We start from the raw sequence: 114919 nt of genomic DNA, 5'->3' as shown, positions 1-114919 counted from the left end.
CACGCTGACGCCAGCGGCCGCGCCTCCGGTCGCAGGCAGACCCACGCCGAACGTGCGCGAACAAAGCCAGCAAATTCAGCAGCACGTGCGCCAGCAGGTCGAAGCCGCAATGCAACAGCCGCGCGCGATGCCGGACGAGGCGAAGTAGCTGCCAATGCCGGATTCGACCGCAGCCCGATGAACGACGAAGACTGGATGCAGCGCGCGCTCGACGAGGCACGCGCTGCCGCCGGGGCCGGCGAAGTGCCGGTGGGCGCCGTGGTGGTGAAGGATGGCGCGTTGATCGCCAGCGGGCGCAACACCCCCATCGCGCAACGCGACCCCAGCGGCCATGCCGAAATCAACGCACTGCGCGCCGCGGCCCAGGCGCTGGGCAACTATCGGCTCGAAGACTGCACGCTCTACGTCACGCTGGAGCCCTGCGCGATGTGCGCGGGCGCCATGCTGCACGCCCGTCTGGCGCGGGTGGTGTTCGGTGCGCCCGACCCCAAGACCGGCGCCGCAGGCTCGGTGGTGGATCTGTTTGCGCAACCCCGGCTGAACCATCGGACCAAGGTGCAGGGCGGTGTGTGCGCGGCGGCCTGCGCGGACGCGTTGCAACAGTTCTTTCGGGTCCGACGCCAGGAGGCGCGCGAGCAAGCGCAGCCCCTGCGTGACGATGCCTTGCGTACACCCGATGCGCGCTTCGTCGACCTTCCCGACTGGCCATGGACTGCGCACTACATCAGCGATCTGCCGGGCTTGACCGGATGGCGCATGCACTATGTCGACGAAGGGCCACGCGATGCGCCGCTCTCGGTGGTCGGCCTGCATGGCGCGGGTCAATGGGGATACCTCTATCGCCACCTCATTGCCCGTTTGGCGGCGCTCGACCGACCGCGTGTGCTGGTGCCCGACCTGATCGGCTTCGGCCGCAGCGACAAGCCCAAGCGCATGTCCGTGCATACGCTGGAATGGCATGCGGCGGCGATTCGCGAGTGGATCGACCGGCTGGACTTGCCACGCGTGTTGCTGGTCCACGACGCGGACGACTCCGCGCTGGCCGCGCTCGTCGGGTCGTCGCTGCCAGTGGGCCGCCTGGCAGGTTGCTTGCCGGTGCAGACGCATCCGGACGCGCTCGGCAAGGCGGCATGGAGCGCACCATTCGTGGACGCAGGCTACCAGGCAGGCCTGCGCGCGTGGCCCGTCGAACGCGCCGCGGTGCGCGACCTCGCGCGGGCCGAAGCCCATCGGGCCGCACAGGCCGCAATGGGATACTTCGCGCCGTGACAAAACACATCTATATCTTTTCACCTTCGAGCGCGGTGCGTGACAAGGCGGCCTTCAAGCGCGGCGTCGCGCGCCTCAAGGCCCTCGGTTACGACGTCGAGATCGACGAAGCCACGCTTTCCGTCCATCAGCGATTCGCCGGCGACGATGACACCCGGCTCGCGGCCATTTCCCGTGCAGCCGCCAGCGGCGCCGACGTCGCCCTGATCTCGCGCGGCGGCTACGGCCTCACGCGCATCCTCGAGGCGCTGCCCTACAAGGCGATCGCCAAGGCCATCTCGCACGGCACCGAATTCGTCGGGCTCAGCGACTTCACCGCCTTCCAGAACGCGCTGTTGGCAAAAACCGGCGCGGTGACCTGGCAGGGCCCCGCGGTGGGCGAAGACTTCGGCGCAGAAGGCGGCTCCGACGACATCATGGAAGCCTGCTTCGAGGACCTGTTGTCAGGGCAGGGCGAGGGCACCGGCTGGCGACTGCCGCTGCGCGACGCAGAGGTGGCAAGCGGCATGCGCAGCATCCACGGCGCGCAGTTGTGGGGCGGTAATCTCTGCGTGCTCACCGGCCTGCTGGGCACGCCGTACTTCCCGGCCATCGACAAGGGCGTGCTTTTCCTCGAAGACGCGGGCGAGCACCCCTATCGCATCGAACGCATGTTGGAACAACTTCGCCTGGCCGGTGTGCTGGCGCGCCAGAAGGCAATCCTGATCGGCCAGTTCACCGGCTACCGCAAGGTGCCGAACTACGATCGCGGCTTCAGCCTGCAAACAGTGGTCGAGCGCCTGCGCACGCAGATCAAGGTGCCGGTTCTCACGGGCCTGCCATTCGGCCACGTGCAAACCAAGGTGTTGCTGCCGGTGGGTGCCGAGGTCGAGTTGGCGGCCGAGGGCCGCGATATCTTCATGGTCTGGGGACACCGGCACGCTCATCATCACGATTGAGCGACGCGCGGGCGCCCGCAGGATTCACAGGTTGAAACGCTGGTGCCGCCGCGGGCCCATCGATTCATATGGCTCTGCATTCAGGCGCAGAACAAGGAGCGCCGCAGACTGCGCTGCAGAACGGCAAGGCGCTCCAACGCAGCTATGTGTTTGACGTGGAAGTCGTATCAGGCAGCCAGCGCTTGAACAGGCTGTTGATGGGGCGCAATTGGCGTCGTGCCGCTGCTTCTCCATCAAGTTCGCTGATCGCGGACATCATGCGCTGGCGCAAATGCCAGAGGGATTGGAGATTCCCCGCGAAGCGTACCCGTTGGGCCACGCGCTGTACTTCGTGACCGCCGTGCACTTGAAGCAGAGACAACATCGCATGGCGCACCCGGCTCGTATGGCGTTGCTCCGAATCGCGCAGGTGGAAACCCTGGAGCGAAAAGAGTCGGAGGAAACTGCTGGGTACCATCATGACGCAGGGCAATGAGGGGAGCCGTTGATAAGCGGACCTTACAGAGCGACACGCTCGTGCACAAGCTGCAAAAACATCAAATAATGTTAAAAAACAACATTGTTCACGAAAAAGTTAACGCGCCGCTTGAGGAAGCAAGGCCTCAGCTTGCATTTGCAACCTCGGGGGAGTCGGAACCTCAAGTTTCCTTCGGAAGTGTTCTAAATTGCGCGCAATTTGCGGTTGTTTGGAAAAAGTTCCGTGCAAGACTGCAATCCAATGGAGGACACGTGGTTTTGCCATAATCGGTGACAAACTGCGCCTAGAACTACATCCAATGGCTGCCCCTCCCACTGTCGTATTCGCGGATCTGACTGGCAGCACGCGTGTGTTCGAGGCCATGGGCAATGCGCGGGCGACGGACACGGTGACGCGCCTGGTGCAATGGATCGGCGCCGTTTGCGAATCCCACCACGGCCGCGTCGTCAAAACGCTGGGCGATGGCATTTTCGCGATATTCCCAGACGCAGCCGGCGCCGTCGAAGCAGTGCTCGAACTGCAGAGAAATCACCAGAAGCGCCTGATCACCTGGCCGGCTCCCCTGCGGATGGATTTGCAGATCGGCGTGGCCAGCGGCGAAGTGGTGGAGGTGGATGGCGATTCGTATGGCGACGCGGTCAATCTGGCCTCGAGGCTCAGTGATCTGGCGGGTCCCGGGCAGATATGGGCCACCGCATCGGTCATTGAGCAAATCTTCGACCCAAGCCTGCGGCATCGCAACCTCGGCCCCATCAATATTCGCGGCAAGACCGAAATGCCGATCGTGCACCGCATTGACTGGCAGGAGGAAATCACCGAATTCATGACGGTGCCGGCCGCGCTGGTGCATCAGGGCCGTTTGCCGGATTCCTCGTTTGGCCAGATCGAGCTGTCATGGCTCGACGTGCGCTCACTGTTCCGCGCATCGGACCTGCCGATTCACCTCGGCCGCGTCGACGAGGCCGAGTTCGTGGTCAACGACCCACGCGTGTCCCGCCTGCACGCCCGCATCGAAGTGCGGCAGGGCAGTTGCGTGCTGGTCGACGTCAGCACCTACGGCACCTGGGTGCGCTTTCACGGCCGTTCCGGCGCCAGCGGTGAGATCGCCCTGCGGCGCGACGAATGCGTGCTGCATGGCAGCGGCGAGATCGGCCTGGGCGCGCCGTTGAGCGACTTCAGTGCGCCGACGATCGCTTTCAACACCACCGGCGGTAGCTTGCTGCTGGCGCGCCGGGACGCGCGTTAGCTCTTCAGGAACTGCAGGCGCGCGGCCTGCGTGATGGCCACCACGCACGGGTGGGTGATGCGCCGCTCCACCGAGATTGCGAAGAACTCCTCGAGGAGGCCCTCCGCCCGTCCCAGTACCTCGACGCCATATTGCGTGCAGGTTTCGTCCTCCAGCACGGTGGGCGACATGAATACGCCGCGTCCTTCGCCGCCAAACGCCTTCAGCAAGGCGGCGTCATCGAACTCGCCGATGAGCCGGGGCCGCAGGCTGTGCTCCGCGAGCCACAGATCGAGCCGCTGCCGCACCGCCGATGAAGCGCCCTGGATCAGCATTGGCGCGCCGTCGAGGCAGCGCGGGAAATCGCTGGCGAGCGAGCGCTTCAATGCCGGCGCCGCGAAGAAGCTCATGGCCGTGCTGCCAAGGGTGTGGTTGAAGGCCTTGACGCTGGTCTGCTTGCCCATGGGCTCGTCGGCAATCACCAGGTCGAGCCGTTGCACCGACAGCTGCGCAAGCAGGTCGCGGAAGTTGCCTTCGTGGCAGATGAGGCGCACGGTTTCGGTGATGGCAAGCGCGGGCTCCAGCAAGCGATAGGCGATGGCCTTGGGGACCGCATCGGCAATGCCAACGCGAAAGATCAGCGTCCGCTTGCCCTCGCCGCGATTGCCCAGCGCCATTTCGAGTTCGTCACCCAGGGCAAAGATCTGGTCGGCGTAGCTCAGGGCGGTGCGCCCGTCAGGCGTCAGTTCCAGGCCTCGACCGTGCTTCTGGAAGAGGTGGCAGCCCAGGCGGTCCTCCAGCAGCTTGATCTGCGTGGAGAGGGTTTGCGGCGTGATGTGAAGTTGCTCGCCCGCGCGCGCGATGCCGCCCGCCTTGGCCGCGGCCCAGAAGTAGTAGAGGTGTTTGAAGTTCATGGGTAATCCCTGAGATCGCGCAGTTTAAACAGAACAATCGATGTCGAAAATGCGACTTTTCCAGAATGCTCAGGACCCCTAGAGTCGTGGCACGACAATTCGCATTCCTGCGGTTGTCGAACTCAAAGGAAAGCCATGAACCAGAACCTCCAGACCCTCGGCCGTGCGCCCGCAGCACGGGTCACCGAGGCAGGCCAACGCAATGCGGTGCTTCGCAATACCTACTGGCTGCTGGCGCTGTCGATGGTGCCCACCGTGCTGGGCGCGTGGATCGGCGTGGCCACGGGAATCTCCAGCATGATGTCCCCGGGCATCAGCCTGATCGTGTTCATGGCGGGCGCCTTCGGCTTCATGTATGCCATCGAGAAGACCAAGGAGACGGCTGCCGGCGTCCCGGTCCTGCTGGCCTTCACCTTCTTCATGGGCCTGATGTTGTCGCGCCTTGTCGGCAATGTGCTTGGCATGGCCAACGGCGCAAGCCTCGTGATGATGGCCTTTGCCGGCACCGGCGCGATCTTCCTCGGCATGGCGACGCTGTCTTCGGTGATCAAGCGCGACCTGACTTCGATGGGCAAGTGGCTGTTCATCGGCGCGATCATGCTGCTGGTAGCGGGCATCGCCAACTTCTTCATCCAGTCGAGCGCGCTGATGATCACGCTGGCGGTCCTGGCCATCGGCATCTTCTCGGCGTTCATCCTGTACGACCTGAAGCGTGTCCAGGACGGCCATGAAACCAACTACATCACGGCCACGCTCGGCGTGTACCTGAGCATCTACAACGTGTTCCAGTCGTTGCTGGCCCTGCTGGGCCTGGGCGGCGGTCGCGACGAGTAAGGAGACGGCAATGCGTTTGACCACCAAGGGACGTGTGGCCGTCAGCGCCATGGTGGACCTGGCCACGCGCCGCCGCGGCGGCCCAGTGTCCCTGGCCATCCTGAGCGAGCGCCACCAAGTGTCCGTGTCCTACCTCGAACACCTGTTCGGCAACCTGCGCCGGCACGGCCTCGTCTCGGCCACGCGCGGGCCGGGTGGGGGCTACACGCTGGGCCGTGATGCCGCAAGCATCTGCGTGGCCGATATCGTCTGTGCGGTCGAGCCGATCGACGGCGATGGGCAGGGCGGCCAGGCGAGAACGCCGGGCGAACAGCGCTGTGCCACGCCCGAGCTGTGGGCTTCGCTGAACCGGTGCATGCTGGAGTTCCTGGAGAACATTTCGCTCCAGTCGATCGTGACGGATGCCGCCCGCGCCGAATGGGGTGCGGAAGTGCGGTCGCAAGCTGCATCGCGCTCGCGGTTGGGGCGCCGACCCGGGCGGCCCGAACCCGACCGGCCGATGCCCGTCAACTCAGTGTTCGCGCTGGGCGGCGCGGGCTGAGCCTCCGGCCCGGGCGGCGCCTGGGCCTTCGCGCTGTGGAAGGGCCTGAAACGGAGGCTGGCGAAGCACGCCGACAGGGCCAGGGCCTCCGGGTCGGGCGGGGCCATGGTTCAGGACCGACATCGGGATCCGAGAGACGGGTTGCGCTCTCAAGACTGCATTCTCTGATTCGGGATGACGGCGGGTTCTTGAGAAGCGGCGCCCAGAGGGGTAATCCCTGCCCGCTCCCTCTGTTGCAATTTGCCCGGACCTCCTGTCGAATGGCGAGCCCTTTCCTCGCCACTTCTCCTGGAGATCCCTCGAATGACCCGTGTCTTCAATTTCAGCGCCGGCCCTGCGACGCTGCCCGAATCCGTGCTGCGCCAAGCTGCCGACGAGATGCTCGATTGGCGTGGCAGCGGCATGTCGGTGATGGAGATGAGTCATCGCGGCAAGGAATTCATCGCGATCCACGCGGAGGCGGAAGCACTGTTGCGCGAACTGATGGGCGTGCCGGCCAACTACAAGGTGCTGTTCCTGCAGGGCGGCGCGATCGGCGAGAACGCCATCGTGCCGATGAACATGCTGCGCGGCCGCAGCGGTGCGGACTACATCGACACCGGTGAGTGGTCGAAGAAGTCGATCAAGGAAGCCAAGAAGTACTGCAAGGTCAACGTGGCCGCGAGCTCGGAAGAGGGCGGCTACACGCGGGTACCGAAGCAGGACACGTGGAAGCTCGACAAGGACGCGGCCTACGTCCATATCTGCTCCAACGAAACGATCGGTGGCGTCGAATACCACTGGACGCCCGACACGGGCGACGTGCCGCTGGTGGCCGACATGTCGAGCAATTTCATCTCGCGCCCGATCGACGTGAACCGATACGGCCTGATCTATGCGGGCACGCAGAAGAACGTCGGCCCGGCCGGCGTGACCATCGTGATCGTGCGCGACGACCTCATTGGCCAGGCGCTGCCGATCACGCCTTCGGCCTTCGACTACAAGATCCAGGCCGACAACGATTCGATGTTCAACACGCCGCCCACGTACACGATCTACATGGCCGGGCTGGTCTTCAACTGGGTCAAGGCGCAGGGCGGACTGACGGCCATCGAGGCGAACAACCGCAAGAAGGCGGCCGTGCTGTACGACCACCTGGAGACCACATCGTTCTTCTACAACCCGGTGGCGCGCGACGACCGCTCGCTGATGAACGTGCCCTTCAAGCTGCGCGACGAGTCGCTCGACGATGCCTTCCTCAAGGGCGCGCAGGCGCGCGGCATGGTGCAGCTCAAGGGGCACCGATCGGTGGGCGGCATGCGCGCGTCGATCTACAACGCGATGCCGATCGAGGGCGTCATCGCGCTGGTCGACTACATGAAGGAGTTCGAGGCCAGCCATGGCTGAGCGCCTCCAGGTCCTGGTGCTGAACGAGATCTCGGAGAACGGCCTCCAGCGCCTGCCTTCAGATCGCTATGCCACCGGCAAGAACATCGCCGCGCCGGACGCGGTGCTGGTGCGTTCCGCAGATATGCACAAGATGGACGTTCCGGCCAGCGTGCGTGCCATCGGGCGCGCGGGGGCGGGCACGAACAACATCCCGGTCAAGGCGATGAGCGCCCGTGGCGTGCCGGTGTTCAACGCACCGGGCGCCAATGCGAACGCGGTGAAGGAACTGGTGCTGGCCGGCATGTTGCTGGCGGCGCGCAATCTCTCCGGCGCCCTGCATTTCGTCGGCGGCTTGGTGCCGGACCGACCCGACCTGGAGAAGACGGTCGAGGGCGGCAAGAGCACCTATGCCGGCTATGAACTGGCGGGACGCACGCTGGGCATCGTGGGGCTGGGCAAGATCGGGTGCCTGGTGGCGGATGCGGCCATCAAGCTGGGCATGAACGTGCTCGGCTACGACCCGGACATCACCGTCGATGCGGCCTGGAGCCTGCCCTCGCAGGTGAGGAAGGCAGGCAGCGTGGCCGAGGTCTTGCGCGTGGCGCAGTTCGTGAGCCTGCATGTGCCGCTGGTCGATGCCACCCGCGACATGGTGAATGCCCAGAACATTCGCCTCATGCAGCCCGGCGCGGTGCTGCTGAATTTCTCGCGCGAGGGGGTGGTGAGCGACGAGGCCGTGCTGACTTCGCTGGCGGCGGGCCACCTGGGGCGCTATGTGTGCGACTTTCCGAGCGCTGCGCTGCTGCGCAACGACCGCATCGTGTGCCTGCCGCACCTGGGGGCGAGCACGCGCGAGGCGGAGGAGAACTGCGCCGTGATGGTGGCCGACCAACTGCGCGACTACCTGGAAAACGGCAATATCGCCAACGCGGTGAATTTTCCGAGCGTGAGCATGGCGCGCGAGTCGGAGTACCGCGTGGCGATCGCGAATGCCAACGTGCCCAACATGCTCGGCCAGATCTCTACCGCGATGGCGCGCGCCGGCCTGAACATCCACAACATGGTCAACAAGTCGCGCGGCGACATGGCCTATACGCTGGTCGATGTCGACAGCGCGGTGAGCGACGCGGTGCTGGCGGACATCGGGGCGATCGAAGGGGTGCTGTCGGCGCGCTACCTGCCGCACTTGCCGGGCTGAGGGGCTGAGGGCACGCAACTATTGCGCCTTGCCTATGGCCGGCCGGGCGCAAGTGGCTATGCTCCGCCGCCAGCGCGGCGCATACGCGTGCATGAGCAGTTCTCGTGGCCACTCAAACTGACAGCGCAGGCGCCTTCCAGGTGCCATCCGAGGTTGCCTGTCATCCGACATGGCTGAGGCTGGAAGACCAACTCCGCTACTACAGTCGCAGCTGTGGCCGCTATCGCAGGCGTTACCAGTGGGCGAAGGTGTTGCAGATCTTGTTTGGCGCGGCCATTCCAGTGCTCGCTGTCGCGGGATTGCCGGACCCTTGGCGGCGCAACGCCCGATCATGCAATGGTGCGAGAAGCTGCCCTTCGTGGGGCAGATTGCGGACGCGGCCCACGCCCGCCTGTTCCAAACCGAATCCACCCGCGCCACCAATCTTGCCAACTTCAAGACGGCCGTCATCGATCGCTTGCGTGCCGACAAGGAGCGCCGTGAGCTGTCTTCGTCGACGACCTCCCCGGTGAGCCGATCTTGTCCGGCAGGCTTCGCGCCATCATCCAGGGGCCAGTGGAAAGGAACTGCACATCTTGCGCGGCCATGAGGGCGCGGTCTACAGCGTCCAGTTTTCCGCCGACTGCAAGACAGTACTGACCACAGGCAATGACAATATTGCGCGGATGTGGCATGCAGCGAGCGGCAAGGAACTGCTGGCCTTGCGGGGGCATGAGGACTGGGTCAACAGCGCGCAGTTTTCCGCTGATGGCAAGACGGTGCTGACCGCAAGCCTGGACAAGACCGCTCGACTGTGGGACGCGACCACCGGCAAAGAGTGGCGCACCTTTTGCGGGCACGAGAAATCGGTCACCAGCGCGCAGTTTTCGGCCGACGGCAGGACGGTGCTGACCGCAAGCTACGACAAGACCGCGCGGTTGTGGGATGTGGCCAGCGGGAAGGAGTTGCGTACATTGCGCGCAACAGCGCGCAGTTTTCCGCCGATGGCAAGACCGTGCTGACCGCAAGCGCGGACACGACCGCGCGGCTGTGGGACCTGGCCAGCGGCCGGGAACTGCGCGCCATGCGTGGGCATGATGATGAAGTCACCGTCGCCCAGTTTTCCGCCAATGGCAATACGGTCCTGACTGCAAGCCGGGACAAGACTGCGCGACTGTGGGACGTGGCCAGCGGCAAGGAACTGCGTGTGCTGCGCGGGCACGAGGGTACGGTCACCAGCGCGCAGTTTTCCCACGATGGCAAGATGGTGCTCACTGCAAGCACGAATACCGTCCGTCTCTGGGATTGCCCCGAGTGCCGTTCGATCGATGAAGTGGCCCCGGAAGTGGCCAGGAGGGTCGGGCGCGAATTGACCGAAGACGAACGGCGCCAGTTCGGCTTGAATCCATTGCAATCCACCAGGAAATGACCCCATGAGCCGCCGCGCCATCCCCAACCAAGTCCTCCTCTTCAGCGGCCACATGATCGATGCCCCCGATCGCAGGTCGCCGCGCTTCCCCGCTGACAAGGAGCCCATCGCACGCGAAGCCATCGAGGCGGTGCTGGACCGACTCGCCGCAGGCCCTTCGGACCTGGCCATCTGCGGCGGCGCCTGCGGTGGCGACCTCCTGTTTGCCGAGGCGGCGCTCGCGCGCGGCGTCGCGTTGGAGATGTACCTGCCGTTCGACGTATCGACCTTTCTCCCTGTGTCGGTCACATTCGCAGGCGGCGACTGGCTTTCGCGCTTCGAGGCGGCAAAGTCGGCCTCCGAGCTCCACATCCTGCCGGAGGAGCGCGGTGCGCTGAAGGAAGGCGAAGACCCGTACGAGCAGAACAATCTCTGGATGCTCGAAGCCGCAAGCCGCTTTGGCGCCGAGAAGGTCCAGTTCATCTGTCTGTGGGACGGGAAGGGCGGCGATGGCCCCGGCGGTACGCAGCACCTCAAGGACGAGGTCGAACGCCAGCATGGCCACTCGCACCGGCTCGACACCACGCAACTTTGGAGTTAAAGCATGAACGGTGCGGTGTTGAGGCCCCTGTGCTTCATGGTGATGCCGTATGGCACGAAGGCGACGCTGGCCGAACCGGGCAAGGGGCCGGTGGAGATCGACTTCAATGCGCTGTGGGACAACGCCTATGTGCACGTGATCGAGGCCCTGGGCTACCAGCCGGTCCGGGCCGACCAGGACACGGGCGCGATGATCATCACGCAGATGCTGGAACGCCTCTACTTCGCGGACCTGGTGCTCGCGGACATGACGATTGCCAACGGCAACGTCTACTACGAGATCGGCATCCGCCATGCCGCGCGTCGCAAGGGTTGTGTGCTGCTGGCTGCGGACTGGTCGAGCCAATTGTTCGACCTGGCCCAGATGCGCGCGGTGCGATATCCGCTGCCGGAAGGGAAGATCCTTCCAGAAACAGCGGCCGCGATCCAGGCCCGGATCAAGGATGCGATCGCCGGGCTCGTTGCCGGCGAGTCGCCCATGCATGCGGCGATTCCGGGCTATCCGTCCCAGGTCAACGAGGCCACGGCGGCCGGCATGAAGGACCAGATGGCGATGCTCTCGGCGTTCCAGGCCGAAGTGCGGGCAGTGCGGGCGTTCCCGAAGAAGGAACGCATGGCGCGTGCGCAAGCGCTGGTGGATGCCTATGCGAAAGGGCCGATGATCGGTGCCGTGGCCATCGCGCTGATGTTGATGCTGCGGGACTGTGCCGACACTGCCGAGGACTGGAATGTGGTGCTCAAGTTCATCGACGGCTTGAGCGATGAACTGCGCTCGGTTCCCGAGGTGACCGAGCAGCGCGCGCTGGCCCTGTCCTATGCCGGGCGGCATGTCGAAGCGATTGCCGCCGTCGAGGCACTGGTCGCCACTTCCGGGCCGACGCAGGAGCGCCTGGGCTTGCTGGGCGGGCGCTACAAGCGTTTGTTCAAGGACGCCACGGCGCCGGAGGACAAGAAGAGGTTCCTGGCTCGTTCCATCGACAACTACGAGCGGGGAATGCAGTTGGACTTGAACGAGTACTACTGCTCCAGCAACCTGCCGAGCCTGTATCGCATCCGCAGACGCGCTGGCGACGAAAAGCTGGCGCAGTCGGTCCTGCAATTGGTCATCGCGGCATGCGAGCGGGCGCGTCAGCGCGGCTCGACGGACCCCTGGTTGCGCGCCACCTTGCTGGTGGCAGCGTTTGACTCCGGAGATGCGGACAAGGCCGAAGCCCTGGCCGATGAAGTCGAAAGTGGCGACCCGGCCGACTGGCAGATCAAGAGCATCATCGGCTCCCTCGAACTCAGTTTGATGAACGCGGGCGACGATGTGACGATGGCGCGCATGGCCGCTGTGATCGAAAGGCTCAGGCCGGCCTGACGACCTCGCAAATGCGGGATGGTTGCAATCGCTGCGGTGCGGGTGGATATTCGGCGGCATGTCCATCCTCCGCCTGGTTGCCTGCTGGCTCCTGTTTGTCTTGCAGGCCATCCCCGCGCTGGCGCAGGACCGGCCGACCGACCGGCGCATCGCCCTGGTGATCGGCAATTCCGAATATTCGAGGGCGCGGCTCAGCAATCCCGAGAACGATGCGAGGCTCATCGCAGGCAACTTGCGCAAGCTGGGCTTCGAGGTCAATGAGCAACTCAATATCGGCGTGCTGCAGTTCAGGCGGGTGCTGCGCGAGTTTGCGCGCCAGGTGCAGAAGGACGATGCCACCGCGGTGCTGTACTACGCCGGCCACGGCATGCAGATCGACGGGCGCAACTACCTCCTGCCGGTCGACATCAACCTGCGCGACCAGGAGGAGGTGAAGGACGAGTCGGTCGACATCGACGAACTGTTCTTGAGCCGCATCGACAAGGTGGGTTCGCATCCGCGCATCGTGATCCTGGACGCATGCCGGGACAACCCGTTCACGAAGAAGACGCGCAACATCAACTCGGCCGGCGGGCTGGCTGAAATGGGCGCACGCGGCACGCTGATCGCCTTTGCGTCCGCACCTGGCGCGCCGGCGGAAGACGGGCCTGACGGCAGCAACAGCATCTATACCCGGAGCTTGGCACAGGAGATCATGGTGCCGGGCATCGAGGTCGAGCAGATGTTCAAGAACGTGCGGGTGAAAGTGCTGCGCGACACCGCGGGGCGGCAATTGCCGTGGGTCAACACGTCGCTGACATCGGACTTCAGCTTCAATCCATCGGCGGGCCGGGCGGCGGCTGCGCAGGCCGCGTCCCGACCCGCTGCGGTCCAGCGTCCGGAGGTTGCGCCTGCACCGGCGCCTGCTGCATTGCCTGCCGCTGCACCCCGAGAGCAGGCAGCGAAAGACAAGGACATCGAGACCTTCCTGGCACGTACGCAGCGCGACGCGGCCTCGGCGCCGCCACAGCAGGCAGTGCAGCAGGAAGCGCCGCTGTCGGCAGCTGCCGCCGCGACCATTGCACCGCCACCGGCACCCGCCCCTGCGACGCCTGCACCGGCGCAGGCGCAGGCGCAGGCGCAGGCGCAGGCGACCGTGGCGCCGCTCACGCCGGCTCGTCCGCCATTGCCTGCGACCCTGCCTGCAGCTACTCCCCCGACCGCAGCCGCATCAGAAGCCACGCGCCCTGCCACACCCCCGTCGCCACCCACCACTGTGGCGGCAGCCAAGCCGAGCGCGCCGTCCGCGCCGGCCAGTGCCGCGCCGCTCCCGCAAGCACGCGGCTTCCTTGGTCAGGATGAGCTTCAGCAACTGCTTGCCGACAAGAAGCTCACACTCCGGGATGTCGGCGCCAAGACCTTCTATAGCCTGGATCTGCGCAACGGTGGCCGCGTCTACTTCTACAGCGTGGGGACCAACCAAACGAGCATCAGCGTCGTGGGCCGCTGGGAACTGAAGAGTGACGGCAGTTTCTGCGCGAAGTTCAATGCGACGCTGTCAGGCCGACCGACCGATGCAACCAAGGCCGAAGACGGTTGCTGGCTGTTCTTTCGCGAAGGCGAGAAGCTCATGTGGGTCAGCGCCTCATCGCCGGACGCACGGGCCCAGGCGGAGGTCGTGAGCATCAAGTAGGCTGGCAGCGTCAACTCATGCGACTTCGCAATCAACCGCATGGCTGCGTTGGATCGCCTTGCCGTGCTACTGCACTGGCTGCAGCGCTCCGCCTTGTTCTGCGATCGATTGCAAGCTCGTATCAATAGGGCGGCGCCTTCCGCTCACGCTGCGCCCGCGCAGCCTCTGTCCACCACGCCAGGTCGTCGGCGAAGCGGCCGAAGGATCGTTCCAGTGCCTCGCCGCCGCTGCCGGTCGGGTTTCCGCTCCCATCCAGCGTCTGCGATATCGGGCCGACCGCGAGGGTGCTCGAGATGACCACCATGCCCATCTCCGAGAGGATCGAGTGCCAGACCGTGCCTGAGCGAACGCCGGAGAAACGGCCGGCGGAATAGCTCGCGATGGCGGCCGGCCGCCAGAACCATTCCTCCAGGAAGTGATCCGTCAGGTTCTTCAGGCCGGGTTGCGGTCCCCAGTTGTACTCGCCGGTCACGAAGACGAAGGCATCCGCGCCGCGGATGCGCTGCGCCAACGCCTCCATCCTGGGCGGTGCGCTGCCCTTGGGATATTCCTTGTACATGCGGTCGAGCATCGGCAGGTCGATAGCCTTGGCGTCCATCAGTTCCGCGTCCGCGCCGCGCGCTCGCAGCCTCGCGACGAGGTAATCCGCGAGGCGCACGCCCATCCGGTCGGACCGGTACGAGCCGTAGAACACCAGCACCTTGTCAGTCATGTCCGCTCCAGCGCTTTCGGAGGAAAGCGACGGGGCCGAGGCTACAGTAACGTCGTCCACTCCACCAACGAAAGCATCGACAAGACATGGCCGCCGACCTCGCCGCCTCGTGGCTTGCATTCAGCGCACGCGTGGCTGCAGCGCGGGCCGCGGGCCGCCCGGTCGTGGCGTTGGAGTCCACCATCATTGCGCACGGCATGCCCTATCCGGAGAACGTCCGCACGGCGCGCGAAGTCGAGGCGTTGATTCGTGAACTCGGCGCCGAGCCGGCCACCGTCGCGGTGATCGGCGGCAAGATCCGGATCGGCCTTTCGGATGAAGAACTGGAGTTGCTCGGGCGCTCCGGCCAGGCCGCCAAGGTGAGCCGGCGTGACCTGCCCGCCGTGCTCGCCAGCGGTGGCCTGGGCGCGACCACCGTGGCCGGCACGATGATCTGCGCGGCGCTGGCTGGCATCGAGGTCTTCGTGACCGGCGGCCTCGGCGGCGTGCATCGGGGTGCGCCAGAAACCTTCGACATCTCGGCCGACCTGCAGGAACTGGCGCGGACCTCGGTGACGGTGGTTTGCGCGGGCGCCAAGTCCATCCTCGACATCGGGCTCACGCTTGAATACCTGGAGACGCACGGCGTGCCGGTGCTCAGTTGCGAACAGGACAACTTCGCCGCCTTCTACACGCGCGACAGCGGCTTCCGCGCGGACTATCGGTTGGACGATGCCGCGGCGCAAGCGCGCTTCATCCGCACCAAGTGGGACCTGGGCTTGGCGGGCGGCGTGGTGTTGAGCACGCCCGTGCCGGAGGCGGCGGAAATGCCGCGCGAGGAGATCGATGCCATCACCGCACAGGCGCTTGCCGAGTGCGCCGCGCAAGGCGTCACGGGCAAGGCCGTCACACCGTTCCTGCTCGCCCGCATCAAGGCGCTGACGGGAGGCCGAAGCCTGGCGACCAACATTGCGCTGGTGAAGCACAACGCCGAAGTCGGTGCGCGGTTGGCCTTGGCGTTGGCCGGTTGTCGGTCCGAGGCACTCGGCCGGAGTGATCTGCCTGCGGGCCGGTAGCGGCAACGCGACCTTGCTATCGGCGGAAGGTCGCGCTGGCCCGGCGCCATGAACAAGTCCCGCGAGGGCGAAGCCCGACGCGGGACATTTCAAAGATGGCGATCGGAAGAAGGGGTGAAGATTCCGTAGCGAGGGCGCCGAGGTCGGGTTGAGGACCGGAACCGCACTCCCGTGCGGTGAGGACCGCAGACCCGAGATCGGCGTCCGCAACAGGAATATTCACCCCTTCTTCAGTGGACGGCAACCTTGGGTCCTGGTACGAAGCCCGCCTTGCGCTTGCCAACCACCAGCACCAGCAAGGTGCCACAGAAGAAGTAGGCCACCATCACGGCGTAGATGCCGGCGGTGGGGCTGCCTGTGGACTTGGTGATCGCAGCGTTGATGGAAGGGAAGACGGATGGGCCGATGGCACCAAGGCTGCTCACGAAGGCTATGCCTCCCGCGGCCGACGCCTTGGGCAGGTACTCGGTGGCGGCGGTCCAGAAGAGCGGCGTGGCCCCCGTCATGCCGATCGTTGCAATGCACAGCGCCAGCAGGGATCCCGTGAGGTTGCCGATGGTGAGGGTTGTGATGCCCATGCCAATGGCGGCCAGCGCGACACATGTGAAATAGTGGAAGCGCCGCTCGCCCGTCCGATCCGAGTTGCGGCCGATCAGGATCATCCCGATGACGCCGAACACGTTCGGGATGGCGGCCAGCAGGCCGACGTGCAGCACGTCCTTGACGCCCCAGCTCTGGATCAGCGTGGGCATGTAGAAAATGATGGTGTAGGCGCACCCCAGCAAGATGAAGTACGACGCTGCAAACACGTAGACCTTCGGGTCCCGCAGCACTTGTCCGAACGAATGGCCGCCATGGGCGCCGTTGTTGCCAACGTCCATTTCAAGGTTGTAGCGCACCAGGTTCTTTTCAGCATCGGTCAACCATTTGGCCTGGTCCGGCTTGTCGTCCAGGCAGAGATAGACCAGGGCGCCGAGTATCACAGCGGGTATGCCTTGGGTCAGGAACAGCCATTGCCAGCCGTGCCAGCCGTTCAGCCCGTCCATGTACTTGAGGGTCGCGCCGGAAATGGGGCCTGCCAGCACGCTGATGATGGCTGTCGCCGACATGAAGATCGCGATCACCTGCCCGCGCCGCACCGACGGGTACCAGTAGGTGAAGTAGAGGATGACGCCAGGGAAGAAGCCTGCCTCGCATGCGCCGAGGATGAAGCGGACGACGTAGAACTGCATCGGCGTCTCGACGAACATCATCCCCGCGGCGCATGCTCCCCAAAGAAGCATGATGCGAAGCATGGTTTTCCGCGCGCCGATCTTTGCCAGCAGGAGATTGCTCGGGACTTCGAATATCAGGTAGCCGACGAAGAACATGCCGGCGCCCAGCGCATAGACCTCGTTGTCCCAGGGCAGGGTCTTCTTCATGCCCAGCTGCGCATAACCGACGTTGACCCGGTCAAGGAACGCGATCATGTAGGAGAGCAACAGGATGGGCAGAAGTCGCCAGCCTATCTTCTTGTAAGCGCATTGACTCGACCGGTGTCGGCGGCGTGCGCAGCCAGAGTGCCGGAAACGGCACTTGCGTTGGAACTCATGGATTTGCCTCCCACGCGTCAATGCGCGTATTTTTTGTGGAGGCATGCTAAGGGTGCGCTATTTTTCTGGATTGTCGCGTAGGGGACAGCTAGGGTTTGCGTTGATGTCCTGCGTCAATGTGATGCTTTGGCTGACACGGTGAGCAACGAATGAAAATGTAAACAGTTGGAATTTGCAATCAATTGGTGATCATTCGACCCTGAAGACAACATGTCCGACGATTCGCTGAAGCTCTACCGCGCCAAGCGCAACTTCGCCATCACCTCCGAACCCGCGGAAGGTGGAACGACACGTGCCGGTTCGCTGGCGTTTGTGATCCAGAAGCATTGGGCCAGCCGATTGCACTACGACTTTCGGCTCGAACTGGACGGCACGATGAAGAGCTGGGCCGTCCCCAAGGGGCCGAGCTACGACCCGCACGACAAGCGCATGGCGGTGCAGGTGGAAGACCACCCGATGGCCTACAACCAGTTCGAAGGCGTCATCCCCGAAGGCCAGTACGGCGCGGGCAAGGTGATGATCTGGGACGAAGGCACCTGGACGCCGCTGGAGGATGCGCAAAAGGGCTACCGCGAGGGCATGCTCAAGTTTGAACTGCACGGGCACAAGATGCACGGGCGCTGGGCCTTGATCCGCATCAAGGGTCGTGGCGAGAAACAGGTGCCGTGGCTGCTGATCAAGGAAAAGGACGCCTACGTCCGGCCGGCAACCGAGTTCAGCCTGGTCGACGAGATGCCTGACAGCGTGGTGCCGCTTCGAGCGCGCGCCCCATCAAACAAAACTCCGGCGCCCGCGCGCAAGCGACGCGGGAAATCATCGACCGCTGCATCGTCCGACGTTCCCGGCGAACCGGCTGCGCTGCCCCTGAAGTTGCAACCCCAGTTGGCCGCGCTGGTCGACAGCATTCCGGCCGCCGAGGCGGAGTGGTCGTACGAGCTGAAGCTCGACGGCTATCGCATGCTGGCCCGGGTCGATGGCAAGTCGGTCCAATTGTTCACCCGCAATGGCCATGACTGGACGCACAAGCTCGCGCACCTGGTCACTTCGATCCAGGCGTTGAAGCTCGATTCAGGCTGGCTCGACGGTGAGATCGTCGTGCTCGACGACAAGGGTGTGCCGGACTTCCAGGCGCTGCAGAACGCGTTCGACAGCAGCCGCACGGCGGGCATTGCCTATTACCTTTTTGACGCTCCCTTCCTCAATGGCCGCGACTTGCGCAAGGAGCCGCTGGAGACGCGGCGCGCAATCATGCATGCGTTGTTGGAACGTCCGCCCAAGGGCCTGCGCTTCAGTGAGAGCTTCGATGCGCGGCCGCAGGACCTCCTGGATTCTGCATGCCGCATGGGCCTCGAAGGCCTGATCGGCAAGCGGCGCGACGCACCTTACGTCATGCGCCGCTCGGACACCTGGATCAAGCTCAAGTGCAAGCGACAGCAGGAGTTCGTCATCGCCGGCTACACCGATCCCCAAGGCACGCGAAACGGTTTCGGCTCGCTGCTGCTGGCCGTGCATGACGATGAGGGCAAGCTCAACTACGCCGGCAACGTCGGCACCGGTTTCGACGAAAAGGCGCTGGCCGACCTGAAGAAGCGCCTCGATGCCCTGGCCGCGCGCAAGTCCCCGCTCAGCGGACCGACCGAACTGGACCGCACGGCGCACTGGGTGGAGCCCAGCCTGTTGGCGGAAGTGAGTTTCGGCGATTGGACGCGGACCGGGCGAATCCGCCATGCGGTGTTCCACGGACTGCGTGCCGACAAGCCGGCGAAGGCGATCGTTCGCGAACGACCGAAGGAGGTCTCATCCATGGCTGCACGACCGGCGACCCAGACCCTGCCCAAGGTCACCCATCCGGAGCGTGTCATCGACGCCTCGACCGGCTTGACCAAGCTGGACCTGGTGCGCTTCTATGGACTGGTGGCGCCGCTGCTCCTGGTGCACCTGAAGGCCCGCCCGGTGTCGCTGGTGCGCGCGCCGGCGGGCGTGCAGGGCGAGTTGTTCTTCCAGAAGCACCTCGAAGGCCGCATGCCGGGCGTGAAGTCGCTGGACCCGGCGCTGGATCCGGCGCATCCCTCCTACCTGGAAGTGCCCAGCGCGCAAGCCGTGCTGTCGGCGGCGCAGATGAACGTGGTGGAGTTCCATACCTGGAACGCGGTCAAGTCGTCCATCGCCAAGCCCGATCGCATGACCTTCGACCTCGACCCCGGTGAGGGTGTCCCCTGGAAGTCGATGCAGAAGGCGGCGCACCTGGTGCGCGTGCTGTTGAATGAACTGGGGCTGGCCTCTTTCGTGAAAACCAGCGGCGGCAAGGGGCTGCACGTGGTCGTGCCGCTGAAGAAGCAGTACGACTGGGAGAGGGTCAAGTCCTTTTCCCAGGCCATCGTGCAACACCTGGCGCAGACGATTCCGCAACTGTTCGTCGCCAAGAGCGGGCCGAAGAACCGGGTCGGGAAGATCTTTCCGGACTACTTGCGCAACGGCTTTGGCGCGACCACGGCGTCGGCTTGGTCAGCGCGTGCGAGGCCGGGGTTGGGTGTGTCGATTCCCTTGAGCTGGGACGAACTCGATAACGTTCGCAGCGGTTCCCAATGGACCATCGCGAACGTGCATGAACGGCTCGACCAGGGCAACGATCCGTGGAAAGACTACGCGCCGCAGGGGCTGGCGAAGGCGATGAAGTTGTTGGACTTCAAGCCCTGAGGAGCGACTTGGCACCTGGGGCTCGTCGCGAGTGGCCTGTGCCGACGACCGCCCATGCCGGGATTGCGTGGTCTGCGAAAGGACATGAGCAAGGCTCCCTGCTACGCAACCGCCGCGTTGAGCGCAACCTGAGCGGGGTCGGGCTCGAGATCGCCAAAGCTGGTTTCGTTGGCTGCCGACAGGGCGAGCACCTTGTCGGCCAGCGGGTAGTACCAGCCCGCGTCGTCGATCGCTTCTTCGATGCCATTCGCCTCGACCGAGGGCAGGGACCTGAATGCATCCGCGTCGAAGTAGTTCACGACTTCAGCGGACGCCGGCTCCGGCGGTGGCGGCTCGCTGGAATAGAGCAAAGTGCAGAACGACAGGATCGTGATCCCGAACAGCGCCTGCCAGCCCACGAGCAACACCACGGCACCCGTCAGGAGCAGGCTGAATAGGAGGAAAAGTGGCGTCTTCATGCATCCAATGCTGCCCTTTTTCGCGGGAATAATCCAGCGATCAAATAGGAAAAAATCACGGTATTTGAAAATTCAATTGCTTGGTGTCGCACGAAGGGATTACATCTTTGGATTGATCGGTGTTTTTTTGAAGGTTAAAAAAATATCACCCATTCGGGGGTGTTTTAAACCCAAGAATTTGTAGGAGTGAACCTACATAATTTGTCAAAACGCTGTCAATCAGGGTAAATATTTTGTGTAGGATTGTTCCTACAAAATGTCGGCGCGTTGTCCTATTTCGCCTTTTGTGCAGTTGTAGTTGGTCGAAATCGAGGCCGTGGCAGCGGACCGAAGGCGGGCTCTTCAGAGGGGAAAGGTTGTAGTTCTCGTACACGATTCGGCTGTCAACTCGCCGGGCCTTGGATACGAACTTCGGCGGAGATGTGATCTCTCTTCTTGGCTGATATTTCCTTTTTTAATTGATGGAAGGCTGGTCGCGAAATCGCTTTATTTTTTGACGTTGCTCGCTTTCGGCATCTTGAATGATGTACCAAAACGTATCTTGAGATGGTTTCTTAGATGTCTATTGATATAAATCAATAAAGAGAGAGAGTTCTCGGTTGCCGGGTGGCGGGCCGCCGGAACCCCGCCGGGCTGCAGTCCGGTCTGACTTCAAAGGCCCAATTCATTGCTGTTGCGCGGAGGCACCGGTTGGCTTGTCAAATCGGCAGAAAGTGGCAAGCTGTGAAACGTTGCCTCGTACATGGAGAAGTCAATGGCTGCACGCTCCCTTGCATCCCTGTCGCTCGGCTTTGGCCTCGTGTCGATTCCGGTGCGCCTGTACTCGGCGACCGAAAGTGCCGGCACGGTTCACTTCAACCTTCTGACCAAGGACGGCGCGCGGGTGAAGCAGCAGTACGTCTCGGAGAAGGACCCGTCGGTCGTCGTGCCTCGCTCGGAGATGGTGAAGGGCTATGAGTTCGAGAAGGACCGCTACGTGCTGTTCGAGCCCGCCGAGCTGAAGTCGCTGGAGGAGGGCGGCAGCCACCTGATCGACATCGTCTCCTTCATCCCGGAGAAGGCGGTCGACCCGGTCTATTACGACAGGGCCTACTTCCTCGCGCCCGACAAGCGAGGGGGCAAGCCCTATAACCTCCTGAAGGCCGCCATGCTCGAAAGCGGCCGCTGCGCCCTGGCGCGCTGGGTCTGGAAGTCGAAGCAATATGTGGTGCAGGTGCGTGCGCAGGACGAGGGACTGGTGCTGCAGCAACTGCTGTACGCGGACGAAGTCCGTTCGTTGAAGGACCTGGACATCGAGCAGGTGACGCCTTCGGCGTCCGAACTCAAGCTCGCGTTGCAGCTGATCGACCAGATCTCCGCCGACACCTACGAGCCGACGATGTTCGAGGACGAGGAGAAGAAGCGCATCCTGGCCGCGATCGACGCCAAGATCGAAGGCAAGCAGGTGGTGGCGGTCGAACATCCCGAAGACGCGCGCGGCGGCGCCGAGGTGATCGACCTCACCGAGATGCTGCGCGCCAGCCTTTCGCGTGGCGTCAGCAGGGCCGTGCAGCCGTCGAAGCGTCCGGCAAGTCCCGCGGCTGCCGATGAGGAAGAAGTCGTCTCCCCGATGGCACGCCCGAGAGGCGCCAAGCGCGCCCCCAAGACGGCCAAGACAGTGGAAGAAGTCGCGGCGCCGGTGCGCGCTCGCGCGCGGAAGTGAGCGCCGCCGCGCCACCTGCACCCACGACCGATTCGCTGCGCGGCATCCGGCAGGCGTCCGGCCTGAGCCGGCATGCGGTGGCAAAGCTGATCGAGCTCGGCTTCGTGGACCCGGCGCGCGAGCCTGGCGGCGGTTGGCGCTTCTCCTTCCAGGACCTGGTGTTGTTGCGCTCGGCCCATGAACTGCGTGCAGCGGGGATTCCCACGCGGCAGATCCTGCGTTCGCTGCGCCGGCTGAAGGGTTCGCTGCCCTTGGAGGCACCGATGAGCGGGCTGCGCATCACGGCCGTGGGAGACCGCATTGCCGTGCGGGCGGGCGGCTCGCAGTGGGAGCCGGACACCGGTCAATTGGTGATGGACTTCAGCGTGTCACCGGGCGCCGGCGCTTCCGGTTTCGGGTCTGTGAGTCGACTGTCGAAGCCGGTGCCAATCAAGGATGGCGGTGCGTCGGTCGATGTGGATGCGATCTTCGCGCAGGCGGAAGACCTCGAGGAAACCGATGCTGCCGCCGCCGAGGCAGCCTACCGGCAGGTGCTGGCGCTCGATCCGGCGCATGCGCACGCGTATCTCAACCTCGGCTTCATGATGTGCGAGGCCGGGCGCTGCGGGGAAGCCGTGCTGCTGCTGGACGATGCCGTCCTGCACTGCCCGGATGATCCGCTGGTGCACTACAACCGCGGCGTCGCCCTCGAGGGCCTGGACCGTGTGGCAGAGGCGCTCGAAAGCTATGAGCAATGCCTGCGCCTGCAGCCAGACATTGCGGACGCGCACCAGAATGCAGCGTTGCTTTACGCGCGCGAAGGCCAACAGCAACTGGCGATCCGGCATTTCAGCGCGTATCGGCGATTGACGGCCAAGGCATGAGCCCCAGGTCGGCGAACTTTGAGTCAGCCCGACCCGCAGTTGCAAGAAATCCCGCGTGCATTCACGCCCCCGTCCGACTTCGCGGACGACGCAGAAGGCGCACGCTGAGGCTCTTACCGACATCAGGGCCCCTGAAATGGAAAACGTTCTTCAGTTCAACTCCCCGCGGTTCGAGTCTTCGGGTTTCGAACCGCCTTCGCGCTGGCTCATGCTGGCCGAGGCCCGCGCCATCTGTGAAGCGGGTAGCGCAGTCGCGCTGTGGCCGGTGCTGCAACTGACGCCGCGTGGCGACGGGCATGCGGTGCTGGTGCTGCCCGGGCTGGGCGCAGGTGATCGTTCCACGGAACTGATGCGGCGCTTCCTGCACAGCCGCGGCTATGACGCGCACGGCTGGGGCCTGGGCCAGAACCTGGGCCCGCGCGCGGGTGTCGAGGCACGGTTGATGCGCAAGCTCAAGTCACTGCACGCGTCCAGCGGCAAGGTGAGCCTGGTTGGCTGGAGCCTGGGAGGCGTGTTCGCCCGCATGATGGCTTCGCTGCAGCCGGACATGGTGCGCAGCGTCGTGACCCTGGGCACGCCCTTCATCGGAAGCCCGCGCGCCACCAGGGCGTGGCATCTCTACGAGCAAGTCAGCGGGCAACCGGCGGACGATGAAACCCGGCGTCATCTGGTGAGCCCGACGCCGCCGGTGCCCACCACCTCGATCTTCAGTCGCACGGATGGTGTGGTGTCGTGGCGCTGCAGCGTGGAGCAGCCGGGCGCGGCGGCGGAGAACATCGAGGTGCTGGCAAGCCACCTGGGCTTGGGTGCGCATCCGGCCGTGCTGTATGCGCTGGCCGATCGGCTGGCCCAGCCGCAGGGCGAGTGGCGGCCGTTCGACCGCTCGCGCCTCGGCGCCTGGGTGTACCCGGACCCGGCCCGGGCGCAATGACCTGAGGGGCGCCGCGCCAACCGCCATGTCGCAACAGCTTTCGGACCGGGAGGCAGTGGCTGCCGTGCTGGTGATGATGGTTCGTACGCGGCTGGTGGCCGCCCATATGGGCAAGACGCTGCGCACCGGCCTCCAGGCGAGCGTGCCGGTCAGCGAGCGGCCTGCGGTGCGCAGGGGCCTCGATGCGCTGCTGGACCACGGGATCCTGGCGATGAGCGGTGAGTTCATCGGCTTTACGGCCAAGGGGAGGATCTACCTGGCCCATGTGCAGCAGGCGCTCGGCCAGACGCCGTCAGCCTATGAGCACGACGACCAGAGCCCCGCCGTGCTGGCGGCCCTGATCGACGCCATCGAGCAGGATGAGCGCTTCGAGCCATATACCAGCATCGAAGAGGTGCAGTCGCTGCCGGCGCGCCTGGAAAGCCATGTACCGAAGCGCAAGCCGGTGATCCGCACGCGTTGGCTTCTGTCGCTGGCACTGGCCGCCGGGGCTGCCGCGTTCTACGTGGCGAGGCTGTAGCGCCCGACCTGCCACCACGAGGGCAGCAGGCGTCGGACTTCGGGCCGGTCGAAGCGGTCGTCCATCAGGTAGACCACACCGGAATCGCTTTCAGTGCGTATCACGCGGCCGGCCGCCTGCACCACCTTGCGCAGGCCCGGGTAGAGGTAGGTGTAGTTGTAGCCGTCTCCGCTGAAGAGCGTTTCCATGCGCTCGCGCATGACCTCGTTCATGGCGTTGTGCTGCGGCAGGCCGAGGCTCGCGATGAACGCGCCGATCAGCCGGTCGCCGGGCAGGTCCACACCTTCGCCGAAAGCACCCCCGAGCACCGCGAAGCCGACGCCTTGGCCGCCCACCTGGAAGCGCGCAACAAAGGCTTCCCGATCGGCCTCCGCCATGCGCCGCGATTGCGACCAGGTCGGGATGCCGGGCCAGCGCTGCGCGAAGGTCGTATGTGCCGCTTCGAGGTAGTCGAAGCTGCTGAAGAATGCGAGGTAGTTGCCCGGTCGGCGTGAGAACTGCGAGCCGATCAGGTCCGTCAGGGCGTCGAGCGAGCCGGCGCGGTGCTGGAAGCGCGTGGAGATGCGCGGCGTGACCTGCACGCTCAACTGGTGTGTCTGGAAGGGCGAGGCCACATCGAGCTCCAGCGTGTCGTCCGGCAGGCCGAGCATGTCGCGGTAGAAGGGGAAGGGCGCGAGGGTGCCGGAAAAACAGACGGTCGACATCGATGCCGCGAAGCGCGGCTTGAGGAAAGGCGCGGGCACCAGGTTGCGGATGGTCAGCGCGTCCTCGCCCCCATCGTCGGTCGACGTGACTTCGAACACCGAATGCGCGCCGAACGCGTCGGCCATGCGCAGGAAGTACAGCATGTCGAAGAAGAAGCGCTGCAGCGGCCCGTGCGCGTCCTTGGGCGTGACGGCGAAGTGTTCGGCGATGGCCGAGACGGCCTCCTGCAGCGGTTGCAGCAGTCCGTCAGGAATGGCATCGAGCGCGGCGTAACCGCTGGCTTGCTGCGACTGCAGCAAACGCCACTCCCGGCGCACGGCGACCAGCCGCGGCTTGATGCCGGCGGGCGCGATGCGCAGGGCCTCGTCGAAAGGCTGCGCGGCCAGTGCCGCCGTGTACATGGCACGGGCGCGCTCCAGCAGGTTGTGCGCCTCGTCAACCAGCACGGCGACACGCCATTCCTCATCCCTCGTCAGTGCGAAGAGGAAGGCGCTGCTGTCGAAGTAGTAGTTGTAGTCCGCCACGATGACGTCGCTCCAGCGCGCCATCTCCTGCGCGAGGAAGTAGGGACAGACGGCATGGGCCTGGGCGATGCTTCGCAACTGCGAGCGGCCGAGTTCGCGCGTGGCCATGGCTTCGCGGCGGGCATCGGGCAAGCGGTCGTAGAAGCCGCGCGCCAGCGGACAGGATTCGCCGTCGCAGGACTTGCCGGGGTGTTCGCAAGCCTTTTCGCGGGCCGTCAGTTCCAGCACGCGCAGCGACGCGCTGTCGCGGCCCGCCAGGCCGAGTGCTTCGAGCGCCACCGCGCGGCCCGGCGTCTTGGCGGTGAGGAAGAAGACCTTGTGCGTCTTGTGCGCGGCCCAGCCCCTGAGCAAGGGCCAGGTGGTCGCGACCGTCTTGCCGATGCCGGTGGGCGCCTGCGCGATGAGGCAGCGCCCGGCGGCAGCGGCGCGGTAGACGCCCTGCGCCAGTTCGCGTTGGCCCGGCCGGAATGTCGCGTGCGGGAAGGACAGCGCTTCCAGTTCCTGCCGCAGTGCGAGGTGGCGATCGTCTTGCCGTTCGGCCCAGGCCGTGAAGGTCACGCAGAGCTGCTCGAAATGCGCGCGCAATGCATCGCGAGGCCAGCGCTCTTCCAGCAACGTTTCCTCGCCGTTGGCCAGGTCGAGATAGACCAGCGCCACGGTGATCTCTTCGAGTGAATCACGCTCGCAGAGCATCCAGCCATAGCACTTGGCCTGTGCCCAGTGCAGCGCGCGGTGGTTTTCGCGGATCGCGTCGAACCGGCCGCGAAAGGTCTTGATCTCTTCGACGCGTCGGTGCTCGATGTCGCAGCCGTCGGCGCGCCCACGTACCAGCAGGCCCGCACAAATGGCAGAGAGAGAAACCTCGCGCTCATAAGTCGCGCCGCGCCGCGATTGGACCAGGCTGTGGCCGGCCATGCCTTCCTGCGCGCTGGGCGCCGGCACGAAGCGAAAGTCCAGGTCGCCCGCCTTGGCGCCGAATGCGCAAAGGGCCTTGACCGACACCGCGTGGTGGGCGGCGGCCAGCGGCTGCTTCAGTGCGGGTGCGGTGGCTGCGGAGGGCATGGAGCGGCGAAGGGGGCAGGTGAGTTTCGGGGCAAGGTTTCGTGTAACCGTGAAGTATCTCCATAAGCCCCTTTGCCGCGGTTGGTTGTATACATGGCTGAAGACAGACTCTAGGGTTAACCCTTAAAATTCAGCCCATACCACAGATCAACCAACTCACTTACCAGGACTACCCCATGTCGATCCTCCATCGTGCCATCTCCGCCCTGCAACGCAGCTTCCAGTCCAAGGAAGAAATCGAAGACGCCTACCTGGCCGGTTCCGTCGACATCTATGACCTCGAGCGCCGCATGCGTGCACTCGACCAACGCGACACGCAAGAGCCCTTCCACCTGCGTCACTCGATCTAAGTTTCGTCAGATCCCTTCGGCAGCGGAGCGCCGGCAGGCAGGGCCTGCGACTGCTCCGTATCAGGTCGCGGCCAGATGCCGGACCCAGGTGGCCGCGCTGTCGAGCACCTGCGCCAGCACCTCGTCGTCATCGCGACCGGTGCGCTTGAGGACGTGGAAAGAATGATCCGCGTGCTCGATCTCGACGATCACCGCGTTTTCTCCCAAGCCGCCAACGACCGAGCGAATCTTCTCCAGGTCCGCAAGCTTGTCGGCCGTGCCCTGGATGAACAGCATCGGCACTCGCACATCGGAAAGATGCTTCGCGCGGGTGATGGATGGTTCGCCCGCGGGATGCAGCGGGAATCCCAGGAATACCAGGCCCACCGCGCAAGGCAGCAAGCCCAGCGCCTGCGCCTGCGAAGTCATGCGGCCGCCGAAAGACTTGCCGCCTGCCACCAGCGGCAGCGCGCCGAATCGCCTTGACGCTTCCGCCACGGCGGCGCTTACCGTCGCATGTGCCTTGGCCGGCGTGTCCGTCCGCTTGCCGCCGGCCTCCATGTAGGGGAACTGATAGCGCAGCGTCGCAATGCCTCGCCGTGCCATGCCCTCGGCGGCGGCGGCCATGAAGCTGTGCGTCATGCCTGCGCCCGCGCCGTGGGCGAGCACGTAGCAGGCGATTGGATCCGGCGGCGCCAGCACGAGCCCGGAGACGGTGGACCCGTCTTCGAGCGGGATGGTGACAGGTAGCGCATTGAAGGTCGATGTCATGGCGGTTCGGCGGCATGTTCGATGGGGCACAGCACTCTACTGCGGGCGGGACGTTCCCTCGCATCGCACTGTGTGTCGGGCCAGAAGGCGCATTTCAGGTTTCCACGACGGGCCCGCAAGAGCAGCCGCCTCTGGCAGCCGCACGAAGCGCCGCTGGCGCATTCGGGGGTGGGTCTATTTCAGGCACGCACTTCCGTCCGTTCGCGAGTTCCCGTATTGCCGCGCGACCTTCATCCAGTCCGCTGCGTTCCGGAATCGAGAGTCTGCCGCACCCTCAATGCCAGTTGGTCCACGCTGAAGGGCTTCGTGAGCAAACGTGTGTCTGGGCCGAGCGCGCCGTTGCGCGGCATTGCGCGCCGGGTGTAGCCGGTGGTCAACAGCACCTTCAGGCCCGGCACCCGCTGGCGCGCGCGGTCAGCCAGTTCGCGGCCGGACATCTCGGGCATGACCACGTCGGTGAACAGCAGCGAGACGGTGCGTCCCTCACCCAGCATTCGAAGAGCATCGTGCGCGCTGGCCGCCTCGATGACGCTGTAGCCGAGTTCGCACAGCGCCTCGACCGACACGGTGCGCAGGCGCGGCTCGTCTTCCACCACCATCACGACCTCATCCGCGGTGCCACGAAGCACCTGCGTGCGCTGCGCGGCGGGCGCTGCGGAGGCAGCGATGGCCTCGCCGTGGTGGCGGGGCAGGTAGATCTCCACGACCGTGCCCCTGCCCGGCGCGGATTCGACTTTCACATGGCCGCCCGATTGACGCACAAATCCATAGACCTGGCTGAGCCCAAGCCCGGTGCCCTTGCCCACGTCCTTGGTCGTGAAGAAGGGGTCGAAGGCCCGGGCCATGACCTCGGGCACCATGCCGACGCCGGCGTCCTTGGTGGTGATGAGAACGTACTCGCCTGCGGCGATCGCGTAGTTCTTCGCCTCGGCGGCGTCGATGACGGCGTTCGCTGTCGCGAGCGTGAGCGTGCCGCCGTCGGGCATGGCGTCGCGGGCGTTGATGCAAAGGTTGACCAGCGCGTTCTCGAGTTGCGCGCGGTCGGCCATCACCGGCCCGACCTCGGCGCCAAGCACCGTTTCGACGCGGACCCGTTCGCCGAGCGTGCGCGCGAGCATGTCGCTCATGCCGGTGACCAGGTTGTTGGGATCGATCCGTTCGGGCGCCAGCGATTGCTGCCGCGAAAACGCCTGCAGCCGGTTGGTGAGGGCGGCGGCGTGGCGTGTGCCCTCGATGGCCGCATTGGCCAGGCGTTCGACGTCGGCGTCGCCGTGGGCCAGCTTGCGCTGCAACAGGTTCAGGCTGCCCATGATGACGGCGAGCATGTTGTTGAAGTCATGCGCGATGCCGCCGGTGAGCCGGCCGACGGCCTCCATCTTCTGGACCTGGCGCAACTGCTCCTCGGCCTTGGTGCGGTCCTCGACCTCGTCGTGCACGCGTTGCTCCAGCGTTGCATTGAGCGATTGCAGCGCGGCCTCGGTGCGGTGCCGTTGCGCCACCTCGCGTGCCAGTTCCTCGCGGTGGCGGGCGATCTCGCGTTCCTGCGCCTTCTGCGCGGTGATGTCGCGGCCCTCGGCCGTGATGAACACCACCTTGCCGGTTGAGTCCATGACGGGGGAGAGCGAGGCGTCGATGATGATCGTTTCGGTGCCGCCGGCGCGGCCGCAGATCTCGGCATCCCAACGGACGAACTCGCCTTGGGCGGCGCGCGCGATGGATGCACGCAGCGTGGCGCCTTCGTCGCGCACCTGCCACCAGAAGGTGGTCCAGAAGGGCTTGGCCTCGACATCCGACAGCTTGATGCCGACGCCGTCGAGCGCGACCTGGTTGATGTCCAGCACGGTGCCTTGCGCATCCAGCAGGCCGACGAACTGGACCATGGAGTCCAGCGTGATGCGGGCGATTTTCTGCCGGTACAGCTCGCGCGTGTCGCCCGCCTGGAGTTGGATGCCGCGGACGTTGACGAGATGGGGTCGCGTGTCGCGCACGTTGAAGAGATTGGCGGTCATCGAGGGATTGAACGTCATCTGGAACAGGTGGAGAGCGCGGTGGTGGGTACCTTGCGCCCGGTGTCTCTCCCTGTGGCTGTGAGCAATCTTTTGTTATCAGTCCGATCGACATGGCCAAGCCACATCGATCCGGGAGATTACACGGGAACAAAGGCGCCGGCTGTCGGACGTTCTCGCCAATGCGTTCTACTTAAATGTTCTATTGACAGGACATTCGAAGCACCCAATCATCTGGCCATGCCGCGTATGCCGTTGCCCAAGTACCACCAGGTCTACCTGCTGCTGCGGGAGCAACTCGGCGAAGGACGCTTTGCCGAGGGGCTGCCGGGCGAACTTGCGCTGGTGGTGCAGTTCGGCGTGGCGCGCGTCACGGTGCGGCGGGCGCTGGAGCAGCTTGCGGCCGAGGGTCTGATCGTGCGCAATCCGGGGCGGCGCACGCGGGCGCTGCCGGCGGTGGCTGCAGCCGGCTCCGGCGGGCGCGAGGGTGCAGCCACCGGGCAGGCCCGACTGCGCACCTCGGTCAAGGTGATCGACGTGTCGACCATCGCGGCATCGCGCCAGGTGGCGGACGCGTTGAAGCTGGATCCGGGTGATCCGGTGCAGAAGGCCGTGCGCGTTCGCTCGACACGCGAAGGGCCGCTGTCGTACATCACGAGCTACGTGCCGGCCGACATCGCGCGGCGCTTCGGCCGGCGTGAGCTGGCGAGGAAGCCGCTGCTGATGCTGCTGGAGGAGTCCGGCGTGAAAGTCGGTCGCGCGCACCAGGCCATCTCGGCGGGGCTGGCAGACAACGTGCATGCACAACACCTGAAGGTCTCGGTCGGCTCCGCGCTCCTCACCGTGCGGCGCCTCGTCTGTGACGACGCCGAGCGGCCGGTGCAGTGGCTGCACGGCGTCTACCGACCCGACCGTTACGCCTGCGAGATGGAACTGTCCCGCAGCGGCGGCATCGATGCCAAGGTGTGGGTCAACCACGATGTGCCAGCCCAGCCTTTGCGCCGATTGAAGAAGTAGCAGAGAGCGGCGATGCTGTAGACGCCTTCTTCCCCGGGGCAAGTGTCGCCGTCAACGGGTTGCGCCTCGTCCTGCTCGAAGGGGCCAAGTGCGCCGATGTCGGGGAGGTATGGCTGATGTGTCTGGGTGAGCGGTGTGTACGTCATATAGCCGCATCCCTTGCACGATGAAGAACCCACGCACTCGTGTCGGCGCACTCGCATGCAGGGCCTGTTCAGCAGCAGCTTGTGTAGCTGGGACAATGCAGCGATGGCTCAAGGCAAACGAATTTCCGTAGACATCCACGAGGACGCGCTCCGCGCGATCAAGGACATGGGCGCAGCTGCGAAGCAGGGGCGCCTTGCGGCCGGCGAGGGTCAGTCCGCAGCGGCCGCGCGCCTGGGCGTGCATGTCCAGACCATCGCGCGGATCGAATCGGGCGAGCCGGGCGTTGCGATCGGCCATGTGCTTGGCATGCTGGCGCTGTACGGCATCTCGATGGAATTGCGTCCCCCGGCGGCCTGAATCCGGTTGGGCTTGGCCTGAGGGTCAAGAACTGGGACGGACGGGCAACTGGCTTCGGAGCCGGCTGCCTGCAGTCGAGGCATCTACCATCCAAAGGTGCTTTCATGAACCTCCAGATCGACCCCGCATCGCGCGTGCACTTGCTCGCGCAGGATCATCAAGCCATCGCCCGCACGCTGGGATCGCTCCAGCAGGGCTTCACCGCGCGGGACGCGCAACGCCTCACCGGCGTCTACAGCGATGACGCCGACTGGGTCAATGCGTTCGCCAGCCGCAAGCGCGGCCGTCCCGAGATCATTGATGTACATGGACGCGAACCGCGAGCAGACCTACGCCGGGCACTCATAAGTCGCGTGCAGTTGGCATCAAGGGGCGTCACCCCGGCCAAAGCTGCTTCGATAAAAAAGTGTGATGGTAAGACAAGCGTAATTCACCCCACGCATCCGCCTCGGAATCGACACTGGCAGAACGATGGCGCCATGCCCATGGCGCCGCCCAACAACTCGATCCGGGACATTGCATGAACTCATTCCTCGCGCGCTGCGCATTGGCGCTGGCCGCTCTACTGCCCGTGTGCACCGTCACGAGCGCAGCGGACGCCTACCCAGCAAGCCCATCAAGATCCTCGTCGGCTACAGCGCGGGCGGCGCGGTCGATGCGGTTGCGCGCTCGGTCGGGCAGCGAATGGCCGCGACGCTGGGCCAACCGGTGGTCGTCGAGAACAAGCCGGGCGCCGGCACCAATATCGCGGTGAAGGCACTGACCACCAGCGCGCCGGATGGCTACACGCTGCTGCTCGCGGCCAACGCGTTGGCGGTGAATCCGTCGCTGTTCCAACCGGCGCCGTATGACCTCGATCGCGAGTTCACGCCGATCGCGCTGGTCGGACGGGTGCCGGTGGTGTTTGCGGTGGGCGAGGGCTCGTCGATCAAGACGCTGGCGCAACTGGTTGCGGCGGCCAAGGCCAAGCCGGGTGGCGTTCGCGTCGCGACGCCGGGCAACGGCTCCACGCCGCACCTGGCCATGGAACTGTTCCAGCACACGGCGGGCCTCCAGTTGACCCACGTCCCGTACAAGGGCGGCGCGCAGGCGATCACCGATGTGCTCGGCGGCCATGTCGACGTGGTGGCGGTCAATGCGCTGGAGGTGCTGCCGCTGGCCAAATCCGGCAAGCTGCGCGTGCTGGCCGTGATGAGCCCCGATCGTGCTGCAGTGCTACCGGGTGTGCCGACCGTGGCCGAATCAGGCTACGCGGGTTTCGAAGCCAGCGTCTGGTATGGCTTCGTTGCGCCGGCGGGCTTGCCCGCGCCGGTGCTGGTCACGCTGCACGACGCGGTGCAGAAGGCAATCCAGTCGACTGAAGTCAAGGAACAATTGGCCGCAGCGGGTGGCGTGCCGCTGCCGGGGCCGACCGCGCAGTTCGAAAAGCTGCTCAAGAGCGACGCCGCGCGCTATGGCAAGCTGATTCGTGAAGCCGGCATCAAGCCGGATTGAAGCAAGGTCACCGTCGAAGAGCGCTTTGCGAAAGTACCGAGGAGACAACATGAAGACTGCGATCAGGTGCATCTGCTCGATGGCCACGAAGGGCTTGCTCGAAGAGCTCGCGGCTGACTATTCGAAACGCGGCGGCGTCACAGTCGCGGTCGAAGCCGTCGGCGGTGTCGAAGCCGCGCGGCGGGTGGCGGCAGGCGAGGTCTTCGACCTGGTGGCGCTGGCATCGGACGCCATCGACAAACTGGTCGCGGCAGGCAAGCTCGACGGGGCCGGCAAGGTGGACCTGGTTCGCTCCAGTGCAGGCGTGGCCGTGCGCGCGGGGGCTGCGCGACCCGATATCTCCACCGAAGAGGCGTTGCGGACGGCGGTGCGCCAAGCATCCAGCGTTGCCTATTCGACAGGCCCCAGCGGCGCCGCGCTTCTTGCCATGTTCAAGCGCTGGGGTATCGAGGACGAGTTGCAGGGCCGTCTGGTGCAGGCGCCAACCGGCGTGCCGGTCGGCTTGCTGGTCGCGCGAGGCGATGCGGCGCTGGGCTTCCAGCAGATGAGCGAGCTCATCGGCGTCGAGGGCATCGATCTCGTCGGCCCCTTGCCGACAGAGAGCCAGATCACGACGACGTTCTCTGCCGCTCCGGGCATCCGCGGCACGCAAGCCGGCGCAGTGCGCGCGTGGCTCGACTTCATGACCTCGGACGAAAGCGCAGACGCCAAGCGAAGGCACGGCATGCGTCCCGCCTGATCGACCATCGACGCACGGAGAACGCACCCGCCCTCACCGCTCGCGCGCGCCGCGCCTGAGCACCTGGGTCACCGGTTCGAGCATGTACTGCAGCGGTGTGCGCTCGTCGCCCGTGATGTAGATCTCGGCCGGCATCCCGGCCTGCAGCTTCAGGTCGCCGGCCGCGGCCAGCGACTCGGGCGTGGCCTCGATCAGCGCGGTGTAGTAGGGAATGCCGGTCGCGCGGTCCACCAGCCGGTCGGCCGAGACGTACACCACCTTGCCCCGCACGAGCTGGGTGGTGCGGTACTTGAACGCGGTGAAGCGAATTTCGGCCGCCTGGCCCTTCTGCACGCGATTGACGTCTTCGGTGCGGATGCGCGCCTCGGTCAGCAGTCGCGTGTCGTCCGGCACGATGTCGGCGATCGTTTCGCGCGGCGGCACCACGGCGCCCGGCGACGAGTACTTGAGGTCGATCACCTCGCCGGTCGCGGGTGCCGTGATGACCTGCCGCGAGGACGCATCGCTCGACTTGCGCAGTTCCTGCTCGATCTCGCTGAGGCGTGCGGATGTCACCTTCAGTTGGTCGCTGGCCTGCTGGCGGTAGTCGCCTTCGAGCGTGCCGATGCGCAGGTCGGTGTCGATCAGGCGCTGCTCGGCGCGCGCCAGGTCCGAGCGGCGCTCCTCGAGCTTCACGCCATAGTCGGCGACGGTGCCCTCGATCTGCGCGATGCGCGTGCTCGAGACGAAGCCGTCCTTGAGCAGCCGGCGGTTGGTCTCGAGCTCGGTGCGCTGGAAGCCGATCGACTCGGTGGCCTTCCCGATCTGCGCGCGCAGCGCCGCCATCTCCTGCTGGACGCGGGCGCGCTGGCTGCGCAGCAACGCCACCTGGCCCTGCAGCGCCTGCCGCCGCGTCGCGAACAGGCCCAGCTCCTTGTCCAGCAGCTCGGCCAGGCGCGGGTCGGTGCGCGCGGCCTCGGTCACCTCGGGCGAGAAGCGCACGGCGATGGCGGACGCGAGTTCGGCGTCGAGGCGCGACAGGCTCGCGCGCTCGGCCATCACGCGGTAGTTGAGCCGGTTCAGGTCGGCCGCGACCGCGACGTCGCCAAGCACCAGCAGCGGCTGGCCCTTCTGCACGCGCTCGCCGTCGCGCACGTACACCTCGCGCACCAGGCCGCCTTCGGAATGCTGCACCGGGCGGCGATTCAGGTCGACTTTCACGTAGGCCGGTGCGACCACCGCCGAGGCCAGCGGCGCCAGCGTGGTCCAGGCCGCCACCGGCAGCAGGCCGCCGAGCAGCACGATCGCGCCCCAGCGCACCAGACGTGCCGCCTCGGTGCGGTGGCCGAGCAGCGCATCGTTGGCGGCATTCATGACGAGCGGCGTGTTCATGCGCGGACTCCCGAGGTGGCGGGCCGCGGCATCGCTACCACCTGGGCCCCCGTGGCCTGCGGCGTGGGCCGCAGGGCCTGCATCACCTCGGCCAGCGGGCCGTAGTGCCTGGCGCGACCGGCCTCGAGCACCAGTGCCTTGTCGACGTGCTGCATCAGCGTCGAGCGGTGGGTGACCACCACCACGGTAACGCTGCCGTGCAGCGCTTTCAGCGCGTCGGCCAGCGCGAGTTCGCCGGCGCCGTCGAGGTTCGAGTTGGGCTCGTCGAGGATGACCAGCTTCGGGTCGCCGTACAGCGCCCGCGCGAACGCGATGCGCTGGCGCTGGCCCGGCGACAGGACCGCGCCGGACGGCTCGATCATCGTCTCGTAGCCCTGCGGCAGCGCCAGGATCATCTCGTGCACGCCGGCACGCTGCGCGGCGCGCACCACCTTGTCGGCGTCGACCTCGCCGAGGCGGGCGATGTTCTGGGCCACCGTCCCGGCCAACAGCTCGACGCTCTGCGGCACATAGCCCAGCCAGGGGCCGATCTCCTCGCGCGGCCACTGGGCCAGGTCGACGTGATCGAGCCGGACCACGCCCGCGCTCGGGCGCCAGACCCCCGTGAGCAATCGCACCAGGGTCGACTTGCCGGCGCCACTCGCACCCACGATGGCCAAGGCCTCGCCGGGCGCCAGGCTCAGCGACACCCCGGCCAAGACCACCTCGTCGGACGGCGTGCGGAACACCACCCCGTCGGCGGTCAACTGGCCGCTGGGTGGCGGCAGCGGCATGCGCGCGGGCATCGGCGGCGCGCCGTCGAGCAGTTCGCGCAGGTGCGCGAGCGCCAAGCGGCCTTCAGCCAGCACGCGCCAGCTGCCGACCACCTGTTCGACTGGCGCGAGTGCACGGCCGAGCAGGATCGTGGTCGCGACCATCACGCCGGGTGAGGCCTCGCCGGTGATCACCAGGTAGGCCCCCAGCGCCTGCATGAGCACCTGCACCGCCTGCCGCACCATGCGCGTGGTCGCAGCCATCGCGACCGAGCGCTTCGCGGTCGGGCCCTGCAGCTCGGCCACGGCGCCGTTGAGCCGGCGCCAGCGGTCGAGCAGCGCATCGGCCATGCCGAGCGACTGCACCACTTCGGCGTTCTGCATGGTGTTCTCGAGCCAGCGCATGGCTTCGCCGGCCTGCTTCTGCACGCCCTCGATGCCGCGCCGCGTGATCCTGTCGTTCAGCACGGCGATCACGAGCATCAGGATCGCGGACGCGAGCGCTGCCATGCCAAGCAGCGGGTGCGCGAGCCAGATCACCGCCACGTAGACGATCACCCATGGCGCATCGAACACCGCCAGCAGGCCCTGCGCCGAGAACAGGTTGCGCAGCGCGGCCACGTCGCGCAGGCCTTCGCGGTGCATGCGCGAGGACCGTTCGGCAGCGCGCGCCAGCATGATCTTTGCGATGGTCGGCGACAGCGCATCCGACACCATGCTGCCCGCGACGCCCTGCAGGCGGCTGCGCAGGTAGTCGAGCGCCAGCGTCAACACCAGCGCGATGCCCACGCCGAGCAGCAGCATCAGCAGCGTGTCGTGGCTCTGGCTCGTGAGCACGCGGTCGAACAGCTGCAGCATGAACAGCGCCGGCGCGAGCAGCAGCAGGTTGACGAAGAAGGAGAAGGCCGCTACCCAGAGCAGCGGGCCTTTCAAGGCCTGGAGGCTTCGATCAAATCGCATATCAGATGCCCGGCGGCAGGAGGGTCGTGAAATCCGTGTGGTCGAGCGTGCCGGTCAGGCCGCCCAGGTTGGCGAACAGCACCTTGGCGCCGGCACCCGTTCCGTCGGCGTCGTAGAACAGGTTGCCCGTCGCGGTGTCGTAGAGGATGAAGTCATTCGCATCCGCTGCGTTGCCGCCCGCGCTGGCCCGGAATTCACCGCTGTCGAGGCCTGCCGTGGCGCCGCTCGTGACCTTCGCGAAGATCACCGGGTCGAGCGCAATGCGGTCGGTCGCATTGGCCTCGAAACCGAAGATCCGGTCGACGTTGGTGCTCGCGTTGAGCGCAGTGTTGAAGACGAAGGTGTCGGCGTTGCCGTCGCCCGCGGCCGTGACGTTGCCATAGAGCTGGTCGTTGCCGACCCCGCCCACGATCACGTCGTTGCCGGTGCCGCCGCGGATCGTGTCGCTGCCGGCGCCACCGCGGAGCATGTCGTTGCCCGCGCCGCCATTGATCTGGTCGGCGCCCTGCGTACCGGTGATGTTGTTGGCCGCGCCGTCGCCGTTGATCGCGCCGCCGTTGAGCAAGGCCAGCGCCGACAGGTTCAGCGCCGTGGTCCCCGTCACCCCGAGCGTGAAGCCGCGCATGTCGAGCGTCTCGACGCCGCTCATCGTGAAGCCGGCGCTGCCGAGGTTCACGTTGCCGGTGAAGACCAGTGTGTCGTTGCCCGCACCGCCGGTGATGATGTCGCCGGTCAGGTCGTTGCCATCGACCAGTATGCTGTCGTTGTCGTCGCCGCCGACCAGCGTGTCGGCACCCGCACCGCCGTCGAGCGTGTCGGCACCGGCATTGCCCTCGAGGCGGTCGTCGCCGCCACCGCCCGTGAGCGTGTTGCGGCCCGCGTTGCCGGTGAGCACGTTGGCCAGCGCGTTGCCGGTGCCATCGATGTTTGCGCTGCCGGTCAGCACCAGGTTCTCGACGTTCGCATCGAGCGCATGCGACACGCTCGACTGCACGGTGTCGCTTCCTTCGCCGGCACGCTCGACCACGCGGTCCAATGCCGAGTCGACGACGTAGGTGTCGTCGCCGGTGCCGCCGTACAGGGTGTCGAAGCCGCTGCCGCCGTCGAGGCGGTCGTTGCCGGTGCCGCCCACGAGCTGGTCATTGCCCGCGGCGCCGTTGAGCGTGTCGTTGCCGGCCAGGCCGTAGATCACGTTGTTGGCGCTGGTGCCGTTGAGCGTCTCGCCATTGGCCGTGCCGACGTTGTCGCCGGACGCTGCCTTGATGTCGAGCGCGAACACATCGCTGACCGTGGCGCCGGTCCGGTCGCGTGCGGTCAGGCGCACCTGCAGCGCGCCCATGTCCTCCACGCCCGGGATGCCGACGAACCAGTTGACGCCCGGAACGAACTCGAGCCAGTCGGGCAGTGGCGAGCCGTCGGCCAGCGTCGCGCTGAGGGCGAGCGTGTCGGCGTCCGGGTCGCTGAAGGTCGACCCGGGCACCGCGAACAGGAACGGTGTCGCACGCAGGTAGGCGCGGTCGGGCAGGGGCGTGGCGACCACCGGCGGCTGGTTGCCCGCCGGCGGCGCCACGGCCACCGTGACGGTCGCGGCGTTGCTGGTGGTCGTGCCGTCGGTGGCCCGGTAGCTGAAGCTCGCGTTGCCGGTGGTGCCGGTGGTCGGCGTGAAGGTGACGGTGCCGTTGGCGTTGAGCACCGCGGTGCCGCCGCTGCCCGAGGTCACGCTGGCGATCGACAGCGTGGTGTTGTCGACATCGGTGTCGTTGCCGAGCAGCTGCGCCGCCGTGTAGACCACGGGCTGGTTCCTGGTGGCGCCGAGGCTGTCGTTGTTGGCCACCGGCGCGTCGTTGACCGGCGTGATGTCGAGCGTTGCGCTGCCGGCCGCCGCGAGGCTGCCGTCGCTCACCGTGTAGCTGAAGCTCACGGCCGTGCTGTCGTTGGGCGCCGGGGTGTAGCTCCAGGTGCCGTTGCCGTTGTTGACGAGCGTGCCGCCGCCGCTGCCGATGGCCAGGTTCGAGGCGGCCAGCGGGTTGCTTTCGAGGTCGGTCGCGTTCGTGAGCAGCTGCGCCTGCGTGATGAGGTGCGCGCCGCTGTCTTCGGCGATCGGCGCCAGCGTGACTGGCGTCGTGGTCGGTGCGTCGTTCACCGGCGCCACGTTGACCGTCACGGCGGCCGGACCGCTGGTCGCGCTGCCGTCGCTCACCGTGTAGCTGAAGTTCGCGGCGCCGTTGAAGTTGGCGGTCGGCGTGAACGTCACCGTGCCGTTGGCGTTGCGGACCACCGTGCCGCCGGTGCCGGCGCTGACCGAGGCGACCGTCAGGGTCGTGCTGTCGACGTCGGTGTCGTTGCCGAGCAGTTGCGCGGCGGTGTAGGTGACCGCCTGGTCTTCCGTCGCCGACAAGGTGTCGGTCACGGCAACCGGCGCATCGTTGACCGGCGTGATGTCGAGCGTCGCGCTGCCGGCGACGCTCAGGCCGCCGTCACTGACGGTGTAGCTGAAACTCACTGCCGTGTCGTCGTTGAGCGCGGGCGTGTAGTTCCAGGTGCCGTTGCCGTTGCTGACCAGGGCGCCAGCGCCCGTGGCGATCGAGAGGTTCGTCGCGACGAGGCTGTCGCCGTCGGGGTCGCTCGCGTTGGCGAGCAACTGGGCTTGCGTGATGAGGCGCACGCCGCTGTCTTCGGCGATCGGGGCGAGCGTGACGGGTGTGGTGGTCGGTGCGTCGTCGACGGCGCCGACGTTGACGGTTACGGTCGCTGCGTTGCTCGTGGCCGTGCCGTCGGTCGTCGTGTAGCCGAAGGTCGCCGGACCGTTGAAGTTGGCTGTCGGCGTGAAGGTCACCGTTCCATTGGCGTTGAGAACGACGCTGCCGCCGGTGCCTGGGGTGACTGATGCGATCGTGAGTGCCGGGCCATCGACGTCGCTGTCGTTGCCGAGCAGTTGCGCGGCGGTGTAGGTGACCGGCTGGTTCTCGGTGGCGGACAAGGTGTCGGCCGTGGCAACCGGCGCATCGTTGACCGGCGTGATGTCCAGCGTTGCGCTGCCGGCAACGCTCAGGCTTCCGTCGCTCACGGTGTAGCTGAAGCTCACCGCCGTATCGTCGTTGAGCGCGGGCGTGTAGCTCCAGGTGCCGTTGCCGTTGTTGACCAGGGCGCCGGTGCCCGTGACGATCGCGAGGTTGGTCGCGACCAATGCGTCCCCGTCCTGGTCGGTGGCGTTGGCGAGGAGCTGGCTTTGCGTGATGAGACGGGCGCCGCTGTCTTCGGCGATCGGCGCCAAGGTGACCGGAGTCGTCGTCGGTGTGTCGTTCACGGCGCCGACGTTGACGGTCACGGTCGCGAAGTTGCTGCCGAGAAGGCCATCGGTGATCGCATAGCCGAAGCTGGCGACGCCATTGAAGCCCGCGTCCGGCGTGAAGATCAGCGTGCCGTTGCTGGCAGACACCAGCGTCCCGCCGGCGACTTGCGAAGTGCCCGCTATCGCCAGGTTGGTGCTGTCGACATCGATGTCGTTGCCCAGCAGTTGCGCTGCGGTGATGGTGATCGGCTGGTTCTCGCTGGTCGTGAAGACGTCGTCGTTGGCGACGGGGGCGTCGTTGACGGGCGTGATGTCGAGCGTCGCGCTGCCCGCTGCCGTGAGGCTGCCGTCGCCGACCGTGTAGCTGAAGCTCACGGCGGTGTCGTCGTTGAGCGCGGGGGTGTAGCTCCAGGTGCCATTGCCGTTGTTCACGAGGGCGCCGTTGCCGGTGGCGATCGTCAGGTTTGTCGCGACGAGGCTGTCGCCGTCGATGTCGGTCGCGTTCGCGAGCAGCTGCGCCTGGGTGATGAGGCGGGCGCCACTGTCTTCGGCGATGGAGGCGAGCGTGACCGGCGTGGTGGTCGGTGCGTCGTTGACGGCACCGACGTTGACGGTCACGTTGGCTGCGTTGCTCGTGGCCGTGCCATCGGTGGCTGTGTAGCTGAAGCTGGCAGCGCCGTTGTAGTTGGCGGTTGGCGTGAAGGTCACGGTGCCGTTGGCGTTGAGCACCGCCGTGCCGCCCGCGCCCGAAGTGACCGAGGCGATCGACAGCGTGGTGTTGTCGATGTCGGTGTCGTTGCCCAGTAGCTGCGCGGCGGTGTAGGTGACGGGCTGGTTTTCGGTGGCGGAGAGCGCGTCAGGGACAGCGAGCGGCGCGTCGTTGACGGGGGTGATGTCAAGTGTCGCGCTGCCGGCGACGCTCAGGCTGCCGTCGCTGACGGTGTAGCTGAAACTCACTGCCGTGTCGTCGTTGAGAGCGGGCGTGTAGCTCCAGGTGCCGTTGCTGTTGCTGACCAGGGCGCCAGAGCCCGTGGCGATCGAGAGGTTCGTCGCGACGAGGCTGTCGCCGTCGAGGTCGCTCGCGTCGGCGAGCAACTGGGCTTGCGTGATGAGACGGGCGCCGCTGTCTTCGGCGATGGCGGCGAGCGTGACCGGCGTGGTGGTCGGCGCATCGTTGACGGCACCGACGTTGACCGTCACGTTGGCTGCGTTGCTCGCGGTCGTGCCATCGGTGGCCGTGTAGGTGAAGCTGGCAGCGCCGTTGTAGTTGGCGGTCGGCGTGAAGGTGACCGTGCCGTTGCCGTTGAGCACCACTGTGCCGCCCGTGCCCGAAGTGACCGAGGCGATCGACAGCGTGGTGCTGTCGATGTCGGTGTCGTTGCCCAGCAGCTGCGCGGCGGTGTAGGTGACGGGCTGGTTCTCGGTTGCGGCGAGCGTGTCGGCCACGGCGACGGGCGCGTCGTTCTGCGCAATGACATCGAACTGAGCCAATGCCGGGGCACTCGATGCCAGTCCATCCGTGACCACGTATTGGAAGCTCGCGGTGCCGAAGAAATCCGGATCGGGCGTAAAGGTGACCTGGCCGCCAGCGCCCAGGACGACGGTCCCTCCGACGCCGGAAGTCACCGAAGCAACGTTCAGCGGATCGAAATCGGCGTCTGCTGCATTGACCAGGAGTTCGGCTGGGGTGATGAGGCGCGGTCCCCCGTCTTCGGACATGGCTGGGAGCGTCACGGTGGACGCGGTGGGCGCATCGTTGACCGGGTTCACCAACACCTCCACCTGGCCGGGGACGGCGCTGGTGGAGAGTCCATCGGTGATGGTGTACGAAAAGCCGGCACTCGAACCACTGAGGTTGGGCGTGGGCGTGAACGTGATCGAACCGTTGGCGTCGAGAACGACCGTGCCGCCATAGGCGTCACCGACCGATGCGATCGTCAAGGGGCCGCCGGTCTCGTCGTCGGTGTCGTTCGCCAGCAGTTGGCTGGCATTGATCGTGAGGGCCTGGTCCTCATTGGTGCTGACGGTATCGGCGTTGGCTCGCGGCGGATCGTTGACCGGCGTGATGTCCAAGGTCGCGCTGCCTGCGGTGCTGAGGCCACCGTCGCTCACCGTGTAGCTGAAGCTGACGGCCGTGTTGTCGTTGGGCGCTGGCGTGTAGTTCCAGGTGCCATTGCCATTGTTGACCAGGGTGCCCGACCCTGAGGCAATGGCCAGGTTGCTCGCGACCAGGCTGTCGCCGTCGGCGTCGCTGGCGTTCGCGAGCAACTGCGCCTGGGTGATCAATCGGATGCCGCTGTCTTCGGCAATCGGAGCCAGCGAGACAGGCGTTGTCGAGGGCGCATAGGTCGGCAGCGTCAGGTCGAGCGTCGGTGCGTACGGTATGTAGAACGGACCGACCGGCCCCCCCATCGATTGCGTGGCCGTGTTGATGTCGGTGACGCGCACGGTTCCGCTTTCCGTGCCGTCGGTAATCCACAGTTCGCGGCCTGCGTCGTAGTCCGTGGCCGCGAAAAGCACACGCCCGTCACCGAGGACGCGGACGAGCGTCGGGTTGGAGTAGCCATTGGGATAGATGTCCTTGAGCATCACCGTGCCGGCGGCCGTGCCATCCGTCACCCAGAGCTCGGTGCCGCTCGTGAAGCTGCCGATGGCCGCAAACAGAAACCGGCCGTCGGCAAGCTGGGCCATCGGGCTGGACGGATTGAAACTGTCCGCGCCAGCGAAGCTGTCCTTGACCAGTGTCGTGCCCGACGTGGTGCCGTCCGTTACCCAGAGTTCACGGCCTTGGGTGGCCGTTGTCGCGACCAGCAGCACCCGACCGCTGGGCAGCGTCCCGAAGTAGGCAAGTGCACTGCTCGCGCTGCCGGTGTTGATGTCCTTCACCAACTGCGTGCCTGCCGCAGTGCCATCGGTCACCCACAGTTCGCTGTCGTTCCCGCTCTGCACCGCGCGCAACAGGATGCGGCCGTCCGGCAAGGTCGCGAGGCCGATCGGCGACGAACTGCCGCTGCCGACATTGATGTCCTTCACGAGGCTCGTGCCGGCGCTGGTGCCGTTGGTGATCCACAGCTCCAGGCCATTCGTCGTCGTCTGCCCGGCGAACAGCAGGCGTCCATCCGGCAGCGTCAGTTTGGAAAACGTGCTGTCGAGGCTCGCCGCGACAGAAGCGATCACCGTGGTTCCCGCGCTCGTCCCGTCGCTCGACCACAGCTGTGGCGCGCCAGCGACCGGCACGGCGCTGAAAATGACCTTGCCGTTGCCGAAGGTGTAGCCCAGAGTCGGCGTCGAGCTCGGAGCGCCGGGCGTCAGATCCTTGAGGAGCACGGTGCCCGCCGACGTTCCGTCGGTAATCCAGAGCTCTTGACCAACCGTTCCGTTGTCTGCATTGAAGAGCACGCGCCCGTCGCCGAGAGTGCCGACAATGGCACTCGTGGCGGCGGACGATGCGGACCCGGGGTTGATGTCCTTCAGCACGGACGTGCCGGCCGCCGTTCCGTCACTCACCCAGATCTCGCGTCCGAGCGTCGCGCTGCTCGCATAGAAAAGCGCCTTGCCGGACGCCAGCACCTTCAGCAACACGATGTTCGAGCCACCGCTCCCCGAGAAGATGTCGGCGAGTTGCGTCGTTCCTGCCGCGGTTCCGTCGGTCACCCAGAGTTCCTGGCCGCTCGCAGGATCCGCGGCGGTCAGGAGCACGCGCCCGTTGCCGAGTTGTGCGATCGGCGCTGCAGAAGACCCGGCCATCCCCGGTGCAATGTCCTTCACCAGCAGCGTACCGGCCGCCGAGCCGTCGGAGATCCACAGCTCCTGGCCCAGCGTGTTGGTCGTGGCCGAGAACATCACGCGGCCGTCGGCGAGTGCGAAGGGAGAACTCGGGCTGGACTGCAGCGTGGCCGTGGCGATGTCCTTGACAAGCATCGTTCCAGCGGGCGTGCCGTCTGTGACCCATGGCTCGTAGCCATGCGTGGCGTCTTGCGCCCAGAAGAGCGCACGACCGTCGGCGAGCAGCGTCGCCTGGTTGTTCGCCCCGCTGACGGTGCCGGAGTAGATGTCTTTCACGAGCACTGTGCCGGCTGTGGTGCCGTCAGTGATCCAGAGCTCGGCGCCCGTCGCGGCGGTGCTTGCGATGAACAGGACCCTGCCGTCGCCCAGCGCGATCAGCCCGATGGGATTCGAACTGCCCGTTCCCGGATCGATGTCCTTGAGCAGAACGGTGCCTGCAGCGGTGCCGTCGGTGACCCAGAGTTCGGCGCCCGTTGTCCCGTTGTTCGCCGAGAGCAAGACGCGGCCGTCGGCCAAGGTGCCCATCGACAGCGGCGATGGAAACGACGAGGCCGTGCCTGGGTTGATGTCTTTGAGAAGCACCGTGCCGGCGGCGGTGCCATCGGTGGTCCACAGCTCATAGCCGTTGCTTGCGGTGGTTGCGGCCAGCAGCACGCGGCCATTGCTCAACGTGGCGATGTGGGCAGGATTCGACGAATTGGTGCCGGGATTGATGTCCTTCAAAAGAGTCGTGCCAGTCGGTGTGCCGTCCGTGATCCACAACTCGCGCTCTGCGCCGGTGGTGATGGCGGAGAAGAGGACTTTGCCGTTCGGCAGCGCTGCCAGGTAGTTGGGCGAACTGCCGGTGGCACCCGGATAGATGTCTCCGAGCATCACGGTTCCGGCGGTGGTGCCATCGGTGATCCAGAGTTCGTTTGCGGTTCCTGTCGCCGCGCCTCTGAAGAGGATGCGGCCGTCTCCCATCGGACCCACCGCTTCAAACTGGGCACCAGTGGTGCTGTTCGCGAACCCGTCCTTCAGCAGTGCTGTCCCGGCGTTGGTGCCATCCGTGATCCAGAGCTGTTGCGATTGCCCCGAAGCGGTCGCACCGAACACGACCCTCCCGTCGCCCAGCTTGCCGACGTATAGCGGGGAGGAACCCGCCCCGTTCGGGAAGATGTCTTTGACCAGCGTGGTGCCCGGGGTTGTGCCGTCGGTCACCCAGAGTTCCAGACCGCTGGCGCTGTACGCCGTCATCAAGACACGACCATCGCCCAGCGTTCCGAAGTAGGTGGGGTGAGTGGCAGTGTTTGACCAGATGTCTTTGAGAAGGACCGTGCCCGCTTCGGTGCCATCCGTGATCCAAAGATTCAAATTGGTGCCTTGCGCGTTGTCTCCCGCTTGGAAGATCACCTTGCCATTGGGCAAGGTCGCGATAAGTTGCTGGGCGCCGCTGAAAGCGCCGGGCGCAATGTCCTTCAGCATTCGCGTGCCCGCGGCGGTGCCGTCACTGATCCAGGGCTCGAAACCGTGGTAGCCGTCGTCTGCGAGAAAGATCTTGACGACCTTCGGCGCGGCGAGTTGGCCTGCGTAGCCGACGCCATCGTGCGCCAGCGTGTTCACGTCGCCAACTGCGGCCTCGAGCACCCAATCCCCGCCCAGCGCCGCCGCACCCGTCGCGTCGGTCGACGCCGCCACGTCCGCTCCGGTCGCCAGCGCGATCTGCGCGATCAGTGCCTGGCCTGCCGTGCCGTCCGCGACGCCGCAGCCGTAGAGCAGGATGTCGGCCCCTGCGGCCAGTTGCTGGCCCAGCGCCGCCAGCGCCGGTACGTAGGCGCCGAAGGTGGATGCGGTCAGCACGCCGCTGCCCAGGTACACCGCGCCTGGTGCCCCATGGCTGAACACGTCGATCGCGTCAAACCCACCGCCGCGTTCGGCCAGCGCCTCGGCGATCTGGGTCCAGCCGTCGTGATCGGGCTGGATCAGCACCACCTCCACGCCTGCATCGAGCGACGCGATCAGGGCCTGGTAGTCGGGAACGGAAACGTCGACAAATGCGATGCGCTGGGACTGGCTCATGACAGGTTGCCTTCAAAGGTGGAAAGAGGAGGAAAGAAGAATGAAAGGGCGCTGCGACTGCCGGTCCGGGCCGGGCGTCGTCTGCGATGTCGGGTGATGCGTGGAGCACGGGATCGAAATCAAGTGGAGCCCGGGTCAGGTGGCCGGTGCGCTGGGTTGCCGCGCGAGGGCGCTCCGATCGCTTGCGTTGGAAGTAATTGGAAAGTAGTACTGGCGTAGGAGAGCACGACACATTTTGTAAAGATTTGCTCTTGTGCCGGTATCCCCTGAATTCGGGTTGACTTTTTGCCGGTGCCTTTGTTCGTCAGCGACACAGGGGGACGGGCGGTTTCCGTGAACCGATGTGTAACGTGGGGGGAACGGGTTGGTTGGGGGCCTGACTCGGCCTGGCATCCCGGCACGCGACGCGTGGCGCGGCGCCATGCCTGCAGCGTGGACCCCAGCATGGGAACCTCTGCATCACCGCCGCGTTCGGCTTCAGGGGATACATGTTCACGCGGCTGCAGCCGGGAACCCTTCACCGCTGGTGTCGCCGAAGACGCAGCGTGACGAACTGTCCTACTTTTCGTGCGCGCCGCCCGCTCCCGTGCGACGGGTCGGAATCGACGAGGCCAGCACGGCAGCCGCCACCAGCGCGATCAGTCCGGTGGCGGCGATGCCCAGGGCCAGCGACAGGCTCGCCGCCAGCAAGGACAGCAGGGCGGGGCCGGATGAAGATCCGATGTCCGACATCAGCCGCCACACGCCCAGGAAGTGGGCCCGCCCGTGGCGTGGCGAGTGGTCGGCGCCGAGCGTCATGATCATCCCCGAGCCGATGCCGTTGCCGAAGCCGATCGCCAGTGCGGCCATCAACAGCGTCGCGAACCCGGTGGTCAGCGGCATCAGCAGCATCGCCACCCCCATGATCAGCATCGACGGCACCGCCACCCAGCGCCGGCCCTTGTAATCCATGACCTTGCCTGCGGGGTAGAACACCAGCATGTCGATGCCGCCGGCCAGCCCGTAGATGAGCGAGGCCACCGCGGGCGCCAGCGCCAGGTGCTCGGCCCACAACGGAATGACGGCCTGGCGCGATGCCCGCACCGCGCTGACCAGAACCACCCCGACGCCGATGGTGAGGAACACGCGGCGGTGGTCCCGCAGCGTCGACACCAAGGTGGGCGTTGCCGGCGCGTCCTGCCCGGCAGGGTGCGGCGGCACCGGCAGGTCGGGAATGCGCGCGCCAACGACCGCCGCGCCCAGCACCCCGATGATCCCGATCACATAGGCCGCCTGCAGGCCGAAGGCATGCACCGCCGCGGCCGCGAGGAAGGGGCCGATGAACATGCCGATGCGCATCACCCCGCCCAGCGTCGACAGCGCCCGTGCGCGGTACGTGATCGGCACCGCTTCTGTCATGTAGCTCTGGCGCGCCAGGTTGTAGACCGCCTGCGACATGCCCACCATGAGGCAGCCCGTCGCGAACAGGCCCAGGTGCGAGGTCAATACGCACAAGGACATGCCCAGACCGCTCCAGATGCCCGCAACCACGATGGCCCAGCGCTCGCCCCAGCGCATGGTGATGAGCGATGCCGGGATGTTGTTGAGCAGCGAGCCGATGCTGATCAGCGCGACCATCAGCGCGGCCATCGACACCGAGGCGCCGAGGTCGCGCGCCGTCAGCGGGACGATGGGAAGGATGGCGCCTTCTCCGATGCCGAACAGCAGGGACGGACCGAAGGCCGGGATGGCGATCTTGCGGAGGGAGAAGCCGGTCGGCGCGGAAGACGTGGGCGGAGGAGGGGAAGCCATGCGGAAGGAGTTTCGGCCCGGGCGGGCGGCTCGGGCATGAACAGGATTCTTGATGAAAACCCTGTTGCGTGTTTGGGCGCGGCCAACGCCAACTCTCACCCGTTGAGGGGTTGCCGCGAAGGCATTCGACCGTCAACCTCACGTCGCGGTTTTTACGCTGGAGGCTTCAGATGACCAAGGTATTCATTTCCTATCGGCGGCAGGACAGCGGGACGGCGGCGAGACAGATCGCCGCCGACTTCGGCGTCCGGTATGGCGAAGGCGACGTCTTCATGGACACCGACTCCATACGCGTCGGAAGCGATTGGACCCAAGAGATCGAGAAGGCATTGCGCGCGGCCAGCGTCGTGCTGGCGATCATCGGTCCCAAGTGGATACACACGCACGACGAATACGGCCGGCGCAGGATCGACAACGATGCCGACTGGGTCAGGAACGAGATCGTCCATGGGCTCGCCAACAACAAGCAGGTGATTCCGCTGCTGGTCCAAGGTGCGCCGCAGCTTGAGGAAGACGCGCTTCCGGACGCGCTCAAGCCACTGTGCAAGATTCAGAACTATGAGATCTCCCAGAAGTACTGGCCCAGGGACGTCAAGTTCTTTTTCGAAGAATTGGAGCGGGCGAAGGTATTGCCAAGAAGCTTGGGTTCGCAAATGGCACATCCGCCGAAGCGCGACATCTCGGTTCCGCTCAGCGACGAGGAATCAAGCAACAGCATCGATCCGGGTTCGGGGTGGACGATCAGGAAGTCCATGCGTCCTGTTGAAACCGGAACCCAGCTGATGAACGAACTGACCAAGGCCTATGTGTTCCAGACTTTCGAGGATTGCATTCACTTCATGAACACCGCGGCACGGCACATCTCGTTCATCGACCATCATCCGCGCTGGGAGAACGTCTGGGTCAACCTGATCGTCAGCCTGACGTCATTGGATATCGGTGGGGAACTGACCTACAAGGACATTCGCTTGGCAAAGTACCTCGACGAACTCTTCATTGCCTACAAGAAGAAGTCCGAGGCCTGATTCAGGGCTGCTCGGACGGATCGAAGTCCAGCTCCACCTTGGCCCCGTTCGGGTCATGGCAGAACAATTGCCACGTCCCCGCGCCGGCCTGCTGCCGCAGGTCGTACTTGACGCCGCTCGCATCGAACCGCGCCTTCACCTCGCGCAGGCCTTGCGCGGTGAAGGCCATGTGATCGATGACGCCGGTGCGCTGCGCCGGCACCGGGCGGCCGAAGTACATGTGCAGCACCGCCTGCGGGCCGGTGCCGTAGAGCCAGGCGCCGGGAAAGCCGAGGTCCGGCCGATGGCCGACCTTGAGGCCGAGCAGGCCGGTGTAGAAGTCCAGCGTCTTCTGCTCGTCTTCCGCGGTGATGGTGAAGTGGTTCATGCCGACGATCATGTGCAGTCTCCGGTGGGCGAATTCAGGGGACGAGTATGAGCGCGCCGATGGTGGCGCGTGATTCGAGCCGCGCATGCGCTTGCGCGGCGGCGTCGAGCGAGAAGCGTTCGATGGGTGGGGGCTTGATCGCGCCATCGGCCAGTGCGCTCCACACCTGCTGCGCACGCTCGGCCAGTTGCGCGTGCGTCGACACATAGTCGAACACCACCGGCCGCGAGAAGCTCAGCGACTTGGCCACCAGCGCATCGGGCGGCAGTGGCGTCAAGGGGCCGCTGGCCTGGCCGAGGCTGATCCAGTGCCCGCGGCGGGCGAGGGCGACGAGGTTCTCGTCGCGCGCGGCATCGCCCAGTCCGTCGATGACCACGTCGGCGCCGCCGCACAGGCGCTGAACCGCGTCGGCGAAGCGGTAATCGCGCGTGACGATGACATGCTCGCAGCCATGATCGCGTGCGACTCGGGCCTTCGCATCGGTGGACACGGTGCCGATCACGACGGCGCCCAGCCTGCGCGCCCACTGGCACACCAGCAGCCCGACGCCACCGGCCGCCGCATGGACCAGCAGCCGCGTGCCGCGCTGCACGCGGCCCAGGTCATGCAGCAGGTAGTCGGCCGTGATGCCCTTGAGCAGCAGCGCGGCGGCCATGTCGTCTTCCACGGCGGCGGGAAGCCGCACCACCCATTCGGCGGGCACGCTGCGCACGCTGCAATAGGCGCCCGGCTGCGGGCCGATGTAGGCCACGCGGTCACCGGGCAGGAAGCCCGAGACGTTCGGGCCGACATCGATCACGCCACCCGCCGCTTCCATACCCAGCACGCCTGGCGCGGTGGACGACACCGGCAGCATCTGCGGCACCCAGCCGCGACGCAGGTACACGTCGATGAAGTTGATGCCGATCGCGCGCTGCCGGATGCGGACTTCACCGGCGCGGGGCGAATCGGCATCGGCGTTTTCCGGACGCAACTCCTCCGGTCCGCCGTAGCGCTGCAGCACCACGCGGCGCGTCGGCACCGGCAGGGCGGTGGGCATCGCACCGCCACGGTCCGTTCGCAAATCGTTGCGCTGAAGGAGATGCTGCCGCAGGTTGTCGAAGCCGGTCTCGTACACACCCTTGGCCACCGTCTCGCTCAGCTCACGCTCCATGCCCGGCGGCGTCGCGAAGGTCGACTCCCAATGCCAAAAGGTTTTCTTGCCGTCGGTCACCGGCTTCAGCGTCACCGTCGCCACATAGCGTTGCAACGGCAGCGTGGCCTCGACGATGCAGTAGGTGCTCTTGTGCTGTGTGTCGTCCAGTGTCAACAGTTGCTCGCGGATGCGGTTGCCGTCCTTCAGCGTGAAGCTGCGTACGCAGCCGACCTGGTCGCTGCGCTCGTTGCCCTCGATGCGGCTTTCCGCGATGGCGCTGTGCCATTGGTCGTGGCTGTTGAAGTCGCGCAGCACGGCCCAGACGCGTTCGATCGGTGCGTCGATGACCGTGGAGCGGACGACTTTCTGCAGCATTCGAGGGGTCTACTTCTTCTTGAACTTGAGCTTGCTGCCGTCGAAGGTGCTGACCATCGCCGCCATCAGGCCGTTGTGCGTGATATAGGCGTCGGAGCCGGTGTAGGGCTCTTCAAGGAAGTCGGCTTCGGCTTTCCAGTTCATGGCGATCGTGTCACCCACCTGGACGGCGCCGACCTTGGTGAAACGGATGCCCTTCAACCCGTCCGGCGGCGCCTTGACGAAGCCGGCGAACAACTCGCCGACGGCCGCGCGGCCCTTGACGACCTGGCCGTTGGGCAGGTGGATCTGCGCATCGTTGGGGTACTGTGCCATCAGGCGGTTCCAGTCGGACTTGTTGAGCGCGTCGAGGTGCTCGGCGATCACTTTCTCAACCGTGGGCTGCTTTTTCAACGGCGGCAGCTTCATGGGTTCGGACCATGCGCTGGCGGCGCAGAGGCCAAGCGCGCAGACCACTGCCAATTCCTTGAGTCGCTTCATTGAGGATGACCTTCCAGGCGCGGTCTCTGGTGGGGAAAGCTTCAGCGCGCAGACCGCTTCAACGCGTCGAAGCCTGCTTGAAAGACGCCATTGCCGATCGAGTCGGTCAGCTCGCGCTCGCGGCCCGCATCGCATTCGAATTCGGCGCTCCATTCGGCAAAGCAGCGCGCGCCGTCGGTCACCGGTGTGAGCTTGAGCGTGGCGACGTAGTTGGTGACGCCCATCGGGCTTTCGAGGATCTCGTAGGTGCAGCTGTATTCGTAGTCCGACAGGGCCAGCAGCCGCTCGCGGATCATGCCGCCGTCCTTCAGGTGGAAGTGGCGGATGCAGCCGATGCGGTCGGCCGGCTGGCTGTTCTCGATGCGGCTGTCGGCGATGAGCGGATGCCACTTCGGCAGGCCGTTGAAGTCGCGGATGCGCGACCAGACGTTGTCTGCGCTGGCATCGATGACGCTGGACGTGTAGACATTGACCACGACGCGCTATTCCTTTTTTGCCGCCGGCAGCGCGGCCTGCGAGCCGCTGGCGTCGCCGACCAGGCGCTGGATGTCGCCGCCCTCGATGCCGATCTCGCGCAGCAACTGGTCGACCAGCGGCGCCTGCGCGCGGAAGCGCAAGGCCGAGTTGACCATGCCATCGGCGAATCCTCCCCCCTCGCCATTGACGGAACCGCCGCCTTGCGAGCCGCCGAGGCCGTCGACGTGCATGATCTTGATGCTCTCGATGCGCTCCATCGGCCGCACCGATTCGCGGATGATCGCCTCGGCCTTCTCGACCAGCTTCATGCGCAGCGCGGACATGCGCGCCTCGGGCGTGAGCATGTTGTGGGCCTCGTTCATCATGCGGGCGGCATCGGCCTCGATCTCGGCGCGCACGCGCATGGCCATGGAGCGGATCTTCTCGGCGTCCGCGTCGGCCTCGGCCTGAGCGCGCACTGCGGCGCCGCGGGCGGTGCTGGCGTCGCTCTCGGCTTGTGCGGAGGAGGTGAGGCGCAGCGCGTCGCGCTCGGCGATCTGTGCGGCGGCGATCAGGTCGATGGCCTTCTTGCGCTCGGCCATCTCGACTTCGCGGGCGGTGAAGACCTTTTCTTCCGCAGACACCGCGAGGGCGCGTGCGGTCTCTGCCTCGGCCACCGCCTCGCTCTGCGCCTTGCTCTCGCGCGCCACCGAGATCGCGCGCTGCTGCTCGGCCAGTTCAAGCGAGGTACGGCGCTCGATCTCCGCGCTCTGGATCGCGCGTTCCTTGCCGATGCGGCCCTCTTCAATCGTCTGCTCGGAGCGGATGCGCGCCGTGTCGATGCTCTGCTTGGCGACGATCTGCGCGTTCTCGGCTTCCTGCTCGCGCTGGGCGCGTTCGGTCGACACCTCGGCGCGTTGTCGTGCGCGGGCCATCTCCAGCTCGCGTTGTTGCGCCAGGCGCGCATGCTCGCTCTCGCGGTCGATGTCGAGCGATAGCTTCTCGGCTTCCAGGTTCTTGTTGCGGATGGCGATCAGCGTGTCCTGCTCGACGTCGTTGCGTTGCTTCTTGCGGTGCTCGATCTGCTCGGTGAGGCGTGTGAGACCTTCCGCGTCGAAGGCATTGCTGGGGTTGAAGAACTCCATGCCGGTCTGGTCGAGTTGCGTGAGCGATGCAGCTTCCAGTTCCAGGCCGTTCTTGGTCAGGTCTTCGGCCACGGCATCGCGCACGCGCTTGACGTAGGCGCCGCGCTTCTCGTGCAGTTCCTCCATCGTCATCTCCGCCGCTGCGGTGCGCAACGCGTCGACGAACTTGCCTTCGACCAGCTCCTTCAATTGCTCCGGCTCCATGGTGCGCAGGCCCAGCGTCTGCGCGGCGGCGGCGACGGCTTCCTCGCTGGTGGCGACCCGCACATAGAACTCGGCGATCACATCGACGCGCATGCGGTCGCGCGTGATGAGCGCCTTGTCGCGGCCACGGCTCACTTCGAGGCGCAGCGTGTTCATGTTGACCGGGATCACGTCGTGCACGATGGGCAGCACGAAGGCGCCGCCGCCGAGCACCACCTTCTGCCCGCCAAGCCCGGTGCGCACGAAGGCGCGTTCCTTGGAGCTGCGCAGGTAGAGCCAGTGCAGCAGCCACACGCCGATCGCGACGACGATCGCGACAACGATCAGCCCGAGGATGAAACTTCCGAATTGAGCGCCTGACATAGGTGTCGTCTCCAATGATTTCCGTTATCGCGTGATCTCGACGAAGCGTTTGGTGGTCTCGGTCAGGGCCACCTCGGTGGGCAGCCGTTCCATCGAGCTGGCGCCATAGAAGCCGGCGCAGGTGGGGCAGTTGGCGAGGATGTATTGCGCATCGTCGGGCGTCGCGATCGGGCCGCCGTGGCAGATGACGATGACCTCGGGGTTCACCGCGTGCGCTGCTGCCGCCCAGGCGTTGATGAGCGGCACGCAGTCGGGCAGCTTGAGAGCAGTGTCTGCACCGATCACGCCGCCGGTGGTGAGGCCCATGTGACAGACCACGATGTCGGCGCCGGCGGCGGCCATCGCACTGGCTTCCGATGCACTGAAGACATAGGGTGTGGTCAGCAGGTCGAGCGCGCGGGCACGGGCGATGAGTTCGACTTCGAGCGAATAGCTCATGCCCGTCTCTTCGAGGTTGGCGCGCATGATGCCGTCGATCAGCCCGACGGTCGGGAAGTTCTGGATGCCCGAGAAACCGAGCGAGATGATCCGTTGCAGGAACTCCTCCGGGATCATGAACGGGTCGGTGCCGTTCACGCCGGCCAGCACCGGCGTGTGCTTGACCACAGGCAGCACCTCGTGCGCCATCTCGCAGACGATCTCGTTGGCATTGCCATAGGCCATCAGTCCCGCGAGCGAGCCGCGCCCGGCCATGCGGTAGCGGCCCGAGTTGTAGATGACGATGAGGTCGATGCCGCCGGCTTCCTCGCACTTGGCCGACAGCCCGGTGCCGGCGCCGCCGCCGATGATCGGTTTGCCGGCTGCGATCTTGGCGCGGAAGCGTTCGAGCAGTGTGGTGCGTGCGATGCGGGGCATGGTGCTGGGTTCTCCTCGCTCTTCTTGTTCAGGCTTGCCGGGTGCCGGCGGACGGCCGTGCGATGTCGTTCCATGCGGCGACGAGCGCGTTCGCAAAGGCCTCGTCGTTGATGTGCTGCGGAAGCCGTTGCAGCTTGCGGTCGTGGCCGCTGCGGAAGCCGCTTTCGATCGCGGCGAACAGGGCGCGGTCGGCCTCGGGGTCATGGAAGGGCTGGCCCGGCTTGTCGATGGCCGAGATGCCGCCTTCGGGAATGAGGAAGCGCACCGGGCCGCGCATCGCGTTGAGCTTGGCTGCGATGAACTCACCGATCAGGCGGCATTCGTCGGGCGTGGTGCGCATCAGCGTGACGTTGGGGTTGTGCCGATAGAGCTTGCGGCCTTTGAAGCGCTCGGGCACCGAATCCCAGGCGCCGAAATTCACCATGTCGAGTGCGCCGCAGGAGCCGACGTAGGGCAGGGCGTGGCGCGCGAACACGTCGAGCCGCGTCGGACCGGCGGAGAGCGTGCCACCGGCGATCTCGTCCGCAATCTCGGTGGTGGAGACGTCGATAGCCCCGACGATGAGTTCCGAGTCGGCCAGCTTCTCCATCGACTGGCCGCCAACGCCGGTGGCGTGGAACACGAGGCAGTCGTAGGTGTCCTCGAGCCGCTTGGTCACAGCCTGCACGCAAGGCGTGGTCACGCCGAACATGGTCAGGCCGATGGCCGACTTGCTGACGTTCGACGTGACGGGCGGGTGCGCGATCATCCCGGCCAGCGCGTTGGCGGCGTTGGCCAGCACCAGTTCGCTGATGCGGTGGATGCCCTGCACGTCGGTCACCGAATACATCATGCAGATGTCGCTGGGACCGACGTAGGGGCGTGTGTCGCCGCTGGCCATGGTGGACACCATCATCTTCGGCACGCCGATGGGGAGGGCGCGCATGCCTTGCGTGGCCATCGAGGTGCCGCCGGAGCCACCCGCGGAGATGATGCCGCCCATGTCGCGGCGCGTGAGCAGGTAGTGCTCGAAGGCGAGTGCCATCGCGGTCATCGCCGTGCCGCGGTCGTCGCTGAACACGGCCGATTCGCCCTGCGGATGATGGCGTGCCACCTCGCGCGGGTGCACGCTGGCGGGGGAGGGCTTTCCTGAGGTCGAGAGGTCGACGGTGACGACGCGCATGCCCAGCTTTTCGAGGCACTGGCGCAGGAAGGCGAGTTCGCGGCCCTTGGTGTCGAAGGTGCCTGCGACATAGGCGGAGCGGGCGCTGCTGGCGGCGACGGGGAATTCGAAGACGCGGGGTGCGGCGCTGGTGGGCGGGGCCGCGGAGGGCGTTGACGCGCCGGAGGGCGATGAGGTGGGCGTTGACGCGGTGGACATCTGTGAGGGTGTCGTGGCCATCGAGGTCGTAGCCTGCCGTGGAATGTCGGCAACGGGCGCGGCGGTTCCGCCTGCATTCCAGCGCGTAAAGCCCCGCACTGTGCCCGGCGCAATGTCATCGAGAGAGGGTGCGCCATTGCCATGCGCTCGGCGCACCGTGAAGACCTGGGTGGTCGGCGCGTCTTCGATGCCGCGCGGCGCTGCCACCGCATCGTCCTCATCTTCCGCACCACCTGAGCGCACGCCCAGCAAGCGCTCCTGCAATTCGCGGTCTGCTGCGAGTTGCGAGGTCGGCATCACCTGCGCGATGCGTCCGTTGACCATCAACCCGATGCGGTCCGCCACCGAGATCGCAACGCCGAGGTTCTGCTCGATCAGCAGCACGGCGATCCTGCCTTCGGCGGCCAGGTCACGCAGCGCCTGTGCGACCTGTTCGACGATGACGGGTGCCAAGCCTTCGGTGGGCTCGTCCATCACCAGGAGCTTGGGGTTCAGCAGCAGTGCACGGCCGATGGCCAGCATCTGTTGCTCGCCACCCGACAGTTGCGCGCCGCCGTTGCCGCGGCGTTCCGCCAGGCGCGGGAACATCGCATACACGCGGTCCACATCGCGACGCTTGCTGGCCACCAGCCTCAAGGTCTCGTCCACCGAGAGCGACGGCCACACGCGCCGCCCCTGCGGCACGTAGGCGATGCCACGCTTGGTGATCTCGTTGGGCGTCATGCCCAGTATCTCTTCACCCGCCAGCCGCACGCTGCCCCGCGCCGGCACCAGCCCGGTGATCGCATTGCACAGCGTGGTCTTGCCCATGCCATTGCGCCCGACGATGCCGAGCACGCCGCGCTCCAGCGTCAGGCTCACGCCCTGCAATGCATGGGCGCGACCATAGAACACGTCGAGCCCGTCGACGACCAGCACCGGCCCATTGCCGATGGGGCTGTCCTTGTCCCGATCGCTGCTGCCGAACCAGGCCATCAGTGCTTGCTCCCCATGTAGATCGCCTGCACCTGCGCGTCGTTCTCGATCTCGTCGGGCGTGCCGGTGCGCAACTCGCGACCGTTATGCATCACCGTGACGCGGTCGACCACGCGCAGCGCGATGTCGAGGTCATGCTCGATCAGCACGAAGCTCATGTGCGCCGGCAATGAGCCGAGCAGCGCGATCAGCTCACGTCGCTCGTGTGGTGACAGCCCGGCAGCCGGCTCGTCGAACAGGATGAGCCGCGGCGCACCGGCCAGCGCCATGCCGATCTCCAGTTGCCGCTGCTGCCCGTGTGCCAGGTTGGCCACGCGCTCGTCGGCGATGTGCGTGAGTCGGGCGCGCTCCAGCAGGTCGTTGGTGGCGCGCGTCGAGGCATTGTTCGCGCGTGCCCGCAAAAAGCTGAAGCGCCCGCTGGCCACCCCGCGCACCGCGAGGAAAAGGTTGTCCCGCACCGTGAGGTCGCGGAACAGCAGCGAAGACTGGTACGTGCGCCGCATGCCCTTGCGGATGCGGTCATGCGGCGGCAGGTCGGTGATGTCTTCGCCGAAGAAATGGATACGACCGGGCGTCGGCGGAAAGTCGCCGGTGATCGCATTGAAGAGCGTGGTCTTGCCCGCGCCGTTGGAGCCGAGGATCGCGTACTTCTGGCCCGCCGTGACGGTGAGTGAGATATTGTCGACCGCCTTCAGCGCACCGAAGGCGCGCGTCACCCCGTCCAACCGCAGCGCGTCGCCCGAGAGCAACTGCGCGCCGCTGCCCGCCGCGGCGTGCGGGCCCATGGCAGCGCGGTGTGTCGCGCGAGGGCGGAGCGGGGTGATCGATGCCATTACGTCCTGCAATCCGGCACGTCGCGCGTGCCCAGGCCCATCTTCTTGAACTCCGCTTCCGGCAGCCCCAGCGTCTGCGTGATGTTGGGCACCGACTTCACGACCTTGTTGTAGAAGGAGCCGTCCGGCGCCTTCGTCACTTCGGTGATGTAGGTGGTGCCCACGCCGTTGCGATTGCCGTCGATCTTCACTTCGCCGGCCGGGCCCTTGAAGTTGGTCTTCTGCAGCGCTTCGCGGTACGCCTTCTGGCCGTTCGACAGGTCACCCTTCACCGCATCGAGCGCATCCAGCGTCGCCTTGGTATTGATGTAGTAGAGGTAGGCGAACAGCGACGGGCTCGGGAAGCCATCCTTGAAGGTGGCCTTGTAGTCGGCCACGAACTTCTTCCATTCCGGCGTGTCGATCGAGTCGGCCATCGGGCCGGCCGATGCCGTGCCCAGCAGCGACTCGCGCCGCTTGCCCTTGAAGTTGAGCACCGTCTGGTCCACCGTGATGGAGCCGCCAACCATCGGCTTGTCGCCACCCGCCTGCTCGTACTGCGTGAGGAAGTTCACCGCGTCCGAGCCGCCCAGCACCACCACCAGCGCATCGACATCCTTCGGGATCTTGGCGATCACCGAGGCGTAGTCCTTCGTGCCCAGCGGCACCCACGCCTTGTCGACCACCTTGCCGCCCTTGGCGCAATAGCTGGCCATGAAGCCCTGCACCTGCGAATACGGGAAGCCGTAGTCCTCGGCGATCAGGTAGGTCTTCTTGTAGCCCTTGGCCAGCACATGCTCGCCCAGGCCGACCATCCATTGCGCGCCTTCGGTGTTGAAGCGGTAGAAGTTCGGCGCGGGGTCGCCCCAGGTCGCGGCCTGCGCGCCCGATGAGCCGTTGATGAAGGTCACGTTCGGCTGCGTCTTCGCATAGTTCTTCACTGCGATGCCTTCGTCGCCCGACAGCGGCCCGATCATGATTGGCACCTTGTCCTGCTCCACGGCCTTGCGCGTGGAGTTCACGGCCTTGTCGGGCGTGGCGTCGGAGGAGACCTTGATGAACTCGATCTTCTTCCCGCCGGCCATGCCGTTCTTTTCCTTCAGCGCCAGGTCCGCGCCGCGCATGCCGTCCTGGCCCGGCGCCGCGAACGGCCCTTCCAGCGATGCCAGCAGGCCGATCTTCAGGACCTCCTGCGCCTGGGCCAGGCCGCCCATGCTGATCAACGCCGCGGCAGCCACGATGCTGCGCGCGAACAAACGATTGCCTCTGCTCATGTCTCGCTCCTTCTTGTCATCGATGAATGCGGCCACTGCCGCGGTTGGGGGAAAGCATGTCGACGCGGTTGCGCAGGTGCTGCCACAGGCCCAGCAATCCGTCGGGGGAGAAGAGGACGATGGCGAGGAACACGCCGCCGATCACGAGGTTGAAGCGTTCGCGGTCGACCAGGTCGATGGCGAAGTTCTGCAGCAGCACGAACACGATCGCACCGATGAAGGCACCGATGGGGTGCTTCATGCCGCCGAGCACGGCGATGATGAGGATGTTGATCATCGCGCCGGTGCCAACGGTGCCGGGCGAGATGCGGTTGTTGTACCAGACCATCAGGATGCCGCCGATGGCTGCGAGGAAGCCCGCGACCGCATAGGCGGCGACGCGGTGCGCGGTCACGTTGTAGCCCAGCGCCTGCATGCGGCGCGGGTTGTCGCGGATGCCTTGCAAGGCGATGCCGAAGGGTGCGCGGATCAGGTGCTTGACGAAGAAGTAGCCCGCCAGCGAGCAGGCCAGCACGACGAAGTAGAAGGGCATCGGGTCGCGGAAGTCCACGCCGAAGAGCACCGGCGGCGAGATCTTGCTGAAGCCCTGGAAGCCGTTGAAGACGGTGTAGTTCTGCTGCGCCAGGTAGAAGAAGGCCACGCCCACGGCCAGCGTGATCATGATGGTGTAGATGCCCTCGGTGCGCACCGAGAGCCAGCCGATGCCAGCTGCGACCAGTGTGGCCAGCGACATCGCCACGATGAGCGCGAGCCACCACGGCCAGCCGAGGCTGATCGCGACGTTGCTGCTGGTGCCAAAGATCGCCAGCATGTAAGCCGCGAAGCCCGCGACCGTCATCTGCGCCAGCGACACCATGCCGCCGTAGCCGCCGAGGAAGGTCAGTGACAGCGCGATGAGGCCGAGCGCCAGCGATTGCGCGCCGATCTGGAAGGTGAAGAAGGGCGAGGCGAAGAAGGGATAGGCGAGGACGACGGCCAGCACGATGGCATGGCGCCACTTGATGGCCTGGACCGAGGCGCGCCAGCGGGACCAAGATTCTGCTGGTGCTTGCGCGGAGGACCCTGTGGGCTGGGTGCTGACGGGATGTACGACAGGTGTGCCTCGGGCGGCCGGCGACAGATCGGCCGCTGTGGCCGACGAGTTCATTGCGCGTCGCCACTTGGCTGCGCTCATGTCTGAGCTCCAGGGAATGCGGGATCGGACTTGGCCGTACGCAGAGGACGCGAAGGTTCCGCGAAGAATGCGAAAGAAGTCCAGAAAACTCTTCTTTGAATTTCCTTCTGAATTTTTCGCGTCCTTTGCGTACCTTCGCGCCCTTCGCGTACGGTCAAGTCCGCATTTCGACAGCGCTCGATCGACCCCGGCCTCGAAGCAATCAGGTATGGGCTCATGTGTTTTTCCCCATCAGCCCACGCGGCTTGAAGGCCAGCGCCACCACCATGATCACGAAGGTGAAGACGACGCTGTAAGTCGGCGCATAGGCCAGCCCGAATTGTTCCGCCAGGCCGATCAGCAGCGCCCCGATCGCCGCTCCCACCACGCTGCCCATGCCGCCGACGATCACGACGACGAGCGAGGCCAGCAGGTAGCGCGTGTCCTCGCCCGGCGAGATCGACAGAGCCGTTCCACCAACCACGCCTGCAAGACCTGCCATGCCCGCGCCAATCGCGAAGGTCAGGGCGAACACGCGCTGCACGTTCACGCCCGAGGCGGCGAGCATGCCGCGGTCATCCACGCCGGCGCGGATCATCATGCCGATCCGCGTGCGCGTCAGCATCAGCCACAGCCCGACGCCGATCACCACCGAGGCGACGAACACGAAGATGCGGTACGTCGGGAACTTGTTGACCAGCGGCAGCGTGGTCGAGCCGTAGATCCACGAAGGCGGGTCGAAGGTGTAGATCTCGGCGCCCCAGATCCAAAGCGCGATGTCGGCCATCACGATGGAGAGACCAATGGTCACCAGCGTCTGCCGCAGGTCCTGCCCCTGCATGTGGCGGAAGATCAGCAACTGCATCAGCAAGCCGAGCACCGCCGCGGAAAGAAAGCCAGCGACGACCGCCAGTACCCACGAGCCCGTGCGCTCACCCACGAACCAGCCGATGTAGGCACCGACCAGATAGAGCGAGCCGTGCGCCAGGTTGACATTGCGCATCAGGCCGAACACCAGTGTGAAGCCGCTGGCGACCAGGAAGTAGAGCGACGCGAGCGTGAGGCCGTTGAGGAAAGTCTTGAAGAACAGCGTGTGGTTGTCCCACAGCGCCCAGACGACGAACACGGCGATCGGCACGCCGAAGAGCAACCACAAGAACCAGGATTTACGACTCAATTGACACTCCCACGACTGGCCACTGTGTGTGCTGCGCCGTGCTCCTCCAGGAGGGGGCGATCGCCTTCCGGCGACTGTGCGGCGATCACGCAGCCCGCTCCCACTGCCGCTGCGAGGCGATCTCCGGCGCCTTCGCGAATTCGCCGTCCTTCATCACTGCGAGGATGCGCCTCGGATCGCGCAGGATCGACAGGTTGGCAAGCGGGTCGCCGTCGACCAGCAGCAGGTCGGCCAGGTAGCCGTCCTTGATAACGCCGAGTTCATCGGGCTTCATCATGATCTGGCCGCCATAGAGCGTGGTGGATCGGATCGCTTCCATCGGCGTGAAGCCGAGGTACTTGACGAAGAACTCCAGGTCGCGCGCGTTCTGGCAGTGCGGCGTGAAGGCGAAGCCGTAGTCGCCGCCCGGCAGCACGCGGATACCGCGCTTGTGCATCTTGGAAAGCGAGACGCAGGCCGCTTCCCATTCGGTCTGGTAGCCCATGTCGACCGCCATCGCATGCGTGATGCCCCAGGGCCCGGCCTCGTACAGCATCGCGTAGAGGATCGCGATGCCGGGCGCGACGAAGACATGGTCCTTCGCGGCTTCCAGCATGTCGAGCGCCTCGTCGTCGACAAAGCTGGCGTGGTAGATCAGGTCGATGCCGTGGCGCAGCGCCTGCTTGACGCTCTCCGACGAGCGTGCATGCGCCACGCCCCGCTTGCCCCGGATCTTGACCTCGCGCATGGCGGCGGCGACTTCCTCGTCGAGCATCCAGGTCGTCTCGGCTGGCGACTGCGGCGTGAAGTTGTCGCCAGAGAGATTGAGCTTGATGGAGTCGACGCCGTACTTGAGGAACAGGCGCACCGCCTTGCGCATCTCGTCCGCGCCGCTGATGTTCACGCCGAAGCTGAATTCGGGGAAAGGCAGGTGCGGCAGGGTTTCGTCGCCCAGCGCGCCGAGCACGGTGATCTCCTGGCTGGCCGCGAGGTAGCGCGGGCCCGGGATCTGGCCGGCATTGATCGCGTTGCGGATCACCACGTCCAGCCGTGGCTTGGCGCAGGCCGCACCCACGCACGACGTGAATCCCGCTTGCAGGTAGCGCTTGGCGACCTTGGCGCACCACAGCACATGCTCTTCCAGCGGCATGGTCTGGATGGCCGCGAGCGTGGCCGCGTCGTTCCAAGAGAAGTGTGTGTGGGCCTCGCACATGCCGGGCATCAGCGTGGCGCCGGCACCGTCGATGATCTGCGCGCCGCCGGGCGAGATCGGCGCCGTGCTGCGGCCGACCTGGCGGATGCGGTTGCCGCGCACGAGCACGCTGCCGGAGTACGGGTTCTGGCCCGTGCCGTCGAGGATGCGGACGTTGGTGAAGACGACATCAGCCATGTGCTTCTCCTTGCGAAACTACGCTGCCCACTGCGCCATCTGGTTCGCCCGCCTCACCGGCGGCGCCCGATGAAACTCGCCGTCCTTCATCACCGCCAGGATCCGCGCCTTGTCCTGCAACACCGTGATGTCCATCAACGGATCGCCGTCGACCAGCAGGATGTCCGCCAGATACCCCTCGCGGATGTACCCGAGCACCTTGCCCATCCGCATCATCGGCCCGCCCCATGCGGTCGCCGACAGCAACGCCTCCATGGTGCTCATGCCCACGTACTTGACGAAATACTCCAGGTCTTTCGCGTTGGTGCCGTGCGGCGTCCATGCAAAGCCGTAGTCGCCACCCGGCAGGATGCGAATCCCGCGCTTGCGCATCGCGCGCATGCTCTCGACGGCTGCCTCCAGTTCACGGTGATAGCCCATCTTGCGCGTGACCTCAGGCGTCAGGCCCCATTGGCTCGCGTGATAGGAGGTGTTGATGAGCCAAGCCAGCCCCGGCGCGATGAAGTGCTCGGTCTTGTGCGCCTCGAGCATGTCCAGCGCCTCGGTGTCGGTGAAGCTCGCGTGGTAGATCACCTCGATGCCTTGCTTGACGCATTGCTTGATCGACCAGGTCGAGCGCGCATGGGCTGCCACGCGCTTGCCCCAGTTCTTCGCCTCCTCGACGCAGACGCGCACTTCCTCTTCAGTGAACTGGCTCGATTCGCTCGGCATCCCGGTGATCGATTCGCCAGAGAGATTGATCTTCAGCGAATCCACGCCGTACTTGCAGAACATGCGCACGCAACGCCGCATTTCCTCCGCGCCGCTGACGATCGCGCCGAAGGCGAATTCCGGTTGCGGCAGGTGCGGTTGCGTCGTGTCGCCGAGGCCGCCGGGCACCGTGATTTCCTGGCTGGCTGCGAGGTAGCGCGGGCCGATGATGGTGCCGTCGTTGATCGCGTTGCGTATCACCACATCCAGTCTCGGCTTGGCCGTGGCCGCCCCGACGCAACTGGTCCATCCCATGTCCAGATAGCGCTTGGCCACCTCCGCGCACCAGAGGATGTGCTCCTCCGGCGGCATGCGCTGGATCGCGTCCAGGCTGGGCTGGTCGTTCCACGAGAAGTGCGTGTGCGCCTCGACCATCCCAGGCATCAGGAAGGCACCCGCGCCGTCGATGACCTGCGCGCCGCTGACCGGCATTGAGCGGCCACCGTAGGCCGTCTTCACGACGCGCGAGATGCGGTTGCCTTGCACCAGCACGTCGCCCATGAACGGCGCTTCACCGCCGCCATCGAAGATCTTCACGTTGGTGAACATCACATCGGCCATGTTCAGCTCCTTGAGTTCGCCGCCAGGAAGTCGCGCAATTCACGACCGCATTCCTCCGGGCGTTCGATAGGCGTCCAGTGCCCGCAGCGCGGCAGCACCACCACGCGCTTGCTGGCGGCGCGGTGCAGCTTGTCGGCCATGGCGCGCACGGCCTGCGGCGGGGCCACGCCGTCCTCGTCGCCGGTCACGAGCAGCACCGGCGCCTCGATGTTCTCCACGGCAGCGGGCTGTGCTGCCGCCAGTGCTTCGCAACTGCGCGCGTAGTTCTCGCCCTCCTGCCGCATGAGGCTTTCGCGCACATAGGCGACGGCAACCGGCAGCCGCTCGCGCGTGTCGGCGGAGATGGAGGCCTGCAGCAATGCGTGCGCAATCTCCTGCATCCCGCTCGCACCTTCCCGCGCCTTGGCCGCGCGCGCCCGGATGGCAGTGCGCGCGGCATCGGGCGGCGTGATCAGCGGCCCGAACATCGTGAGGCTCGCGACCCGCTTCGGATGCGCCGCCGCGATGTGCTGCAGCACGATGTTGCCCATCGAATGCCCGACCCAATGCGCGCGGGTCACGTCGAGCCGTTCGCAGACCTTGAGTGCCGCATCGACGTAGCGCTGGATGCTCAAGTCGCCCTCGGCCCGCTGCGAGCGCCCGCTGCCCGGCAGGTCCAGCCGGATCACGCGATGCCGTGCCATCGCCGGCATCAGCGGCGTGAAGGTGTTGGAGCTGCCGCCCAGCCCATGCACGCAGACGATGGCCGGGCCTTCGCCGTCCTCTTCCACCGCAATGCGGTCGATCAGTTGAAAGCGCATGGGCCTACTCGAACCTGTTCTCGATCACACCGACGCCATCGATCTCGATGCGCACCACGTCACCGACCCTGAGCCATTGCGGCGGGTTCTGTCCCATGCCGACGCCCGAGGGTGTGCCGGTGGCGATCACGTCGCCGGGGTGCAGCGTGATGCCGCGCGAGCAGGTCTCGATGAGCGTGGGGATGTCGAAGATCATGTCGCGCGTCTGCCCGTCCTGCCGCAGCGCGCCGTTGACCCATCCGCGCACACGCGTCGTGCGGCCATCCAGTTCGTCGGCCGTCACGATCCACGGCCCCATCGGGCAGAAGGTGTCGAAGCTCTTGCCCAAGTCCCATTGCTGGTGGCGCATCTGCACGTCGCGCGCGGTCACGTCGTTGACCACGGTGTAGCCGAAGATGTGGTCCATCGCGCGAGAGGCCGGTATGTCGCGGCCGCCGCGGCCGATGACCACCGCCAGTTCCGATTCGTAGTCGATCTGCGCCGAGATGGAAGGCGAGGGCAGCCGCACCGCATCGCGCGGGCCGATCACGCACTCGCCGAGCTTGCTGAACACAATGGGCCATGGATCGCTCTCGGGCATCGCCGCGCGGAACACCGTCCCGGCCAGTTCGGCCGCATGCGCGTGGTAGTTGCGGCCGACGCAGAACAGGCTGCGCAAGGGGCGCGGCAGCGGCGACCTCAGCGTGATGAGTTCAACCGGAAGCCGCGTGCCTGACGGTGAAGGAAGCGACTCGCCCTCGGCCAGCGCCTGGATCAGCGGCAGCACCCCGCGCGAAGCGTCGCGGACGCCCAGCGGCGTGGCCTCCCGCCCGTCCGGCGAGATCGTGCCCACGCAGTCGCGACCACCCCAATTCCAGCTGGCCAAACGCATTGACTTTGTCTCCATGGCGCCTCGTGTGCGGCCGGTGCAAGCAGCTGCCTCGAAGTCTCGGAAGTCATTCGGAAAGTCTTGTTTGAGACTTGCGTCTCAAACTGGGATGGCTGCATCATACGGTTCGACTTCTGAAAATCACAAGAGACCCAGGGGCCTCCAACGCTCCGGACAAACCCGATGGCGAGACTGAAACACAAGCTGAGCGAGCCCCCCGTACCGCCCGACCGCGGCGTGCGCGCGGCCACCTTCAAGCTGCTGCTCGACACGGCGATGACCATCATCAAGGAGAGCGGCCACATCCCCTCGGTGGCCGAATGCGCGGCGCGTTCGAAGGTGTCGCGGGCCACGGCGTACCGCTACTTCCCGAGCCGCAGCGCGCTGGTCACTGCGGTGATCGACAGCTCGCTTGGGCCGGTCCGAAAGCTGGCCTCCGACAACCCGAATGGCCGCGAGCGGGTGCATGAACTGTTCCTGCAGACCTTTCCCCGCTTCAAGGAATTCGAGGCGCAGTTGCGCGCCGCGGCGCAGCTCTCGCTGGAGCAGTGGGGCCTGGAACGCGCCGGCCTGCTGGAGGAAGAACCGTACCGGCGCGGCCACCGCGTGCGCATCCTCGAGCACGCGATCGAGCCGCTGGCGCCCTTGATGCGGCCAGCCGTGCGCGACCGCCTGCACCATGCGCTGTCGGTCGTCTACGGCATCGAGCCCTATGTGATCCTCAAGGACATCTGGGGCCTGCGCGACCGCGAGGTCGAGAAGACCGCGCTGTGGATGGCCGATGCGCTGATCGACGCCGCGCTGCGCGACGCCGAGGCCAAGCCCCTCAAGACGAAATCCCGGACGAGCTGAACATGTCTCTTGAATCTCCCGCCTGGTACGACGCGCAATACAACAACCGCGCACGCATCCCGGAACACCCCGCCATCCTCCAGCACTGGGCCGACGCGTCGACGTGTGCGTTGCAGCGGCCCGAATGGCTGCTCGACCTGGCCTATGGCGAACAACCCGGCGAGCAACTCGACATCCTGCCCGCGCCGCGCCCTTATGCACCGCTGTTCGTCTACATCCATGGCGGCTACTGGCGCGCGCTCGACAAGCGCGACCATGCCTTCATCGCGCCGCCGCTGTCTGATGCCGGCGCCGAGGTGGTGATGCTGAACTATGCACTGTGCCCGGCCGTGAGCATCGAGCACATCGTGCTGCAGCTCGTTCGTGCGCTGGCCTGGGTCTGGCGCAATGCGAAGGAACTCTGCTGTGACCGCAACCGCATCGTCGTGGCCGGCCACTCGGCGGGCGGGCATCTGGCGACGATGTTGCTCGCCTGCGACTGGAAGGCCGTGGCGCCGGACCTGCCGGCCGATCTGGTGAAGTCGGCGCTGTCGATCTCCGGCCTCTACGAGCTGGAGCCGCTTCGGCATGCGCCCTTCCTTGCGCCCGACCTTGGCCTGACGGAAGCATCTGCCCTGCGCCTGAGCCCCGCCGCGATGCCTGCGCCTGCGCGCGGATCGCTGGTGACGGTGGTGGGCGGCGACGAGAGCGAGGAATTCCATCGGCAGGCCGCGCTGATCTCGCAAGCCTGGGGTCCGGGCATCGTCACCGCGGCGGAAGTCGAAGCCGCCCGCAATCACATGAACGTCCTCAACGAGTTGGCGAACCCGCAGTCGGTAACCTACCGGCGCGCGCTGGCGTTGCTCGGTCTTGGCCATGGCCACGGCATTCCATGAGTTCGGCGACAGGCGTGCCGCCGGCCGCGCGCTCGCGCAGGCGCTGACTGCGTATGCCGACCAGGCGGACGTGCGCGTGCTGGCGCTGCCGCGCGGGGGCGTTCCCGTGGCGTTCGAGGTGGCCGAGGCGCTGCGTGCGCCGCTGGATGTGTTCGTCGTGCGCAAGCTCGGCGTGCCGGGCCATGAGGAGTACGCCATGGGCGCCATCGCCCAAGGGCGCGTGCAGGTACTCGATGACGAAGTAGTGAATCGACTGGCCATCTCCGGGGCCGCCATTGACCGCGTGGTGCAGGCCGAGCGCGCGGAACTGGAGCGCCGCGAGCTGCGCTACCGCAAGGGCCGGCCCTCGCTCGATGTGAGTGGGTGCAGGGTGTTGTTGATTGATGACGGCCTCGCGACTGGCTCGACGATGCGCGCCGCCGTACGGGCGCTGCGATTGCTGGGACCGGCCAGCGTGGTGGTGTGCAGCCCGGTCGCTTCGGTCCAGGCGGCAGCGCAATTGCGCCACGAGGCTGATGAAGTCGTGTGCCTCGGCACACCGACGCACTTCCATGCCGTCGGCGCCTGGTATGTGGACTTCTCCCAGACCACCGACGAGGAAGTGATGGAACTGCTGGCCTGGCCCGACAGGCCGGCCTGAGCCTTGAAGCACTGGTCAGCGAGCGATCCGCATAGCCCTGGGTTGCCGCGCAGGCTCCGAATTGGTGCGGCGCCGTCGCTCGTACCGCCCCCGTGCTGGTGCGAACCTTGCTGTCTCCTCGCCCAGTGCGCATCCTCCTCGCTTCCGACCTTCACTACACATTGCCCCAACTCGATTGGGTGGTCCGGTCGGCGCCGTCCTATGACCTGGTGGTGCTCGCTGGTGATCACCTGGACGTGAGCTCGCCGGTGTCACTGGATGCGCAGTCGATCGTGCTGCTGCGCTACTTTTCGCTGATGAAGCCGGGCACCTCGCTGGTGCTCGCCTCGGGCAACCACGACCTGACGGGTTCGGACCGGTATGGAGAGAGGGCGGCGCTGTGGTTGCACGAGAGCCGCCGTACCGGCGTCTTCACGGACGGCGACTCACTGGAGATCTGCGACACCCTGGTCACGATCTGCCCCTGGTGGGATGGCCCGGAGGGACGGGCCGCGCTCGAACTCCGACTTGCAGCGGATGCACAGCGCCGCCCCGCGAGCTGGGTCTGGGTCTATCACTGGCCGCCGATCGGCTCGCCCACCTGCTGGACCGGCAAGCGCGAGTACGGCGATGCGGACCTTGCCGCCTGGATCGAGAGGTTCCGCCCCGACCTGGTGCTGACCGGCCATGTGCACGAGCCGCCGTTCAAGCCGGCCGGCGCATGGGCAGACCGCATGGGCGGCACCTGGGTGTTCAACGCTGGCAGGCAGATCGGGCCGGTGCCCGCGCATATCGTGATCGACCTCGCGGAGGGCACCGCATCATGGCGCTCGATGATGGGAGAGGAGTCGCTGGCGCTGTGCGCGACAAAGGCGCCGGCGCGCACGGTGTTCTGAGGCCGGCCGCAGGAGAAAGTTCGAACCTGCTTCAGTAATCCGGGTTTGGCTCCCGCGCCGATCCGGCACGGGCCGCCGGACCCTGGCGATGCGCCAGGTGATTCAGCACCTCCGACACCATCGCGAGGCCGGGTGAATCGCCATACTGGTTCTTCAGGTCGGCCAGGTAGGCCGTGACGAAAGCCAGCCGTTCTGCAAGGCCCACGGCGATCAACCGTAGGATTGCAGGGTTGCTCGTCAGCAGTGCGCGGCCATCGGCGGCATAGCGCAGGACGCTCGGCGTGCTCGCCACGACGGTAGCGCTGAACGGCGAGTCCAGCAGCAGCGAGATCTCGCCAAATGCTGCGCCCGGATGGCTGACCGAACTGATCGCGGTGCCGGCCTTGCTGATCTGCAGCGTCCCTGAAACGAGGATCCAGAGGCCGTCGCCCGATTCGCCTTCTCGCACCAGGGTGTCGCCCGGCGCCAGCGTGATCTCGGGGAGGCCCTCGGTGCGTTGCAGTAGTTCATGCATGCGTCCATGTTAGGCGAACTGTCCTTTTTCTGCGGGCTGGCCTGGCGAAGCCGGACAGTCGCGAGCGCAGCAATCCCGGCTCGCCGATTGGCGATGCGGGGCAGAGCGGCTATCGTCGTCAAACAGGCCTCGATGGCGATGCGAGGACGCACGCAGGTGAAGCGCGCTTGCTTCGATGTCGATGCGCAAACCCCTCAGCCCTTTGCAAGGTAACCCCCCATGATTCGCGACTTCACCTACACCAGCCTGCCGCAACGCGTCGTGTTCGGCGCGGGTTCGTTGCAGCATCTCGGCCGGGAGATCGATGCGCTGCACGCGAGGCGCGCACTGGTGTTGTGCACGCCCGGCCAGCGCGACAAGGCCGAGCGAGTGGCTGCGATGCTGGGCGCGCAGTCGGCCGGCATCTTCGACGGCGCCGTGATGCATGTACCGATCGAGACGGCGCGTGAAGCGCGCAAGCTGGCCCGCGAGCAGGGCGCCGATTGCGCGATCGCCATCGGCGGTGGTTCCACCGTCGGGCTCGGCAAGGCGATTGCGCTGGACTCGGGCTTGCCGATCCTGGCGATCCCGACGACCTATGCGGGCAGCGAAATGACGCCCTTCTACGGGCTGACCGAGGCCGGCCTGAAGACCACTGGCAAGGATGCGCGCGTGCTGCCGCGCACCGTGATCTACGACCCCGACTTGTCGCGCGGTCTCCCCGTCGCGCTCAGCGTCACCAGTGGCATCAACGCCATCGCGCATGCCGCGGAAGGCCTCTATGCGCAAGACGCCAATCCGGTGATGGACCTGATGGCGGAGCAGGGCATCGCGGCGATGACCCGCGCGATCCCGGCGATCCGCCGTGATGCGCAAGACATGCAGGCCCGCACCGATGCGCTCTATGGCACCTGGCTCTGCGGCTCGGTGCTGGGCTGCGTCGGCATCGCCTTGCACCACAAGCTGTGCCACACCCTCGGCGGCAGCTTCAACCTGCCGCACTCGGAAGTGCACACCGTCGTGTTGCCGCATGCCATTGCCTTCAATGCCGGTGTCGCTCCGAAGGCGATGGAGGTGATCGCGCGTGCGCTTGGCACGCCTTCGGCAGCGGCGGGCCTGTATGCGCTGGCCAAGGACAACGGCGCGGCCGTCGCGCTGCGGGACATCGGCATGCGCGAGCAGGACCTCGACCGCGCGGCAGACCTCGCCGTGAGCAATCCCTATTGGAATCCACGCCCCATCGGCCCGGCGCAGCGCGACCTGATCCGCGACCTGCTGCAACGTGCCTGGGCAGGCGCGCCGCCGGTCGAGGGATGACCAGGGCCTGTCCAGGGCCAACGCGAAGGCACGATCCCCCGGCAGGCGATCGGCGCGCGGCCATCAGCGAAAACCGCCCGGCCGCCGTATCCTCAGCGCCCCACCTGGAGACCCACGCCCATGCGCAACATCAACGAAGACACGATCACCGCAGCCGTCCTCGAAAGCCTCGCGGACACGCCGAGCCCGCGCCTGAAGGAAGTCATGTCGGCGCTCGTGCGGCACCTGCATGACTTCGCGCGCGAGGTGAAGCTGACCGAGCAGGAATGGATGCAGGGCATCGAGTTCCTCACCGCGACCGGCCAGAAGTGCAATGACAAGCGGCAGGAGTTCATCCTGCTGTCGGACACGCTGGGCCTGTCGATGCTCACGGTCGCACTCAACCATTCGAAGAGCGCGCAGGCGACCGAGGCCACGGTGTTCGGCCCCTTCCATGTGCCCGGCGCGCCGGTGCTGCCGCTGGGCAGCGACATCGCCAACGGCGCCAGGGGCGAGCCGCTGTTCGTCGATGCCACCGTGCGTGGCACCGACGGCGAGCCCGTCGCGGGTGCGGTCGTCGATGTGTGGGAGGCCGATGCGGAAGGCCTCTACGACCTGCAGCGCACCGACCTCGACCACCCCGAAGGCCGCGCCGTCTTCCACACGGATGGGGAAGGGCGGCTCCATTTCAAGGCCGTCACGCCCGTGGCCTACCCGATCCCGACGGACGGCCCGGTCGGCACCATGCTCGAGGCCACGCGCCGCCACCCGTGGCGCCCCGCGCACGTCCACTTCATCGTCCAGGCGCCGGGCTACGAGACGTTGATCACGCACGTCTTCAAGGACGGCGACGCGTACCTGGACAGCGATGCGGTGTTCGGCGTGCGCAGTTCGTTGATCGGCGACTTCCGGTCGCATCCGGCCGGCGTGGCGCCCGATGGCTCGGCGCAGCCTGTCCCGTTCCATACCTTGCGCTTCGACTTCGTGCTGGAGCCTGCCGCGGCCGGGTGACTACAGCCACCTGGCGCAATTCCCGTGCAGCGGCGTGGCCAGATCGCCTACGCTCGGGCGCGCGTCGCGCACGCATGATCCCGCGGGACTCGGATCAAGTCCTCCTCGGGCCGCGCTGCGGACTCGATCAGATCTTCATTCGTCGGAACCGGAGAGGCAACGCGTGGCACCAGACCGGCAACTTGAAACGGCAGCTCCGACCCCACAGGCACCGATGGCGCAGGCCGACAACGGCTCCTGGCTGAAGAAGCTCGGCCCCGGCCTCGTCACCGGCGCCGCGGACGACGACCCCAGCGGCATCGCCACCTATTCCCAGGCCGGCGCGAAGTTCGGCATGGGCCTGCTGTGGACCATCGTCTTCACCTATCCCTTGATGGTCGCGATCCAGCTCATCGCGGCGCGCATCGGGCAGGTCACCGGCCACGGCTTGGCCACCAACATCCGCCAGCACTGCCCGACCTGGCTGCTCTACAGCCTCGTGCTGCTGCTGGTCATTGCCAATGCGATCAACATCGCCGCGGACATCGCCGCGATGGCCGATGCGGCGCACCTGCTGGTCGGCGGCATGCGGCATGCGTACGTGGTCTTCTTCGGCGTGCTGTCGATCGTGCTGCAGGTCTTCATCCCGTACGCGCGCTACGTCAAGATCCTCAAGTGGCTCACGCTGGCCTTGCTTGCGTATGTCGCCACCGTCTTCGTGATCAGGATCCCGTGGGGCCAGGTGCTGGTCCACGCGCTCATCCCGAGCCTCAAGCTGAACGCCGACGCCATCACCATGATCGTCGCCATCTTCGGCACGACGATCAGTCCCTACCTGTTCTTCTGGCAGGCCTCGCAGGAGGTGGAGGACCAGCGGGCCGACGCCGACGCCCGCAAGCTGCGCGACGCACCGCCGGCCTACGCGCGCAAGGTGCTGAACCGCATCCGGTCCGACACCTTCATCGGCATGGGCTTCTCCAACCTGGTCGCGTTCTTCATCATCCTCACGACAGCCATCACGCTCAATGCGAATGGCGTGACGCAGATCGAGACATCGGCGCAAGCGGCCGAGGCGCTGCGGCCGGTAGCGGGCGAGTTCGCGTTCCTGCTGTTCAGCCTGGGCATCATCGGCACCGGGCTGCTGGCGGTGCCGGTGCTCGCGGGCTCGGCGGCTTATGCGATGGCCGGCACCTTCCGCTGGAAGAACAGCCTGGCGCATCGACCGATGGCCGCACAGCGCTTCTACGGGATCATCGCGGTCTCGACGCTGGTCGGGGTCGCCATCAACTTCATGCCGATCGACCCGATCAAGGCGCTGTTCTGGAGCGCGGTGATCAATGGCGTGATCTCGGTGCCGATCATGGTCGTGATGATGTGGCTGGCCTCGCGCCGCGATGTCATGGGCAGGTTGACGCCGCCGCTGCGGCTCAAGGCCGCGGGCTGGATCGCGACGGGTGCGATGGCGCTGGCGGTGGTGGCGATGTTCTGGTCGATGGTCGTCGCACCGGGCTGAGCGCACGCATCGCGCGCCGTCGATTGCGGCAGGGCAGGGCCGCCTGTATCGTCGTGACCCGCTCGCATGAAACGCCGACTTGAACGCAGCCAACCCCGCCACAGACAACGCCTCGCCCGCAGCGCCGGATGCGGTCAGCTTCGGCGAGGCATTCCGCTTCTGGCTGTGGCTTGGTTTCATCAGCTTCGGCGGACCGGCCGGGCAGATCGCGATCATGCACACCGAGCTGGTCGAGCGGCGCCGATGGATCAGCGAGAAGCGCTTCCTGCACGCGCTCAACTACTGCATGCTGCTGCCGGGCCCCGAGGCCCAGCAACTGGCCACCTACATCGGCTGGCTCATGCACCGCACCTGGGGCGGCATCGTCGCCGGCGCGCTGTTCGTGCTGCCGTCGCTGTTCATCCTGGTCGCGCTGTCCTGGATCTACATGCGCTTTGGCGACGTGCCGGTGGTGGCCGGCATCTTCTACGGCATCAAGCCGGCGGTGACGGCGCTGGTGCTGCATGCCGCGCACCGCATCGGCGGGCGCGCGCTGAAGAACGGCTGGATGTGGGGCATCGCGGCGCTCGCTTTCGTGGCCATCTTCGCGCTGCATGTGCCGTTCCCGGCCATCATCGGCGCGGCAGCGCTCATCGGGTATGTCGGCGCGCGGCTGGCGCCGGCGGCGTTCGCGCCCGGTGGCAGTCATGGCGACACGCAGCGGGGCTATGGCCCGGCCCTCATCGACGATGACACGCCCACGCCGGCCCATGCGCGCTTCTCGCGCGTGCACCTGGCCAGGCTCGTAGTCGCCGGCCTTGGCATCTGGCTGGCTGCGATGGGCGTGCTGGTCGCTGTCTTCGGCCTGGATGGCGCGCTGACGCGCATGGGCTGGTTCTTCAGCAAGGCCGCGCTCTTGACCTTCGGTGGCGCCTATGCGGTGCTGCCCTACGTCTACCAGGGCGCGGTCGAGCAGCACCACTGGCTCACCGCGGCGCAGATGATCGATGGCCTCGCGCTGGGCGAGACCACGCCGGGGCCGTTGATCATGGTCGTGGCCTTCGTCGGCTTCGTCGGCGGATGGGCCGGGCAGGTGCTGGGACCGGAGGCGCTGTTCGTCGGTGGCGCGCTGGCTGCCACCGTCGTCACCTTCTTCACCTTCCTGCCGTCCTTCGTCTTCATCCTCGCGGGTGGCCCGCTGGTCGAGGCGACGCATGGCCGGCTGGGCTTCACCGCGCCGCTGTCGGCGGTGACCGCGGCGGTCGTCGGCGTGATCCTGAACCTGGCGCTGTTCTTCGCGTACCACGTGCTGTGGCCGCAGGGCTTCGGTGGCCGCTTCGATGTGGGGTCGGCTGCGATTGCGGTGGCGGCGATCGTCGCGTTGTTTCGCTTCAAGGTCGGCGTGATGCCGCTGCTTGGGGGGTGTGCCGTGGCGGGCCTGGCCGTGACGACCCTGCGCTGAGCGAATCGATCTTCGACCCGGCCCTCATTGAATCTGCCTGGCAGCCGGCTCGATCCGCTGCGCGCCGGCAATGGCGACGAAGTACAGCCCCGTGAAGGTCGGGAACGAGCGATCCGCGAGGCCGGGCAGGTTCATCGACCTTTCGGCCACGGCCCATTCGTCCATGAGCGTGTAGCCGAGCGCCTCGATGTCCTTGATGAAGCGGTCGCGGTTGTAGACATGGACCGGCGAAAAGGCGCCCCCGCCGATGTTCTGGGTCGTCACGAAGTCCTCGCCGCCGTACAGCGGAACCTTGTTCAACAGGAGGTGCGTCGGTCGAGCGTCGCCCAGTTTCAGCAGCCGGTCCGGCCGTCCTTCATCGAGGTACTGGATCACGCCGGCGGCAAGCAACACATCATCGCGGCTGGCTGCGAGCGCGTCTTGCAGGTGAGTCGTGAAACTGAGTGGCGTCGCGCCCTGGCGGGCCGCCATGTTCTTGCCAATGTCGGCGATGGTCGGCACCTCCACCACGTGCCAGGCCAGGCCGTCGGGCATCGCAATATGGCGGCGATAGGCGTAGTAGTGCACGCCCACGGAGCCACCGATATCGAGCACGCGTGTCGCACCGTCGCGCATGGCGCGGTCGAGCCACCACATCACCGGGTAGTCGTAGGCGTAGACCCTTTTCGTGCGGACCCGTATGTATTCGACGGCGAGCACGTCGAGGTCGAACTCCGGGCTCGGCGGCAGCCAATCCCGTGCGGCGGCGAAGGAGTCGAACACGCCGAAATGACTGCCCATGCCCTGTGGCGACAGGAAGTGGTCACGGCTTTGGCGGATGACGTTTGGCCGGAAGAGCGAGTCTCCGAACGCGTTGCGGACGATCCTGAGGGGGCTGAGGGTGTATGTCACGGTGGCTACCTTCGTGACCAGTGTTAGCCATGTGTCACCCGTCAACAAGCGCCGTTGGTCCTAGTCCTTTCGCACCGAAATGTCCACCCCAAATGTGACTAGGACGGTGAGTTCCAGAGGCGGGATCGTGAAATAGATGACAGGTGCGGCCGCCTGAACCGCTGCAAATCGCACCGCTACTGCGACAGCCGCTGCCCCCGCCCATACACCAGCAGCATCGCGATGATCACCACGCCGTAGGTCACCTGCCGCCCCATCTCCGGTATCTGCATCACCGACAGGATCGATTGCAGCAGCGTGATCAGCATGACCCCGACGACCGTGCCCAAGTAGGAGCCTCGGCCGCCCAGGATGTTGGTGCCGCCCAGCACCACCGCCGCAATGGCCGGCAGCAGGTAGGCATCGCCCATCGCCTGATAGGCCTTGGTCGAGTAGCCCGTGAGCAGCACGCCGGCAGCCGCCGAACAGGCGCCTGCGATGGTGAAGCACAGCAGCGTCACCAGCCGTGTGTTCACACCCGACAGGTAAGCCGCCCGCTCCCGATTGCCCACCGCATAGATCGCCCGGCCCAGCGTGGTGCGGTGGAGCATGAACATCGTCGCCGCGCCCACTACCAGCCAGACCAGCAACGCATTCGGGATGCCCAGCAGCGAGCGACCGGTGGCGATCAGGTGCATGGCCGGCGTGGACCGGTCCTGTGGCGCGAAGCCGCCGGTCTGCACCACGATCAACCCTTGCGCCACCGCGTTGATGCCCAGCGTGAAGATCATCGACGGCACGCGCAGGTAGGCCACGCCGATGCCGTTGATTGCGCCCAGCAGGCAGCCGCAGGCGATGCCGAACGGTATGGCGATGAGTTCACCCGTCTGTCCCCACCAGCCCGCCGCCGCGGCCGACATCACGCCGCCCACTGTCACGATCCATGGCACCGAGAGGTCGATGCCGCCCAGCAGGATCACCACCATCGCACCGGTCGCCACGATGCCGAGGAAGGAAGCGATCTGCAGTTGCAGCAGCAGGTATTCCGCCGACAGGAAGTTCTTCGAATAGAGACTGCCGATCAGCAGCAGCGCGACCGTGCAGGCGGCAGCAGCCAGCACCGGCAACTGGCCGGATCGCTTCAGGCGGATCGCAAGCTCGCTCACTTGAACAGGTCCAGTCGGTTGCTCACCTTGAGCAGTTGCAGCGCGCCCAGGCTCACTGCCGTCAACAGGATCACGCCCTGGAACAGCGGCTGCCACAGGGGCTCCAGGTCGAACACGAACAACAGGTCGCCGATCGTGCGCAGCACCAGCGCGCCGAACACCGAACCGATCGCCGACCCCGCGCCACCCGCCAGCGAAGTGCCGCCGATGACCACCGCCGCGATCGAGTTCAGCGTGTACACGCCGCCGATGGCCGACGACGCCTCGCCGGAGTAGGTCACGAAGGTCAGCAGCAGCCCGCCAATGGCCGCGAGCAAGCCGGCCAGCGTGTACGTCACGAGCTTGGTGCGCCCGATGTTCACGCCCGACATGTAGGCCGCGCCCTCGGCCGAGCCGATCGCCAGCGCCGCGCGACCGACGGCCGAGCGCCGGTACGGCACCCAGACCAGCAGCACCACCGCCAGCAGCACGACCAGCATCGCCGGCACGCCGCCGGGCAGGGCGCCGGTCAACGCATCCGCCAGGCCCGCATGCACGTCGCCGCCCGGCACCGGACGCAGGCCCAGCGCGATGCCGAAGTAGATGGTGCCGGTCGCCAGCGTCGTGATGATCGGCTGCAGCCGCCCGTAGACGATGATCGCGCCGTTGATCCAACCGCACAGCGCGCCCACGCCGAGCACGACTACCACGCCCATCGCCGCTTGCAGGGGCGTGCCCACCACGAGGTGCGAGGCGAGGCAGTTGGCCAGCACGAACACCATGCCCACCGACAGGTCGATGCCGGAGGTCAGCACCGGCAGCGTCTGCGCCATGGCAACGATTGCCAGCAGCACGCCCTTGTTGGCCGCGGTGGTCAAGACCGGCACGGTCCAGCCGGTCTGGTGCTTGGTGATGTAGAGCGCGAAGATCACGACGAACATCGCGAGCGCGGCATAGGCGCCGAAGTGCTCGCGAAGGTGGAAGTGCCAGTCCGATTGCCGCGTCGGTTCCGCCATCAGTGCAAGGCCTCCGTCGTGAGGTTGAGCGCGCTGGACACCAGCGCATGCTCGGTCAGTTCCGTGCCGGTCAGCCAGCGCACGATGCGGCCGTCGAAGAACACCGCCACGCGGTCGCAGCAGCCGATCAGTTCCGCGTAGTCGGTGGAATAGAGCAGCACCGTCGCGCCTTCGTCGGCGAGGCGGCGCAGCAGCACGTACATCTCCTGCTTGGTGCCCACGTCGATGCCGCGCGTCGGGTCGCTCAGCAGGATGATGCGCGGCGCGTTCATCAGCCACTTGGCGATCACCACCTTCTGCTGGTTGCCGCCCGACAGCGTGCCCACCGCATCGCCCAGTTCCGGCGCCTTGATCGAGAGCCTGCGCACCATGTCGCCGGTCGCCTTGTCCTCCTCCGAGGCGATGACCACGCCTGCGCGGCTCAGTCGCTCCAGCGCCACGAAGCTCAGGTTGTCGCGCACCGACATGGGCAGCATCAGCCCGTCGGTCTTGCGGTCCTCCGGCACCAGCGCAATGCCGACGTCCTTGCGCTTGGCCATGCGCGGGCTGCCCACGTCGACCAGTTCGCCGTCGAGGCGCACATCGCCATCCACGCCGCGCAGCACGCCGAACAGCGCCAGGAAGAACTCGCGCTGGCCTTGCCCGTCGAGCCCGCCAAGCCCGACGATCTCACCGGGCCGCGCCGACAGCGCGATGTCATGCAGTCGTCCGTTCCACGACAGGCCGCGCACTTCGAGCGAGGGCGCGGTTTTCTCGAGGACGGGTCGCGGCGGCGGCTTGCGCGGGAACGCATGCGCGATGTCGCGGCCGATCATCATCTCCACCGTCTGCGCATCCGTCTTCGTGCCCGCTTCGAAGGTCGCCACATGCTGCCCGTTGCGGAACACCGAGCAGTCGTCGGCCAGGTCCGCGATCTCCTTCATGCGATGCGAGATGTAGACGATGGCCAGGCCCTCGTTGCGCAGCCGCTTGAGCAGCGTGTAGACGCGCTCCACGTCGGCTGCCGTCAAGGCCGAGGTGGCCTCGTCGAGGATCAGGATCCGGGGCTCGCGCGCCAGCGCCTTCGCGATCTCCACCATTTGCCGCCGCGACAGCGAAAGACTTCCCACCGGCGCCAGCGGATGAATGCCTTCCGCACCCGCGCGGGCCAGTGCCGCCTCGGCGATGCGCCGTTGCGCCTTGCGGTCGATCAGCCCGAACTTGCGCGGCGGATTGGTGATGCAGATGTTGTCCGTCACGCTCAGGTCCGGCATCAGCGACAGCTCCTGGAAGATGCACGCGATGCCCGCCGACACGGCCTCCTGCGGATGCGCGAAACGCCGCTCCGTGCCCCCCAGCACGATGCGGCCCTCATCGGGCTGCACCACGCCGGCCATCATCTTGATGAGCGTCGACTTGCCCGCGCCGTTCTCGCCCAGCAGCGCGTGGATTCGCCCCGGCGCGCAGGCGAACTGTGCGCGCTCCAGCGCGCGCACGCCGCCATAGCGTTTCGAGACGTCGACGAGTTGGAGGATCGGATCCAATCTGTTTTACCGAAGTGCGTAAGGCGCGAGACGCATCAACTCGTGGAGCCCCATTCCAGGAACACCGCGGAACCGGCTTTGCCGGGCCACTGGTGTTGCCCCCGGTCGGGGGTGGGAGTCGCGCACGAAGTGCGCAGCGACATGGGGGCGAGCCAAAGCTTTTCAGTTGTTCTTCTCGTCCTTCGACATGATGTCCGTGGCCTTCAGGTTCACGCCGCAGGGCGGGAAGTCATTCGTCGTGAAGAAGTTGTCCGTCAGCTCGGGGAAGTAGTTCTCACCCGCCTTGAAGTTCGGATGCGTCGCCGTCGGGATCGGCACCGAGATCAACTGCGGCATCACCTTGCCCTGAAGCGCCGCGACCGCCGCCTTCATCGAGATCGCCACCAGCCCCGGCGACTGTCCAAGCGAGGTGCACAGCAAGCCATCCTTGGCCCGTTCCGCGCACAGCTTGCGGAATCCGTTCTCCGCTTCGCCCGCCACCGGAATCATCTTGTGCTTGGCATCGATCAGCGCGCGCACCGAACCCGTCGAGCCGCCTTGCGTGAACATGCCATCGAAGTTCTTGTGCACGGCCACGGCGTCGGCGACAGCCTTCTGTGCCGTGCCATCGTCCCAGTTGCCGACCACCTCGACCACCTCGAACTTGTTGCCCGAGCCCTCGACCACCTTGCGGAAGCCCAGGTGCCGGTCGCGGTCCACCGAGTTGCCCGGCACGCCGCGCACTTCCAGCAACTTTCCGCTCTTGCTCGGGATGTTCTTCACCAGCCATTCGCCGGACTGCGTGCCCATCGCGGTCTGGTCCTCGTTGACCATCATCACCTCGGTGCTGTCGAGCACGTTGTCGAAGGGCACCACCACCACGCCTGCCGCGTTGGCACGCTTGATGACCGGCGCAAAGGCCGTCGGGTTCACCGCAATGGTGACGATGGCGTCATAGCCCGAGTTGATGAAGTTGTCGATGGCCGCGATCTGCGCCGCCACGTCGGTGCCGGTCGAGACGATCTTGAACTCCTTGATGTTCTCCTTCATCTCCGGCGTGGCCGCGTAGGCCTTGGCCATCTTGATCATCTGGATGCGCCAGGTGTTGCCCACGAAGCCGTTGGCCAGTGCGATGCGGTACGGCCCCTTCTTGGCCGGCCACTGGAAATACTTGGTGCTGGCATCCCATGGCTTGAAGCAGCCCGGGTTCTCGCCTGGCCCGTTGACCACGGCCGGCCCCGCGGCATTCACTGCGGCAGACGCCACGAGCGCTGCGACGGCAGCGGCAACACGAACGCGATGGCTCATTTCCTTGTCTCCTCGGTGGAATGCGGCGACGCATGGGGCGCGTTCGCCGAGGGGCCTGACCACGCTGCCGGGCCTTGCCCCTCGCTCGGGCCCCGACATTCAGTTAACAAAGTTGCAGGATCATCATACAAATCTGTACCGGCGTGGATTGCGGGAATACCCTGCGGTGCGGATTGCCGTCGTGAAAAACACGCCCAAGGCGTTCTTGCTGTCCGGAACCCAGAATCTCGACGTGGCACGGATCGCGAAAGCGGGAAGCGCGAGCAGGCCAACTCCCCGCGTGGCCCTTGCGACCCGTAGCGATCAGGAACGAGCCGCAGCGGCCGTCGGGCCGTGCCCTGCCGGGATGGCACTCACGTGCTCGATCACTGCCCGCGCAGCCTGGCGGAGCAAGGCGAGGTAGGCGACGTCGGCATTGTGCGAATAAGTCAGCGCCGTCGCGAGTTGCTCGAACTCGCGCTCCGACGGCCCGTCGCCCTGGCCGCTCAATTCAGCCGCGAAGGCGCGCGCCAGGCGCTCTTGCGCATAGGCATAGGTGACATACCGCGCCGCGCGTTCCGCAAAGGCGACATCGAGCTGAAGGTTCAGGTGCGAGTTCATAGCTGGCCTTTCGACGGGGCCATGTTTGAACCCCATGAAGGCAGCCTGCGCCATTTCGAGCTGCGCGCTTGTACGCTGAAGTTCCAAGGCGCTCGAGGCGAAGCGCACGAGGTGTTGTAGGCATCCTGCCGACGCGAGACCGGCTGCCTGGTGAGGCAGCCGGTAGATCGCACTTTGGCGGTTGCGGTAGAGCGTTGGGACGTCCCGCAACCTCCGTGGGCCGACCCGGCATGGCGCCGCCCACAATCGACAGGCCCCGTCCGTGCGCGGAACGAGACCGGATCCAAATTCAGTTTGGCAAGGCCGTGTTCTTCGAACGCTTGCCGTTCAACGCATAGAGCGCCGGCTGCTCGATGACGACGTCGCTGAGCGAACCTGGCGGGGCAGCAACCATCTGGGTTTGCTGGATCTCGCGTTCGAGCCGCTTGGCCCGTTCGGCGTACATCCTGGCCAGCGCGCTGTGATGCTCTGCCGCGGCCTGGTGTTCCAGGCGTGCCATGTGTGCTTCCTCCAGCAGCACGACGGCTCGCCGTATGTGCTGCTTGGGCCCGGAAAACAGGTTGAACATTTGCGATCTCCTTGCAGGGTAGAAACGAACAACTGGACAAACCGACGCACATCACATTCTTCGAGTGCACGGGGCTGCGGGTCAAGCCCTCTTGTGTGGGATGGCAACATGTTTTAGGTGTTCGAAAGGCGTAGGCGGAATTGCACCCTGGCGGGACGGCTCGTTTGCACCACATCGGCGCGCGGCTTGCGAAAAGCCGCCACCGGCGTAGCATGCCGGCCGGTGAACAAGCGCCGGTTCTTTCCGATCACCACGTGTGGTGGCCAGCTGGCCGCTTCACGCGTCGTCGTCTTGTGCCCGGGCGGCGCGAGGACCGCGCGGGAGCCCGGATGATCGCCCCGCACTGGCGCCTGTTCCCCAAGTACGCGACCTTGATCATCGCCGTGGTGGCCGGCGTGCTGGCCGTGAGCGGCGCCATCAGCATCTATTTCTCGTACAGGGAAACGCGCACGCAACTGGTGGCGCTGCAATTCGAGAAGGCCCAGGGCGCCGCCACCCGCATCGAGCAATACATGCTCGACATCGAGCACCAGTTGAGCTGGACGGCGCTGCCGCGCGTCGACACCGGCGGCGACCCGCTCGAGCAGCGCCGCATCGAATACCTGAAGCTGCTGCGCCAGACGCCTGCGATCACCGAAGTGGTGTGGATGGACCCGGCCGGCCTCGAGCAGTTGCGCGTGTCGCGGCTGGGCATGGACTCGATCACGACCGGCGCCGACATGTCGCGCGACCCCCGCTTCACCGAGGCCGTGGCTGGCAAGACCTATTACGGTCCGGTCTACTTCCTCAAGGGCACCGAACCCTACATGACCATCGCGCGCGCGGCCGGCAGCGGTGGTGGCGTCACCGCGGCGGAGGTGAACCTGAAGTTCGTCTGGGACGTGGTCTCGCGCATCAAGATCGGCCGCGCCGGCCTGGCCTATGTGGTCGACTCGGGCGGCACGCTGATCGCGCACCCGGACATCAGCCTCGTGCTGAAGAAGAGCGACCTGAGCGCGTTGCCGCAGGTGGCCGCGCGCGATGCGCCGGAGAGCGAGGCGCAGCCCGTGGCGCGCGACCTCTCTGGCGCGGAGGTGTTCGCCGCACACGCACGGATTCCCGCACTGGGCTGGACCGTGTTCGTCGAGTCGCCGCGGGCCGAGGCCTATGCGCCGCTGTACGCGACGATCCTGCGCACTGGCCTGTTGCTGCTGGCCGGCCTGCTGGTGGCGACGGCCTTGAGCTTCTTCCTCGCGCGCGCGCTCGTGCGTCCGATCCAGGCGCTGCAGGAGGGCGCCGAACGGCTCGGCGCCGGTGAGCTGGAGCACCGCATCGACGTCCACACCGGCGATGAACTCGAAGCGCTGGCCGCACAGTTCAACCAGATGGGCGCCGACCTGCGCGCCTCCTATGCCGGCCTGGAGCGCAAGGTCGACGAGCGCACCCACGAGCTCACCGTGTCGCTCGCCTACCAGACCGCGACCAGCGAGATCCTGCGCGTGATCAGCGAATCGCCCACCGATGCGCAGCCGGTCTTCGATGCCGTGCTGCGCAGTTGCGAGCGGCTTTTCGGCGCAGTGCACATGGGCATCTCGATGGCCGGCGACGACGGGCTGGTGCATCTCGCGGCGCAACACGGCTCGTCCAATCGCGATGCCTTCGCCAGCACTTTCCCGGTGCCTCTGACGGCTGATTCGGGCTCGGGCCAGGCGATCCTCCAGCGCCGCGTCGTGCAGTACCCGGACATCGATGCGCCGGACGTGCCGTTGTTCGTGCGGCGCAGCAGCGAAGCGGTTGGCACGCGCTCCGTGGTGCTCGCGCCTTTGCTCTGGGAGGGGCGCGCCATCGGCGTGATCTTCATCGGGCGCCCGGAGCCGGGGCCGTTCTCCGAGAAGGATGTCGCGCTGCTGAAGACCTTCGCCGACCAGTCCGTCATCGCGATCCAGAACGCGCGGCTGTTCAACGATACGCGCGAGGCCTTGGAGCAGCAACGCGCGTCGGCGGAAGTGCTCAGCGTGATCGGCCGTTCGGTGGCTGATGCGCAGCCGGTGTTCGACAGCATCCTGCTGAGCTGCGAGCGCCTGTTCGACAACTCGCACGTCGTGATCGACCAGCTCGGCAGCGACGGCGCCTGGCACCTGGCCGCCTATGCCGGCCCGCATCGCGACGAGCTGGCGGCGATGTATCCGGCGCCGGCCGACGTATCGGTCCGGCGGCAGTCCGAACTGACGACGCGCAAGGTCACGCACTTTCCCGACGTTGCCACCGCGACCAACATGTCCGAGACGCTGCGCCGTGGCTGCGAGCTGGTCGGCTGCCAATCGCTCGCCATCGTGCCGATGCTGTCGGAAGAAGGGCGCCTGGGCACCATCCTTGTCGGTCGCCACACGCGCGAGCCTTTCACGGCCAAGGAGACGGCGATGCTGCTGACCTTTGCCGACCAGGCCGTGATCGCCATCCGCAACGCGCGGCTGATCCAGGAGATCCGAAGCACCAGCCGCGAACTCGCGCAGGCCAACCAGCACAAGTCCGAGTTCCTGGCCAACATGTCGCACGAGTTGCGCACGCCGCTGAACGCGATCATCGGCTTCTCCGAGGTGCTGTCGGAAAAGATGTTCGGCGAGCTCAACGACAAGCAAGTGGAGTACCTCAACGACATCAACACCTCGGGGCACCACCTGCTGTCCCTCATCAACGACATCCTCGACCTGTCGAAGATCGAGGCCGGTCGCATGGAACTGGACCTGTCCGCCTTCGACCTGGGCATGCTGCTCGACAACAGCACGACGCTGGTCCGCGAGCGCGCCCTGCGCCAGGGCCTCACCCTGACACTCGACATCCACGAAGGCCTCGGCGAATGGGTGGCCGACCAGCGCAAGCTCAAGCAGGTGCTGGTCAACCTGCTGTCGAACGCGGTCAAGTTCACGCCCGCCGGTGGCAGCGTGACGCTGCGCGCGCGCAAGCTCGACCATGCGCTGGAGATCGCGGTGGTCGACACCGGCGTGGGCATCGCGGCCGACCAGCAGGCGCTGGTGTTCGAGGAGTTTCGGCAGGCCACCGGCGAATACCTGCGCAAGGCCGAAGGCACCGGCCTGGGCCTGGCGTTGGCCAAGCGCTTCGTTGAATTGCATGGCGGCACGATGCGCCTTGAAAGCACGCCGGGCGAGGGGTCGACCTTTGCATTCATCCTGCCTGAACGCGAATTGGAGGCTGCTTGATGAGCGCCGCTCAGGAGGCTCTGAACAAGTCCCTGCGAGGGCGCGCGCCGAGGATGCGCGCTCCAGAGGGACTTGTTCAGAGCCTCCCTTGCACTGCACGGAGGTTTTGACATGCCCACCATATTGATCGTCGAAGACAACGACAAGAACATGAAGCTGGTGCGCGACATCCTTCAGTTCGAAGGCCATGCCACGCTGGAGGCGACCAATGGTGCCGAGGGCGTGGCCCTTGCGACCGGCCGGCGGCCCGACCTGATCCTCATGGACATCCAGTTGCCCGACTTCGACGGCGCCGAGGCCCTGCGGCGCATCCGTTCCGACCCCACGCTGGACGCCATCCCGATCCTGGCCGTGTCGGCATCCGTCATGCCCGACGAACTGCAGAAGGTCGTCAACTCGGGCTTCGATGCCTTCATCACCAAGCCGATCGACCTGAAGCACTTCCGGGCGACGGTGAAGCGCTTCCTCGCGCAGGGGAGGCGAGGGGAATGAGCGCCGCGCCGGGCCGCCCCAAGCCAGCTCGCGCCCCCTCGGGGGGCAGCGAGGACACGAAGTGCCGAGCGTGCGGGCCTATGGACACCGCGCCGGGCCGCCTCAAGCCAGCTCGCGCTCCCTCGGGGGGCAGCGAGGACGCGAAGTGCCGAGCGTGGGGCCATATGAACACCGCGAACTGCCGCGCAGGAAAGACGCCATGACAGCTTCCAAGGTCCTCGTCGTCGATGACGTTCCCGTCAACGTCAAGCTTCTCGCCGACATCCTGGCGATGAAGGGCTACGAGGTCGTCACCGCGTCGTCGGGCCCGCAGGCACTGGCCTTGCTGCCCACCGAGAAGCCCGACCTCGTGTTGCTCGACGTCATGATGCCCGGCATGAGCGGCTACGAAGTCTGCGCCGCGATCCGTGCGGATCCGGCGCACGCGATGCTGCCGGTGGTGCTGGTCACCGCGCTCGACCCCGGCAAGGAGCGCATCAAGGGCCTGGAAGCCGGCGCAGACGACTTCCTGAGCAAGCCGGTGAGCCAGGCGGAACTGCTGGCCCGCGTGCGTTCGCTGCTGCGCATCAAGAACCTGTACGACCAGGTGCAGCGGCAGAGCGCCGAACTGGCCGAGTGGAATCGCCAACTGGAGGAGCGCGTCGCCAAGGGCGTTCGCGAACTGGAGAGCCTGGGACGCCTGAAGCGATTCTTCTCGCCGCAACTGGCCGAATTGATCGTCGCCGGCGGCGCCGACGACCCGCTGAAAAGCCATCGGCGGGAGATCACCGTCGTCTTCCTCGACCTGCGCGGCTTCACTGCCTTTACCGAGACCGCCGAGCCCGAGGAGGTGATGGGCGTGCTGGCCGAATACCACGCCGCGATGGGCCGGCTGATCCTGCAATACGAGGGCACGCTGGAGCGCTTCTCGGGCGACGGGATGATGGTTTTCTTCAACGACCCGGTGCCTATCGCCGAGCCCGCCCTGCGCGCCGTGGAGATGGCACGCGCCATGCAACAGGAAGTGGATGTGCTCAGCGCTGCCTGGAAGAAGCGCGGCTACGACCTGACCATGGGCATTGGCGTCGCGCAGGGCTTCGCGACCATCGGCGGCATCGGCTTCCCGGGCCGCATCGACTACGGCGCCATCGGCACCGTGACCAACCTGGCGGCACGCCTGTGCGGCGAGGCGGCGGGCGGCGAGATCCTGATGTCGCGCCGCGTGGTCGGCGCGCTCGACGGCCGGCTGAGTGCGGAGCCGGCGGGAGAGCTGATGCTGAAGGGCTTCCAACGCCCCGTGCCGACGTTTCGGGTGGTGATTGGCTGACAAGGAGCGGCCGGTTGGGTGGAATAAGTTGGGTAACAATTACCACTAAAGTTGTATTGTGTTTACTGCGGTGTTACATACAATTCCTTACATCCTATCCACGACTGGCCTGAATCTCCAGATACCCATGAATCTGTCGCCCTCCACGCTCAAAGGTGCATTGCTCGACGCCCAACAGGGGAATGGCCTCGTGCCGTCAACCAGCCAGACGCTGATCGACCAAGGCTGGGCCGAGTGGGTCGACTACGAATTCGGCACGCCGATCGATGAGAACAGCCCGCGTTCCCTGATGCGCTTGACCACTGCAGGCCATGAGCAATTGGTGGCGCTTGAAGGTACGCCGATCGAGCAACCGACGGTCACGACAAAGCCGATCCCCAAGCAGCCGAGCGGTCCGCCATCGCGACCAGTCAAGACGTGGCTGACCTTCGCGATCCGGTTCCGGTCGCACGTGGCTGCATAGGCTTTCGGGCCGGCAACGCGCAGCGTCAATCGCACTGGATGAGTGCATTGACAAATTACTTTCAGGAATGAAATCGGCTGAAAATTAATCGCTTTTGGAAGTTCTTCGAGACTCGCAGAATTGCTGCGCATCACTACTCGGAGACTTCCAGAATGCAATCTCGTTACACCTTGGCGCTCGGCTTCGCCGCAGCCCTGTTGTGCACCAGCACCCTTGCGCAAACCGACACGCTCGCCAAGATCAAGGCGGCGGGCAGTATCCAGATCGGCGGGCGCGACAGCCAGGTCCCGTTCTCGTACAAGCCCGCGGGCGGCGGCGACCCGGTCGGCTTCACCAACGACATCTGCCTGAAGATCGTCGATGCTGTGAAGGCCAAGCTGGGCATGCCCAACCTGGAAGTGCGCTACACGATCCTGACCTCGACCAACCGCATTCCGTTGCTGACCAACGGCACCGTGGACCTCGACTGCGCCACCACCACCAACACGGTGCAGCGCCAGCAGCAGGTCGACTTTGCGCCAAGTCACTTCGTCACCAACATCACCGCGGCCGTCAAGAAGAGCTCCGGCATCAACACTCTGGCCGACCTGAATGGCAAGACCGTGTCCACCGTGTCCGGCAGCACGGGCATCCAGCTCCTGCGCCAATATCGCAAGGCAGGCAACGTCGAGGTACAGGAACTGGCGGCCAAGGACACTGCGGACGGATTCCTGCTGCTGTCGTCGGATCGCAGCGCGGCCTACATCCTCGACGACGTGCAACTGGCTGGCCTTATCGCGACGTCGACGAAGCCGGGCGACTTCAAGATCCTGACGGGCGAATCGCTGCGCCAGGAGCCCTACGGGATCATGTACCGCAAGGACGATCCTGCCTTCAAGGAAATCGTCGACAAGACGGTGCTGGACCTGATGAAGTCCGGCGCCATCGAACAGCTCTATGCCAAGTGGTTCACCAAGCCGATTCCGCCGACCAACGCGAACCTCAATTTCCCGATGACGGATGCGGTCAAGGAGATCTACAAGAACCCCAACAACAAGGGTGTGTAAATGACCCACCCCCGAATGCGCCTGCGGCGCCGGGGCGGCCGCCAGAGGCGGCTGCTCTTGCGGGCCGTCCAAGCCTGCGCAGGCAGGCTCGGAGCCGCGGCCCTCAGCCCCTCAAGGGGGCGCACCCAGCGGCCCTGCACAGCCGGTTCCGCGGGTGCCCACGAACAGGCATTGCTCGCTCTGGTTTCATGCGTCGCGGCTCACGCGATAGCGTGGGGGAAATACCTTAGCGCGCTGCCTGGAACATCTGTGTGAAGTCGCAGCATTCCTGCGCCAGCATGACGATCGAGGCCACCAGGGAACTCCGATGCTCGCCCTTGTAAATCGCCACGTAGGTCACCGGCGGCAGCGCGGGCGTGACGTCGATGAGCGCGAGCAGGCCCTGGTCGATCATCTGTTGCAAGGTGCGGCGGGGCAGGTAGCTCACGCCCAGGCCGGAGACGGTCAGCCCGATCAGCGCGACGAGGTTGTGGATCACGATGGCGTTGGCGGGCTGGATGCCGAGGTCCTTCATCCAGCTGTCGTAGAGCAGGCCGGTGCCCGACTTCGAGCCCTGGATCAGCATGCGATGGCGCGCAAGTTCCTGCAGCCGCACCGGCTCGCCCTGCGGGATCAGGCCAGGCTTGCACATCCATGCGCTTTCGACGGCGCCCACGGCCTTGCTGGGGATGCGCGTGTCGGCGAAGGCGTCGGGCACGACGATCAGGTCGAGTTCATCGGCCAGCACCTTCTCGCGCAGGTTGACGCTGCTGTCGACATCCGGTTCCAGCGTGACCTTGGGGTAGTGCGACTGGATCAGCTCGACCCAGCGCGGGAACCAGGTCATCGCGGTGAGCTCGGTCACGCCGATGCGAACGCGCCGCTCGATCACATCGACGCGGCTGAACTGCTCGACGGCCGCATCGCGCTGCGCGAGCAGGCTCCTGGCCAGCATGAACATCTCCTCGCCCTTGTCGGTGAGGCGGGCGGTGCGCTGCGTGCGGTCGAACAACTCGGTGTCGAACACCATCTCCAGCTCGTGCACGCGCTTGGACACGGCCGACTGCGAGGTGTGCAGCTTGTTGGCCGCGAGGGCGAAACTGCCGAGCTGGCCGATCCAGTAGAGCGCTTCGAGTTGCTTGAAAGTCATCATGGCCGAGGCCCTTTTCGCCAGCGCTACGGCGCTCTTTTGTCCAGCGAATCCTAATCAATATTGCTTCTGGAAATCCAACATGAACACGAACCAAGGCGCGCTCTTCTCCGATGCGCTGATGCAAGAAATCAAGAGCCGCTTCCACTATGTCGACCACGACATGAACGGGCGGCAACGACTCTTCTTCGACAACGCCGGCGGCTCGTTCCGGTTGAAGGCCGCGGTCGAGCAGATGGGGCGCATCGACGCCTTGCCCGATTGCCCCGAGCGCATCCATGAACTCGCGATCTTCCTGCAACGCGTGCAGGCCCAGGGCACGGAGGACGTCCGCACGATCCTCAACGCGAAGGGCGGCAGCGTCTACGCATCGCTCACCGCGTCCGGCGGCATGTTCGACATGGTGCGGGCGGTGGCCGAGAACGTGCCGGGCACGAACATGGTGACGACCGTGCTCGAGCATCCCTCGTCCTTCGACGCGATGTCGCTGTATGCCGAACGCCTTGGCAAGACGCTGCGTGTCGCGCGGTCCAATCCGGTGACGGGCGGGGTCGATGTCGACGAGATCGTCGGTTTGGTGGACCAGGACACGGCGCTGCTGAGCGTGATCTACGCGTCCAACATCTCGGGTGCCAAGTTGGACATCGAGCAGATCGTGAAGCGCGCACGCGCCATCAAGCCCGACCTCTACATCATCGTGGACGCGGTGCAGCACGCGCCGCATGGCTTGATCGATCTGCAGAAGACGCCGGTGGATGGCATCAACATCGCGCCCTACAAGTTCTTCGGGTGCCGGGGCTCGGGCATCTCGTGGGTGTCGGAGCGCGCGTCGGTGCTGCCGCATCACAAGCTGGCTGGCAAGAAGAAGGACTTCTGGGACCTGGGCAGCGCCGCGCCCTGGCAGTTCGCGGTCGTCACCGAGATCGTCAACTACGTCTGCTGGCTCGGTCGGCAGTTCAGCCAGAGCGAGGATCGTCGTGAACTTTTCGCGAGCGGCATCCACCGCATCGAGTTGCATGAGCGCGCGTTGCTTGCGCGCTTGCTGGACGGCGACAACCAGACCACGGGCCTGCGCCGCATGGACAACGTGCAGGTCTTCCTCGACTACGAGGACCTCAGCAAGCGCGACCTGATCCTCGCGATCGGCATCGACAACCTGGAGCATGCCCAAGCCGTGCGGGAGTACGAGAAGCGCGGCGTGATCGTCTATGAGCGGGTGGCGACGAGCTTGTATTCGAAGCGGATGCTGCAGTCCTTCGGGCTGGAAGGTGCGATTCGCGTGTCGCCGCTCCACTGCAACTCTGCGGCCGATATCGATCGCTTCCTGCAGGTCACGAGGGAGATCAGCGAGGCGTTTGCGACGGCTTGATCAGTTCGCCGGGCAATGGACGCCTACAAGGACCATGGATGACCTTTGCGATCGTATCGTTGGGGTGGGGCATGGGCCGGGCCATGTCCCAGCGGATGGCGCAAGCCTTCAGGCCAAGTCCTTGGTGAGCGAGAAATATCGCTTCGCCTTGCGCGAAAACGCGACGGCATAACCCCACCAGGCGAACGTGAGCGGCAAGAGCACGGTGCGCCCGAGGACGCCGCCTGCTCTTTCTGCATCATTGGCGTACGTCGTGGTATCCGGGCGCAGGAGGATGAAGGCGGCAATGCCTGCGATGGCCAGCAAGCCCAGCCACCGTCCCCATTGCCTTCGGCGGAAGATGCCGAGCGTCGCTGCAAGCAAGCCGGCGACCAGGGCGGCGCGCCAGGCGACGCCCATTGCCAGCGCGTAGAAATCCCTGATGTCCGCCCAGCGAGACGTCACGAACCAGATGAATCGCGCGGAGCCGACGGTGACCAGAATCGTCACGGCCATCAACAGGAGAAGAAGAAGCCAGATCGAAAAAGGCCGGCGGGCCGGTGATGACGATGGCTCGTCGCTCCGCAATGGCGCTTGCGGAGGGCTGTACGGATTCCGCTGCATGGGCAAGTCTGGATGCGCGGCGCGCCTCAAACCCCGAGCAACGCCGACAACGCCTCCGGCGCCGCCACCAGCGCAGCCGATTCCGAGGCCAGTACGATCCGGCCTTTCTCCATCACCACCGCCCGGTCGGTGTGCCCCAGCACCTTGCGCCAGTCGCGATCGACGATCAGCGTGGCGATGCCCGTGGTGCGGATGTCGGCGATGACGCGCCAGATCTCGGCCACGATCAGCGGCGCCAGGCCTTCGGTCGCTTCGTCGAGGATCAGCAGGCGCGGATTGGTCATCAGCGCGCGGCCGATCGAGAGCATCTGCTGCTCGCCGCCCGACAACTGCTGGCCACCATGCGAGAGCCGTTCGGTCAGGCGCGGGAAGGTCGCCATCACGCGGTCAAAGGTCCAGGCGCGTTGGCCGTCGATGCCGGCGCGGGCGCTCATCAGGAGGTTCTCCTTGACCGAGAGATTCGGGAAGATGCCGCGGCCTTCGGGCACATAGCCGATGCCGCGGCGCGCCATCTTTTCCGGCACCCAGCCGGTCACGTCCTGGCCGTCCAGCTTCACCTGGCCCGAGGCAGGGCGCACATAGCCCATCAGCGTGCGGATCAGCGTGGTCTTGCCCATGCCGTTGCGACCGAGCAGGCCGACGGATGTGGACGCGGGCAAGTCGACATCCACGCCGCGCAGGATGTGGCTGTCGCCGTAGTAGGTGTTGATGCCTTGGACTGTCAGCATGTCAGTGCCCGCCCGGCCGCCCGAAGGGCACTGAGCGCCCCCTTGGGGGGCATCGATACACGAAGTGATGAGCGTTGGGGGCAGTTCATTTCAATGGTCCTCGCCGAGGTAGGCGGTGCGGACTTCCGCGTTGTTGCGGATCGCATCCGGATCGCCCGTCGCGATGACGGCGCCATTCACCATCACCGTGATGCGATCGGCAATGCGGAATACCGCGTCCATGTCGTGCTCCACGAGCAGGATCGCATGGGATGACTTGAGTTGCGTCAGCAGCGCGAGCATGCGTTCGGTTTCCTCGGCGCCCATGCCGGCGAGTGGTTCGTCCAGCAGCAGCACGCGGGGCCGCGTGGCCAGGCACATCGCGACTTCGAGTTGCCGCTTGGCGCCGTGGCTCAACGTGCCGGCGATGCGTTGCGCGTCGGTGGCCAGGCCGGCCGCGGCCAGGGCTTCGTCGGCGGCGGCGTTGCTGGCGGCGCAGCGCGTCGAGGCTTCCCAGATGGCCCAGGGACGTGGCGACGCTGCCTGCGCGGAGAGGCGGCAGTTCTCATGCACGCTGAACTCCGGGAAGATCGTCGTGCGCTGGTAGCTGCGGCCGACGCCGTCGCGTGCGCGGCGGGACTGGGCGCGCGTCGTGATGTCCTCGCCTTCCAGCGTGATGTGGCCTTCGGACGCGGCAATCTCGCCGGAGAGCATGTTGATCAGCGTCGACTTGCCCGCGCCGTTGGTGCCGATGACGGCATGCACTTCGCCGCGGTGCAGGTCGATGTTCACCGTGTTCACGGCGATGAGCCCGCCGAAGCGGCGCGTGAGTTTTTCGACAGCCAGCAATGCGCTCATGAATTCGCCTTTGGAGACAGCCGCGAAGTGATGCCGATGATGCCCTTGGGCAGCAGGGCCACGAACGCGATGATCGCGAGGCCCAAGGTCAATTGCCAGTGATTGGCCAAAGGTCCGACAAAGGCTTGCGTCGACAGCAGTTCCTTTAGCAGCGTGAAGGCCACGGCGCCGATCACCGCACCGCGCAGGTGCCCGAGCCCGCCCAGGATGATCATCAACAGCACCTCGCCCGAGTTGTGCCAGGCCAGCAGTTCGGGGTTCACCACGCCGTCGCGCGAGGCCACGAGGAACCCCGCCAACCCCGCCAGCGCGCCGGCCAGCACGAAGGCGGCAAGCTTGTAGCCATACACCGGAAAGCCCGCCGCCCGCATGCGCTGCTCGTTCACGCGGATGCCCGCCAGCGCCGCCCCGAAGCGCGAGCGGCGGATCAGCGCCAGCAGGCCATAAGTGAACACCAGCGCGGCCAGCACCGAATAGAACTGCACATGCCGGTTGTCCATGTCGATCGAGCCCAACACCGGCCGGATGTACATGTAGATGCCGTCGCTGCCACCGCCGACCTTGGTGTCATGGAACACGAAGAAGGCCATCTGCGCAAAGGCCAGCGTCACCATGATGAAGTAGACGCCGCGCGTGCGCAGGCTCAGCGCGCCGACGATCAGTGCATAGGCCGCGGCGCAACCCATGGCCAGCGGAAGCAACACCGCGATCGAGCCGCCTTCCTTGCCCGAGCCAAGCACGGTGGCATAGGCGCCGATGCCGTAGAAGGCCGCATGACCCAGGCTCACCAGGCCGGTCATGCCGACCAGAAGCTCAAGGCTCAGCGCGAAGATCGAAAGGATCATCACCTTGACGATGAAGTCCGAGACGTATGGGCTCAGCATCGGCCCGAGCACTGCGAGCAGCAACGCACAAACCAGCGGCAGGAAGTGATTCAGCCGCTTCACGTCTTGCGCCCCATCAAGCCTTCTGGCCGCCAGATCAGAACGATCGCCATCAGCACGTAAACGCCCATGCCACTCAGCTCCGCGAAGAACACCTTGCCGAAGGTGTCGACAAAACCGACGAGCAGCGAGGCCACCAGCGCGCCGGTGATCGACCCGATGCCGCCGATCACCACCACCACGAAACAAATGATCAGCACGCTCGCACCCATGCCCGGGTACACAGAGGACATCGGCGCCGCGATCATGCCGGCCAGTGCCGCGAGCGCCACGCCCGCCGCGAACACGATGCGATACAGCCTGCGGATGTCGATGCCAAGCCCGCGCACCATGTCGCGGTTGCTGGCGCCAGCACGAACCATCATGCCGAGCCGCGTGCGGTTGACCACCCAGTACAGCCCGATGGCCAGCACGATGCAGGCAGCGGACGCGAAGAGCCGGTACCACGGATAGGTCATGAGGCTGCCCAGCGCAAAGCTGCCGTCCAGCCACGGTGGCACCTTCACGCCATGCACGTCATTCCCGACCAGGATCGAGCGCAGTTCCTCGAACACGAGGATCAGCCCGTAGGTCATCAGCACCTGTTGCAGATGCTCGCGCTGGTAGAGAAAACTGAAGAAAACCCATTCGAGCAGGTAGCCGAACACCGCGGCCAGCACCACGCCGGCCAACAACATCACGATGAACTGGTCACCGAACAGCGGCGACAGCGCGAACGCCATGTACGCGCCGATCATGTAGAAGCTGCCATGCGCCAGGTTGATGACGCCCATGATCCCGAAGATCAGCGTCAGGCCTGAGGCGACCAGGAACAGCAGCAAGCCGTACTGGACCGCGTTCAGGCACTGGACGAGGAAGGTTCCGATATCCACTCAAAGGCCCTCGATTGTTCTAGTTGTGAAACGCCGCAAGCTTGGCGTGGCCGGGCCGTTGGCGTTGCCCCTGGTCGGGGTTGGAGAGACGAAAGGAAGTGCGCAGCGCCTTCGGTGAGCAGCGGCACTACGGGCACTCTCGTCGACCCCCGCGGAGGGTGCCGGCGAAGCGTACGCAGTGTGCCGCGCAATCCTGTGGCGAGCCTTACATCTTGCAGCCGCGAGCCGGATCGGCCAGGCCCTTCACCGCCACGTTCACCAGCTTGTTCTCCTTGCCCTCGACCTTGCGCAGGTAGAAGTCCTGCACCGGGTTGTGCGACTTGCTGATCGAGAAGGTGCCGCGCGGGCTGTCGATCTTCGACTTCTCGATGGCGCTGGCGAATTCCGCCTTCTTCGTGATGTCGCCCTTCGTTGCGTTCAGGCCGATCGCCAGCATCTGCGCCGCGTCGTAACCCTGCACGGCGTACACGTCCGGCTGCAGCTTGAACTTGGTGGCATAGGCGGTGCGGAAGCTGTTGTCACGCGGGGTGTTCAGGCCATCGGCATAGTGCAGCGTGGTCAGCATGCCTTGTGCGGCTTCACCTTGCGCCTCCAGCGTGCCGTCGGTGAGGAAACCGGGGCCGTACAGCGGGATGGTCTTGTTGAGCCCGGCCGCCGCATAGTCCTTGACGAATTTCACCGCGCCGCCGCCGGCATAGAACGAATACACCGCATCGGGCTTGGCCGCCGCGATCTCGGTCAGCAGCGCCTGGAACTCGACGTTGGGGAAGGGCACGGTCAGCTCCTTCGTGACCTTGCCGCCACCCTTCTCGAAGCCTTCCTTGAAGCCGGCCACCGACTCGTCGCCGGCCGCGTACTTCCAGGTGATGGTCATCGCGGTCTTCTTGCCCTGCTTGGCCGCGACCTCGCCCATCGCATACGCCGGCTGCCAGTTCGAGAAGGAGCTGCGGAAGATGTTCGGCGCGCACATCGGGCCGGTCACCGCGTCGGCGCCGCCGTTGGGCACGATCAGCACAGTGCCGCTTTCCTTCGCAGCCTTGGCCATGGCCATGACCACGCCCGAGTGCACGGTGCCGATGATGACGTCGACGTTGTCGCGCTTGATGAGCTTGTTGACGTTGTCGGTGGCCTTGGCCGGATCGGATTCGTCATCGACCTTGATGTATTCGATCTCGCGCCCGGCGAGCTTGCCGCCGAGTTCGTCGACGCGCAGCTTGAAGCCGTTCTCGATGGCCACGCCCAGCGCGGTGTAGGTGCCGCTGTAGGGCAGCATGAGGCCGACCTTCAGCTTGCCTTGCTGGGCATGCCCCAGGGTGGCAATGCAAGCCAGGGCGAGGGCGGTCAATGTGGTGCGTGCGATGCGTTGGCTCATGGTTGGGGGCTCCGGTTCCGTTCTATGAAATTGAGTGTGGCGACTATGACGTTTTCTGGTTGATCCCGATGTGGGGAATGTCCGCAGTCCCGTATTTCCACCAGTTGCGTTTGCGGCACGCGGCGCGCAATGCCGCGTATTTGTTCCAGCGTGCCGTACTCGTCGTCGACGCCCTGCATCGCGAGCACCGGGCAGCGGATGGCGTCGACTTCGGCCTCGATGTTCCATTGGCGAAAGGGCGGGTGCAGCCAGATGCGGTTCCAGCCCCAGAACGCCGAGTCGGCACTGTCGTGGTACTTGCCGAGGCGCTGCGGCAGGTCGGTCGTCTGGTAGGCCTTGCGCGCTTCCTCGATGTTTGCGACCGTCACGTCTTCCACGAAGATGTGTGGCGCGACGACGACGATGCCCGCCACGGCGTGGGGGAATCTTGCGGCGTACAGCAGCGAGATGGAACCGCCATCGCTGTGGCCGAAGAGCCAGGGTTTTTCTTGCAGGTCGATGGCATGGAAGAAGGCAGGAAGCACTTCGTGTGCCTGGCGGTGCATGAAGTCGACGTCCCAGCGTTCGTCTTCGGCGCGTGGGGTCGACTGGCCGTAGGCGGGGCGGGAGAACACCAATCCCCTGTAGCCGCCGGCATCGCACAACTGCTCCGGGAAATCCTTCCACATGGCGACGGACCCGAGGCCTTCGTGGAGGAAGACGACGAGTGGGGCATTGGTGCGTTCAGGCGCGATGCGCACGAATTCGATGCGCACATCGCGCTCGCGCCAGCGGATGGATGCGAACTCGGTCGTCACCGTCTCTCCCTCTTTGCTCCCTCTCCCTCCGGGAGAGGGCTGGGGTGAGGGCTCTGGGCGGTGGATGAGGCTGTGCGATTCCGAAGGGCCGGAGCCCTCACCCTGGCCCTCTCCCAGAGGGAGAGGGAACAAGACGAGTCCCTCAGCCGCTGGGAGAGTGAACAAGACGGAAACCTCATGCGCGTTCTTTCTCGCGCAGGCGGAATCGCTGGATCTTGCCCGTCGCTGTCTTCGGCAACTCCTCGATGAACTCGATGAATCGCGGGTACTTGTACGGCGCCAGCCTTTCCTTCACGAAGGCCTTGAGTTCATCGTCGCTCACCGACTGCCCCGACTTCAGCACCACGTAGGCCTTGGTCTTGGTCAGCCCGTCCGCATCTTCCTTGCCAATCACCGCGGCTTCCAGCACCGCCGGATGCAGCATCAACGTCGACTCGACCTCGAAAGGCGAGACGTAGATCCCGCTCACCTTCAACATGTCATCACTGCGCCCCGCATAGGTGTAATAGCCATCGGCGTCGTGCGAATACTTGTCGCCGCTCTTCGTCCAGCCTTCGTGAAAGGTGTCGCGGGTCTTCTCGGGATTGCCCCAGTACATCAAGGCCGCACTCGGCCCCTTGATGTACAGGTCGCCGACTTCGCCAACGCCCACGGGCTTGCCATCCTCGCCACGCAGTTCGATCTCGTAGCCCTCGACCGGCTTGCCGGTGGTGCCGTAGCGGATGTCGCCGGGGCGGTTCGAGATGAAGACATGCAGCATCTCGGTCGAGCCGATGCCATCGATGATTTCGCAGCCGTAGTGCGCCTTGAAGCGTTGCGCGATCTCGCCGGGCAACGCCTCGCCAGCCGACGAGCACATGCGCAGCGCGACCTTGTCGCGCGCCGGCAACCCCGGCGAGGCGAGCATGCCCGCAAAGCCGGTGGGCGCGCCGAAGAACACCGTCGGCCGAATGCCGTCGGAAGTCCAGCGCTTGAAAGTGGCATCGGGCGTGGGCCGCTCGGCCATCAGCACCACGGTCGCGCCGACCGACAGCGGAAAGGTGAGCGCGTTGCCCAGGCCATAGGCGAAGTAGAGCTTGGCGGCGGAGAAGCAGACGTCGTCCTCCGTCAGCCCGAGTACCGGCTTGCCGAACAACTCCGCCGTCCACCACGGGTTGGCATGGGTGTGCACCGTTCCCTTGGGGCGGCCGGTCGAGCCGGAGGAGTACAGCCAGAACGCGTGGTCCTGCGGCGCGGTGGCCGCGGGCGCTGCGAGCGGCTTGGCCTTTGCAATGGCCTCGTCGATGCGCGTGGCACCGGCCGGAACGTCGCCCGTCGGGTGCGACACGAACAACTGGCGTACCTGGTGCGGCCCTTTCGCCATCGCCTGCTGCAGCACGGCCAGCAACGCGCCGGACACCAGCGTGGCCTTGGCGCTGCTGTGGTCGAGCATGTAGGCATAGTCGTCCGCCGTCAGCAGCGTATTCACCGCGACCGGCACGATGCCCGCGTACAGGCAGCCCAGGAAGCTCACCGGCCAGTCGTTGCTGTCGAGTTGCAGCAGCAGCACGCGGTCTTCGCGCTGGAGCCCTGCATCGAGCAACGCCGATGCGAGCTGCCGGGCGCGGCTTTCAAGCTCGCCATACGTCATCGTGCCGTGGTCATCGACATAGGCGATCTTTTGCGCGCGGCCGCGGTTCAGCGCGAACAGGTGCTCGGCGAAGTTGAAGGTCGCAGGAAGGCTCATTGTTCTTGTCTCCTCGTTCCGTTGTGTCTCAGCGGGTGAACTGGATCTGGCCTTCGGGCAGCAGGTAGAGCACCAACGCGCGGCCCGCGCCCACGGTAGGAAAGTGCGCGCTGCCTGGTGGATAGACGCACCAACCCGCGGGCGACCATCGAAGGTCGCGTCGCCCTCCAGCGGCATGATCAGGTCGATCTCGCCCTGCGGATGGTTGTGGTGCGGCCCGGCGATGTCCTGCATGTCGACCACGTCGACCGAGAAGCGATGCAACGCATCCTCAGCCTTGAAGACACGGCCGTAGCGGATGCCGCCGCCTTCGCGCTCGCACAGCCAACCTTCCGCCACGCCTTCGATGCAGGCCTTTTTCAACGCCTCGAAGCTGGCGGTACCCGCACCGTGATGGGCGTTGAGCCAGGCATCGAGTTCCTGGTCGAGCGGACGTCCGGCAATCTGCGTCGTCAGGCTGGCGACAAGCTGGTGAAAGGATTCCTTGGACATCGTGGGTCTCGTGGGTGGTGTTGCACCTTCGTCGCCGAGCGCCTTGCGGCAACTCGCCATGTGCAGTATCTTGCCTGTGCGGAACAATACGCACGCACCGAAACGCTGTCAAGCAATATAGTGCATGAATGGTGTTAACCCCAAGATTCCCGCAAGGCCAAGGACTGGACATGAATGAGCGAGCCCACGAAACCGTGAGCGTGGCGGACGAGGCGTCGAAGAATCCGTTGTTGGTCGCACTGGGTGAACGCGTTCGCAACCTGCGGGCTCGCCGGGGCCTGACGCGCAAGGCGGTGGCCGTGGCGGCGGATGTGTCCGAGCGGCACCTGGCCAACCTGGAATACGGCACTGGCAACGCCTCGATCCTCGTGCTGCAGCAGGTCGCCGGCGCCCTGCAATGCTCGTTGGCGGAACTCGTCGGCGACGTGACGACCAGCTCGCCGGAGTGGCTCTTGATCCGCGAAATGCTGGAGCGGCGCGGGGAGGCGGATCTGCGGCGGGCGCGCATCGCCTTGAGCGAGTTGCTCGATTCTTCGTCCAGCGACGCTTCGCGCAACCGGCGCATTGCGCTGGTCGGCTTGCGCGGCGCCGGCAAGTCCACGCTTGGGCAAATGCTCGCGGACGACCTGGAAGTGCCATTCATTGAGCTGAGCCGCGAGATCGAGAAGATCGCCGGCTGCAGCGTGCGCGAGATCCATGACCTCTACGGAACCAACGCTTACCGTCGCTACGAGCGCAGGGCGCTGGAGGAAACGGTGCAGATCTACAGCGAGGTGGTGATCGCCACACCCGGCGGCATCGTCTCGGACCCGGCCACCTTCAACCAGCTGCTCGCGCACTGCGCCACCGTGTGGCTGCAGGCCGCCCCCGAGGAGCACATGGGCCGCGTCGCCGCGCAAGGCGACACCCGCCCGATGGCCGCCAGCAAGGAAGCCATGGAGGACCTGCGCCGCATCCTGGCCGGCCGCGCCGCCTTCTATTCCAAGGCCGACATGGTGGTCGACACCTCGGGGCGCGACCTCGCGCAGAGCTTCCAGGCCTTGCGCACGGCGGTTCGGGAAAGCCTGACGGAAGCCGCCTGAAGGACCTCATACGTCACAACTCGTAAAAGGGCGACGCAACAATTGACGTAAGCGTAAACATGCATAATGATGCATGTCATGGCGGAAACGAAAATCCGTCACATGCATTATTTTTCTCATACTCACTGCATCAGGAGACCTCGACATGACTGAAACCGCTACCGCGCCGGCATCCGTGGACTACCGTACCGACCCGACCCAATACCGCCACTGGAAGCTCAGCGTCGATGGCGCGGTGGCCCGCCTGTCGCTCGACATCGCCGAAGACGGCGGCATCCGCCCCGGCTACAAGCTCAAGCTCAACAGCTACGACCTCGGCGTGGACATCGAGCTGAACGACGCGCTGAACCGCGTGCGCTTCGAGCACCCGCAAGTGCGCTCCGTCATCGTGACCAGCGCCAAGGACCGCATCTTCTGTTCCGGCGCCAACATCTTCATGCTGGGCGTCTCCAGCCACAGCTGGAAGGTCAACTTCTGCAAGTTCACCAACGAGACGCGCAACGGCATCGAGGACACGTCGAAGCATTCCGGCATCAAGTTCCTGGCCGCGGTGAACGGCGCCTGCGCCGGCGGCGGCTATGAACTGGCCCTGGCCTGCGACGAGATCTACCTGGTGGACGACCGCTCTTCGTCGGTGTCGCTGCCGGAAGTGCCGCTGCTCGGCGTGCTGCCCGGCACCGGCGGCCTCACGCGCGTCACCGACAAGCGCCATGTGCGCCACGACCTGGCCGACATCTTCTGCACCAGCGTCGAAGGCGTGCGCGGCCAGCGTGCGGTCGACTGGCGCCTGGTCGACAAGGTGGTGAAGCCCGCGCAGTTTGCAGCCACCGTGCAGCAACGCGCGGTCGAACTCGGTGAAAAGAGCGATCGCCCTGCCGAAGCCAAGGGCGTCGAATTGACCCGCATCGAACGCGAGGACGGCGAGAACAGCCTGCGCTACAAGCACGTGCAGGTCGAGATCGACCGGGCAGGGCGCTCGGCCACTTTCACGGTGCATGCACCGGTCGGCGCGCAACCCACCGACATCGCCGGCATTGAAGCCGCGGGCGGCACGTGGTGGCCCTTCGCGATGGCGCGTGAACTGGACGACGCCATCCTCTGCATGCGCACCAACGAACTGAACATCGGCACCTGGGTGCTCAAGACCAAGGGCGACCCGGCGGCCGTGCTGGCCAGTGACGCCATGATGCTGGCCAACGAAGGCCACTGGTTCGTGCGCGAGACCATCGGCCTGCTGCGCCGCACGCTGGCCCGCCTGGACGTGTCCTCGCGCAGCCTGTTCACACTGATCGACTCCGACTCCTGCTTCGCCGGCACCCTGGCCGAACTCGCCTTCGCCGCCGACCGCGCCTACATGCTCGCGCTGCCGGACGATCCGGAGCATGCACCCAAGCTCTCGCTCAACGAACTCAACTTCGGCAAGCTGCCGATGGTCAATGACCAGAGCCGCCTGCAACGCCGTTTCTACGAAGAAGAGGCGCCGCTCGCCGCGGCCCGCGCCAGCATCGGCAGCGAACTGGATGCCGATGAAGCATTGAAGCTGGGCCTCGTCACCATGGCGCCAGACGACATCGACTGGGCCGACGAGATCCGCATAGCGATGGAAGAGCGCGCCGCCATGTCGCCGGACTCGCTGACCGGCCTGGAAGCCAACCTGCGCTTCTCGCAGCGCGAGAACATGAACACGCGCATCTTCGGCCGCCTCACGGCCTGGCAGAACTGGATCTTCAACCGCCCCAATGCCGTCGGCGAAAAGGGCGCGCTCAAGGTCTATGGCACAGGCCAGAAGGCCGGCTTCGACCTGAATCGCGTCTGACAGAACAAACCCAAGGAAGCACGATGAGCACGATCAACTACAGCGAGAAGATCCCCAACAACGTCAACCTCGGCGAGGACCGCACGCTGCAGCGCGCGCTCGAAGGCTGGCAGCCGAACTTCGTCAACTGGTGGGACGACGTGGGCCCGGACGGCTCGACCAACTACGACGTCTACCTCCGCACGGCCGTGAGCGTCGACCCGCAAGGCTGGGCGCAGTTCGGCCACGTGAAGATGCGCGAGTACCGCTGGGGCATCTTCCTGAACCCGGGCGACCAGAACCGCGAGATCCACTTCGGCGACCACAAGGGAGAGAAGGCCTGGCAGGACGTGCCCGGCGAACACCGCGCCAACCTGCGCCGCATCATCGTGACGCAAGGCGACACCGAGCCGGCATCGGTCGAACAACAGCGCCACTTGGGCCTCACCGCGCCGTCGATGTACGACATGCGCAACCTCTACCAGATCAACGTGGAAGAAGGCCGCCACCTGTGGGCGATGGTCTACCTGCTGCACAAGCACTTCGGTCGCGATGGCCGCGAAGAGGCTGAAGCGCTGTTGCAGCGCCAGTCCGGCGACGTGGACAACCCGCGCATCCTCGGCGCCTTCAACGAGAAGACGCCCGACTGGCTGGCCTTCTTCATGTTCACCTACTTCACCGACCGTGACGGCAAGTTCCAGTTGTCCGCGTTGGCCGAGAGCGCCTTCGATCCTCTGGCCCGCACGACCAAGTTCATGCTGACGGAGGAAGCGCACCACATGTTCGTCGGCGAAAGCGGCGTGTCGCGCGTGCTGTCGCGCACTGCGGCCGTGATGAACGAACTCAAGACCGACGATCCGCAGAAGGTGCGCGCGGCAGGCGCCATCGATCTCGGCACCATCCAGCGCTACCTGAACTTCCACTACAGCGTGACCATCGACCTCTTCGGCGCCGATCAGTCGAGCAATGCGGCCACCTTCTACAGCTCAGGCCTCAAGGGCCGCTACGAGGAAGGCAAGCGCACGGACGACCACATCCTCAAGGGCCAGACCTACAAGGTGCTGGAGGTCAAGGACGGCCAGCTCCTGGAGAAGGAAGTGCCGATGCTCAACGCGCTGAACGAAGTGCTGCGCGACGATTTCATCAAGGACTCCGTCGCGGGTGTCGGCCGCTGGAACAAGGTGCTGGAAAAGGCCGGCATCCCCACGCGCTTGACCGTGCCGCACAAGGCCTTCAATCGCCAGATCGGCGCCTTGGCCGGCATCAAGATGTCGCCGGACGGCCGTGTTGTCAACGAGCAGGAATGGGCCGCGAAGAAGAGCGAATGGCTGCCGACCTCCGACGACTTTGCCTTCGTCGCATCGCTGATGGGCCGCGTCATCGAACCCGGCAAGTTCGCCGGCTGGATCGCGCCACCGGTGATGGGCATCAACCGCCAGCCCGTCGACTTCGAATACATCCGTTTCGGCTGACCGGTTTTGCTCCCTCTCCCCGCTGGGGAGAGGGCTGGGGTGAGGGGCAACAGCGTTCCCATGGCAAGCTGCCCCTCACCCTGACCCTCTCCCCAAAGGGACGAGGGAAAAAGAGGAGACACACGATGAACATGAGCGAAGTCAAGGTCATCCAGCAGCACCTGATCGACCCCGAAATCTGCATTCGCTGCAACACCTGCGAGGCCACCTGCCCGGTCGGCGCCATCACGCACGACGACCGCAACTACGTCGTGCGCGCCGACGTCTGCAACAGTTGCATGGCCTGCATTTCGCCATGCCCGACGGGCTCTATCGACAACTGGCGCACGATGCCCCTGGTGCGCGCCTACTCGATCGAAGAGCAACTCACCTGGGACGAACTGCCCGCAGAGCTGACCCCCGATCAACTCGAAGCCGAAGGCGTGTCGAGCGTCGACGAGCCCGTGCAACCCGCGACGGCCGCTGCACCGCAACCGCCATCCGAACCCGGCGAGCCCGTCTTCAACTCGGCCCAATACGGCGCCACCGTCCCGCCTTGGTCGGCAGCCCACGCCTACACCAACCTCCACCCGCCGAAGAAGCCGACGACAGCCACCGTCGTCGGCAACTTCAACTGCACCGAGGCCGGCTTCGAGAACCAGACCCACCACATCGTGCTCGACTTCGGCGCGATGCCTTTCCCGGTGCTCGAAGGCCAGTCGCTCGGCATCATCCCGCCCGGCACCGATGCCAACGGCAAGCCGCATTTCGCACGCCAGTACTCGGTCGCGAGTCCGCGCAACGGCGAACGGCCGGGCTACAACAACGTCTCCCTCACGGTCAAGCGCGTCACCGAAGACCATCAAGGCAAGCCGGTGCGCGGCGTCGCCAGCAACTATGTCTGCGACCTCAAGGTGGGCGACAAGGTCCAGGTGGTCGGCCCCTTCGGCGCGTCCTTCCTGATGCCCAACCACCCCAAGTCCCACATCGTCATGATCTGCACCGGCACCGGCAGCGCACCGATGCGCGCCATGACTGAATGGCGGCGGCGCCTGCGCAAGAGCGGCAAGTTCGAGGGCGGCAAGTTGTTGCTGTTCTTTGGCGCACGCACACAGCAGGAGTTGCCGTACTTCGGCCCGCTGCAGACGCTGCCCAAGGACTTCATCGACATCAACTTCGCCTTCTCGCGCACCCCCGGCCAACCCAAGCGCTATGTGCAGGACCTGATGCGTGCTCGCGCCGCCGACCTGGTCGAACTGCTGAAAGATGGGCAGTCGCACTTCTACGTCTGCGGACTCAAGAGCATGGAAGAGGGCGTGGTGCTGGCCCTGCGCGACGTGGCAACGGAAGCCGGGCTGGATTGGGATGCCATCGGCGGCAGCCTGAAGTCCGAAGGCCGGCTGCACCTCGAGACCTATTGAGCTGAGCCCTGCGAAACGGGCGCATGAAGTTCGCTGAATTCCACGTTGGGCAGGTGATCGAGGCGGGGCCGGTCCAGGTCACGGAAGAAGAGGTCCTGTCCTTCGCGCGCGCCTGGGACCCCCAGTGGTTCCACACCGATCCAGCCGCTGCCGAAGAAGGGCCATTTCAGGGCTTGATCGCGAGCGGCTGGCACACCTGCGCAATTGCGATGCGCCTGATCGCCGACACGGTCCTTGCAGGCTCCGAGTCCTTTGCCTCGCCAGGTCTCAACTACGTCAAATGGCCCAAGCCCGTGCGGCCGGGCGACAGCTTGCGGCTGAAGGCGGAAGTGCTTGCCGTGCGCGCCTCACGCAGCGGCAAGGCGCTGGGCATCCTCGAGTGGCGGTGGATGCTGTTCAACCAGAACGACGCAATGGTGCTGGACCTCGAAGCGACCAGCCTGTTCAAGCTGCCGGGGTAGCGAGTCGCACTTGTCTTCAGCCCCTTTCCTTTGGGAGAGGGCAGCGGCGAGGGCTTCGATCTTCAAACCTGCGCAGTCACTGCAAGCGCCCCTCGCTACAGAACCTTCCACTTCAACACGATCGCAACCACGGCCGGCACGCCAAACAGGACGAGCAAGACCGGCAATTCTTCGGTGACCGAGTAGCCCGCCTTGCTGACCCCGACCCACATGTTGAACGAGGTCAGCGCAAGCCACAGCGTGATGAAAGCCGTCGTGGCGACGGATGCCGCGTTCTGGAAGTTCTCGGAGAAGAGCCTGGCGACGATGACGGTCGCTGCCAGCAGCAGGAAGCCGGCGAGAAGGAAGAGGCCTGTGCGCATGCGGTGCTCCTTTTGCGATGCATCGTAGCAAGGGAGGCGGCAACGCTACGAAGATTTGCCGCGTTGCACGAACGCTTCGACCCGCGCCGCGGTGTCGGGATTCGAGAAGCAAGCCATCGCCGCCTGCTCCTCCAGATCGAGCGCGCTTTCCAGTTGCGCCCGCCGTTGCGAAGTCATGACCTTCTTGAGTTGCAGGGTCGCCGTCCGGGAACGCTCCGCGACCTGGCCGCCCAGTTCCAGCGCCGTCGACAGCATCGCGTCGCGTGGCACCACGCGGTTGACCAGTCCCATCCGCTGCAAGGCATCCGCGCCAAATCGATCGCCCAGCACGAAGAGTTCCACCGCCCGTTGGTGCCCCACAAGCCGCGGCAGCAGGTGCGTCACGCCACCTGTCACGAATTGCCCCAGCGCCATCTCCGGGAAGAACGCGACCAGGTCGTCGGCGGCCACCACCATGTCGCAGTTCAGCACCCATTCGAAGCCCGCGCCCACTGCATAGCCGTGGATCGCACCGATCACGAGCTTGGGCCCGAACATGATGTCGCGCGTGATCTGCTGCACCCGGCGGCCCATCTCGGCGACGGACTCGTTTGTCGCGGACTGTTCGCCAAACTCCTTGAGGTCGTCGCCGGCGCAGAAGGCACGCCCCGCGCCGGTCAGGACGATGACGCGCGTCTGCGGGTCCGCATGTGCCGCCACCAATGCTTCATGGAAGTCCTGCAGCAGCCGCGCGCCGATGGCATTGAGCCGTTCCGGCCGGTCGAGCGTGAGGATGCTCACCGGGCCTTGAGTGATGAGGCTGACCTGAGGCTTGTCTGGCTGCATGGTGCGCACCTTTTGTTGGCCATGGAGCAGGCCATTCTCCTTCGCCCCCACGCCAACCCTCTCCCGGAGGAGAGCGTCAGCCAGCGCGCACGGGCATTGCGGGATTCCCACTCCACCGCGACGAAGGCGGAATGCTTTCACCCTTCATCACCAGTGTCAGCGGCCCCAGTTGCGCCCCGTCATGCACCACCGCGCCGTAGAGCACAACGCTGCGCGCCCCGATGTTCACGCGCGAGCCGATGTTCACGTGATGCACCTTCATCACCCGATCCTCGAACAGGTGGGTCTGCGGGCAGCACTGCGCGTTCAACTCGCTGTAGGCGCCGATGCGCACGCAATCGAACTCGGTCAGGTCGGTAGTGTCCAGGTACACGCCGCGGCCGATGCGCGCGCCCAGCAGGTTGAAGGCGATCGGCAGCCACGGCGTGCCGCGCAGGTAGTTCATGAAGTTGGGCACCGCGATGCCCTCGTAGATGTTGGTCGCCGCCTCGGACAGCCAGACGAAAGGTGTCCACATCGGCTTGGCGAGCGGCTTGTAGCGGCGCAGGAACAGCCACTTGAACAAGGCGACGAACACGAAGGTCGACAGGCCGAAGATCAGCCCGTCCAGCGTCAGGTAGCCGATCACCGCGCCCCAGTGCTCCCGCGCGGCCGCCGGCATGACCGCCTGCACGATGCTGTAGCCCGCGGCGATCACGATGGCATGCGGCACGACGATGCGGAAGGCCTCGACCAGCCCGCGCCCCAGTCGCCGCAGCGGCGAGGGGTTGAAGGTGACCGATTCCGGATGCCCCGTGACGACTTCGCGCGCCGGCAGGCGCAGCGCGGGCGAGCCCAGCCAGGTTTCGCCGCTGCGCATGACCGCCGCATCAGGCGCGCGGCCCAGCACGCCGATCAACACGTTCTCCGGCACGGTCGTGCCGTCCGGGATGTAGGCGCCATTGCCGATGAAGCTGCGACGCCCGACCACGGTGGGCTGCATCGTCAGCCAGCCACCGTCGATCTCCTCGTCGCCTAGCAGCACCGCATCGGCGATGAAAGTGCCGTCGCCCAGCGTGAGCATGTCCGGCACCACGCCCAGCGCGGTCGAGATCTCGGCGTTGCGGCCCACCTTGGCGCCCAGCAGCCGATACCACATGGGCGCGAACAGCGTGGCATACACGCCATGCAGCACCTGCAAGCTCGACTCCTGGATCTGGTTGACCAGCCACTTGCCGCAGTAGACGTTGCTGTGCACCGGCCAACTGCCGCTCTTGAGCCGCGGCAGCACGCTCCAGCGGATGCCCGCCGAGATCAGGGCCGTCAGCACGATCATCACCGGGCTGGCCAGCAACGCCAGGCCGAAGTACTTGAAGATCAACGTGGCCGAGTTGGCCGCCTCCCAGGTCGCGCCCTCGCTGGGGTCGAGCCAGTCGATCAGCATGAAGGTCGGGAACACCGGCAGGAAGAACAGCGCGGCCACCAGCATGGCGCCCACGACGAAGAACACGCCCTCGCCGAGCAGGCGGCGCGATGTGACGGGCAAGCGTGCGCGCAGCGACGCCGGATCGAAGGCGCCCATGTCGCGCGCCGGGGCGCCGCTCCAGACGCGCCGGGCCGGCATGGCCTGGCCATCGGCCAGCGCGGACTGGCCGTCGAGATGGCCCCAGTCGCCGACGGAGGTGTTGCCTTCCATCACGGCATAGGAGCCGATGTGCGCCTCGGCGCCGATGGCGATCGGGCCCAGCAGCAACTCGCCGCAGAACACCCGCGCGTTCTCGAGGTTGACCGCGTTGCCGATGCTCGCGCCGTCACCCACCGACAGCAGGTCGGGCGCACGCACCTTGACCGAGCCGATCATCACGTCACGCCCGATGCGCGCACCGAGGGCGCGCAGCCACCAGGAATGCAGCGACGAGCCGCTGATGAAATAGGTCGGTGCGGCATCGCACAGCCGGTCGGCCAGCCACCAGCGGAAGTAGGTCAGGCCCCAGAGCGGATAGCGTCCCGGCTTCAGTCGCCCGGCGATCAGCCATTTCGCCGCGATGGCAATGGCGAACTCCAGGATCGTGGTCGCCAGGAAGGCGACGATCGACATCGTGACCGCGAAGGGGATCGAATCGTCGGGGCCGCCGGTGTAGAAGTGGTAGGTGAAGAAGGGTGCGAGCCACTGCATCATGCGCAGCGCGACCAGCCCCGGAATGGCAGCCGCTTGCGCCAGGCCGCAACGCCAGCGGCGCCAGGCGGACGGCGGCGTCCAGTCGGGCACCTGGTCGGCAGGCTGCACGCTGCTGGCCTCCAGCGCGGCGGCGATCGCACCGACCGTGCGGTGGGTGTAGATGTCGCGCACGGTGATGCTGGTGAAACGCGGATCGGCACGCAAGGTGGTCGCGAGCCGCGCTGCCATCAGGGAGTGGCCGCCGAGTTCGTCGAAGAAGTCCGAGGTGCGCCGGATCGCGAAGCCCGGGAAGAGCGACGACATGGCCGTGAACACCGCGGCTTCGGTGGGCGATTCCGGTGTGTCCGAGCCCTCGGTAGACGTCGCGGCTTCGGCCAGCGGCTGCGCCTTGAGCACCTTGCGGTCGATCTTGCCGGAGGGCAGGCGCGGCATCTGCGGCAACACCTCGAAGCGGCCCGGCACCATGTAGGGCGGCAGGCGTTCGGCCAGCGCCGCGCGCAGTGCGGAAGCCGACACCGTGACGCCGCTCTCGGCCACGAGGAATGCGATCAGCTGGTCCACGCCATCCACGGCGCGCAGCACCACGGCCACGGTGCCGACGCCAGGTTGCTGCGCCAGCACGGCCTCGATCTCGCCGAGTTCCACGCGGAAGCCGCGAATCTTGATCTGATCGTCCGTGCGGCCCAGGCACTGCACGTTGCCTTCGTCGTCGATGCGCGCCAGGTCGCCGGTGCGATAGAGGCGTGCCTCGCTCGCGTCGCCGGCCCAGGGATTGCGCAGGAACTTCTCGGCCGTCAGTTCAGGGCGGCCAAGGTAGCCGGCGGCCACGCCAGGGCCGGTGATGCACAGCTCGCCGACCTCGCCGCGCGACAGCAACACCGGGCCGGTGGCGGCCATTTCGGGCGCGATCACGAGCATCGCGTAATTGGGCAGCGGCTGGCCGATGGTGACGGGCTCGCCAGCGGCCAGTTCGGCCATGCTGGCCGACACCGTTGCCTCGGTCGGGCCGTAGCTGTTGAACACCTGGCGGCCGGCCACGGCCCAGCGCTCGACCAGCGAAGCCGGACACATCTCCCCGCCGAGGTTGATGATGCGCAGCCCGGGCACGTCGCGGTCGAACAGGGCCAGCAAGGTCGGCACGGCATGCAGCACGCTGACCTGATGCTCGATCAGTGCGCGGGGCAGGGCCTCGGGATCGGAGGCGATGAGCTTCGGCGCGATCCACAGCGTGGCGCCGACCAGGTAGCTGATCCAGATCTCCTCGAAGGACATGTCGAAGGCGACCGAGAAGCCTTGGTACACGCGGTCCTCCTGCCGCACGCCCAGCAGCGCGTTCTCGCTGCGCAGGAAGTGGCAGATGCTGCCCTGGGTGATCGCGATGCCCTTGGGCTTGCCGGTGGAGCCGGAGGTGTAGATGACGTAGGCAGGATGCACCGGCAATGCGTCCTGGCGACGCAGGGCGGAGGCCGCATCGAAGGGCAGGGTCAGCAGCGCCTGCGCGGTCCACAGCGGCCGGCCGATGGCGCCCAGCCTCGGCGCGAATTCGTCGCAGCTCACGATGCCCACGGCATCGGCGTCATCCAGGCACACACCGACACGGTCGACCGGGGTGTCCGCATCGAGCGGCAGCCAGGCCGCGCCAGTCTTGGCGATCGCCAGTTGCATCACCAGCAAGTCCAACCCGCGCGGCAGCCACAGGCCCACGATCCGGCCAGGACGCACGCCGGCCTCGATCAGCCGGGAGGCGGCCCGGTCGGCCATCTGGTCCAGTTGCCCATAGCTCAGCGACTGCTCGCCGAAGACCAAGGCCGTCTGGCCAGGGATTCGGGTGGCGGTGGCTTCGAACAGGTCGGCGAGGATTTCCGTCCGGATGAGGTCGGGCCGTTGCGGGCCGCGGACGATGTCGGGAGATTCGGCGTCGGAGGGGAATGTGGGTTCGGGCGGGGTCGAGTCGGTGCGATACATCAGGGGTCCAGGGGGCGAGGCGCGGCGGGGAACGGCCGGCTGCCGATCGCCCGATTTTCCCATTCCAAACGTGCGGCACCCCTTGTGCGTGCACAGCCCAAACCGGAGTACACGCAAACATTTGCGCAGAAATGTGTCTTGTGGAGGGCGGGCTGCCCTGAACCTGACCAGTGGCTGACCGAGGCGATGCGCTAGCCACCGAAGACGTGGATTTACCGGTCGCCGTTGGGCGCCTGGAGTTCAGCTCGACGGTGCGCCGAGGCGCTGCGAGACCTGTCGCGCGCAATCCTTGAGCGCGCGCGCCACCGCGCCGTCCCAACTGCTGTCGAACACGCCCGCGGCGCCGATGGCGGTGACGGCCAGCACGATCGCGCCCTTGTGGTCGAACACCGGCGCTGCCATCGCGTTGACGCCGGGCACGATCTCGCCGGTCGAGCGGCTGAGGCCATGGCGCTTGACCTCGTCGAGGTGCGCTTCGAATTCGCGCCAGGACGGCACCGGCGCGGCGGCAGGCATGCCGGGCTGCGGTGTCGATTCGAGACGGTCGCGTTGCTTGCGGCGCGCCCGTTCGTCTTCCAGGAAGCGCTTTACCACCGCCGGCTCCATGTAGGCGCCGAAAAGGCGGCCCGACGCGGTGTCGGTCAGCGAGAACACGGTGCCGTGCCGCATCACCACATGCACCGCAGCGGGCGATTCCGCAAGCCGCACGATCGTCGCGCCGCGGTCGCCCCACACGGCGATAGCCACGGTCTGGCCGATGCTCGCAGCCAGCGCGTCGATCAGCGGCGAGGCGATCTGCACCGGGTTGTTCTGTTGCAGCCCGATCAACCCCAATTGCAATGCCAGCGGTCCAAGCAGATATTGCCCGCTGACGGGGTCCTGCTCGATCAAGCCCAGCCGGCCGAAGCTCACCATGTACGGGTGCGCCTTGGCCGGCGCCATGTCCGCTTCGCGGGCGAGATCGCTCAGGGCCATCGGCCGGCCGTGGTGCACCAGCGCGCGCAGCAACTGGCCGCCCACCTCGACGCTCTGGATGCCGCGCTGCTGCCGCACTTCGCCTTCTTCGCTCATGTCCGTACCTTTGTTCTAGCGCTGGAATTAGACAACGACAAACGAGTTAAGCCATCGAATCAAGGGAAAACCCTAGTTAGTCATTCACAAATTGATTCGTCCTTGGTGAATCAATGATTGGATAATCGCAAACAAGTTAGGTTTAGACAAACGCCAAACAGGAGCCCACCCCGATGACCGCCACGAAGAAATTCGCCTCCCAAGCCGACCTCGAAGAAAAGAAGGTCACCTTCAGCCAGATCTCCGAGCACGCCTGGGCCTACACGGCCGAGGGCGACCCGAACACCGGGATCATCATTGGCGACGACTGCGTTCTCGTGGCCGACACGCAGGCCACGCCGGCCATGGCCGCCGACGTGATCCGCCGCATCCGCGAGGTCACCGACAAGCCGATCAAGTACGTCGTGCTCACGCATTACCACGCGGTGCGCGTGCTGGGCGCGAGCGCCTACCAGCCGCAGCAAATCATTTCCAGCCAGGACACCTATGACCTGATCGTCGAGCGCGGCGAGCAGGACAAGGCCAGCGAGATCGGCCGCTTCCCGCGCCTGTTCCAGAACGTCGAGACGGTGCCGGCCGGCATGACCTGGCCGACCATGACCTTCACCGGAAAGATGACTTTGTGGCTGGGCAAGCTGGAAGTGCAGTTGCTGCAACTCGGCCGTGGCCACACCAAGGGCGATACGGTGGTCTGGCTGCCAGGCGAGGGCGCGCTGCTGTCGGGCGACCTGGTCGAGTTCGGTGCCACGCCGTACGCGGGCGATGCGTACTTCAAGGACTGGCCGAAGACGCTCGACAACATCGCCGCGCTCAAGCCCAAGGCGCTGGTGCCGGGCCGCGGCGCCGCGTTGACCACGCCCGCCGAAGTGGCCAAGGGCCTCAGCGAAACGCGCGACTTCATCGCTGACGTGTACGCCAACGTGCAGAAGGGCGTTGCGGCCGGCATGGACCTGAACGCCGTCTACAAGGACACCTACGGCGTGCTCAAGCAGAAGTACGGCCACTGGGTCATCTTCGACCACTGCATGCCCTTCGACGTGACGCGCTGCTACGACGAAGCCACCCAATACGCCGACCCGCGCATCTGGACGGCAGAGCGTGACGTCGAGATGTGGAAGACGTTGGAAGGTTGAAGGTGTGAATCTTTCTACTGTGGCCACCAATCTCGGGCCTGCGGTGCTCACCGTACTGAAGTACGGCTCCGCTCCTCAGCCCGACCTTGGCGCCCTCGCTACGAAATCTTCACACCTTCAAGGTCGCCGCCACACGTGACTCGGAGACAGAAACCATGCAGTTGAACGAACTTGCATCTCGCAAGGGGGAAGCCGTCGACTACCAGAAGCTGGTGTTCGACTATGTGCGCCATCCTGACCAGGACGCCGACAAGCCGGTGCGCAGGCCGGTGGTGGTCGTCGGCGCCGGCCCGGTGGGACTCGCGCTGGCCATCGACCTGGCGCAGCGCCAGGTGCCGGTCGTGCTGCTCGACAACGACAACACGCTCTCCACCGGCTCGCGCGCCATCTGCTTCGCCAAGCGCACGCTGGAGATCTTCGACCGGCTCGGCTGCGGCGAGCGCATGGTCGACAAGGGCGTGTCGTGGAACGTCGGCAAGGTCTTCTTCAAGCAGGAGCAGGTCTACAGCTTCGACCTGCTGCCCGAGGCGGGCCATTCGCGGCCGGCCTTCATCAACCTGCAGCAGTACTACGTCGAAGGCTTCTTGGCCGAGCGTGCGGCCGAGCTGCCGCTGATCGACCTGCGCTGGAAGAACAAGGTGGCCGGCGTGGTGCAGCACGACGACCATGTGACGCTGACCATCGAAACACCGGATGGCCCCTACCTGCTGGAAGCCGACTACGTCGCCGCCTGCGACGGTGGCCGCTCAAGCGTGCGTCAGTTGCTCGGCCTGGAAAGCAAGGGCCGACAGTTCAAGGATCGGTTTCTCATCGCCGACGTGAAGATGAACATGGACCGCCCGGCCGAACGCTGGTTCTGGTTCGACCCCGAGTTCCATCCCAACCAGAGCGTGTTGCTGCACATGCAGCCCGACAACGTGTGGCGCATCGACTTCCAACTCGGCTGGGACGCCGACCCCGAGGAAGAGAAGAAGCCCGAGAAGATCATCCCGCGCGTGAAGGCGCTGCTCGGCGAGGACGCGCAGTTCGAACTCGAATGGGCCAGCGTCTACACCTTCTCCTGCCTGCGCATGGACAAGTTCCGCCATGGCCGCGTGATGTTCGCCGGTGACTCGGCGCATGGCGTCTCGCCCTTCGGCGCGCGTGGAGCCAACTCGGGCGTGCAGGATGCGGAGAACCTGGCCTGGAAGCTGGCCGCCGTGCTGCAACGCCAAGCCTCGGACGCGCTGCTCGATACGTACGGCCAGGAACGCGAATACGCCGCCGACGAGAACATCCTGAACTCGACGCGCGCCACCGACTTCATCACGCCCAAGAGCGAAGTCAGCAAGCTGTTCCGCGATGCGGTGCTGGAGCTGTCCAAGGTCAATGCTTTTGCGCGGAAGCTCGTCAACAGCGGTCGTCTCTCCGTTCCCGCCACGTTGCATACGTCAGCGTTGAACACGCCCGATGCGCAAGCCTTCGATGGCCGCATGGTGCCGGGCGCCGTGGCCGCCGATGCACCGCTGGTCCGCAAGGACGGCAGCATGGGCTGGTTGCTGGCGCATTCTGGCGGCGAGGCTTTCACGGCGCTGGTGTTCGGCATCGACGTGAAGTCCGACCGCGCCGCGCGTGCCGTGGCCGAAGCATCGGCGGCTGCCCATGTGCCGGTCAACACCGTCGTCGTGCCGCTCGACGATGCACATGCCTTGGCCGCGCAACGCTACGACGCGGAAGTCGGCACCGTCTATCTGCTGCGTCCCGACCAGCATGTCTGCGCACGCTGGCGCGAGCCCGATGTCGCTGGCATCCGCGCCGCACTGGACCGTGCGCTCGCCTGGGCATGAAGGAATTTCACATGCTGCAAGTCACCCAACCCCGACTCATCACCACGTCGAACCTCGACGCGCCCGATGACTTCTATGAAGCCCTGATCGAGTCGCACCAAGGGCTCTCGACCGAAGAGAGCCACGCCTTCAACGCGCGCCTCGTGCTGCTGCTGGCCAACCACATCGGCTCGATGCCGGTGCTGCGCGAGGCCTTCGCCGCGGCACGGCGCGCCTGAACCCCATTCCGTCTTCAGAGAAAGCCCCATGACCACACCACTCGCCTACCAGACCGGCTTCGGCAATGAATACGCCACCGAAGCCGTCCCCGGCGCCTTGCCGCAGGGCCGCAACAGCCCGCAGCGCGCGCCGCTCGACCTGTATCCGGAGCTGATCTCCGGCACGGCCTTCACCGCGCCGCGCCATGAGAACCGGCGCACCTGGATGTACCGGCGCCAGCCGTCCGTGGTGGCCGGCCGCTACCAGCCGTATGCCCAATCGAGCTGGCAGACCGGTGGAGATCGCAGCGTGCCCTTGCCACCTGAGCCCATGCGCTGGCACCCGATGCCGATGGACGGCGCGGAGCAGGTCGACTTCATCGATGGCATGCAGACCCTGGCCGCCAATGGCGATGCCGAGGCGCAGACCGGCATCGGTGCGCTGGTCTACATCGCGGGCCGCTCGATGGAGCGCCGCGCCTTCGTCAATGCCGATGGCGAGATGCTGTTGGTGCCGCAACAAGGCCGCGTCGTGCTAACCACCGAGATGGGCGTGCTCGAAGTGAAGCCCGGCGAGATCGCCCTGGTGCCGCGCGGCGTGGTGTTCAAGGTTGGCTTGCCCGATGGCGTGTCGCGCGGCTACGTCTGCGAGAACTACGGCGCGCAGTTCCGACTGCCGGAGCTGGGCCCGATCGGCTCCAATGGCCTGGCCAATGCGCGCGACTTCCAGGCGCCCGTGGCGGCCTTCGAATCGGAAGAGGGCGCCTATGAACTGGTCAAGAAGGCCGGCGGCCGCTTCTGGCGCGCACCGACCAGCCATTCGCCCTTCAATGTGG

General features: G+C 66.0%; 96 protein-coding genes and 3 pseudogenes (2 of these 99 running past the window's edge). 49 read left to right on the top strand and 50 right to left on the bottom strand.

Features of this window, described 5'->3' with window-relative positions:
* The 3 genes in view from WKW82_RS15365 to WKW82_RS15355 are tightly spaced (at most 29 nt apart) and all read left to right on the top strand, a layout consistent with a single transcriptional unit that may run on beyond the window.
* Window positions 1-148 carry the 3' portion of a hypothetical protein gene (locus WKW82_RS15365; protein WP_340343163.1) on the top strand. Its footprint begins 74 nt before the window's first position, so only the last 148 of its 222 coding nucleotides appear in the window; its start codon lies beyond the left edge, outside the window; its stop codon occupies window positions 146-148.
* 29 nt (window positions 149-177) lie between these two features.
* Window positions 178-1269: a tRNA adenosine(34) deaminase TadA gene (gene tadA, locus WKW82_RS15360; protein ID WP_340343162.1), complete on the top strand. Its 1092-nt coding sequence runs from the start codon at window positions 178-180 to the stop codon at window positions 1267-1269.
* A complete protein-coding gene (locus WKW82_RS15355) occupies window positions 1266-2207 on the top strand; it encodes an LD-carboxypeptidase (RefSeq protein WP_340343161.1) in 942 nt (313 codons plus the stop codon). Before tadA ends, WKW82_RS15355 begins: the two co-directional genes overlap by 4 nt.
* A gap of 142 nt (window positions 2208-2349) precedes the next feature.
* On the opposite strand, the gene WKW82_RS15350 is transcribed toward WKW82_RS15355, so the two are convergent.
* The gene (locus WKW82_RS15350; protein WP_340343160.1) at window positions 2350-2667 is read right to left on the bottom strand and encodes a hypothetical protein; all 318 of its coding nucleotides are present in this window, start codon (window positions 2665-2667) and stop codon (window positions 2350-2352) included.
* Between the two features lie 316 nt (window positions 2668-2983).
* Between WKW82_RS15350 and WKW82_RS15345 the strand changes: the two genes are divergently transcribed.
* The gene (locus WKW82_RS15345) at window positions 2984-3931 is read left to right on the top strand and encodes an adenylate/guanylate cyclase domain-containing protein (protein WP_340343219.1); all 948 of its coding nucleotides are present in this window, start codon (window positions 2984-2986) and stop codon (window positions 3929-3931) included.
* On the opposite strand, the gene nhaR is transcribed toward WKW82_RS15345, so the two are convergent.
* Window positions 3928-4824 (bottom strand): transcriptional activator NhaR, encoded by an 897-nt coding sequence (gene nhaR, locus WKW82_RS15340; RefSeq protein ID WP_340343159.1) that lies wholly within the window; start codon window positions 4822-4824, stop codon window positions 3928-3930. The two genes, WKW82_RS15345 and nhaR, sit on opposite strands and share 4 nt — an antisense overlap.
* A gap of 135 nt (window positions 4825-4959) precedes the next feature.
* Between nhaR and WKW82_RS15335 the strand changes: the two genes are divergently transcribed.
* The 9 genes from WKW82_RS15335 to WKW82_RS15295 all read left to right on the top strand — a co-directional run bounded on the left by WKW82_RS15335 (window position 4960) and on the right by WKW82_RS15295 (window position 13784).
* Entirely contained in the window at window positions 4960-5658 is a 699-nt protein-coding gene (locus tag WKW82_RS15335) for a Bax inhibitor-1 family protein (RefSeq protein WP_340343158.1), read from the top strand.
* A gap of 10 nt (window positions 5659-5668) precedes the next feature.
* Window positions 5669-6199: an Rrf2 family transcriptional regulator gene (locus WKW82_RS15330; RefSeq protein WP_340343157.1), complete on the top strand. Its 531-nt coding sequence runs from the start codon at window positions 5669-5671 to the stop codon at window positions 6197-6199.
* Between the two features lie 303 nt (window positions 6200-6502).
* The gene (gene serC / locus WKW82_RS15325; RefSeq protein WP_340343156.1) at window positions 6503-7585 is read left to right on the top strand and encodes a 3-phosphoserine/phosphohydroxythreonine transaminase; all 1083 of its coding nucleotides are present in this window, start codon (window positions 6503-6505) and stop codon (window positions 7583-7585) included.
* Window positions 7578-8765: a phosphoglycerate dehydrogenase gene (locus WKW82_RS15320; protein WP_340343155.1), complete on the top strand. Its 1188-nt coding sequence runs from the start codon at window positions 7578-7580 to the stop codon at window positions 8763-8765. The genes serC and WKW82_RS15320 overlap by 8 nt, the downstream gene beginning before the upstream one ends.
* A gap of 566 nt (window positions 8766-9331) precedes the next feature.
* On the top strand, window positions 9332-9766 hold the full coding sequence (locus WKW82_RS15315; protein ID WP_340343218.1) for a WD40 repeat domain-containing protein: 435 nt from the start codon (window positions 9332-9334) through the stop codon (window positions 9764-9766).
* Window positions 9760-10173, top strand: a complete 414-nt coding sequence (locus WKW82_RS15310) for a WD40 repeat domain-containing protein (RefSeq protein ID WP_340343154.1) — start codon at window positions 9760-9762, stop codon at window positions 10171-10173. Before WKW82_RS15315 ends, WKW82_RS15310 begins: the two co-directional genes overlap by 7 nt.
* Before the next feature lie 4 nt (window positions 10174-10177).
* On the top strand, window positions 10178-10753 hold the full coding sequence (locus tag WKW82_RS15305) for a hypothetical protein (protein ID WP_340343153.1): 576 nt from the start codon (window positions 10178-10180) through the stop codon (window positions 10751-10753).
* 3 nt (window positions 10754-10756) lie between these two features.
* A complete protein-coding gene (locus WKW82_RS15300) occupies window positions 10757-12112 on the top strand; it encodes a TRAFs-binding domain-containing protein (RefSeq protein WP_340343152.1) in 1356 nt (451 codons plus the stop codon).
* A 58-nt stretch (window positions 12113-12170) separates the two neighbouring features.
* Window positions 12171-13784: a caspase family protein gene (locus WKW82_RS15295; protein ID WP_340343151.1), complete on the top strand. Its 1614-nt coding sequence runs from the start codon at window positions 12171-12173 to the stop codon at window positions 13782-13784.
* A 121-nt stretch (window positions 13785-13905) separates the two neighbouring features.
* On the opposite strand, the gene WKW82_RS15290 is transcribed toward WKW82_RS15295, so the two are convergent.
* A complete protein-coding gene (locus WKW82_RS15290; protein WP_340343150.1) occupies window positions 13906-14496 on the bottom strand; it encodes an NADPH-dependent FMN reductase in 591 nt (196 codons plus the stop codon).
* 86 nt (window positions 14497-14582) lie between these two features.
* Between WKW82_RS15290 and WKW82_RS15285 the strand changes: the two genes are divergently transcribed.
* The gene (locus tag WKW82_RS15285) at window positions 14583-15551 is read left to right on the top strand and encodes a pseudouridine-5'-phosphate glycosidase (RefSeq protein WP_340343149.1); all 969 of its coding nucleotides are present in this window, start codon (window positions 14583-14585) and stop codon (window positions 15549-15551) included.
* Between the two features lie 230 nt (window positions 15552-15781).
* Here the strand turns inward: WKW82_RS15285 and WKW82_RS15280 are convergent, their stop codons facing one another.
* Window positions 15782-17020 (bottom strand): MFS transporter, encoded by a 1239-nt coding sequence (locus tag WKW82_RS15280; RefSeq protein ID WP_422823495.1) that lies wholly within the window; start codon window positions 17018-17020, stop codon window positions 15782-15784.
* A gap of 333 nt (window positions 17021-17353) precedes the next feature.
* Here WKW82_RS15280 and ligD point away from each other — a divergent pair, with 333 nt between their 5' ends.
* Complete coding sequence (gene ligD / locus WKW82_RS15275) at window positions 17354-19840, top strand: DNA ligase D (RefSeq protein WP_340343147.1); 2487 nt, start codon at window positions 17354-17356, stop codon at window positions 19838-19840.
* 101 nt (window positions 19841-19941) lie between these two features.
* Here the strand turns inward: ligD and WKW82_RS15270 are convergent, their stop codons facing one another.
* Window positions 19942-20298 carry a hypothetical protein gene (locus WKW82_RS15270; RefSeq protein ID WP_340343146.1) on the bottom strand — a complete coding sequence of 119 codons (357 nt, stop codon included), beginning with the start codon at window positions 20296-20298 and terminating at the stop codon, window positions 19942-19944.
* Window positions 20299-21052: 754 nt separating this feature from the next.
* Here WKW82_RS15270 and ku point away from each other — a divergent pair.
* The 4 genes from ku to WKW82_RS15250 all read left to right on the top strand — a co-directional run bounded on the left by ku (window position 21053) and on the right by WKW82_RS15250 (window position 24314).
* On the top strand, window positions 21053-22000 hold the full coding sequence (gene ku, locus WKW82_RS15265; RefSeq protein WP_340343145.1) for a non-homologous end joining protein Ku: 948 nt from the start codon (window positions 21053-21055) through the stop codon (window positions 21998-22000).
* Entirely contained in the window at window positions 21997-22863 is an 867-nt protein-coding gene (locus WKW82_RS15260; protein ID WP_340343144.1) for a tetratricopeptide repeat protein, read from the top strand. The genes ku and WKW82_RS15260 overlap by 4 nt, the downstream gene beginning before the upstream one ends.
* Before the next feature lie 136 nt (window positions 22864-22999).
* Entirely contained in the window at window positions 23000-23794 is a 795-nt protein-coding gene (locus tag WKW82_RS15255) for a lipase family alpha/beta hydrolase (RefSeq protein WP_340343143.1), read from the top strand.
* Between the two features lie 25 nt (window positions 23795-23819).
* Window positions 23820-24314: a hypothetical protein gene (locus WKW82_RS15250; RefSeq protein WP_340343142.1), complete on the top strand. Its 495-nt coding sequence runs from the start codon at window positions 23820-23822 to the stop codon at window positions 24312-24314.
* Here the strand turns inward: WKW82_RS15250 and WKW82_RS15245 are convergent.
* Window positions 24296-26605: a helicase C-terminal domain-containing protein gene (locus tag WKW82_RS15245; protein WP_340343141.1), complete on the bottom strand. Its 2310-nt coding sequence runs from the start codon at window positions 26603-26605 to the stop codon at window positions 24296-24298. The genes WKW82_RS15250 and WKW82_RS15245 overlap by 19 nt on opposite strands.
* Window positions 26606-26781: 176 nt before the next feature.
* Between WKW82_RS15245 and WKW82_RS15240 the strand changes: the two genes are divergently transcribed.
* The gene (locus tag WKW82_RS15240) at window positions 26782-26955 is read left to right on the top strand and encodes a DUF3563 family protein (RefSeq protein ID WP_340343140.1); all 174 of its coding nucleotides are present in this window, start codon (window positions 26782-26784) and stop codon (window positions 26953-26955) included.
* Window positions 26956-27015: 60 nt separating this feature from the next.
* Here WKW82_RS15240 and WKW82_RS15235 read toward each other — a convergent pair whose 3' ends face one another.
* Both WKW82_RS15235 and WKW82_RS15230 read right to left on the bottom strand, forming a co-directional pair.
* A complete protein-coding gene (locus tag WKW82_RS15235) occupies window positions 27016-27705 on the bottom strand; it encodes an alpha/beta hydrolase family protein (RefSeq protein WP_340343139.1) in 690 nt (229 codons plus the stop codon).
* Between the two features lie 230 nt (window positions 27706-27935).
* Entirely contained in the window at window positions 27936-29732 is a 1797-nt protein-coding gene (locus WKW82_RS15230; protein ID WP_340343138.1) for an ATP-binding protein, read from the bottom strand.
* A gap of 228 nt (window positions 29733-29960) precedes the next feature.
* On the opposite strand from WKW82_RS15230, the gene WKW82_RS15225 reads away from it, so the two are divergent.
* The 5 genes from WKW82_RS15225 to WKW82_RS15205 all read left to right on the top strand — a co-directional run bounded on the left by WKW82_RS15225 (window position 29961) and on the right by WKW82_RS15205 (window position 33465).
* On the top strand, window positions 29961-30728 hold the full coding sequence (locus tag WKW82_RS15225; RefSeq protein ID WP_340343217.1) for a GntR family transcriptional regulator: 768 nt from the start codon (window positions 29961-29963) through the stop codon (window positions 30726-30728).
* Between the two features lie 201 nt (window positions 30729-30929).
* The gene (locus WKW82_RS15220; protein WP_340343137.1) at window positions 30930-31232 is read left to right on the top strand and encodes a helix-turn-helix transcriptional regulator; all 303 of its coding nucleotides are present in this window, start codon (window positions 30930-30932) and stop codon (window positions 31230-31232) included.
* Between the two features lie 104 nt (window positions 31233-31336).
* Window positions 31337-31756, top strand: a complete 420-nt coding sequence (locus WKW82_RS15215; RefSeq protein WP_340343136.1) for a Cif family virulence factor — start codon at window positions 31337-31339, stop codon at window positions 31754-31756.
* A complete protein-coding gene (locus WKW82_RS15210) occupies window positions 31749-32726 on the top strand; it encodes a Bug family tripartite tricarboxylate transporter substrate binding protein (protein WP_340343135.1) in 978 nt (325 codons plus the stop codon). The genes WKW82_RS15215 and WKW82_RS15210 overlap by 8 nt, the downstream gene beginning before the upstream one ends.
* A gap of 49 nt (window positions 32727-32775) precedes the next feature.
* Entirely contained in the window at window positions 32776-33465 is a 690-nt protein-coding gene (locus WKW82_RS15205; protein WP_340343134.1) for a substrate-binding domain-containing protein, read from the top strand.
* Window positions 33466-33498: 33 nt separating this feature from the next.
* On the opposite strand, the gene WKW82_RS15200 is transcribed toward WKW82_RS15205, so the two are convergent.
* The 4 genes from WKW82_RS15200 to WKW82_RS15185 form a co-directional block, all read right to left on the bottom strand.
* Window positions 33499-34836, bottom strand: coding sequence for an HlyD family type I secretion periplasmic adaptor subunit (locus WKW82_RS15200; RefSeq protein WP_340343133.1), 1338 nt, complete (start codon window positions 34834-34836; stop codon window positions 33499-33501).
* Window positions 34833-36548: a type I secretion system permease/ATPase gene (locus WKW82_RS15195; RefSeq protein ID WP_340343132.1), complete on the bottom strand. Its 1716-nt coding sequence runs from the start codon at window positions 36546-36548 to the stop codon at window positions 34833-34835. The genes WKW82_RS15200 and WKW82_RS15195 overlap by 4 nt, the downstream gene beginning before the upstream one ends.
* A 1-nt stretch (window position 36549) precedes the next feature.
* A complete protein-coding gene (locus WKW82_RS15190; RefSeq protein WP_340343131.1) occupies window positions 36550-45684 on the bottom strand; it encodes a cadherin-like domain-containing protein in 9135 nt (3044 codons plus the stop codon).
* A gap of 558 nt (window positions 45685-46242) precedes the next feature.
* Window positions 46243-47475 (bottom strand): MFS transporter, encoded by a 1233-nt coding sequence (locus WKW82_RS15185; RefSeq protein ID WP_340343130.1) that lies wholly within the window; start codon window positions 47473-47475, stop codon window positions 46243-46245.
* Window positions 47476-47645: 170 nt separating this feature from the next.
* On the opposite strand from WKW82_RS15185, the gene WKW82_RS15180 reads away from it, so the two are divergent.
* Window positions 47646-48500, top strand: coding sequence for a 4a-hydroxytetrahydrobiopterin dehydratase (locus WKW82_RS15180; RefSeq protein ID WP_340343129.1), 855 nt, complete (start codon window positions 47646-47648; stop codon window positions 48498-48500).
* Between the two features lies 1 nt (window position 48501).
* On the opposite strand, the gene WKW82_RS15175 is transcribed toward WKW82_RS15180, so the two are convergent.
* The 16 genes and pseudogenes from WKW82_RS15175 to WKW82_RS15100 all read right to left on the bottom strand — a co-directional run bounded on the left by WKW82_RS15175 (window position 48502) and on the right by WKW82_RS15100 (window position 64982).
* Complete coding sequence (locus tag WKW82_RS15175; RefSeq protein WP_340343128.1) at window positions 48502-48879, bottom strand: VOC family protein; 378 nt, start codon at window positions 48877-48879, stop codon at window positions 48502-48504.
* A 22-nt stretch (window positions 48880-48901) separates the two neighbouring features.
* Window positions 48902-50377, bottom strand: a complete 1476-nt coding sequence (locus WKW82_RS15170; protein ID WP_340343127.1) for an SRPBCC family protein — start codon at window positions 50375-50377, stop codon at window positions 48902-48904.
* A gap of 9 nt (window positions 50378-50386) precedes the next feature.
* Complete coding sequence (locus WKW82_RS15165; RefSeq protein WP_340343126.1) at window positions 50387-50857, bottom strand: nuclear transport factor 2 family protein; 471 nt, start codon at window positions 50855-50857, stop codon at window positions 50387-50389.
* A 41-nt stretch (window positions 50858-50898) separates the two neighbouring features.
* Window positions 50899-51333 carry an SRPBCC family protein gene (locus tag WKW82_RS15160; protein ID WP_340343125.1) on the bottom strand — a complete coding sequence of 145 codons (435 nt, stop codon included), beginning with the start codon at window positions 51331-51333 and terminating at the stop codon, window positions 50899-50901.
* Between the two features lie 6 nt (window positions 51334-51339).
* Window positions 51340-53025, bottom strand: a complete 1686-nt coding sequence (locus tag WKW82_RS15155; protein WP_340343124.1) for a flotillin family protein — start codon at window positions 53023-53025, stop codon at window positions 51340-51342.
* 24 nt (window positions 53026-53049) lie between these two features.
* Window positions 53050-53880 (bottom strand): phosphoenolpyruvate hydrolase family protein, encoded by an 831-nt coding sequence (locus WKW82_RS15150; RefSeq protein WP_340343123.1) that lies wholly within the window; start codon window positions 53878-53880, stop codon window positions 53050-53052.
* A gap of 28 nt (window positions 53881-53908) precedes the next feature.
* A pseudogene (locus WKW82_RS15145) lies at window positions 53909-55114 on the bottom strand (Tm-1-like ATP-binding domain-containing protein); the annotation flags it as partial.
* 597 nt (window positions 55115-55711) lie between these two features.
* Window positions 55712-56215: pseudogene (locus WKW82_RS15140) on the bottom strand (ABC transporter ATP-binding protein); the annotation flags it as partial.
* Entirely contained in the window at window positions 56215-57000 is a 786-nt protein-coding gene (locus tag WKW82_RS15135) for an ABC transporter ATP-binding protein (RefSeq protein ID WP_340343122.1), read from the bottom strand. The gene WKW82_RS15135 and the pseudogene WKW82_RS15140, both read right to left, overlap by 1 nt.
* A gap of 47 nt (window positions 57001-57047) precedes the next feature.
* The gene (locus WKW82_RS15130; RefSeq protein ID WP_340343121.1) at window positions 57048-58301 is read right to left on the bottom strand and encodes an ABC transporter substrate-binding protein; all 1254 of its coding nucleotides are present in this window, start codon (window positions 58299-58301) and stop codon (window positions 57048-57050) included.
* Between the two features lie 16 nt (window positions 58302-58317).
* Window positions 58318-59475, bottom strand: a complete 1158-nt coding sequence (locus WKW82_RS15125; protein WP_340343120.1) for a branched-chain amino acid ABC transporter permease — start codon at window positions 59473-59475, stop codon at window positions 58318-58320.
* A 214-nt stretch (window positions 59476-59689) separates the two neighbouring features.
* The gene (locus WKW82_RS15120) at window positions 59690-60631 is read right to left on the bottom strand and encodes a branched-chain amino acid ABC transporter permease (protein WP_340343119.1); all 942 of its coding nucleotides are present in this window, start codon (window positions 60629-60631) and stop codon (window positions 59690-59692) included.
* An 85-nt stretch (window positions 60632-60716) separates the two neighbouring features.
* On the bottom strand, window positions 60717-62000 hold the full coding sequence (locus WKW82_RS15115) for a metal-dependent hydrolase family protein (protein WP_340343118.1): 1284 nt from the start codon (window positions 61998-62000) through the stop codon (window positions 60717-60719).
* 18 nt (window positions 62001-62018) lie between these two features.
* Complete coding sequence (locus tag WKW82_RS15110; protein ID WP_340343117.1) at window positions 62019-63311, bottom strand: metal-dependent hydrolase family protein; 1293 nt, start codon at window positions 63309-63311, stop codon at window positions 62019-62021.
* A 2-nt stretch (window positions 63312-63313) separates the two neighbouring features.
* On the bottom strand, window positions 63314-64111 hold the full coding sequence (locus WKW82_RS15105) for an alpha/beta fold hydrolase (RefSeq protein WP_340343116.1): 798 nt from the start codon (window positions 64109-64111) through the stop codon (window positions 63314-63316).
* A gap of 4 nt (window positions 64112-64115) precedes the next feature.
* Window positions 64116-64982 carry a fumarylacetoacetate hydrolase family protein gene (locus tag WKW82_RS15100; protein ID WP_340343115.1) on the bottom strand — a complete coding sequence of 289 codons (867 nt, stop codon included), beginning with the start codon at window positions 64980-64982 and terminating at the stop codon, window positions 64116-64118.
* A gap of 180 nt (window positions 64983-65162) precedes the next feature.
* Here WKW82_RS15100 and WKW82_RS15095 point away from each other — a divergent pair, with 180 nt between their 5' ends.
* From WKW82_RS15095 to WKW82_RS15080, 4 genes are all read left to right on the top strand, one after another.
* Window positions 65163-65831: a TetR/AcrR family transcriptional regulator gene (locus WKW82_RS15095; protein WP_340343114.1), complete on the top strand. Its 669-nt coding sequence runs from the start codon at window positions 65163-65165 to the stop codon at window positions 65829-65831.
* A 2-nt stretch (window positions 65832-65833) separates the two neighbouring features.
* The gene (locus WKW82_RS15090) at window positions 65834-66706 is read left to right on the top strand and encodes an alpha/beta hydrolase (protein ID WP_340343113.1); all 873 of its coding nucleotides are present in this window, start codon (window positions 65834-65836) and stop codon (window positions 66704-66706) included.
* On the top strand, window positions 66687-67346 hold the full coding sequence (locus tag WKW82_RS15085; protein ID WP_340343112.1) for a phosphoribosyltransferase: 660 nt from the start codon (window positions 66687-66689) through the stop codon (window positions 67344-67346). Before WKW82_RS15090 ends, WKW82_RS15085 begins: the two co-directional genes overlap by 20 nt.
* A 125-nt stretch (window positions 67347-67471) precedes the next feature.
* Complete coding sequence (locus WKW82_RS15080) at window positions 67472-68221, top strand: metallophosphoesterase family protein (protein WP_340343111.1); 750 nt, start codon at window positions 67472-67474, stop codon at window positions 68219-68221.
* A 31-nt stretch (window positions 68222-68252) separates the two neighbouring features.
* Here WKW82_RS15080 and WKW82_RS15075 read toward each other — a convergent pair whose 3' ends face one another.
* Window positions 68253-68735 (bottom strand): cyclic nucleotide-binding domain-containing protein, encoded by a 483-nt coding sequence (locus WKW82_RS15075; RefSeq protein ID WP_340343110.1) that lies wholly within the window; start codon window positions 68733-68735, stop codon window positions 68253-68255.
* Window positions 68736-68954: 219 nt separating this feature from the next.
* Here WKW82_RS15075 and WKW82_RS15070 point away from each other — a divergent pair, with 219 nt between their 5' ends.
* The 4 genes from WKW82_RS15070 (at window position 68955) to chrA (ending at window position 73954) form a co-directional block, all read left to right on the top strand.
* Window positions 68955-70031, top strand: coding sequence for a maleylacetate reductase (locus tag WKW82_RS15070; protein ID WP_340343109.1), 1077 nt, complete (start codon window positions 68955-68957; stop codon window positions 70029-70031).
* Window positions 70032-70151: 120 nt separating this feature from the next.
* Window positions 70152-71021, top strand: coding sequence for an intradiol ring-cleavage dioxygenase (locus WKW82_RS15065; RefSeq protein WP_340343108.1), 870 nt, complete (start codon window positions 70152-70154; stop codon window positions 71019-71021).
* Between the two features lie 214 nt (window positions 71022-71235).
* Window positions 71236-72513, top strand: coding sequence for an NRAMP family divalent metal transporter (locus WKW82_RS15060; RefSeq protein ID WP_340343216.1), 1278 nt, complete (start codon window positions 71236-71238; stop codon window positions 72511-72513).
* Between the two features lie 79 nt (window positions 72514-72592).
* Window positions 72593-73954, top strand: coding sequence for a chromate efflux transporter (gene chrA, locus WKW82_RS15055; RefSeq protein WP_340343107.1), 1362 nt, complete (start codon window positions 72593-72595; stop codon window positions 73952-73954).
* 24 nt (window positions 73955-73978) lie between these two features.
* Here the strand turns inward: chrA and WKW82_RS15050 are convergent, their stop codons facing one another.
* The 7 genes from WKW82_RS15050 to WKW82_RS15020 form a co-directional block, all read right to left on the bottom strand.
* On the bottom strand, window positions 73979-74893 hold the full coding sequence (locus WKW82_RS15050) for a methyltransferase, TIGR04325 family (protein ID WP_340343106.1): 915 nt from the start codon (window positions 74891-74893) through the stop codon (window positions 73979-73981).
* Between the two features lie 128 nt (window positions 74894-75021).
* Window positions 75022-75990: an ABC transporter permease gene (locus WKW82_RS15045; protein ID WP_340343105.1), complete on the bottom strand. Its 969-nt coding sequence runs from the start codon at window positions 75988-75990 to the stop codon at window positions 75022-75024.
* Window positions 75987-76985, bottom strand: coding sequence for an ABC transporter permease (locus tag WKW82_RS15040; protein ID WP_340343104.1), 999 nt, complete (start codon window positions 76983-76985; stop codon window positions 75987-75989). The genes WKW82_RS15045 and WKW82_RS15040 overlap by 4 nt, the downstream gene beginning before the upstream one ends.
* Window positions 76985-78508: a sugar ABC transporter ATP-binding protein gene (locus WKW82_RS15035; protein ID WP_340343103.1), complete on the bottom strand. Its 1524-nt coding sequence runs from the start codon at window positions 78506-78508 to the stop codon at window positions 76985-76987. Before WKW82_RS15035 ends, WKW82_RS15040 begins: the two co-directional genes overlap by 1 nt.
* 162 nt (window positions 78509-78670) lie before the next feature.
* Window positions 78671-79795 (bottom strand): sugar ABC transporter substrate-binding protein, encoded by a 1125-nt coding sequence (locus tag WKW82_RS15030; protein ID WP_340343102.1) that lies wholly within the window; start codon window positions 79793-79795, stop codon window positions 78671-78673.
* Between the two features lie 303 nt (window positions 79796-80098).
* Window positions 80099-80395 carry a hypothetical protein gene (locus tag WKW82_RS15025; RefSeq protein ID WP_340343101.1) on the bottom strand — a complete coding sequence of 99 codons (297 nt, stop codon included), beginning with the start codon at window positions 80393-80395 and terminating at the stop codon, window positions 80099-80101.
* A 289-nt stretch (window positions 80396-80684) separates the two neighbouring features.
* Entirely contained in the window at window positions 80685-80963 is a 279-nt protein-coding gene (locus WKW82_RS15020; protein ID WP_340343100.1) for a hypothetical protein, read from the bottom strand.
* Window positions 80964-81292: 329 nt separating this feature from the next.
* Between WKW82_RS15020 and WKW82_RS15015 the strand changes: the two genes are divergently transcribed.
* From WKW82_RS15015 to WKW82_RS14995, 5 genes are all read left to right on the top strand, one after another.
* A complete protein-coding gene (locus WKW82_RS15015; RefSeq protein ID WP_340343099.1) occupies window positions 81293-84160 on the top strand; it encodes an ATP-binding protein in 2868 nt (955 codons plus the stop codon).
* A gap of 111 nt (window positions 84161-84271) precedes the next feature.
* On the top strand, window positions 84272-84652 hold the full coding sequence (locus WKW82_RS15010) for a response regulator (protein ID WP_340343098.1): 381 nt from the start codon (window positions 84272-84274) through the stop codon (window positions 84650-84652).
* A gap of 199 nt (window positions 84653-84851) precedes the next feature.
* A complete protein-coding gene (locus tag WKW82_RS15005) occupies window positions 84852-85958 on the top strand; it encodes a response regulator (RefSeq protein WP_340343097.1) in 1107 nt (368 codons plus the stop codon).
* Window positions 85959-86085: 127 nt separating this feature from the next.
* Complete coding sequence (locus WKW82_RS15000) at window positions 86086-86421, top strand: hypothetical protein (protein ID WP_340343096.1); 336 nt, start codon at window positions 86086-86088, stop codon at window positions 86419-86421.
* A gap of 152 nt (window positions 86422-86573) precedes the next feature.
* On the top strand, window positions 86574-87467 hold the full coding sequence (locus tag WKW82_RS14995) for an amino acid ABC transporter substrate-binding protein (protein WP_340343095.1): 894 nt from the start codon (window positions 86574-86576) through the stop codon (window positions 87465-87467).
* A 226-nt stretch (window positions 87468-87693) separates the two neighbouring features.
* Here the strand turns inward: WKW82_RS14995 and WKW82_RS14990 are convergent, their stop codons facing one another.
* On the bottom strand, window positions 87694-88596 hold the full coding sequence (locus WKW82_RS14990) for a LysR family transcriptional regulator (RefSeq protein WP_340343215.1): 903 nt from the start codon (window positions 88594-88596) through the stop codon (window positions 87694-87696).
* Between the two features lie 82 nt (window positions 88597-88678).
* Here WKW82_RS14990 and WKW82_RS14985 point away from each other — a divergent pair, with 82 nt between their 5' ends.
* Complete coding sequence (locus WKW82_RS14985; protein ID WP_340343094.1) at window positions 88679-89965, top strand: aminotransferase class V-fold PLP-dependent enzyme; 1287 nt, start codon at window positions 88679-88681, stop codon at window positions 89963-89965.
* A gap of 108 nt (window positions 89966-90073) precedes the next feature.
* Here the strand turns inward: WKW82_RS14985 and WKW82_RS14980 are convergent, their stop codons facing one another.
* The 9 genes and pseudogenes from WKW82_RS14980 to WKW82_RS14940 form a co-directional block, all read right to left on the bottom strand.
* The gene (locus tag WKW82_RS14980) at window positions 90074-90463 is read right to left on the bottom strand and encodes a hypothetical protein (protein WP_340343093.1); all 390 of its coding nucleotides are present in this window, start codon (window positions 90461-90463) and stop codon (window positions 90074-90076) included.
* Window positions 90464-90594: 131 nt separating this feature from the next.
* Window positions 90595-91296, bottom strand: coding sequence for an ABC transporter ATP-binding protein (locus WKW82_RS14975; RefSeq protein ID WP_340343092.1), 702 nt, complete (start codon window positions 91294-91296; stop codon window positions 90595-90597).
* 90 nt (window positions 91297-91386) lie between these two features.
* Window positions 91387-92133, bottom strand: a complete 747-nt coding sequence (locus WKW82_RS14970; protein ID WP_340343091.1) for an ABC transporter ATP-binding protein — start codon at window positions 92131-92133, stop codon at window positions 91387-91389.
* Window positions 92130-93080, bottom strand: coding sequence for a branched-chain amino acid ABC transporter permease (locus tag WKW82_RS14965; protein WP_340343090.1), 951 nt, complete (start codon window positions 93078-93080; stop codon window positions 92130-92132). Before WKW82_RS14965 ends, WKW82_RS14970 begins: the two co-directional genes overlap by 4 nt.
* A complete protein-coding gene (locus tag WKW82_RS14960) occupies window positions 93077-93949 on the bottom strand; it encodes a branched-chain amino acid ABC transporter permease (protein ID WP_340343089.1) in 873 nt (290 codons plus the stop codon). Before WKW82_RS14960 ends, WKW82_RS14965 begins: the two co-directional genes overlap by 4 nt.
* Window positions 93950-94154: 205 nt before the next feature.
* On the bottom strand, window positions 94155-95321 hold the full coding sequence (locus WKW82_RS14955) for an ABC transporter substrate-binding protein (RefSeq protein WP_340343088.1): 1167 nt from the start codon (window positions 95319-95321) through the stop codon (window positions 94155-94157).
* Window positions 95318-96118, bottom strand: coding sequence for an alpha/beta fold hydrolase (locus tag WKW82_RS14950; protein WP_340343087.1), 801 nt, complete (start codon window positions 96116-96118; stop codon window positions 95318-95320). The genes WKW82_RS14955 and WKW82_RS14950 overlap by 4 nt, the downstream gene beginning before the upstream one ends.
* Window positions 96119-96293: 175 nt before the next feature.
* A complete protein-coding gene (locus WKW82_RS14945; protein ID WP_340343086.1) occupies window positions 96294-97844 on the bottom strand; it encodes a benzoate-CoA ligase family protein in 1551 nt (516 codons plus the stop codon).
* A gap of 28 nt (window positions 97845-97872) precedes the next feature.
* Window positions 97873-98336 (bottom strand): annotated as a pseudogene (locus WKW82_RS14940) (4-hydroxylaminobenzoate lyase).
* A 170-nt stretch (window positions 98337-98506) separates the two neighbouring features.
* Here WKW82_RS14940 and WKW82_RS14935 point away from each other — a divergent pair.
* The 5 genes from WKW82_RS14935 (at window position 98507) to WKW82_RS14915 (ending at window position 104546) form a co-directional block, all read left to right on the top strand.
* Entirely contained in the window at window positions 98507-99418 is a 912-nt protein-coding gene (locus WKW82_RS14935) for a helix-turn-helix transcriptional regulator (RefSeq protein ID WP_340343085.1), read from the top strand.
* A 145-nt stretch (window positions 99419-99563) separates the two neighbouring features.
* Complete coding sequence (gene boxC / locus WKW82_RS14930; RefSeq protein ID WP_340343084.1) at window positions 99564-101234, top strand: 2,3-epoxybenzoyl-CoA dihydrolase; 1671 nt, start codon at window positions 99564-99566, stop codon at window positions 101232-101234.
* A gap of 23 nt (window positions 101235-101257) precedes the next feature.
* Window positions 101258-102685, top strand: a complete 1428-nt coding sequence (gene boxB, locus WKW82_RS14925) for a benzoyl-CoA 2,3-epoxidase subunit BoxB (protein ID WP_340343083.1) — start codon at window positions 101258-101260, stop codon at window positions 102683-102685.
* Between the two features lie 125 nt (window positions 102686-102810).
* A complete protein-coding gene (gene boxA / locus WKW82_RS14920) occupies window positions 102811-104085 on the top strand; it encodes a benzoyl-CoA 2,3-epoxidase subunit BoxA (protein WP_340343082.1) in 1275 nt (424 codons plus the stop codon).
* 23 nt (window positions 104086-104108) lie between these two features.
* Complete coding sequence (locus WKW82_RS14915) at window positions 104109-104546, top strand: MaoC family dehydratase (RefSeq protein WP_340343081.1); 438 nt, start codon at window positions 104109-104111, stop codon at window positions 104544-104546.
* A 95-nt stretch (window positions 104547-104641) separates the two neighbouring features.
* Here WKW82_RS14915 and WKW82_RS14910 read toward each other — a convergent pair whose 3' ends face one another.
* The 4 genes from WKW82_RS14910 to WKW82_RS14895 form a co-directional block, all read right to left on the bottom strand.
* Window positions 104642-104908 (bottom strand): hypothetical protein, encoded by a 267-nt coding sequence (locus WKW82_RS14910; protein ID WP_340343080.1) that lies wholly within the window; start codon window positions 104906-104908, stop codon window positions 104642-104644.
* 45 nt (window positions 104909-104953) lie between these two features.
* On the bottom strand, window positions 104954-105733 hold the full coding sequence (locus WKW82_RS14905; protein ID WP_340343079.1) for an enoyl-CoA hydratase/isomerase family protein: 780 nt from the start codon (window positions 105731-105733) through the stop codon (window positions 104954-104956).
* A 76-nt stretch (window positions 105734-105809) separates the two neighbouring features.
* Window positions 105810-109856: a Pls/PosA family non-ribosomal peptide synthetase gene (locus WKW82_RS14900; protein WP_340343078.1), complete on the bottom strand. Its 4047-nt coding sequence runs from the start codon at window positions 109854-109856 to the stop codon at window positions 105810-105812.
* Window positions 109857-110096: 240 nt separating this feature from the next.
* Window positions 110097-110927 carry an IclR family transcriptional regulator gene (locus WKW82_RS14895; protein WP_340343077.1) on the bottom strand — a complete coding sequence of 277 codons (831 nt, stop codon included), beginning with the start codon at window positions 110925-110927 and terminating at the stop codon, window positions 110097-110099.
* Between the two features lie 173 nt (window positions 110928-111100).
* Between WKW82_RS14895 and WKW82_RS14890 the strand changes: the two genes are divergently transcribed.
* The 4 genes from WKW82_RS14890 to hmgA form a co-directional block, all read left to right on the top strand.
* Window positions 111101-112060, top strand: a complete 960-nt coding sequence (locus WKW82_RS14890) for an MBL fold metallo-hydrolase (RefSeq protein WP_340343076.1) — start codon at window positions 111101-111103, stop codon at window positions 112058-112060.
* Between the two features lie 155 nt (window positions 112061-112215).
* Window positions 112216-113886, top strand: a complete 1671-nt coding sequence (locus WKW82_RS14885) for an FAD-dependent oxidoreductase (RefSeq protein ID WP_340343075.1) — start codon at window positions 112216-112218, stop codon at window positions 113884-113886.
* Window positions 113887-113897: 11 nt separating this feature from the next.
* Window positions 113898-114104 carry a DUF2783 domain-containing protein gene (locus tag WKW82_RS14880; RefSeq protein WP_340343074.1) on the top strand — a complete coding sequence of 69 codons (207 nt, stop codon included), beginning with the start codon at window positions 113898-113900 and terminating at the stop codon, window positions 114102-114104.
* Between the two features lie 28 nt (window positions 114105-114132).
* On the top strand, window positions 114133-114919 hold the 5' portion of the coding sequence (gene hmgA, locus WKW82_RS14875; RefSeq protein WP_340343073.1) for a homogentisate 1,2-dioxygenase. It continues 509 nt past the right edge of the window; only the first 787 of its 1296 coding nucleotides appear in the window; its start codon is at window positions 114133-114135; the stop codon falls past the right edge of the window.

This window comes from Variovorax rhizosphaerae (genome assembly GCF_037889975.1).
GTDB lineage: Bacteria > Pseudomonadota > Gammaproteobacteria > Burkholderiales > Burkholderiaceae_C > Variovorax > Variovorax rhizosphaerae.
This window is presented reverse-complemented; position numbering and strand designations above follow the sequence as displayed.

Coding starts and splice junctions, on each gene's coding strand:
- tadA (WP_340343162.1), top strand. CDS start 178: ATGAACGACGAAGACTGGATGCAGCGCGCGCTCGACGAGGCACGCGCT.
- WKW82_RS15350 (WP_340343160.1), bottom strand. CDS start 2,667: ATGATGGTACCCAGCAGTTTCCTCCGACTCTTTTCGCTCCAGGGTTTC.
- WKW82_RS15345 (WP_340343219.1), top strand. CDS start 2,984: ATGGCTGCCCCTCCCACTGTCGTATTCGCGGATCTGACTGGCAGCACG.
- nhaR (WP_340343159.1), bottom strand. CDS start 4,824: ATGAACTTCAAACACCTCTACTACTTCTGGGCCGCGGCCAAGGCGGGC.
- WKW82_RS15335 (WP_340343158.1), top strand. CDS start 4,960: ATGAACCAGAACCTCCAGACCCTCGGCCGTGCGCCCGCAGCACGGGTC.
- WKW82_RS15330 (WP_340343157.1), top strand. CDS start 5,669: ATGCGTTTGACCACCAAGGGACGTGTGGCCGTCAGCGCCATGGTGGAC.
- serC (WP_340343156.1), top strand. CDS start 6,503: ATGACCCGTGTCTTCAATTTCAGCGCCGGCCCTGCGACGCTGCCCGAA.
- WKW82_RS15320 (WP_340343155.1), top strand. CDS start 7,578: ATGGCTGAGCGCCTCCAGGTCCTGGTGCTGAACGAGATCTCGGAGAAC.
- WKW82_RS15305 (WP_340343153.1), top strand. CDS start 10,178: ATGAGCCGCCGCGCCATCCCCAACCAAGTCCTCCTCTTCAGCGGCCAC.
- WKW82_RS15300 (WP_340343152.1), top strand. CDS start 10,757: ATGAACGGTGCGGTGTTGAGGCCCCTGTGCTTCATGGTGATGCCGTAT.
- WKW82_RS15295 (WP_340343151.1), top strand. CDS start 12,171: ATGTCCATCCTCCGCCTGGTTGCCTGCTGGCTCCTGTTTGTCTTGCAG.
- WKW82_RS15290 (WP_340343150.1), bottom strand. CDS start 14,496: ATGACTGACAAGGTGCTGGTGTTCTACGGCTCGTACCGGTCCGACCGG.
- WKW82_RS15285 (WP_340343149.1), top strand. CDS start 14,583: ATGGCCGCCGACCTCGCCGCCTCGTGGCTTGCATTCAGCGCACGCGTG.
- WKW82_RS15280 (WP_422823495.1), bottom strand. CDS start 17,020: ATGATCGCGTTCCTTGACCGGGTCAACGTCGGTTATGCGCAGCTGGGC.
- ligD (WP_340343147.1), top strand. CDS start 17,354: ATGTCCGACGATTCGCTGAAGCTCTACCGCGCCAAGCGCAACTTCGCC.
- WKW82_RS15270 (WP_340343146.1), bottom strand. CDS start 20,298: ATGAAGACGCCACTTTTCCTCCTATTCAGCCTGCTCCTGACGGGTGCC.
- ku (WP_340343145.1), top strand. CDS start 21,053: ATGGCTGCACGCTCCCTTGCATCCCTGTCGCTCGGCTTTGGCCTCGTG.
- WKW82_RS15255 (WP_340343143.1), top strand. CDS start 23,000: ATGGAAAACGTTCTTCAGTTCAACTCCCCGCGGTTCGAGTCTTCGGGT.
- WKW82_RS15250 (WP_340343142.1), top strand. CDS start 23,820: ATGTCGCAACAGCTTTCGGACCGGGAGGCAGTGGCTGCCGTGCTGGTG.
- WKW82_RS15245 (WP_340343141.1), bottom strand. CDS start 26,605: ATGCCCTCCGCAGCCACCGCACCCGCACTGAAGCAGCCGCTGGCCGCC.
- WKW82_RS15240 (WP_340343140.1), top strand. CDS start 26,782: ATGTCGATCCTCCATCGTGCCATCTCCGCCCTGCAACGCAGCTTCCAG.
- WKW82_RS15235 (WP_340343139.1), bottom strand. CDS start 27,705: ATGACATCGACCTTCAATGCGCTACCTGTCACCATCCCGCTCGAAGAC.
- WKW82_RS15230 (WP_340343138.1), bottom strand. CDS start 29,732: ATGACGTTCAATCCCTCGATGACCGCCAATCTCTTCAACGTGCGCGAC.
- WKW82_RS15225 (WP_340343217.1), top strand. CDS start 29,961: ATGCCGTTGCCCAAGTACCACCAGGTCTACCTGCTGCTGCGGGAGCAA.
- WKW82_RS15220 (WP_340343137.1), top strand. CDS start 30,930: ATGCAGGGCCTGTTCAGCAGCAGCTTGTGTAGCTGGGACAATGCAGCG.
- WKW82_RS15215 (WP_340343136.1), top strand. CDS start 31,337: ATGAACCTCCAGATCGACCCCGCATCGCGCGTGCACTTGCTCGCGCAG.
- WKW82_RS15205 (WP_340343134.1), top strand. CDS start 32,776: ATGAAGACTGCGATCAGGTGCATCTGCTCGATGGCCACGAAGGGCTTG.
- WKW82_RS15200 (WP_340343133.1), bottom strand. CDS start 34,836: ATGAACACGCCGCTCGTCATGAATGCCGCCAACGATGCGCTGCTCGGC.
- WKW82_RS15195 (WP_340343132.1), bottom strand. CDS start 36,548: ATGCGATTTGATCGAAGCCTCCAGGCCTTGAAAGGCCCGCTGCTCTGG.
- WKW82_RS15190 (WP_340343131.1), bottom strand. CDS start 45,684: ATGAGCCAGTCCCAGCGCATCGCATTTGTCGACGTTTCCGTTCCCGAC.
- WKW82_RS15185 (WP_340343130.1), bottom strand. CDS start 47,475: ATGGCTTCCCCTCCTCCGCCCACGTCTTCCGCGCCGACCGGCTTCTCC.
- WKW82_RS15180 (WP_340343129.1), top strand. CDS start 47,646: ATGACCAAGGTATTCATTTCCTATCGGCGGCAGGACAGCGGGACGGCG.
- WKW82_RS15175 (WP_340343128.1), bottom strand. CDS start 48,879: ATGATCGTCGGCATGAACCACTTCACCATCACCGCGGAAGACGAGCAG.
- WKW82_RS15170 (WP_340343127.1), bottom strand. CDS start 50,377: ATGCTGCAGAAAGTCGTCCGCTCCACGGTCATCGACGCACCGATCGAA.
- WKW82_RS15165 (WP_340343126.1), bottom strand. CDS start 50,857: ATGAAGCGACTCAAGGAATTGGCAGTGGTCTGCGCGCTTGGCCTCTGC.
- WKW82_RS15155 (WP_340343124.1), bottom strand. CDS start 53,025: ATGTCAGGCGCTCAATTCGGAAGTTTCATCCTCGGGCTGATCGTTGTC.
- WKW82_RS15150 (WP_340343123.1), bottom strand. CDS start 53,880: ATGCCCCGCATCGCACGCACCACACTGCTCGAACGCTTCCGCGCCAAG.
- WKW82_RS15135 (WP_340343122.1), bottom strand. CDS start 57,000: ATGGGCCCGCACGCCGCGGCGGGCAGCGGCGCGCAGTTGCTCTCGGGC.
- WKW82_RS15130 (WP_340343121.1), bottom strand. CDS start 58,301: ATGAGCAGAGGCAATCGTTTGTTCGCGCGCAGCATCGTGGCTGCCGCG.
- WKW82_RS15125 (WP_340343120.1), bottom strand. CDS start 59,475: ATGAGCGCAGCCAAGTGGCGACGCGCAATGAACTCGTCGGCCACAGCG.
- WKW82_RS15115 (WP_340343118.1), bottom strand. CDS start 62,000: ATGGCTGATGTCGTCTTCACCAACGTCCGCATCCTCGACGGCACGGGC.
- WKW82_RS15110 (WP_340343117.1), bottom strand. CDS start 63,311: ATGGCCGATGTGATGTTCACCAACGTGAAGATCTTCGATGGCGGCGGT.
- WKW82_RS15105 (WP_340343116.1), bottom strand. CDS start 64,111: ATGCGCTTTCAACTGATCGACCGCATTGCGGTGGAAGAGGACGGCGAA.
- WKW82_RS15100 (WP_340343115.1), bottom strand. CDS start 64,982: ATGCGTTTGGCCAGCTGGAATTGGGGTGGTCGCGACTGCGTGGGCACG.
- WKW82_RS15095 (WP_340343114.1), top strand. CDS start 65,163: ATGGCGAGACTGAAACACAAGCTGAGCGAGCCCCCCGTACCGCCCGAC.
- WKW82_RS15090 (WP_340343113.1), top strand. CDS start 65,834: ATGTCTCTTGAATCTCCCGCCTGGTACGACGCGCAATACAACAACCGC.
- WKW82_RS15085 (WP_340343112.1), top strand. CDS start 66,687: ATGGCCACGGCATTCCATGAGTTCGGCGACAGGCGTGCCGCCGGCCGC.
- WKW82_RS15075 (WP_340343110.1), bottom strand. CDS start 68,735: ATGCATGAACTACTGCAACGCACCGAGGGCCTCCCCGAGATCACGCTG.
- WKW82_RS15070 (WP_340343109.1), top strand. CDS start 68,955: ATGATTCGCGACTTCACCTACACCAGCCTGCCGCAACGCGTCGTGTTC.
- WKW82_RS15065 (WP_340343108.1), top strand. CDS start 70,152: ATGCGCAACATCAACGAAGACACGATCACCGCAGCCGTCCTCGAAAGC.
- WKW82_RS15060 (WP_340343216.1), top strand. CDS start 71,236: ATGGCGCAGGCCGACAACGGCTCCTGGCTGAAGAAGCTCGGCCCCGGC.
- WKW82_RS15040 (WP_340343104.1), bottom strand. CDS start 76,985: ATGGCGGAACCGACGCGGCAATCGGACTGGCACTTCCACCTTCGCGAG.
- WKW82_RS15030 (WP_340343102.1), bottom strand. CDS start 79,795: ATGAGCCATCGCGTTCGTGTTGCCGCTGCCGTCGCAGCGCTCGTGGCG.
- WKW82_RS15025 (WP_340343101.1), bottom strand. CDS start 80,395: ATGAACTCGCACCTGAACCTTCAGCTCGATGTCGCCTTTGCGGAACGC.
- WKW82_RS15020 (WP_340343100.1), bottom strand. CDS start 80,963: ATGTTCAACCTGTTTTCCGGGCCCAAGCAGCACATACGGCGAGCCGTC.
- WKW82_RS15015 (WP_340343099.1), top strand. CDS start 81,293: ATGATCGCCCCGCACTGGCGCCTGTTCCCCAAGTACGCGACCTTGATC.
- WKW82_RS15010 (WP_340343098.1), top strand. CDS start 84,272: ATGCCCACCATATTGATCGTCGAAGACAACGACAAGAACATGAAGCTG.
- WKW82_RS15005 (WP_340343097.1), top strand. CDS start 84,852: ATGACAGCTTCCAAGGTCCTCGTCGTCGATGACGTTCCCGTCAACGTC.
- WKW82_RS15000 (WP_340343096.1), top strand. CDS start 86,086: ATGAATCTGTCGCCCTCCACGCTCAAAGGTGCATTGCTCGACGCCCAA.
- WKW82_RS14995 (WP_340343095.1), top strand. CDS start 86,574: ATGCAATCTCGTTACACCTTGGCGCTCGGCTTCGCCGCAGCCCTGTTG.
- WKW82_RS14990 (WP_340343215.1), bottom strand. CDS start 88,596: ATGACTTTCAAGCAACTCGAAGCGCTCTACTGGATCGGCCAGCTCGGC.
- WKW82_RS14985 (WP_340343094.1), top strand. CDS start 88,679: ATGAACACGAACCAAGGCGCGCTCTTCTCCGATGCGCTGATGCAAGAA.
- WKW82_RS14975 (WP_340343092.1), bottom strand. CDS start 91,296: ATGCTGACAGTCCAAGGCATCAACACCTACTACGGCGACAGCCACATC.
- WKW82_RS14970 (WP_340343091.1), bottom strand. CDS start 92,133: ATGAGCGCATTGCTGGCTGTCGAAAAACTCACGCGCCGCTTCGGCGGG.
- WKW82_RS14955 (WP_340343088.1), bottom strand. CDS start 95,321: ATGAGCCAACGCATCGCACGCACCACATTGACCGCCCTCGCCCTGGCT.
- WKW82_RS14945 (WP_340343086.1), bottom strand. CDS start 97,844: ATGAGCCTTCCTGCGACCTTCAACTTCGCCGAGCACCTGTTCGCGCTG.
- WKW82_RS14935 (WP_340343085.1), top strand. CDS start 98,507: ATGAATGAGCGAGCCCACGAAACCGTGAGCGTGGCGGACGAGGCGTCG.
- boxC (WP_340343084.1), top strand. CDS start 99,564: ATGACTGAAACCGCTACCGCGCCGGCATCCGTGGACTACCGTACCGAC.
- boxB (WP_340343083.1), top strand. CDS start 101,258: ATGAGCACGATCAACTACAGCGAGAAGATCCCCAACAACGTCAACCTC.
- boxA (WP_340343082.1), top strand. CDS start 102,811: ATGAACATGAGCGAAGTCAAGGTCATCCAGCAGCACCTGATCGACCCC.
- WKW82_RS14915 (WP_340343081.1), top strand. CDS start 104,109: ATGAAGTTCGCTGAATTCCACGTTGGGCAGGTGATCGAGGCGGGGCCG.
- WKW82_RS14910 (WP_340343080.1), bottom strand. CDS start 104,908: ATGCGCACAGGCCTCTTCCTTCTCGCCGGCTTCCTGCTGCTGGCAGCG.
- WKW82_RS14905 (WP_340343079.1), bottom strand. CDS start 105,733: ATGCAGCCAGACAAGCCTCAGGTCAGCCTCATCACTCAAGGCCCGGTG.
- WKW82_RS14900 (WP_340343078.1), bottom strand. CDS start 109,856: ATGTATCGCACCGACTCGACCCCGCCCGAACCCACATTCCCCTCCGAC.
- WKW82_RS14895 (WP_340343077.1), bottom strand. CDS start 110,927: ATGAGCGAAGAAGGCGAAGTGCGGCAGCAGCGCGGCATCCAGAGCGTC.
- WKW82_RS14890 (WP_340343076.1), top strand. CDS start 111,101: ATGACCGCCACGAAGAAATTCGCCTCCCAAGCCGACCTCGAAGAAAAG.
- WKW82_RS14885 (WP_340343075.1), top strand. CDS start 112,216: ATGCAGTTGAACGAACTTGCATCTCGCAAGGGGGAAGCCGTCGACTAC.
- WKW82_RS14880 (WP_340343074.1), top strand. CDS start 113,898: ATGCTGCAAGTCACCCAACCCCGACTCATCACCACGTCGAACCTCGAC.